This is a genomic window from Candidatus Erwinia haradaeae (assembly GCF_900698955.1).
GTDB lineage: Bacteria > Pseudomonadota > Gammaproteobacteria > Enterobacterales > Enterobacteriaceae > Erwinia_E > Erwinia_E haradaeae_G.
Genome location: NZ_LR217720.1, coordinates 57,672 through 173,014, shown reverse-complemented (window position 1 = coordinate 173,014; position 115,343 = coordinate 57,672). Strand labels below are relative to the sequence as shown.

The window sequence follows — 115,343 nt, the reverse complement described above, 5'->3', positions numbered from 1 at the left end:
TGTCGTCTATATAATACTAGTCTAGTATGACTACGTTTACATGGCATGCTACTTTTCCAGCATGCTTATTTTACCGATATTATTATAATAGATCATCTTCTCGCGCAAACAGTGCTTCTATAAAATTTTTAACCTGAAAAACACGTAAATCTTCTATAGCTTCACCACACGTAATATAGCGGATAGGAATGTCAAATTGATCTGCTAGAGAAAAAATCACACCACCCTTAGCTGTACTATCTAATTTTGTGACTGTAATACCACTGACACACACAGCCTCATGAAAAAGTTTAGTTTGGCTTATAGCATTTTGTCCGGTACTAGAATCAATAGTTAGCATCACCTCATGCGGTGCCGTAGCATCTTGTTTTTTTATAATACGGATAATTTTTTTTATCTCAGCCATCAAATGCGCTTTATTCTGCAGACGACCAGATGTATCTGCAATCAAAACATCTATCTTATTTTTTTTAGCAGCTTGCATCGCATCAAAAATGACGGCTGAAGCATCTGCGCCATTTTTATGTGAGATCACAGGAATATTATTACATGACCCCCATATTTGTAGTTGCTCAATAGCCCCGGCTCGAAATGTATCTCCTGCAGCCAGCATCACTGATTTACCTGCATTTTTAAATTGATACGCTAACTTTCCAATAGTAGTGGTTTTACCAGCGCCATTCACGCCTATCATTAACATGACAAATGGTAATTTTCCTGACACGTCCAGATTTTTCTCTACTTGAGAAAGAATTTGAGATAAATTAATTTTTAACTGATGATACAATAATTCCACATTATCCAGTTTTTTATCACTCACTTGAGTCTTTAAATTGCTTAAAATGTGATCAGTGGTCTTGACTCCAATATCAGCAAGCAAAAGCTGCTCCTCAAGTGCATTAAAAAGATTGCTATCAATTGTTCTGCCGCGGAGTAAATGACTTAATCCTAAACCAAAATAATGACGTGTCCGCTCTAAGCGAATCTTGAGATGATTTAAAAATCTATTTTTGATAGTAATACGCCCCTTTCTGCTCATATGATATAGATCTATCAAGAATATTATTCCAAACGAATACGAAAAGAATAATGTAATTTTTTCTAATACATAAAGATATATTCTTATCGTATATATACGTTACACTATTGATCTTTATCTATTTATATTATCTCTTAGGAAATAATCTGCGAAAATTATACTAATCATCTATCTCTCCTGTATGTATTGTAAAATAAATATATACATTTATCAACCCTTCACTAACGAAGCAGGATACTAGATCTAGTCAGATTTTCATCTTCTATACCCAGAATCAATGAACTAATAATACATCCATCAGTAGATCATACACTTCAAATGCATGATTATTTATCACAATAAAAGAAATGTTAAACTCAAAACCCTTAATATGTAATAGATTTGTGGATGCAGTCGGTAATACTCAGTTAGTATCCAATAACGTACCTGATATGATAAATCAAAGAAATTCTTTCACAACCTTTCTGCTATATATCTCAACAATAACATCTCTATAGAGACTATTACAAAACCTATCAAGATTACAATATAGATTTCTATCTATGTTATCCCTTTATAGATCCCCTCTACCTTCTTAATTGCAACAATAAAATATATATCTATGAACACAATCCATCATACAAGGATTACGACAATTTTAATTTAGCATAAGAAGCAAGTAGCCATTTAACACCATAATCATCAAAATTGACCTGTATACGTCTTTTTTTACCACATCCTATCGTATCCATTACAGTTCCTAGGCCAAATATTTCATGTTGAACACGTTGAATGATTCGCACATCATTATTACTTACCATACTTACAGTGTTTGTACCCTTATAATGATACGGTATATTTGTAGTAGCTCGTGCACTATAATGCACATTTTTTATATACTTAGACGGTATTTCACCGATAAAGCGAGATGGTTCATGAAGACATTCCTGACCATATAGTCGTCTATTAATAGCATAAGTTAACGTTAGCTTGACCATCGCGCGAGTGATTCCAACGTAGGCAAGACGACGCTCTTCCTCCAATCCACCTGCGTCATTTAAAGAAATTTGACCAGGAAAAATTCCCTCCTCCATTCCAATTATAAAAACCTGAGCAAACTCAAGACCTTTAGAAGAGTGCATAGTCATTAACCGCACAGAATCCTGAGATTTGTGCACTGATCCTCCACCTGCTTCAAGCATAGATTGCGCTAGAAATGCCCGTAAGGGCACCTCATGCTTATCATAAAGTGCATGATGACTATCATACTGTCTAGTAGTGTTAATGAGCTCCTTTAAATTTTCGATACGCCTTTGACCATTTTCACCGTTCTTATGTAAATACATCAGCCAAAGACCTGAATCCTTCAACATCCGTTCTATTTGTGCATATAACGGCATGGTGTGAGTAACTTCTTCCAGCGAGTCCACTAACTCCATAAAACTTTGCAAAGACGTCGAGGCTAATCGAGAGGCCAGCGCTTTATCTTTTAATAATTTTTTACTGGCTTCCCAAAAAGGGAGATCGTACTCGCGTGATAACTGTCGAATCACCTCTAATGTGCGGATGCCAATCCCTCTTGTGGGAGTATTTATAATGCGCTCAAAAGATAAATCATCATTACGATTCGCAATCAAACGCAAGTAAGCAATTGCGTCTTTAATTTCTTGTCGTTGAAAGAACCTCATGCCGCCATAAACTTGATATACAATCCCTCGCTGTGATAGTACCTTCTCTATTTCTAAAGACTGAGCATTATTACGGTATAATACAGCACATTCAGACAACAAACCACCATTCTGTACCCATACTTGAATGCCATCTGCTACAAAACAAGCTTCATCAAATGCATCACGAGCACAGTAAGTTGTAATTAATTCTCCACACGCAAGATTAGTCCATAATTTTTTTCCCAGCCGACCATTATTGTTAGAAATTAAAATATTAGCAGCTTCCAGAATGTTAGATGTGGATCGATAATTTCTCTCAAGACGTATAACAGTGGCCAATGGAAAATCTTTCAGAAAACTCTGCATATTGGAAATCTTGGCACCCCTCCATCCATAAATTGACTGATCATCATCCCCAACAATCATCACATGACTACTTTTACCAGAAATAGAACGCATCCAATCATACTGCATATTATTAGTATCTTGAAATTCATCTACTAAAATAGTATTAAATATTCTATGATAATAATCCAGGATTGCTGGATGACTCCTCCATAATTCATAGACCCGTAAAAGTAATTCAGAAAAATCTACTAATCCAAGACGATCACAGGTATCTTGATATGCCCGATAAATACGTAGCCATGTTTTTTCTATAGGGTAAGAAACTCTGTGAATATGGTTAGGACGCAAACCTTTCTCTTTATTTGTATTAATGTACCAAAGGCCCTGGCGAGGCGTCCACTGTTTGAGATCTAGATTCATGGATTGAATTAAGCGTCTTAGTAAACGCATTTGATCTTCAGTATCGATAATCTGAAAATCTTTTGGTAAATTAGCCATAATATGGTGGCTGCATAAAAAACGATGAGATAAGGAATGAAATGTCCCAATCCACATAGAATTTTGAAGCAATCCAATTAACTCTTCGAGACGCTCTCGAATTTCCTCAGCTGCTTTAGTAGTAAAAGTAACAGCTAAAATGGACTGAGGAGAACATTTTTCCACCTCGATTAACCAAGCAATACGGTGCACTAATACACGTGTTTTACCACTACCAGCTCCGGCTAAAACCAAAAAATTAGTACGCGGTGCAGATACAGCCGCACGTTGTTGGTTATTTAAAAACAAGCATAAGCGATGAATATTCATACCACATCACAAAATATGTGAGTACCATTTACCATTAGTAAGAATATAAGCAATTTGATATTATTTTTCATTAGAAATGCTATATTCGCTTCTCAAGTTTTAAAATAGTATTAGTACCTATATTGTACTGTATATACAACCGTATTTCGACTCTTACTCAGTTCTCACATATATTATTGGTGTAAAATTCCAAAAAGAGCAGATTGCGTTAACACAAGAATCAAAGATTCTATTTCTTTCTAGAACGAGAAATCACATACGTGCCGTATAAAAATAGAATACACTCAGATAACAATTATTATGTTTATTATTTTTCATAAAACAAAAATTGTAGATATCTCACATCATAATAATCCATAAAAAGAACCTTATCTGAAGTATACTTATCATCTACCTCTCAAACAGAACGATAACTTCTTGTCCAGCATGCGTAAAACGTGCTTGTTGCATTGAATGTCATCGTCACACTTACTAGTATCGTTACTATATGCGCATCACTCACTCCTAATGTCAGGAGTAATTTTTCTATAATACTGTACAATATCAGTTGTATTATATGCTTTAATGATATGTACTTACCATAACTCCCGCAGACGATCTTAGTGTACTTAGAATATTAATGATATTTTGATCACTATTATTATATATAATAGTGGATTAATAACACAACTCTGTTTCTTGAGGTGTATAATGTGATAATGATACTATTTTCTACTTCCTAGGATAATTCTATAACATCTACGGAAGCAATCTAATAAATTCTAGCTGTATATGTATACGTGCATACAAAGATACAAATTGTGATACATCCAGCTATATCAGTAATCCACAAAGCATCACATACATACCCGGAATAAAATATACTTACTACATATGTAAGAAAACTAATTAATAGTCATGGGGTCTATGATCTAATTCTAATATACTGAAAAATAACATCACCATTACACAGAGTACAATTTGAAAAAAATTGCTTTATTTCATACTTAATAAAAATAAGATAGTATGAATAAAAGAACAAGTGGTTTCAGGATAAAAACAAAGTGCGGTGATTTATAATATAAATCAAGCAGAAGTGATTAAAATATTTGTCATAGAATAGAATCTCATTCATACCGTTGTTAGGGTATGGTACATACTACTATGGGCTTAACACTCTACGCCGTTAAATGCATTAGCATTACAGTTTACGATTACACTATGAATTAGTAATATTAAAATAAACGTATGTCACATATAACATATATATACCATCTAATAATATTTTATATCACACATGGACATACCTGTTGTCAATCATACATCTCATACTTGTTCTAATAACAAACGCCAGTACATTCTGTGACTTATGTCTGATATAAATCGCTACTATAAAGAACGCATAATAATATACATAAACATTGATCATATCTACCTATGATTCACATAGAATTTGCATGCAACATACTGCTTTTTTAAGTCTCTTTTTAGATAAAATTACTATTTTCCATACACACCCTACTGCAAAAAAAATTAAACTCCTCAGCACATTTCGAGCACTGAATAAAAAGTTTATGACAGTAATCGTTACGACAATTGATATAATTGTCATTTTTCTCGCCACACTGATAACAATATCCAATCACATCCTGTGAAACACATTCAGCCATGCGTTTATCAAATACAAAATTCTTTCCTATAAAATATACTGGTAAGCCCTGAATACGAGCTTGACGCACATAGTTAATAATACCACCTTGAATTTGATATACATTCTTATGCCCATGATGGCGTATCCAGGCACTTGATTTTTCACAGCGAATCCCGCCAGTACAGTACAAAACTATAGGGTTACCCTTATATTCTTGTAGAATCGCAATCACTTTTAATAATTGTTGACGAAAAGTGTGTCCTGGAATTACTAAAGATTTACGAAAGCGTCCTATGGCATATTCATAATCATTTCTCATATCTACAAAAACTGCCCTTGCATCACGCTGCAATGTATTTACTGTGTGCGCGTCTATATAAACACCAACGTCACTTGTATTAACATTAACATCAGTAATACCATCTGCTACAATTTGTGTACGTATTTTTATACGTAGAACCCAAAAAGATTGCCTAGTATTATCGAGCGATATATTCATCTGTAGATTCGACAAACTAGGATGAAAAACATATAACATATCTTTCATTCTTGAATATAAGCTATGTGGTACACTTACCTGGGCATTAATTCCTTCTTGAGCTATATAGATACGCCCAAAAACCCTTAACCTAGAAAGTGACAAATACAGAGCATCTCGAAAAGCAATCGGGTCATGCAGAGTAAAATATTTATAAAAAGAAACAGTGATGCGTGCCTCCGATTCTACTAATAAGCGAGCCTGTAGCTCTTTATTTGAGATTATATTATGTAACACTGCCATAATTTTATTCATCTATCCTGCATGTTAATATTTTCAATATATTTATATTTTTATATAAAGTGAAATATATTTTATCCACTTAGTTTTAATGAAACTTATTAGATAATAATATGGAATCAAAGCACTAAAACTTCCATGCAATCTTTGATGAAATGAGTTACTACATTATACAAATTACGTGTTTAAAAATGTACACGTTACACTACACAGTAAACACTCCACCTATTTTTAATGTTTGCTAAGTTACTTAATACTCTGAATCCGTATTCTACTTATTATACATCCATTAAATGCAGTGATTGCATGTAATTTTTGTTCTATTGGATGCCAATTACATGTTTTTAATCACAGCTTCGCCGAACTCGGAACATTTAAGCAATGTTGCGCCTTTCATCATGCGTTCAAAATCGTAAGTCACAGATCGAGAAGCAATCGTCCTTTCCATACCTTGAATAATGAGATTTGCTGCCTCCACCCAATCCATATAACGTAACATCATCTCAGCTGAAAGGATTATTGATCCGGGGTTGACTTTATCTTGACCGGCATACTTTGGTGCTGTGCCATGAGTCGCTTCAAAAACTGCGCATTGTTCACCAATATTAGCACCTGGCGCAATACCTATTCCACCAACTTGTGCTGCGACAGCGTCTGAAATATAATCACCATTGAGATTCATGCACGCAATCACATCATATTCAGCTGGACGTAACAATATCTGTTGTAAAAACGCATCAGCAATCACGTCTTTAATCACAACTCTTTTTTTAGTAGTGTCTGGATGGTTAATCATTACCCATGCACCACTATCCATTCGTACACCACCAAATTCTTCTATCGCAACCTGATAACCCCACTCTTTAAATGCACCTTCAGTAAACTTCATAATATTACCTTTGTGCACTAATGTTACAGAATCACGATTATTATTAAGCGCATATCGAATGGCAGCACGTACTAAACGTTTAGTCCCAACCTCTGAGCAAGGTTTCACGCCAATGCCACACTTCTCTGGAAAACGAATATTCTGTACGTCCATTTTCTGACGTAAGAATGCAATAACTGTATCTGCTTCTTGCGTACCAGCTGCCCATTCAATTCCGGCATAAATATCTTCAGAATTCTCACGAAAAATAACTATATCAATATCTTCTGGATGCTTTACAGGACTAGGTGTACCCACATAATAACGTATAGGACGTAAACAAATATACAAATCTAACAACTGGCGTAAAGCAACATTTAAAGAACGAATCCCTCCCCCTACAGGAGTAGTCAATGGACCTTTAATAGCAATATGATATTCTTTAATAAAAGAAAGCGTTTCTTCTGGTAACCAAGAATCCTGACCATATAACTCCACTGCCTTGTTACCAACATACACTTCCATCCAGGCAATAGAACGCTGACCACCATACGCTTTCTTTACTGCAGCATTGACCACCTTTCTCATTACCGGAGAAATATCTATACCGATACCATCACCTTCAATAAAAGGGATAATGGGATGATCTGGTATATTCAAACTGCCCTGTATAAAGTTAATTTTCTTACCTTCTAAAGGAATACATACATGACTTTTCATACCTTTTCCTATGCATCAGCATACGTAATAAATTGTAAGTACTAAACCTTGCTTGACCGATAAATATAGCATGCTATATACCATAGCAATGAATAAGAGATATAGACTAAGTCATAGAGCTATTATCTATACAATACACCACGCTTTTTCACAAAAAAACTTGTTACATAATGATAACTGCTATATATATTATGCATAATATTTTTAGGGATCGTTGCTGCGTAAACTCTACCTACTTAGTTCTGAAACACTGACTTTTACAGCATAAATAATACATATATTGTTATAATAATCTACACACTATTTTTAAGATGATCTAAGATTATCATGCAATATACTGGGCATACTGGATGATTAATATCACAGATACACCTGTCACAGTATACTCATGGGCTGCCAATCCTATACACCTTACTTAAATGATTGTGATGTCTGTCTGTAACTATAAAACTAAACCTATGAGTTAGCTTAACAAAATTCAAAGAAATTATATCCAGAGGTATTTGTTATGCTAAAACGTGCTAAACACGACCGTGAGTATAATGATATGATTCCCACAGAATCAATTTATCCACTTACACACAGCATATCTCTAGCTCATATATGCTTATTAAAATGAATGAAAAGTCTAATATATACCGTTAGACTACATTTTAGATATAACTCTGAATAAAAAGGAAGTATGAACACTAAAAGTAATATACGAAACCAAACCATGATCTGTAGTAATGTCTCCTTTACTGCTCATACAATGCAGTAAAACTACTTACTTATCATACACAACGAGTAAAACCGGTTGCAGAAGCAAGCCTATATTAATTGCCGGATTATAATATATTCCTATCGTATTACACCACACAACAGTATTGTCATATAACCCGCGTACTGATTTACTACCTCCATTATTACCTCAGTATGATTAGAATAGAATATCTAGGTATAGATGTATCATAATATATTTTATAATCATAATATAGACATATACGGGTATTCTATATCACATGATAACCCTCATGATATATGATATACACGATACCCACACAAATAAGTTGTATTATGTCATGGTAGTAGTTTTGAATGTTTAAGAGAGAATCTAATCTCAAGATATCTCTTCTATATCTCCTTATGTAGTCGTACATACATGGAGCTAATAGCTAATCGCGTATACATCCATCGTAAATACAAACAGCATACCAAGGATATAACTTCCTAGTGCAGTGTATTAATTTAATTAATCAACATAACGTATTACTAGCAGAAACATCACTAATCATAACTTTTATATACTATGACCAGTGAATAAAAAACACCATTAAATTTCAGACCGCTCTTCGTTTCCCTTGCACACCATAGTCGAATACCATGCATAGTATTTCCAACTAATCTATCACTTTTGAGAGATCGGATCTGTATGGCCATTTAGGCAGTATTGAGTACACTAAAACTTCAATATTAGCGCGGTACAAATACTACGATAGCCAAGAGAATTCCTTAACGCTGCTGTGGTCTATCGATATCTTTCTAGTCAATGCATCGCGCTATACATACTATTTATTCATTAAAGTGACATAAAGGAAAATAAAGTCAAAATTATTTTATTCCTAGTGTTATTGCTCATGTATGTCGCTTAAAGTTCCCAGAATATACCCATACTTACTGGAATCTCACACTATTATTGTAATTAATCTGATAGTCTTCTTATTGTCTTATTTCCAGAGGAATTTATTACGGTATATCATTGCATTATAGACCATGATAAGATATCTTATCAAGATAATTAACGCATACAAATGAAGATACATACCATAAGCCACACTAAATTAATAATATGATGATTAAATGTCTAGATAACCCCTGATAGTTCTCATGCGTTCCTTCCATAGAAAAAATATCGCAAAAGCATACAATGTAACATTATATAAAGTTTTAGCATTGAACTGATACTAGAAATATCAAATTGCCACCGCAATACAGAATATAGTATACTAAAAAATCAGTCTTCAAACGCCACTGTTATTTATAAAAACTATATTAAATTGCACTTGAGTTTACTCAAAATCACACATCATGTTTGACCAAAACATTTTGATAATATTTTAAAATTTAAAAAAACATTCTAACTTTTATTACAAGAACCAATCTACATATAATATATGGTATAGACTAAATCAATAATCAGTTTTTAGATTGGTAGATATAACGTAACGATATATTTTAATGGATTGCACACGATGTTTGAACTCATCACTACGGCACCAAAGGATCCTATTTTAGACTTAAATGATGCATTCCACACCGATACATATCGTAATAAAATTAACTTAGGAATTGGGGTATATAAAGATCACAGCGGAAAGACGCCCGTTCTGTCGAGTGTAAAAAAAGCCGAAATATTTCTTCAAGAAAATGAAAAAACCAAAAATTATCTAAATATAGAAGGGCTGTCCAGTTTTGGGTTCTATATTCAAGAGCTTCTCTTTGGGGCGTCTAATCCACTAATAGCGCAAAAGCGCATACGCACTGCGCAAACCCCAGGCGGTACAGGAGCGCTCCGTATTGCAATAGACTTTCTTGCTAGTCAAATGCACGCAAAAAAAAAAATATGGATTAGTAATCCTAGCTGGCCTAATTATAGAAATATTTTTACTGCTGCTGGATTTCAAGTAGCTGAATATGATTATTGTAATCCTATTACTAATACTCTTAACTTCGAGGCTATGATAGACAGTCTGCATACTGCTCAGCCTGGTGATATCATACTTTTACAGGGTTGTTGCCACAATCCCACTGGCATCGACCCATCTACTGAACAGTGGAAATATTTAGCTCATTTATCCTTGCATAAAGGTTGGCTACCAATATTTGACTTTGCGTATCAAGGTTTTGCTCTAGGACTAGAAGAGGATGTGAAAAGTCTTCGTACTTTTTCCTCCATACACCCGGAACTAATAGTATGCAGCTCATATTCAAAAAACTTTAGTTTGTATAGTGAACGTGTAGGTGCATTAAGCATTATTGCCAGTCACAGCAAAGTAGCTGATGCTGCTTTTAGTCATATTCGATCAACCATTCGAGCTAATTATTCTAGCCCTCCATCTCATGGAGCAGCAGTTGTTGCTACTATTCTTCATAATAACGATCTACGTGCTGAATGGAAAAAAGAGCTTAATACTATGCGAGAGCGCATCCAAAACATGCGCGAACTATTGGCAAAGAATCTCCAAATGAAGACCAGAACGCTTAATTTTGACTTTCTTACCACGCAAACCGGTATGTTTTCTTTATTTCACCTGACACCTAATCAAGTACTTCGTCTGCGTAATGAATTTGGCGTTTATGTAGTACCAAAAGGGCGTATCAATATAGCAGGTATTACACACGATAATATATCACCTATATGCGAAGCACTCACCACTGTGCTATGATATAGTGATGATACATTAAAAGTCCATTCATGATACATTTTAGAACATGATCTATGATATCTCTTATACAATAATAGCGATTACTGTGAGAAAGGTAGACTTTTTAACACCACATCGGTTATTAGCGACAATTTATATAGTAAACATATAAAGTAGGTTGAAAGGATACGGTTAAGTAAAATTCTTGTATTTTCAAACTAATTCAAGATATAAAAGAAGAATTAATAATGATGATATTCTTTGAAGACATGGGTGACTTCGTAACATGAGTAAAAACGTGGTAGTACTCGGAACCCAGTGGGGTGATGAAGGAAAAGGTAAAATTGTTGACCTCTTAACTAAACGAGCTCAATATGTGGTACGTTACCAGGGTGGGCATAATGCAGGTCATACCCTCGTGATCAATGGAAAAAAAACTATCTTACATTTAATTCCATCTGGAATCTTACACAAAAATGTAATCAGCGTTATTGGAAATGGCGTGGTATTATCCCCCTCTGCACTCATGCAAGAAATACAGAATCTAGAAAAACAAGGACAAGTAGTTCGAGAATCTCTATTTATTTCTGAAGCATGTCCTCTATTACTAGACTCTCATATTGCTATAGATCTCGCACGAGAAAACAAAAGAGGCGCAAAGGCAATCGGCACTACAGGTCGTGGAATTGGTCCCGCTTATGAGGATAAAATAGCAAGACGAGGGCTAAGAGTAGGGGATTTATTTAACAAAGAGACATTTGCAGAAAAACTCAAGATAGCAATGGAATATCATAATTTTCAGCTAGTTCATTACTATCAAACGAAGGCCGTTGATTACCGCACAGCACTGAACAATATCATGACCACTTCTGACAGCCTGATAAAAATGGCCGTTGATGTCTCTGCGCTACTAGAAAATGCGCAGAGACGGGGCGACTGTATTATTTTTGAGGGCGCTCAGGGTGCGCTATTAGATATCGACCATGGTACTTATCCATATGTTACATCCTCCACAACCACGGCAGGGGGGGTAGCACCTGGTACTGGTATAGGCCCGCGCCATATAGATTATATTCTAGGGGTCATCAAAGCCTACTCTACCCGTGTGGGTGCAGGACCTTTCCCCACAGAATTATTTGATGATACTGGTGAATTTCTTTGCAAGAAAGGCAACGAGTTTGGCACAACTACCGGTCGTCGTCGACGTACCGGATGGCTAGATGCAGTAGCAGTACGTAGAGCAGTGCAAATTAACTCTCTTTCAGGGTTTTGTATCACAAAACTAGATGTATTAGATGGACTGAAAGAGGTTAAAATATGTGTAGCTTATCGAATGAAAGATGGAAGTCAAGTACAAGTAACACCTTTCACAGCTGAAAGTTGGGAGGGCATTGAACCAATCTATGAAACCCTACCAGGGTGGGATACCATTACATTTGGAATAAAAAGTTTAAATTTATTACCGCAGGAAGCCCTAAACTATATTCAACGCATTGAGGAGGTGACAGGAACTCTCATTGATATCATATCTACCGGACCAGATCGTAGTGAAACAATTATGCTCCGTAACCCATTTGATGCCTAAGCGATTCTAGACTAGCATGGTTCTCTCAGTTAAGCTCTCATTCATATCACAAAAATGCTATAATCTTCCTGTCTGTTATAAACGCTGATTATTCATATTCATATCTATAATACATAGACCTCCTAAAATATTAAGTTTATAATCTTGTATATTACTAAGGTTATTAGCAGGACTTTAAAGCAAAAGTACCATCATCTATATATTCTAATCACCATACCGCTCATCTTTTTATAATGGTACGGCTTACGGATGTTACACTGACCTCTTCATATAAACGCGCTTATAGAGTATATATATTGTACTATGCTGCCTTAAATTAGGAAAACATTTTTTTCGTAAACGTGAACCATACTCCTTGAATAATCTGTCTGAAGACCATCATGCCCTTTTACTGCACGATAATAAATAAATGATCTTTACTTAACAGATAAGAATGGAGAAACCTTGATGTTACACGACCTATTTCACGAACGCGAAGCTAAAAAATACGATAATCCAATTCCTAGCCGGGAATGCATACTTACTTTCATAGAAAAAAGAAAACAACCAATGCGTCGTGATGAGCTAGCACAAGCATTGGTGATTCATGGCAAAAAAAATCTAGAAGCATTCAAACGACGCTTAAGAGCTATGGAACGCGATGGACAGCTAATTTTTACTCGTCGCAAAGGTTATTTGATACCGGAACAATGTAATCTATTACAAGGAAAGGTGCTTGGGCATCGCGATGGTTTTGGCTTCTTGCGCGTAGAAGGTAAAAAAAACGACTTCTATCTTTCTGCAGCACAGATGCAACTATGCTTACATGGAGATATCGTACTTGCACAAGGCATGGATGCAGATCGTAAAGGGCGTCGAGAAGCATGTGTGATTCGTGTGATTCAACCACGGAATACACATATTGTAGGGCGATACTGTAACAATACTCAAGGCGATTATGTGATTCCAGATGACAATCGTTTGAGATTTGAGATTCTAATTCGTGATACCAACGTTCTCAGCAAATACCTAGGTTACATAGTGGTAGTAGAGCTCACACAACGTCCGACATATCGCAATCAAGCTCAAGGTAAAATCATTGAAGTGCTTGGCAACAGCGTGGACACTGCCATGGCAGTTAATATCGCATTGCGCACCCATGACATTCCTTATCTATGGTCACCAGAGATAGAAAAAACAAATGCATTATTACATTCAGAAGTTCCTGAACATGCTAAAAATGATCGCATTGATCTACGAAATTTGCCATTTGTCACTATTGACGGAGAGGATGCTTGTGACCTCGATGATGCAGTATTTTGCGCACACAGGAAAGGTGGAGGATGGCGTTTATGGGTTGCTATTGCTGACGTAAGTTATTACGTTCGACCCGGTACTATTATAGACGATGAAGCGCTTCATCGCGGAACTTCTGTATATTTTCCATCAAAAGTAGTGCCTATGCTTCCGGAGGTATTATCTACTACACTATGTTCACTAAACTCAAAAGTGGACCGTCTATGCGTAGCGTGTGAAATGAACATTTCTGCAGATGGAGAATTAGTGAGCTATAAGCATTACGAAGCTGTCATAAACTCTGCTGCACAACTGACTTATAATACAGCATGGAACATTATACATGGCAACAAAGAATCAAGAAAAAATCATGCGCCGTTAGTAAAACATTTAGATGAGCTGCACTGTATGTATTTAGCGTTAGAGAAATCTCGTGAAACACGCGGAGGCATTATGTTCGATACTGCAGAAGCAAAATTTATTTTTAATGCGCATCAGCGCATTGAGCGAGTTGAAAAAATGGTACGCAACGATGCACATAAGATTATAGAAGAATGCATGATCCTGGCTAATATTGCAGCAGCACGATATGTTGAAAAACATAGTGAACCAGTATTATTTCGTGATCACGACCAACCGATAGACGATAACGTTAAAAGTTTGCGCTCAGTTCTCCATGAATTAGGGTTAACACTACTAGGTGGAGATCAACCACGCCCCTTAGATTACTCAGAATTGCTCAAACAAATTAGTGGGCGCCCAGATCATGACATGATACAAACTATGCTATTACGTTCTATGAAACAAGCAGTCTATGATTCAGAAAATCGCGGACACTTTGGGTTAGCATTAGCATCGTATACACACTTCACCTCCCCTATCCGTCGCTATCCTGACCTTCTTTTACACCGTACCATTAAGTACCTATTGGCAAAAGAAAAAGACCCAAAAGACTTACAAAAGCATTCCATAACAACCGGAGGGTATCACTATACAATATCGCAAATGTTACAATTTGGTCAACATTGCTCTATGACAGAACGTCGTGCTGATGAAGCTACACGTGATGTCACTGATTGGTTAAAATGTGACTTTATGCAAGATCAGGTGGGCTCAATCTTTAGTGGTGTTATCTCGAGTGTCGCTAATTTTGGTTTCTTTGTACGGCTGAATGACCTTTTTATTGATGGACTAGTACATATATCTACACTTGATAATCGCCAGTACCGATTTGATTCCGTGGGACAACGTTTAATCGGAGAACCAGGAGGAAGCCCCATTTATCGTCTGGGAGATATAGTACAAGTACGTTTAGATAGCGTCCACATAGAGGAACGCAGGATCACTTTAACACTAAGTACAGATAAAATATTACCGGAGTATTTACCAAAAAGCTTAAAAAAACATCATAAAAAAACAATCATTAAAAATCGTAGATCCAAAAAACATTCTGTGAATCAATAGGAAATACAGAAAAAATAACTTCTGAATCAATCAAAACTGTAGAAAATACACTCAAATTCAAGAGAAATACAGAACAATATTCCGGCAAGGATGATAAACATAACATGACCACTATTCCCTTACCTTTTTACCAGAAAAGACAGAAATAATAGCATTGCATAGATCACATCTGAACATTATGCATGTATAGCAATAAAAAATCCAATCGCCTATCGCTAAAAGTTAGGTATTTACTAATACAAATTGCGTATATATGTGGTATAAGAATATTGGCAACACAATCTCTCTCTGCAAAGAGACACAAAGTATGCACGATACGCTATTTCTTATTATTGATCTTATAACTTAAAGATCGACACATTACCATCACTGTAAGCATTCAAAAATGAGTCAAATAGTTTTTGGAATTCACCCGATACAAAATATACTGGAAAACTCTCCACAACGGATTAAAACAGTCTTAGTTCTTAAAGGATATCACAACATCCGTTTACAGCATCTACTACAATTAATCAAAAAAAATAAAATAAGCATTAATCTCGCGCACAGAAAAACGCTAGATCATCAATCAGAAGGCGCTGTGCATCAGGGAATTATAGCCTATACAACACCGATACGACAATTCCAAGAAGATGACCTGCTTATACTATTATCTAAACTCCCAAATCCATTTTTATTAATCTTAGATGGAATCACTGATCCACATAATCTGGGTGCTTGTATACGTAGCGCATATGCTGCAGGAGCCGATGTTATTCTTTTACCCAAAAACCATTCCGCAAAATTAAATTCCACAGTAATAAAAGTTGCTAGTGGTTCAGCTGAACATATACCGCTGATTTATGTTACTAATTTAGCACGAACAATACGCATATTAAAAAAACACAATATCTGGATTATTGGAACCACCGAGAAAGCTAATCACACTCTTTATCAAAGCAATATGCAAGGACCTATCGCGTTAGTGATGGGTGCAGAAGATAAAGGCATAAGGCGTTTAACATATGAACACTGTAATGAAATCATCCGGATTCCCATGTATGGAAGTGTTTCTTCACTTAATGTCTCAGTGGCAACAGGTATCTGTCTCTATGAAGCCATGAGACAACGCATCTTAACACAAATAAAGTAAATAACTTGATATGATCATATATTAGAAGTATCGATCTATAGAGTAAGCATTCTAAGGAATATCAACCGGTTCATCATGTAAGCATCCCATACATTTTACTACGTCTACACAGATAACAAACTGGGACTAGTATTATTAATTACGCATCGCATCGCATCGATTCTAATATTAGAATAAAGATATACAATAAAATGGCAATGGATCTTGTGTGACTGCTTAGTCATCGGCAACAAGTAGTACAGATTTCATAATATTAAAAATGCGGAGTCCATATACGAATACTATAAATAAAATGCCATTTGAAATATATGAAAATACACGCTCTTAATCACATCTAATGCTTCCATAAATGATCTAATATAGTCACTTCAGTCTAAAATATGCAATATTAAGATGCTCAGTATCTTCTAGAATTGTCTTTATTATCCCTGATAGACGAAAATCCACATAATTGACACTATGTCTAACCATATTTGACCCAAGCCGAGTAATGTGACTATTTCAGATAACCTTATCGCGTCATCGTAGTCTCACTAGGTAATTGATATATAACATATATCAATGCTCTAATATCCGCAAATATATAGATATAGTACGACAACACATACTAAAAATTTTTATTTAAAATACACACAAATGCATTGCTATTATATATAGTGATAGACTTTCCGTGATGCTCTTATGCATCTTACAAGTATCCATGATCACATCACCTTTTGCATTAAATTACTATAGTATCTATGATAGCGCTATCTATGATGCCTCCACCTGATCCGTTTTCACATCTAATCATTAAGTAATACAGCGCGCTAACCAATAGTAAAATATTAGAGATGCAATAACACCGAATATTCTTACACATGCGACGCTTAATTCCAGGAGGATTGTATGACTTGTATTCCTATAACCGATATCCTACAAGGACGAGTGACTATAAACAACATAGTTACTATATGTGGCTGGGTTCGTACTCGTAGAGATTCGAAATCTGGTATTTCATTTGTAACTGTATATGATGGCTCTTGCTTTGACTCTATTCAAGTTATCGTAAAACATGAGCAATCTGATGTATTACGTCTCACAACAGGCTGCTCATTAGTCGTAACAGGAAAGGTGGTAAAATCACCAGGGACAGGGCAAGTCTTGGAGTTACAAGCAACTAATATTAAGGTAATCGGTTGGGTAGATGATCCAGATAGCTATCCCATAGCCGCTAAAAAGCATAGTCTTGAATATCTACGTGAAGTAGCTCATCTACGGCCACGCACTAATATAATTGGAGCAGTAGCGCGTGTACGTCATTGCTTAGCGCAAGCTCTACACCGTTTTTTTCATGAGCAAGGCTTTTTCTGGGTCGCCACACCACTAATTACCGCATCAAATACTGAAGGTGCGGGTGACATGTTCCGTATCTCTACTTTAGATATGGAAAACCTACCTCGTACAAACAAAGAAAACATCAATTACGACACAGACTTTTTTGGAACAGAAGCATTTTTAACTGTTTCTGGTCAGTTAAATGGCGAGGCTTACGCTAGTGCTATTTCAAAAATTTATACTTTTGGTCCCGCTTTCCGTGCCGAAAAATCATATACCAGTCGTCATCTAGCAGAGTTTTGGATGGTGGAACCAGAAGTAGCATTTTCTAACCTCGAAGATATTGCAAATCTTGCAGAAATCATGCTTAAATATGTATTTCAGGCAGTTCTTCGTGAACGCGCTGATGACATGGATTTCTTTGCAGAACGAATTAATAAAGATGCTATTATGCGTTTGCAGCATTGCCTCATCACTCCATTTACAATAATAAATTATGATGATGCAATTAATATCCTAATATCATCTAAACAAAATTTCACTCAAAAAGTGCAATGGGGATTAGATCTTTCATCAGAGCATGAACGCTATCTAACTGAGCAATATTTTCAAGCACCAGTGATCATAAAACACTACCCCAAAAAACTAAAAGCATTTTATATGCGTCTCAACGATGATGGTCAAACTGTTGCTGCTATGGATATTTTAGCACCTGGCATTGGGGAAATAATTGGTGGGTCCCAAAGAGAAGAACGCCTACATATATTAGATATGCGTTTAGTAGAAATGGGTATGTCTATAAACGATTATTGGTGGTATCGTGACCTACGTCGTTATGGTACAGTTCCGCATTCAGGATTTGGACTAGGTTTTGAACGATTAATCTCTTACGTAACAGGGGTAAAGAACATTAGAGATGTTATTGCCTTTCCACGAACAGCACGTAACGTCTCTTTCTAGTTTGCGTTTTCGCAACTACATACGATACATGTCGTAATATACTATAAAATTCGTCAATCATGCTTATTTATACCATTTTAAATAAGCTAATACATATAAAATATTATGATACATAATCAAAAATTATTATTTTTTATACCATTGCACATGACTATAATACTCAAGACAGGTTGACTGTCATCAAAAGATGAGTATTATTTTTCAGACTAGATTAATCACCTCAGAAGTGATAAAGTCTGTACAGAAAAGGAATCACACTCTCTAAAAATTTATGTAATATTTCGTGTCGCAATATTTAGGTGGCAGTTTTCCGGATAATCAATCCAATAAGGATCATACAATGATGCATCGCAAAATTATTGCACTAATGCTCCCAGCTCTACTGGGGACCAGTTCTGTGCATGCTGCAGAGATCTATAAAAAAGATGGTAATACATTAAATTTATATGGTAAAATGGATCTAAATCATCAGGTGGCTAACAATTTTCAGGATGAAGGTGAGAAATCACGCATCCGCGTTGGTTTTCGGGGTGAAACTCAGATCAGAGATCTTCTGACAGGTTATGGACAGTTAGAGTATAGCATTCAAAATAAGAAATCTGATGCAGAGAACGACTACACCGCTCAACCAAGTATTGGATTTGCTGGTTTAAAATTTAGTAATTATGGCACTTTTGACTATGGTAAAAATTATGGAGTGGGTTATGACCCATTAGCCTGGACAAATACTATACCAGCATCAGGAGGCAATTATACGCGCCCTGGCCATGGATTGATCGGTCGATCTAATGACCTAGTCACTTATCGTAATAGTAACTTATTTGGTTTAATTGATGGGCTTGATTTTGCACTACAATACCAAGGGAAAAATCACTCTCAAACAGAAAAAAAAGACATTAATGCAGAAAGTGGAAATGGATTAGGAGGGTCATTCAGTTACAAAACGCCAACTGGCGTAGCAGTATCTGCAGCGTATACAAGATCAGATCGCACTAACAATCAGAAAGATGCGTATTTCGGAAAAGGTAATACCACGGCTGAAACATGGTCGACCGCAATTAAATATAATGCTAACAATATTTATTTAGCCACCATGTACGGTGAAACACGAAATAATACTTATATTAAAAATAAAGTAGATGATAAAGCATATGACGGTATGGTTGATAGAGAAAAGAAATTTGAAGCAGTAGCACAATATCAATTTGACTTTGGACTTCGCCCTTCTCTAGCGTATATACAATCTATAGGTAAAAAAATTACTCACTTTAACAATCAAGACTTATATAAGTATATCGACTTAGCTACTTACTATAACTTCAACACCAATCTAGTAACTTATATTGATTACAAAATAAATCTAGTAAAAAAGAATAACTTCACTACTAACGCAGGATTTTCTACGAACAATACTGTAGGACTGGGTTTAATATATAAATTCTAATGATTTTCCTATCACAAAATGATTTGCATCAACTATATAAATGCACGGGGTTATAGCCCCGTGCCTATTAATCACGCGTAAAAATATTTTTCTAATGGATGTATATGTAGCAATCAGCACGCTTCTAGACTGTCAAAACTCAACAGGTTTTTAGAAAAAAATACGAATTCTAGGTATAACCATACAACATATAAGCATAATACATACTAAACATACAGTCTTGCTTTATACCAAAAAAATGCAATCTAATATAGGATGCGCGCTCTCTTGAAAGCGCCGTATGTACATACGATAAGCGCCCATCATCTGCTATGTATACACTACTGTTGATATTGGAGGAAACAATACGCTTTTATTCATAAGCGAGAGTTGATACAAAACATGTTTATGATATGTTAATCACATTTCATCATCTCTGATGAACTTATTTGATATATACATAAATAGTATCACTCATATATTTACATAATATGAACACACAAAAATGTAATCAAAAAATGAACATATACCGTATGTCATACCATACAAGGTGCAAAACAAGACTCTGCAATCATTATTATTCGATATCTTTATTAACGGCATCCTTAACTTAAATATCAAAACAGTAACCATATATCACACTACCTCATACATGCATCATAATATCGCCATGAGTAATATGATGTTAAGGTTTCTGTTAAATAATAGAATGTAAATGATGGAAGTAATCTGAAAATAATACAAAGATCCATTAAGATTATTATAAATCCAGAAGGATAAATCATCCATGAAAACTCATGTAATATAAAACGTTGATCACCATCATAGAGCTCCATATTCTTTTTATAAATGATTATTGTAAAAATCAATTACCATGGATGCATCAACCTCTCTCATTGTAATAATATAATTACTAAACTAGAACATACAGAAAATACCTTGCTCTTGAAAAATATTCATATAATCCCTACGTGTTTTTATAAAGATCATATTACAACAATATACTACTAACACCTCCGAGGAAATGAAATCTATATATCCTCTCTACGTAGATACATGCTACCAAGTAGTCTACTATAGATCACTATCACTATCTGTATACGATTTTTATGCACCTATCATTTTTATATATTCCATATAAAAATTCTCTTAACAAAAAATGGAGAATAAAAATGACATTAACCATCAATATAAATATCTTAAATCTAATAAAAACAATTTTGAGCCTAGATACATCTTATACTATATGGATTAAAGATTTAATACAAAAAGATCATTGTACATAACTATATGTACATACTGAACATTCTTTAGCATTATAAAATACATAGAATTCTATGATTGCCGCCGCACTCATGATAAGTTTCTATCATTCTTCTACCCCTTCCAACAGCTGAAATTATCTATATGTATAATGATATGAAAGAAAAAAAAGAAAATAGTTTAAAAAGAAATCTTAAAACTCGTTATTTAATGATGATCGCTATTAGTGGATCTATAGGAACAGGTCTTTTTGTCGCTTCTGGTGCCACTATTGCTCAAGCTGGACCAGGAGGTGCATTACTCTCATATATCTTAATTGGTCTAATGGTCTATTTTCTAATGACTAGTTTAGGTGAGCTAGCCGCTTTTATGCCCGTTTCCGGTTCGTTTGCTGTCTATGGCTCTAAGTATGTTGACGAAGGGTTTGGTTTTGCATTAGGATGGAATTATTGGTATAATTGGGCGGTAACTATAGCTGTCGATCTTGTTGCCGCTCAAATCATTATGGGTTGGTGGTTTCCAGATATTCCGGGATGGATATGGAGCGCTATATTTTTAGGGTTAATATTCCTTGTAAACAACATATCAGTTAGAGGTTTTAGTGAAGCTGAGTATTGGTTTTCATTAGTAAAAATATCAACCATCATTATTTTTATAATGATTGGTACACTTCTCATTCTGAATATGTTTTTTCATTCTGACCATTCAGTATGGTATAATTGGACGATTGGTGACGCTCCTTTTCCAGGAGGTCTTCCCGCCATCATTCGCGTTGCGATGATGGTTGGTTTTTCATTTCAAGGAACTGAGCTGATTGGTATTACTGCTGGTGAATCCATCGACCCACAAAAAAATATTCCACGCGCGATTCGTCAAATATTTTGGCGGATTTTATTATTTTATGTGCTTGCCATCATAGTCATTAGCATCCTAATTCCATACACTGATCCAGATCTTCTCAGAAACAACCTGCAAGATATTAGTGTTAGTCCATTTACGTTAGTCTTTCAACATGCAGGTCTCATATCAGCAGCAGCGATAATGAATATTGTGATATTAACAGCAGTGTTATCATCAGGGAACTCAGGTGTATACGCCGCCACGCGTATGCTTTATGCTCTAGCAAGCGATGGTAAGGCACCTCGTATTTTTAGAAAAGTATCGCCAAGAGGTGTTCCTTATTCTGCACTGTATGCAACAACTTTAGTCGCAGGACTATGTTTTTTGACTTTTATATTTAGTAAAAAAATTGTCTATATTTGGTTGTTAAACGCATCAGGAGTCACAGGTTTTATTGCTTGGCTCGGTATTGCCGTAAGCCATTACCGCTTTCGAAAAGGATATCTTGCACAGGGTTTTAATTTAACTCAGCTTCCATATCATTCTCCTTTTTTTCCCATCGGGCCCATTTTTGCGTTCATACTCTGCTTAATTATCACCCTGGGACAAAACTACCAGGCATTTTATCTTGAGCATCTTGATTGGTGTGAGGTCACTGCAACTTATATTGGTATTCCACTATTTCTATGTATTTGGTTTGGATTTAAAATCAAAACTAAAAGTCGCATTATCAAATATAGCGAAATGCATTTTCCCAATATAAAAAAATAAAGGATTGAACTCAATCATAAAAATAATGTACCGTATATTTTGCATCCTTGAAATAATGCCGCTATTTTTGTATTTACAAAAAGGCTCTATTAAAAAATTAATTAATTTTGCACTCAAGTTTGATAACTATTTCCTAACAATACTCGAGATTCTCTAAAGAGAATTTTATCTATTACGTTAAGAAATATATTTCTCATGTAACTTATTATAATAAAGAGCATCATTATCCTAAAAAGACTATATAAAAAACATGCAGCCAAAATATGCTATACACATGTGTTATGTCTCTTGCGGGCAAGAATGATGTAGTTGACGGCATTCATGCTACCACCTACAGTGCTTATACTACACTACATATATTTTCATCATAACTAGAGATATTACTCTGTGTAATATTGGGTCAGAAATAACGCACCGAGCCGTTTTGAGTGCTTATATTAATCATATTAGTAAAGACACTCTTCATAAGGTAGAAAAACTACGCATACAAAGATATAAAGGATCACTACATTTCATTCTGAATATCATAGGAATATATTAAGGTAAATAAAAAACATGTATAATATACGGAAATATTCACACTGCTGCTCTCCACCTCAAATATAGTTTTATAGTGAAGGTTAGCGCCACATAAAAATTATGATTTGATCCAACTTATATGTGTTTTACAACTGATGGATAGTCTATCAAAGACGAACCTAAAATAACACGACCCATGCAGTGGAATTCTCGTATTGTTATCATATACTCATATTACATCTATTATATAAGAAAACGGCCTGGCACAAATAATTTATAACGCGAATTCAAGAATTCCTGTGCTGTCATTGACTTTTTGCCAGGAGGCTGTAATGTCTCAAGATTTAAAATACCATCCGCAGTACTAACCTGAATACCATGACGTGTTATTCTAATAATCTCCCCGGGGGCCTTTGCAGTTACATTAGAAAACAGAACAGAAGATTTCCATACTTTGATAAATTGCGAATCAATAATAAAATAACTGACAGGCCAAGGATTAAAAGCACGAATACACCTCTCTAACTGCATAGCAGACAATGACCAATTAAGTCGCGCTTCTAATTTACTAAGTTTATCTGCATATGTCACTTCTCTTTCATCTTGCGTCCGTTGAGAGCTTTCATTTTTTACTAACCTGGTAAGAGTCGTCAATAAACCCACTGAGCCTAGATTAGATAATCTAGAATATAATGTAGAGCTAGTATCAGTAAGGGAAATGGGACATGTAAGTGTATGTAAAATACACCCTGTATCTAAACCTGTATCCATCTGTATAATAGTTACCCCAGTCTCTCTATCGCCCGATAATATAGCTCTCTGAATAGGTGCAGCCCCTCGCCAACGAGGTAAAAGCGAAGCGTGCACATTAATACAACCCATCGGGGGAATCTCTAAAAGCCCCTTAGGTAATATCAGGCCGTAAGATACAACTACGATAATATCAGCATTAAATGCAGCCACAGTATCCAAATGTTTTTGAACATCTAGTGATTCTGGTTGTAGTATCGGTATCTGATATGCTGCAGCTAGTTTTTTTACAGGACTTGGAGTGTGCTTCTGACCTCTCCCAGATGGCTTATCAGGTTTTGTCAAAACAGACACCACTTGATGGCTAGAACAAAGAAGGGTTTTAAGATGACAGCTTGCAAACTCAGAAGTACCAGCAAAAATAATTTTTAATACATTTGACAAATATTTACCTTTTATATAAATTCCGTTACTCTCGATTCTTCTTACGATACAGTTTTATCAATTTCTGACGAATACGTTGACGTTTCATAGACGAAAGGTAATCGATAAATAATTTACCAATAAGATGATCCATTTCATGCTGAATACAAATGGCTAACAGCCCGTATGCCTCTAATAGATAGCTACATCCAAATCTATCTAAAGCGCTAATTTTAACTGTATTAGCGCGATGAACAAAGGCTCGTTGCTGAGGTATGGATAAACACCCTTCTTCTGTTACTACTTCATCACTTTTGTGGAGAATTCGTGGGTTAATTAAAACTAAACTATTATTACGATGTTCAGAAATATCGATCACAATGATACATTGATGAATATTCACCTGTGTAGCCGCCAACCCAATACCGTCTTCAGCATACATAGTATCCAGCATATCATTAATGATACTGTGAATTTCGCCATCTATCTTTTGTACAGGTTTTGCGGTAATACGCAATCGCTCGTCTGGAAAATTCAAAACTTTTAAAACAGACATAAATTTCCGGATATAAAGTCAATAAAAATTATTACCAATTCAGTGTAATCGCGCTCCAAAAATATTTAACATATTAACTTTTTTAGCAAAATACTTACATAAAAAATTAATACCAGCAATCTGTTATCGTACAAAATAGTACACATTACGACTTATACAACATGCAAAATTCACAATATTGAGGCGCTTGCATAAAGCCCTACAACCCCTCTTGTTAGAGTCAACCTATTCTTTTCTAGATACACCTCTAAATACCGATAAAATATAATAAAAATACTTTCTACACTAGAAAAAGTAAAGATACCACTATGTACTATAATTTAAAACTATATTCTACCACTTATTCATAAATACTTAATGGCATACATAAAATAGAAAAAAAAATCCATCCAATTCCAATTGGATGCGTATCACAAGCAAGTATTTAATATACAGTTAAAAGTATTGAATATACAGTTAATATGCTATAATTGATACTAAGTGATGCACGGGTAATATAAATTAAATCGTATATATATCAATATATATTCACTAACATATTTTCACACCCTCATGTATAAATTTATATCCATCTATATTTTAGTATTATTCTAAATACACTACGTAAATAAAAAAACTGACACTAATATAAATATTAGCGCTCCAAAAAACATAAAACATTTTATGGGATTCTTCTTTGGCGGAGGAGCAGAGATTCGAACTCTGGAACAGTTTCCCGTCGCCGGTTTTCAAGACCGGTGCCTTCAGCCACTCGGCCACTCCTCCATACTTTTACTAACTATAAACATCTTTACTACTTTTGTAAAGTCATCTAATTTTCGCATCAAATATCATAAAACAAGTTGTTCTATACTATTTTCAAAGAAAAATCTTTGTATGTCATACATCGTCACGTCATTAGCGGATACAAAAATCACTCACACCACTACTCTACTAGTAACTCTTCCATAAAATGTGTAGTGGTGATTAATAAAGGGAATTCCACCCTCTTACCAATTATCTGGATAACTAAATATATATCCCTATATAGACACACAAAAAACCTATAAATACTTTAACGACTATTTGCTATGAGAAAGTTCGATATATAGAGAGCTATTATGCTTATTTTACAAAAGTATTACTTACACGGCTTCTTGTTTCAAGACAAATGATGTAAAATGATCACACCCATGACAGAATTTTTCTGTGGTACTTTGTGATAAGGTATATACATCAGATAGTTTACTTTCTATTCACAGATATGTCTAATGGAAAAAATACATATGATGCATAATTATCACACTATACTCAAAAAACATATATTTGACTCTTTTCGATATGTTATGCCACACTATTCATTCATGAGACTGATTGCTTTCTTCCTTCAATCTATTATGAAGTAGGGCCGCAGACGGAGATCACAAAATACAAAGATATTATAATACACGCTGTAATCACTACTATATCATAACAATAATATGTCTCACACCGAGCTATTAACTGATGATAGTAAACATGACTATTTAATACTAACTATTGTGAATGTTTATGTTACTTATTTAAAATCTATGATAAATAATCTGATTTTATGAAAATATAACCGCGCATAAAATCATGCATTATTATATTCCTATAGCCCGTAAGTACTTTTAAATTCGATTTATAGAATAGTAGATCCGGTATCATTGCAGGGCGAATAATAAAATATGTACATAGGAGACAATAAACGATTTTTGTGAAGAAATACAAAAACGATATTGCTTATTACCATATACTACTCTTACGCGCGCCCTGATTCCAGTAATCCAAATATTTATAAAGGTTTATCTACAATATGGATCAGTCGCTATTTTCTAAATTAGGCACCTCGGCACAACGTGTACTCCGAGCCATTGATGCCCTAAGTTCTGGGTGTGGGATCATGATATTAGATGATGAAAATCGTGAAAATGAAGGAGATATGGTTTTTGCTGCAGAAAATATGACTGTAGAACAAATGGCACTAAGCATTCGGTACGGCAGCGGTATTGTTTGTTTATGCCTGAATGAAAAACGCCTCAAACAACTAGAAATCCCTATGATGGTTCATAATAATACTAGCGCTTACGGTACAGGTTTTACTGTTACAATTGAAGCCGCGAAAGGGGTTACTACTGGTGTTTCTGCTGCTGATCGTCTCACGACTATTCGCGCTGCTATCTCTGATCATGCTAGACCAAGTGATTTAAATCGTCCTGGGCATATTTTTCCTCTGCGTGCTCAAGCAGGAGGAGTATTAACTCGCTTAGGACATACAGAAGCAACGATTGATTTAGTGACATTAGCTGGCTGCAAACCAGCAGGAGTATTATGTGAACTCACTAACGATGACGGCTCTATGGCAAGAGCTCCTGAGGTAATCTTCTTTGCCCGCCAACATCAAATGCCGGTGGTGACTATTCAAGATTTAGTTACATATCGAAGGCATCACACTATAGACTCAAAGAAGCATTCAATAACATGATATAACGATAGATAACTGATTGAAGAGGTATCTTGCACTAACAGTAAAATACTGGGCGGCTACAAGATTATTATAACAAAAGGTCAACATGAGACGTTTAATATACTCTCTTATAATGCTCAAAATAAAAAACATATACTCGCACGATTACTGCCTATTTTGCAATATGGTTACTAACCTCTGAAAACACTGAGAAACACAACGCATGCACAAAAATAAAGTCTTCTCTTTGCATAAAAGATATTTTTCACACAAAACTCCATAATATCTGATAGACCTATCGTGCATAACATACGCAATGCATCTCCTTGTGCTACTCAATAAATTTTCACAATATCATTAACTATTTTGTGTCACATGATAGCACTTACATCATCATAAAATATCTTATAGATCTCTATAAGAATAATTATTATGTATAATATATGTGCTTTATATCTACATATTTATATCCCCATAAAATATAGGTGCATCATATTTTGAATTTAGGCTTAACCTAAGATACGTTACTGTATCTAACTCGAGAAAGATCTGAGCATATCTCGTACGCAAATGGTTATTTTATATATGTAACCATCAGAGCTGCCTATATATTATTTCTAATAAAAAACAGAAAATGTCAGAATGCAATAAAACTGTATACAGTTTCCACTAAAGATTCTTTTCGGTACATAACATGCACCCCTGTAGACGTTATCGTGCAAATATTTGCGGTATACAAAGCCAATAGCCGTATGTATGCGCTACTAATAAGTAACAATCAGATAGCGATAATATCAACTAATATCATCACACACCTAAAATTATTTTCTTGCGTCTACTCTAGTCATTTTGTCTATACCTTAAGTAGCAATTACCATACCAAATAGTAGATTCCTGTAGATATATATGCACTATTCATTAAATAATCTTCTTTAGGTGGGGGTTAAAATCTTCTATAGACGAATGGCACGATTAATGTAATATCATATCGATATTTTCAACTACATAAATTAATAAAAATAAGAAGCATTTCTGTTTATGATCTATAGCACGCTACTATACATTATAAATTAAACCATTGTTATCGGATATATCCCGAATAGTATAATTTAATTCATATAGAATGCATGATTTTCTTAGTACAAAAGGTGAAAACACCAGAACAGTATCTAATTATAGTCAAGAAATATTTATAAACCATATGTACTAGCTCTATATATGATAACATGGTGTATGAATGAGTAGTGAATATTGATGTAAATAAGTACCATACACTCTGTACGTAAAATTTTGATTTTATCTACGACTGGCGGCCCTCAATACGCGGTAATTTAATATATTAGAAATAGTGTAATGATCGCAGAAAAATATCCACTTACCTAACAAAAATATATAGATAGATATATATGATCTATATTCTGTTACTAGCTAAAAGCCTCCACACTGGGAATAAACTACAGCACTAATGGCATCTACATCACGCATGCTCTTGTTTGCTCAAATGTATAGTTACCATAAAATATTAATGCATGATGAGAAAATATAGATATGCAATACATTTATATACTCGAAAAATTAAGTATAGTAATTATATTGTTCTATTAATGTGGAAGATATCTAATGTTTATTTGGCATTATCACTTAACGCGCTTTATCACTAGCGCGCCTAATATGCACTGCCTACCGGATGACACTGGCGTTGAAGTTGCTTTTATAGGGCGCTCGAATTCTGGAAAATCTAGCGCTCTTAATGCACTAACAAATCAAAAAAATCTTGCGCGTACCAGTAAAACTCCAGGAAGCACCAAGTTCATAAACCTCTTCCAAGTCTCTGAAGGTTATCGATTAACTGACCTCCCTGGTTATGGCTATTCAAAAACTTCACACAATACAAAAGTACAATGGAATAGTCTTTTTGTAAATTATCTCCAATCTCGCCAATCTTTAAGAGGATTATTGATTCTTATGGATATTCGTCATCCACTCAAAAAAATTGATCTGCACATGATCCTCTTAGCAATACAAAACAACATAGAAATATTAATTCTACTTACAAAATCAGATAAATTATCTTATAGTTCCAACTTAATACAGCTAAATAAAGTGCGTAAAGAAACCGCGGTCTTATCTGGAAAAATAAAAATTGAATTATTTTCTGCAACAAAAAAAATAGGCGTGGATAAACTTCAGCAACAATTAAATATTTGGTATCAGTCCCCTAACCTATAGCAAAAATTATGCCAGACTTTATCTCAGGATGAGATAAAATCTGCGATATGCATTGATATGAACTAAAATCTCTCCATTAAAAAAACAAAAACATTTAGCCGAAAAGACAATAAAAAAATTTTACATATATGCATAACTCTAACCAATCATCCACATATATTACTCTTAATATCTTCTTAATAAGATATTATATTTTTATTCTATGAAAAATGAAATTACTTACTTTTTATTTTTTCAGCAAAATACCGAATACATTTAAGCTATTTCTCCTATAAATATAAATATACCCCGATGCCGTTTATCGAGTGAAAGTGCCGTAATGCATCTTTACTTAGCATTATCCGTACAAAGATCATGTATAGATACACTATCATTTATATCTTTAATAGCGCTATCTCTCATAATATACATATCTTTTTATTGTCTTCTATGAAGAAACCTCTAGGTATGCGCAGAAAATAATCTATTTATATATACCCTATGTCTTATTCCAAGACCTCTATCCTGATTCTATCTGATGATCGTAAATATTTTTACGCAGTCATCATACCTATATAATCTATATGATGTAATCTGTTATGTTAATAATAAATCCACTTAAGCTCATGTTATCAGAACTTATATTAGTTATTGTACCTAGTAAAACCAGTAAACCTGCTAATCAATAATGCATACGCATAGTCAAACATGCTAATATTACCTGACATAATATTTCTGCATAATTCTTTTGAATCATACAAAGTTTTCTTTTGAACACCTACTAAAAATGGTTATGCTACATCTTATGCGCTTGTTATAAAACCTATGCATATTGATGCATAGATTCACGTATATATCAACATATATTCTAATCATCAATACACTTTTACACATATGCGTTATATACGTGTACTTGCATACTAAAAGATAGAGTGTAAATAATATCATATTATACATGAGTCATTAAAATCAGATTTTACTAGTATCTACTCACTCAATATCTTTTTACTAAAATCTTCTTTAAGCTATTATGCTCTAGCTCCATAGTATAGTGTTATTATTTCATATATGCTGATCTGCATTCAACAATCTGAGATAAAATCTTATATAGCTAATGCAATATATGTACTTTACCGATGGTAAACGTATATCCATAACACAAAAAACAACATTAAAAAATATAGTATACATTCGAAATGCTTAGTTAAAAACTACACATAAATATACAGTTATAAGTATCTATAGTGTCAAAATATGACACCATATAGCGCACAACGCACTCATATGCACGCTAAATAATTATATATTATTACAGAAATGGGCCTTAATGGATAATTATAATCCTCAATTAACATACAGAAAATATTATATACTCTCACCATGTCATCTTATAAATCTACTTACTTATAGTTATTTTTCTAAAAAGAATCCTATATTTAAAGAAGTATAAAATCATTAAACCAAGGACCTATATCGACAAAGTAATGTAAATATTAAATATACTATCACCCTCCCATCAGAGCTTCCTGTATACCCTAGTATCACATTTCTATTAGAAAATAGAAGATACTACTAATGGTGATAAATAATGATATTTTTCATTATAATATCTAAAATAGAGATAGAGTGCTGCTGTAGCCAACAACTTTTAATAACATGAGATACATATCGAATACAAATGTATACATAACAAAAGACATATAATAGCTGATAATCGCATCTACTCATTATCTCTATGAACATTTTAACCCCGTAGAACTATATTACTAGCATCACAGGAATACGATGTATACTCTCTGGACGCACAAATAAAAAATAAATGCTGTGCTTTATGCACCACTAATATTAATTATATTAACCGAATGTCTTATTCAAGAATATATTCATGTGTTTATGTAATAAATATGCTATCCTTTATTAATATGTGCAACTCTTTACATATATAAAATAAATGAATCCCTGCATACAAAAAGAAGGATCTATCTTCAATAAGAAGAAAATCTACACAACGTCTACCACCTTCTTAGATAAAAAAAATATGTTTCTCTTAACACTTTAATATTGTGAATGATAAAAAAATATGGTAAGATACTCTATCAAAATAGCCTCATTGGCATACAGATGACTGATAACTTCTGCTAATGGAACACAATAAAAGTAACTTTTTTTCTGATATACTACTAACTTTCCGGTATCATATGCAAATTTTTATAATGCGGCACGGTGAATCTGTCTCACAAGCAACCAATGATTTTGTTAGACCTTTAACCGATCGTGGATATTCCGAGTCTCGTCAGATGGCAAAATGGCTCAAGCAGCGCCAATCAATGAATATAGAAAAAGCATTAATTAGCCCTTATGTACGCACTAAACAGACATGAAATGCAATACGAGAAGAATTAACTTTACCTAATGAAGTGAATCTTATGTGGGACTTAACCCCTTCGGGAATATATAGCAAAGTTGTAACTTATCTTCAATTGCTAGAACAAGACTTGATTCAATCAGTAATAATTATTTCTCATCTTCCATTCATTAACAATATTCTTCATATGCTGTGTCCGCAAGAAAAAAGAAAAACATTTGCTACTTCAGAAATCGCTTGTATTAATTTCAATACTACATGGCTCTCTAGTACGCTACAATGGCAAGTATCACCTTACATTATTCATAAGCACCGCCTTAATGCTTATGATTCTTATTACTTACAAAAGAACAATTCTCCAGAAGACAAAAAGTGACATTCTTAAAAGAATCTATAAATATCTATTCATAAAATTCTTTGATAGCACTAATACGACCTCCTTATACATAACAATAAAATTAACAAAACCTTTATTAATGCATCATCCATCACGATTAGTATTCTGTAATAATATGCACTCTAACCGTATAAGAAATAATTTTTATTTATTGATCACGAAATATCATCAATGGTAACATACAGTAAATACTATCATCGCTGGTAATCAAATACATTGAATATCGTATAATATCAGAATGAGCAATCATATCATCATGCTAACTACCGTATTAATCATACCGACGACCTGCTACTTCTATTAGTACTAATAGCGCTGCATCACCGCCAAACTGCTTAGGTGCTTGATGAAAAGCCATCACTAATGGGTGCTGTGCTAACCATAAAGGCGTTTGATTTTTAAGAACATGTTTACCATAGCCATGCATAATACCGCTGCAATAAAGATGTTCTCTTCGACAAGTTGCAATTAATGCACCGAGTTCTCTTTTTGCTTCTATTTGAGTCAAACCATGCAGATCAAGAAAAATCTCTGGCGTATAATATCCACTATATAATTTTTTAAGCTCATAGCGATGAACATCACTACGTGCATAACATAATGCACCCTCGTTAGATAGAATTGGTTGAAACGTATCCGAAAAATAATGACTCTCATCACTTTGTTCCAAAATGAGGCGTTTTAACGTTTTTCGAGTGCAGTTTTTACGTAATGGTGTATGTGTAATAGTATCCTGTACTAATTGACGTGTATTACTCATTAAGCGACGAAATGATATTTTTTGGTCCTCTACGCTGCCGCTCTGTTGTTTTTTATTCATATCTATAATCACTCTTCTCAGAAATAACATTTTACGATGGCATATCAATTTATCTTATTTATCTTACTGTTATCCATTCTTTAAGGGATATTAAAAAACGAGTATGGTAGTGTGCTTATATACTTTTAAGAAATAAATACCAACTTTCTGTCTTTTTTTGTACTTTTAGAATAAAACAATCCCCGATACATGCAATTTTGTATTAAAAACACAATCTAATGACATGCTTCAGTACTATATTGATCGCTTTTAGTATGAGAAAAATCTATCATCCAACACTACTATGCAATATTACAAAGCTACAACATAATCACAAAATAAAGATACACACTGTAATAAGCCATCCATTAACCTATAAAGATAAGCCTCGACATATATTCTCAATATCACAGAAAATATGACATATTATAATGCATACTGCTTGATATAGTGACCCACTCAAATCCTTGAAAAAGATTCCTGAATACAATAGAAGAAAAATAGACTGATATAACTAGCCAAGACCCACGATTCTATATCGTAATCACTATTGTATGATTGAAGATAACAAGTAATTCGATGCTGTTCTTAACTATAGTCAAGTAATATAAGCACTACCTAAAATAAAGTTTACTTAAAAACTTATTTATAGAATAAAAGCGAAGGAGGGAAAATGCTTTTAATGATTATAAGCGGGCGTTCAGGCTCAGGAAAATCTGTCGCCTTACGCGCAGTAGAAGATATGGGTTTTTACTGCGTAGATAATCTCCCTATAGTATTACTACCTGATTTAGCTCGCTTGTTAGCCGAACGCTATATATCTGCTGCAGTTAGCATTGATATCCGAAATATGCCGGAACACCCTGGAATATTTGAAAAGGTATTAACTAACTTACCAGATCTCTTTATACCTCAGATCCTTTTTCTAGATGCAGACAGAAATACATTAATTCGAAGATATAGCGATACACGTCGTATCCATCCCTTATCTAGTCAACACTTATCATTAGAAAATGCAATTGAAGAAGAAAATATCCTGTTGTCTCCCTTACGCTCCAAAGCCGACCTTATGATTAATACTTCAGAGATGTCAGTACATCGACTGACGGAAGTACTTCGTGCACGCTTATTGGGAAAGCGTGCACGTGAATTAACAATTGTTTTCGAATCTTTTGGTTTTAAATATGGCATCCCAATTGACGCTGATTATGTATTGGATGTACGTTTTTTACCCAACCCACACTGGGATCCTAAGTTACGCTCTATGACAGGTTATGATAAACCTGTAACAGAATTTCTTCAACAAAAGATAGAGGTTTATGACTTTATTGTACACACGTGTAAATACTTAGAATTATGGTTGCCAATGTTAGAAAAAAGCAACCGCAGCTATCTAACTATAGCTATTGGCTGCACAGGGGGGCAGCATCGTTCGGTCTATGTAGTTAATCAACTAGCAAATCACTTTCTCTCATATGGTAAGATTGTACAATCCCGCCATCGTGCGCTAGAAAAATAAAAAGTTTTTATGAGTGATTGTATGCAAAAATAAAAAGAGAGACTATATCAGTCTATAAGAGAAACTATTGAAATACTATCCGTGTCATCATCTTACTCATATAAAATTTACTCGCTTCTCATTTGAGAACATTTACTATTCAGTAAATCATTATTTATCACAAGATAGAACAAAGGCATACATCTTGTTAGATAATGCAATACATAACACACTCTCTATTTTAAGATATAGATTTCTTTTTAAAAACATAAATTTGCACTAAATAGTGCTGAAAATGAAATTAGAAAAAATACACAAATATACACTTTCTTTACTAGCAAATAGTATTATTTAATCTTCTGCGATCAATATGCTATACCCTTATTTTATATGCCTTGCATATAAATCGAAAAAATGATTAATATCTATGAAAAAGACTGTCTATACATTTAGTGTGCATATTATTAATTGTAAACTGCATCAAACCATTCACATACATAACAGTATTTTGTTATCAACACGATCAAAAATAATATTCACCACACAAGAGCAGATATGCATATTTTATCTATGATAAAATACACTAGGATCGAGAGAAATACATTAAGTGCTATGTGGAACTATAAATGTTCACCTAACCACGTAGTGTTTTTAAGCATTGTTGTAATTGTTTGTCAAGTGGTGCTTCTATAGATATTTTTTCCCCATTACCTGGGTGCGTAAAAGATAATTGAGCTGCATGTAAAAACAAACGATTGAGACCAGTACAACTAAGCTTCTGACGAAACTCACTAGCAGCGCCATAACGATCATCTAAAGCAATGGGATGACCTACATGCGATGCATGTACACGAATTTGATGTGTACGCCCAGTCACAAGAGATGCTTTAACCAAGGTGGCAAATTGTGCGTAATTTTCCTCTATTTGAAATAATGTAATAGATGGTTTTCCCGCGCTGTTCACATACATCTTTTTATGATTTAGTCTTGTGCTCTTCAAAAGAGGTGCGTTAACCATTCTTATGTTATGAGGCCACCGCCCTTTCACTAAAGCTAAGTAGTCTTTTTTCATTCCTCGTTCGCGTAATTGTTTATGAAGAACGCGTAATGATGAACGTTTTTTGGCCAGTAATAAAACACCTGATGCATCACGATCTAAACGGTGAACTAATTCAAGAAATAATGTCTCTCGTCGTAGCGCACGTAAGGCTTCAATGATCCCAAATCTCACACCACTTCCACCATGAACAGCTATCCCAGAAGGTTTGTTCAGCCCTATTATGTACTCATCCTCATAGAGAATTGCACGCTCTAATTCTGAAAATATCGATACTTTTGAAGTATCTATCTTATTTCTTGAGGGGTCAATAGTCACACAAGGAAAACTTATGTTGTCTCCAACTTGTAGTTTATACTGTGGTTTCGTACGTTTGCGATTAACACGCGCGCCCCCTGTTCGTAGCAGACGATAAACCTTACTTCTTGGAACGCCCTTAAACATGGTATGTAAAAAATTATCTATGCGTTGTGTTGCCATGTCCGGCAACACAATTACAATGTTTTTTTTTGTAGTATCATTACTCATGGTAGATAATGCTAAAAGACTCTATTCATGTTATATGTGTATACCTTCATATAATTATAGAACAAAATAAATCCTTTCGTGCGATTCTCTTAATCGAAATGTTGAAATCAAATTTTTACCTATCGAGGTATATAATATTTATTATTACTGTATATAAAATATCACACGATCCATGCTGGTATGTGTTTAACGCATGGAGATGTTATATATATACATGAAAAATTACTAAGCATATCCTGATGAATAAACTGTTCTTAAGAAAAGAGCAATACTTATTCTGATCTTTGTGCGTCTTTTTGCCAATGTAGCAATAAAATATTCTGTATATATGACATCCATATGATGATATTCAGCACAAATATACTATCTTTTTTCTTTCTTCGTATCTATATTCCTATACTAACTGACTCTTGCTATGAAAAAAACCGTAGTCTTATATTAATACTCAACCCCCACAAAACCATCTAATAACTCTTCTTTGGCACCTCATTACACATAATATAAATATTCATTATTTATTTATTTTCCCTTATACTAAGTATTCGCAATAAAAAATAAATTTATGATTTTATACTATAGCACTCCTTACTATCTACTAATATAGTATATAATATAAGTCACGTTATTAGGATACATCTCTTATGCATCACAATACATTTTACCACATCTACTTTTACAAATCTTTATTTTGATAAAAATAATACATATGAGTATTTTGATACTACTATCTCTAGTATGAAGCAGAGGTTAATCTATGAAATTAATACATCTATCATTGCATGATAGATGATACAACAAAAACTACATACTGTATATTTTCGGTATGATGGTAATTAATCCCATAAATATATTAAAATAGATATTTTATACTTCAATAGCTCCACGTAGTTTTTTCATAGCATTTTTCTCAAGCTGTCGAATGCGTTCGGCGGACACATGGTAATACATAGCCAACTCTTGTAACGTGGTTTTATTACCTAGATCTAACCATCTCGCACGAATAATATGTTGGCTACGATCATCCAAATCCTTCAACGCAAGACTAAGCTTATCGGCAGCATAATCGCCCCAGTTATCTTCTTCAATACAGTGTGCAAAATTCGACGAGGAATCCTGTAAATAAAACGTTGGAGATAAAGGGCTGTTCTCAGAATCATTAGCTGGATGAGGATCGAAAGTGACATCTTGTGCGGACATACGTGACTCCATTTCTCGCACATCTTTACTACTTACCCCCAATACGCGTGCAACCATTTCTACCTCATCCTGATTAAACCAACCTAAACGTTTTTTAGTTTTTCTAAGATTAAAAAACAGTTTCCGTTGTGCTTTAGTAGTGGCAACCTTCACGATACGCCAATTTCGTAATACGTATTCATGAATTTCTGCTTTAATCCAGTGCACAGCAAACGATACTAAGCGCACACCAACTGCTGGATTAAATCGCCGCACCGCTTTCATTAAACCAATGTTACCTTCTTGAATCAAATCTGCCTTCAGTAAACCATAACCAGAATAATTGCAGGCAACATGCACTACGAACCGCAAATGAGATAATATTAATTTCTTAGCTGCTAACAAATCACCCTGATAGTATAATCTTTCAGCTAATGCCTGCTCCTCATCTGCCGTCAGCATAGGCCAAGAATTCACTGCTCGGATATAAGCATCTAAGTTACCTAAAGAGGAAACATTGACAATTTGTATTTCTTTCGTCATTTAAACCCTCTCCGTATAATAAGCTATCACAAGGGATTCTACATCCTATCTTTGTAATATTATGCTATCAATACAACAGTAAAACAATATCTCTTTTAAAATCTTTAATTTTTACAGTACAAAGAAAATTATACATCAAATACTCCTGTTTAATCGCTATTATACTGTAGTTAAATCGTCATCGTGACAAACATATTCCAGTATGGATCATACTACTTACAAAAATTACCTGTTGTGTTGAATGAATATCACACATTTTCTTTATCAAGAAAAAATACGGACAATTAATATGACAAGGCCATATTATATCTATTTTTATCTCAGCTACGATCTAAAAAATAAATCATGATGATATCTCTTTTGATTGTAGCACATTTATCATATGTGTTTTTAAGACTCCGTCAAATACATATGATTAACTTCAATTAATAAATATAGTGACCTACTTACTACTAAGTTCAGTGACTAACCTTTTACCAAATTAGAGTTTACGATTATCACGATAGTATAATCCACGTCTTTCTAGATCACGATAGATTATATGCTGTTGTAATAACGTGACTAAGTTACTAATAATATAGTATAAAACAAGACCAGAAGGAAAACATAAGAAAAATATAGTAAATATTATTGGCATAAAAGTAATAATTTTTTGCTGTACAGGATCCGTAACGGTAGTTGGCGACAGCTTTTGGATGCAAAACATTGTTCCTCCCATTAACAAGGGAAGAATATAATATGGATCTTGTGCGGATAAGTCCTGAATCCATAGCATAAATGAGGCATGTCGTAGTTCCACAGATCCAATTAGCATATAATATAATCCAAGAAAAATAGGCATCTGAATAATCAGCGGAAGACAACCTCCTAGTGGATTTACTTTTTCTATTTTATATAATTCCATCATTTCCTGACTCATACGCTGTTTGTCATTACCTAATCGTTCCCGCATCGCCTGAATCTTAGGCTGTAGTATACGCATGCGAGCCATTGATGTGTACTGCGCCTTACTAAGTGGATACATAATGCTTCGTACAATCAAGGTAATTAAAACAATGGAAAAACCCCAATTATTAATAAAACGGTTAAGAAATTGTAATAACTGGAATAAAGGTTGCGCAATAAACCACAACCAACCATAATCTACAGTAAGTTCTAGGTATGGTGCTACATGAGCCATACGATCTTGCATCTCTGGTCCAACCCATAATGTCGCTAATAATTGTTTTTGAGCACCAGATGCAATATTCACTGGTGCAGATCGATATCCAATAACAGCGGTACCGTCTCCTAGATTTCTAGTATATAGAGTATTAATACCGATTGTGTGTGGAATCCAAATGGTAGCAAAATACTGCTGTAACATTGCTATCCATCCATTTACAGTAAGAATAGAAAGATTCTTATTCTCCATAATGTTATCAAATGAATACTTCTCATATTTATTCTGACTACTGGAATAAGCTGCACCTCGGAAAGTATGCAAGGCAAAGTTTTTGCTATTAGTATTACGATCTTCTGGTAAATTGACAGTTTGTTGTATCTGACCGAACATTGACACCTCTATGGGTTTTCCGGTCATATTAAGAACTTTGTAATCAATAGTGATAGCATAATCACCACGTCGTAATATAAATGTTTTTATATAAGTCAGATGATTGCTAGCCATAAAGGTTAATGGTATTCGTAATTCACTCTGATTATCCAACAATTCGAAATGCTCTTGATTACTAGCGTATAACAGTGGTGCATCATGTAAGAGAACACCTGATTTATCAGTACTAGTTAAGCCACTTTGTACTTGATAGATAAAATTCGGTTTCGATTCTAATAGAACAAACGGACGTACAGATCCTAATTTATCTGAGTAAGTTAATAAGGCTGCCTGTTCAATATCACCCCCGTAAGTATTAATGCTTAAAGATAGGACATCAGTTTTCACTGTGATGACTTTATGGGAGCTGTCTTTAAGAACTTCTCCATTCAGGATATGATGATCTACAGTGGTAGTATCTTGTACACTATAAGTTGGTAATGATGGAGTAAAGTTATGTATTTGTAATGCTTGCCAAATAATTAAAGATAGAAGCACAAAAATGATGAGAAAAAAATTACGTTGCGAAGGCATTTGTAAGGTTCTCTGGAATCGATGTTTACATAGCGGCACTGAATTGTGGTCACTAAAGTGAAAAGGATGACATTGTAATATACGTTTTATAGTTAACCGAGTACCTTTTAGTACTCCGAAACTCTGTAATGCTTCAATGCTATATTGAGAACACGTTGGTTGAAAGCGGCAACAAGGCCCTATCATAGGACTAATAAAACGCCGGTAGATGCATATAAATATAATTAGACATCGCACGATAAACGACGATGACGATTCCATAATTTCTCCAATCCCCTCATTAGAGCATGGTTGTCAAGAGTTCCTATTCCACTTTTTGCAATAATTATAAAATCCATCTCTGGGAGTGTATGCTGATTATGCCGAAAACTTTCTCGAATTAATCGTTTAATTCTGTTTCGTTCATGAGAATATTTAAGATTTTTTTTAGAAAGGGTGCAACCTATTCTTGGATACCCTAATATATTAGCGCGTCCAAGAATAGTTATATGTGTTATACTTACTCGCTGTGGTTTAGCAAAAACAAAAGTAAAACTTTCAGAAGTCAACAGCCGTAACTTTTTTGAAAAAGAAAATGTCTTCATTCACTATGGATAACAATTAGTGTTTACAACTTGAGACAGTGAGACGTGTTCGACCTTTCGCTCTTCTATGGGACAAGATCTTACGACCATTTTTATCTGCCATTCGAGCACGAAAACCATGGGTACGGTTACGCTTCAGTATAGAAGGTTGAAAAGTGCGTTTCATTCTTTCGTTACCTATAATTTACCTACATTTATATCTAGTAAACATATTATAGCTAATTTGATATGTACACTAACCTGATCCATACCAAATTGAGATGTTTTTCTCGCCTAATATGTAATGAGCTATAATAAATCATCAATTTAATAAAATACCGCGTATACTACGATAGCATCTATGCCCGTAGTATCTCAAAGATATACACCATCATGGGTAAAATATTCTATAGTAAGTTACTAGCCAGATTTACCATGTTTACAACTAATAAAATGTCCTTTTCGCACATAAATTCATTTTGAGATAAATATATCTGCTAACCTCAAAATATATCATAATATAAATATATTATAAGTCAATACTGATTTATTTTTATAAATCCGTATTCCATATATAGAAACATATCTAATTTCGAAATAACCCCTTATAAATTACTATCTGTGTTTCTACACCCTTTCAGGGTTATAATATTTTGAGCCAAAATGTCACTGGTTTAGTATAGTACTAATACATGTCCAGAAATAAAACATCAATGTATTGCTATCGTATCGATGTAACAGTGATTCATATAAAACATACATCAAATCAATAACTGATTGTAATAGTTTTCATATTAACTCCGTAGCACGAAATTCTCAATCGCCAAAGCTACACCATCTTCTGCATTAGTATTAGTAATAAATTGTGCTATTTTTCTTACACTGGAAATACTGTTACCCATGGCTATACTTATACCGGCGTACTCTAACATAGCTAAATCATTTTCTTGGTCACCGATAGCCATAACTTCATGCCTTGTAAGACCTAACTGTTCTGCTATAAGCTTTATCCTAGTACCTTTATTAGCTCTTTTATCTAGTATTTCTAAGTAGTATGGCGAACTCTTCATAATACTATATTTTTGTAATACCGAATCCGGAATACGAGAAATCGCATAATCCAAAAGTTCTGGGGGATCCAACATCATGACTTTCGGAAAATATAAATTACAGTCCATATCACTCACACGACGATAACGTAACGGAATACCAGTCATCCAAGCTTCGTGCACAGTGTATTCGCTGATATCCTGATTAGAAGTAAACATTTCTGTTTTTGTTAAAGCTTGAAAATGAACCCCTAAAACACGTGATAATTTTTCAAAATAGAGATAGTCATTAAAATTAAGTAATAATTCAGACACACATTCACCATCCGTTGCCTTCTGAATTAATGCACCATTATGCGTAATACAGTATTGACTATCTTTCTGTAAACCTAATTCCTTTAGATAACGTTGTACACCAACAAACGGTCTTCCCGTAGCTAAAATTACTACTACACCTATATTAGATACCTTTTGAATAGCAGCTTGTACTCGTGGTGTGATCTCATTCTGTGGATTTAGTAATGTGCCGTCCATATCAATTGCAATAAGTTTAATCGCCATACCATCCTCAGAATCTTAATGTATCTCCATATCTTAACATAGTACATCTGTCTTTGACAAATTAGAAGATTTTGAGTATTAACCTACGATCTATAATGCACCCCTACTACTTTATAGTAAATATATAGTATTATTCCTTCTAATGACGAGATTGTCTAAAACACTAGGTGTATATAATCTATAATTATACCAATAATATCACTAGTAATCACGCTGCTTTCGAGTAATCGAAGTTGTATTAAATATCAATATTCGCTGCACGCAACGCATTATCTTCAATAAACACACGGCGAGGCTCCACTACATCCCCCATTAAAGTAGTAAAAAGCTGATCAGTGGCAACAGCATCTTCAATGGTTACCAGAAACATGCGACGACTGTCTGGATTCATTGTGCTTTCCCATAATTGTTCTGGATTCATCTCTCCTAAACCTTTATATCTCTGAATAGTTACACCGCGCCGCGACTCTGTAACTAACCAATTAATGGCTTGTTCAAAATTAGCAACTGACTGACGACGCCCACCACGTGCAATATAAGAATCTTTTGTAATCAGGCCGCGTAGATGGCCCCCAAGCATGCATATTTTATGATACTCGTCGCTCACTATAAAAGCATTATCTATGGAGTACTCTTTGTCCATACCATAGACACGTCTACATACTACGGGTTCAAATGAATGCAATAAAGAGTTTTCATGGATAAAACCATAGTAATGCTCGCCATTTTCATCATTATTATTTAATTTCTGCAATAAATTACTTAACCAATCTTCTACACTAGGTTTGCTTGTTAAGTCCTGTAAGGTATCGTGATAAACTAACACATTCAGTAGTTCGATGGGATAGCGAGATTCTAGTCGTTTAATCATGCGATGTGTACGATTAAATATACCTACTAGGTCTTCTAAATTCTTTCCGCTTATATCTGGCGTACTATCATTAATATGTAGCATCGCCTGATCAAGGGCTATAGACATTTGATAGACCTCCATCGCATCATTATCTTTAATATATTGCTCTGTCTTACCCCTTCGTACTTTATACAGAGGTGGTTGTGCAATATACAGGTGCCCTCTTTCAATAATTTCTGGCATCTGACGATAAAAAAATGTCAAAAGCAACGTTCGAATATGTGATCCATCAACGTCGGCGTCAGTCATAATAATAATATTATGATAACGTAATTTATCTGGATTATATTCATCACGGCCAATTCCACACCCTAAAGCAGTAATTAACGTCGCTATTTCCTGCGAAGCAAGCATTTTATCAAAGCGCGCTTTTTCTACATTCAGAATTTTTCCTTTTAACGGTAAAATAGCCTGATTTTTACGATTCCTTCCCTGCTTAGCAGAACCGCCGGCTGAATCACCTTCTACTAAATAAATTTCAGAGAGAGAAGGATTTCGCTCTTGGCAGTCAGCTAATTTCCCTGGTAGGATCGATAAATCTAAGGCATTCTTTCGTCGAGTGATTTCACGTATACGACGAGAAGCTTCACGCGCGCGAGCTGCGTCAATAATTTTTCCCACCACAGCTTTAGCATCACATGGATTTTCTAAGAGATAAGCAGATAATAATTCATTGACTTGTTGCTCCACTGCTATTTTAATTTCAGAAGAGACAAGTTTATCTTTAGTCTGTGAAGAAAATTTTGGATTAGGTGTTTTTACTGAAACGACAGCGATCAAACCTTCACGTGCATCCTCTCCAATAGCACTCACTTTAGCTTTCTTGCTATACCCCTCTTTATCCATATATATGTTAAGAGTACGCGTTAAAGCAGAACGAAAACCTGCTAAATGAGTACCTCCGTCACGCTGTGGAATATTATTTGTAAAACAATATATGCGTTCCTGAAAAGTATTATTCCACTGTAGTGCTACTTCAATGCTGATATTGTCCTTTTGGGACAAAAAATAAAATATATTAGGATGAATCGGCAGTGCATCTTGCGTGAGGTATTTAATAAACTCTTGTAAACCACCTTGATACTGATACACATTTTTTTTATCACAGCGTTGATCGTCTAGCTCAATAGAAACACCTGGATTAAGAAAAGATAATTCGCGTAACCGTTTCTCCAAAATGAAATAATCAACATCTATTATGTTTGTAAATATTTCATAACTTGGCCAAAAATGTATATATGTTCCAGTTAAGTTAGTATGACCCATAATTTGAATATTACGTTTTGGAATGCCGTGCATATAACACTGGAAATGTATTGCCCCGTCACGAAAGATAGTAAGCTCTAATTTTTCCGATAGAGCGTTGACAACAGATACACCTACGCCATGTAACCCGCCGGAAACCTTGTAGGAGTTATCGTCAAATTTACCTCCGGCATGTAGTACGGTCATAATTACTTCCGCAGCAGACACCCCTTCTTCATGCATCCCGGTGGGGATACCACGCCCATTATCCCGTACGGATATAGAGCGATCTGGATAAAGCGTGACACTAATATGCGAACAATAACCCGCAAGGGCCTCATCAATGGCATTATCTAAAATCTCAAAAACCATGTGATGGAGACCAGTGCCGTCATCTGTGTCCCCGATATACATACCGGGGCGTTTGCGTACCGCATCGAGTCCTTTAAGTACTGTAATACTCGATGAGTCATAAACACTGGACATTAGCTTTTCTCGTTCGTTGAATGATAAATCACAATATGGTCTTAAACTGTGACTATATTAAGACTCTTTTCCCTATGCGTTATGTCTAAACATAAACTACACACGCATTGGCATAATAATATATCTTGTAGATGGATTCACGGTGTCTTCAATTTGCACTCTAGACACAGAATCAATCAGTGATATACAGACAGTATCGCACTTTAATGCATTTAAAACGTCTATAATGTAACTTACATTTAAAGAAATTTCCACCTGAGTTCCACTATACATCACATCCAGAATCTCTTCTGCTTCTTCTTTATCTGAATTATTAGCTGTAATTTTTAAGGAATTATCATGTACACATAAACGCACACTTCGTAATTTACCATTAGAAAGAATAGCAACGCGAGCACAAGCCTGCTTGAGCAGATAACAATTCACTTTTAAAATTTTATCAGGTTTTGCGAGAAATATTCGACGATAATCTGGAAAAGAACCATCTATTAACTTTGAAGTAAAAATCATATCACCAAAAGAAAAACGGATATGATTTCTTCCAAACTGTATCTGTACAGGGATGCTACTATTATTTAATACACGCAGGAGTTCTATTACACCTTTACGGGGTATAATTACAGAATAGCGAGGCAACATCACCTGCTCGACTGGCATAGTGCACTGTGCCAGTCGATGTCCATCCGTAGCTACTGCACATAACTCGTTTCTTGTTGTCTCAAGGAGAATACCATTAAGGTAATGACGTACATCTTGATGTGCCATAGAAAAGTGAGTAGATTCAATAATCCGCTTAACAGTACTCTGCGCAATACTGAACCCCACTTCGCTCTTCCACCCATCTAGACTAGGAAAATTACTAGCTGGTAGTGTAGCTAGATAAAAACGGCTTCGATCGGAAACAATGAGTATTTTATCTCCTATTAATAACACTGATATTTCAGAACCTTCTGGTAACCCACGGCAAATATCAAAGAATTTTCGCGCAGGGGTGGTAATCGCTCCCACTTGATGTTTGTGCATTAAAGCAATACACGCTACCATTTCTATTTCTAAATCAGCACTGGTAAGCAATAGAATATCTTGCTTTACTTCCAATAATATATTACCAAGAATAGGAAATGCAGGACGATTTCCTAAGAGTGCGTTGACGTACTGTAATGGTTTGAGTAAAACTTCCCGTTTTAAATTAAATTGCATAATCTAAGGAAACCTTTGGCACGATTAAGAAGATAGGCTTCTAATAATCGCAGAGAACTCTTTGTGAATATCGTGACTTTCTCTATGTAACTTTTCAATTTTTCGACAAGCATATAAAACTGTAGTATGATCACGCCCCCCAAAAGCATCACCAATTTCTGGTAAACTACAATGAGTTAATTCTTTAGCTATAGCCATTGCTATTTGTCTCGGACGCGCAATTGAACGAGAGCGACGCTTAGAAAGAAGATCCGTCACTTTAAGATTATAATATTGAGCAACAGTTTTTTGAATAGTATCAATAGTAACTAACCTATCTTGTAATACGAGTATATCACGCAGTGCTTCACGTACAAAATCAATGGTAATAGTGCAACCTGTAAATTTTGCATGAGCAATAACACGATTTAATGCTCCTTCTAATTCACGTCCGTTAGAACGTAATCTTCTGGCAATAAAATTAGCTATCTCATTCGGTAAAAAAATATTATTTTCATCCGCTTTCTTTTTTAAAATAGCTACCCGTGTCTCTAGTTCCGGTGGATCAATAGCTACCGCCAATCCCCATCCAAAGCGTGATCTTAAACGATCTTCTACACCATGAATCTCTCGGGGATAACGATCAGCAGTTAAAATTATTTGTTGATTACCATCTAACAGTGCGTTAAAAGTATGAAAAAACTCTTCTTGTGAGCGTACTTTATTCGCAAAAAACTGAATGTCATCAATAAGAAGTGCTTTAACTGAACGGTAATAACATTTAAACTCTTCAATCGTATTATTCTGTAACGCGTTAACCATATCTTGTACAAAACGCTCAGAATGCATATATATAACAGTTGTATTAGATTTTTTTGCTAAAATACCATTCCCGACTGCATGTAGGAGATGAGTCTTACCAAGGCCTGTACCGCCATAAAGAAATAGAGGATTATACGTCTCGCCAGGATTATTTGCTACCTGTTGTGCAGCAATATGTGCTAATTGATTCGATTTGCCATTTACAAAGTTGTCAAAGTTATATCTAGTATTGACATTCGAGCGATAAGATAACTCTGTTAATTTCGTAACATCACTCCAATTTGTTCGGGTTTGGCTGCTCATAGATGGGTGACTGATATGACTTGAAGTTTCCTGTACACTGGTTACAGATGGCTCCCTGATAGTAACACTAGACTTTCTGCCTACCTCAAAAAGAAGAAAAGGCACATTGACGCCACCAAAATTTTTGAGAAGAGTATTAATATTGTGCAAGTATTTATCCCTGACCCAATCTAACACAAAACGATTTGGTGCATATAAGGCTAATGTATTATCAGTAATTTCAGCTTGTAATGGTCGTATCCACATACTGAATTCGGTAGGAGGTAGTTCATCTTTTAGGCAAACCAAACACTGTTGCCAAAGTGTAAGTGACACGGCAGACTCCACTTCGAAAATTCAACACAATATAGAAACTCGGTGAGATATGGCATGATTATTAGTGATTTGTGGAGATAAATTAACTCTCCTCTTATTTAACTCCCTTATCTCATAAAAAATTCAGCATCCTTGCCAATTAAAAAACAAATTATAATGTATAGTACACTAGAAACCTTTCAGTATTAACAAATTGAAACTGATATCTTAAAATGCAAACACTATACAGATATAGTGTATCACCACTACTATTAGACTATATGATCTCTCGTGATATGACTATCATTAAAAATGATACTTAATAATTAATAAAAAATATATGTTTAGATTTACGATGTTAGAAACCATAAAAATATAAGGTGTATCCGTTCTCATTGTACAATATACGTCCATTATCGACTAAAACAAAACATAAAAGAAATTCTCCATTCTCTAATCGTCAGGGCTACCAATTATATTCTACAATATATTAATATTTTTATCCTCAGTCTTAGCAAAAGGATAGTGCTTGGCGCCACAATATTCAGAAAGGATCGATCATGTCTCGTCCTATTATTGCTACAATTAATCAAAACGCATTACAAACAAATCTTTCTATAGTACGCAATATAGCTTCTGGATCACGCCTTTGGGCAGTGATTAAAGCTAATGCATATGGTCATGGTATTAAAAGGGTCTGGAAGAGTCTAAGTAGTACGGATGGTTTTGCCGTACTTAGCATCCATGAAGCTTTATTACTTCGCGAACAAGGTTTTCAAAAGCCTATTTTGCTGCTAGAAGGATTTTTTCATCCTCACGATCTGAGAATCCTTCATCGATATCACTTAACCACTATTATACATAGTCACTGGCAAATCCAAGCATTAAAAAAAGCGCATCTATCTTCTCCATTAGATGTATATCTAAAAATGAATTGTGGAATGAATCGTCTTGGTTTTCAACCAAAGGATGTCCGAAATGTTTGGCATCAATTAAAAGCACTAAAAAATGTTGGTACTCTTACCCTGATGGCGCACTTCGCTAAAGCACAGTGCATATATGATATTATGAAGTCTATGCAAAGAATTGCGCAATCCTCTAATGGATTCAATTGTACCATGTCACTGGCTAACTCTGCTGCCACATTGTGGCATCCACGTACACATTGTCAGTGGGTCCGTCCTGGCATTATATTATATGGTGCCTCTCCCAGTGGTGATTGGAAAGACATTGCTAGTAGTGGTTTAATGCCTGTTATGACACTTAATAGCAAAATTATTGCGATACAAAAACTTGTAGCAGGATCCAAAGTAGGATATGCCAATAACTATTGCGCTAGCCGCGCGCAGTATATTGGAATCGTAGCCTGTGGCTATGCTGATGGTTATCCACATCATGCTCCTACCGGCACGCCCGTAATGGTCGCGGGAAGCATGACACAGACTGTTGGAAGCATTTCTATGGACATGATGGCGGTAGATTTAACGAGATGCCCACAAGCTCGTATTGGTAGTCTAGTAGAACTATGGGGGAATAACGTCAAGATTAATGATGTAGCTTCTGTATCTGGAACTATAAGCTACGAACTAATGTGCGCTTTATCTTCACGTGTGCCTGTTAAAATAACATAACTTCACTTTTCCAAGAAAAGAGAAGAAAACATTGAAATCATACCGTTTCATCGCAGATTTCATGCCCTTGAATCAGCAGTTTGTTTTTACATAGAATGCCCATTCTATATCTATTTTACCATGTATGAATAACCATGATATATATACACATCTTTAATCTTACATTAAATTTATGGTCATGTAGCTACACTACAGACATATCTTTTAATAATAGCTAAGTATACATATACACTTGCGCTCGCATGACTATTATTGCAAAAATCTACATACCCATAACTAACTACGATCAATTAACTAATATCTGTATAGCTTATAGTAAGGTACCATATGAAAACTCTAACATATCATGCTCGTATATACGATTACATATACTACTAATGGAATGTATGAAAGTATTACACTATATATCATAACTATTAAGTATCAGTACTCAGTGTTAGAGATGTAACTCTAACACATACACAGATGGATCAGTGATATTATATTGTTCAACCTACAAAAAGTTAGCTCTGTAAGTAATCATCGCGTAATAAGCTCAGATTTTTTAAGTTCTATAGTCTTAAGTATTTTGTGTAAAAAGATTTATGTGTGATCCAAAATGATAGCACAAGCTATAAAAAGAGTAATGTGAAATCTGTGATTGTCAATATTTCAGTATAACCACTGAGGTCTTCAATAAGAATTCATATATTACAGTACATAATCGTCTTATCTTGGTGACGGAAGTAAGAAAAGAACCTACGATAGATTATGCGAAATGATCATATACAAACGATCAAGAAATCCACATCTATATTCTAACCCTTACAATAATCTTAACTGTATGTATTATTATACAAAAATCAATTAAATATCTCTATTGAGATGCAATTAACTTGCACTGATCATACCACATGGTTGTTTTTCGATCAAATGACATTAATATTTATTGCATGACTAAGGAAATGGTAGAAATAAGACAACTTTTATTACGGTAACCCTCATCAGCACGAATCATATTATAGAAAACATTCCTAAACAATGACATTACAAAATCAATGTCTCATAAATAATATACGGCTATGTTTTCCACACATTACAGTTTGGTATTCTGTGAATTAAATAAAAAACAATTTTTTCTATTGATTGTATTTATAACAAATCAATATTTTTATCATTCTGCTCGCAAACATATAAAGTATTTTGCATAAGCGTAGCAATGGTCATGGGTCCAACTCCGCCTGGTACCGGAGTAATCCATGCCGCCCGATGTGCAGCCTGCTCAAACTCAATATCACCAACTATTTTACCATTAAGTAAACGGTTAATACCTATATCAACTACTATGGCTCCTAATTTAATCCAGTGACCAGGGATAAATCTTGGTTTGCCGACGGCAACAACCAGTAGGTCAGCTTGTGACACAAAATATTGTAGATTTTGAGTAAAACGATGTGCAATAATGGTTGTGCACCCAGCCAGTAATAGCTCTAGACTCATAGGTCTACCAACTATATTAGAGGCTCCAACTACTACCGCGTTTAATCTACAAACATTGAGTTGATAATGCTCTAGCAAAGTCATAATACCACGAGGGGTACATGGCCGCAGCAAAGTTGGTGCACGATTACATAAACGACCTACATTATAAGGATGAAAACCATCTACATCTTTGCAAGGTGAAATGTGTTCCATGACCACACTTCTATCTATAGTAGTTGGTAAAGGGAGTTGTACTAAAATACCATCAATACTCTTATCGTTGTTTAATTGTGTAATTAAGTTCAACAATTGCACTTGCATAGTAGTTACAGGTAAATCATATAAACGGGTGGTGACACCAACTTTATGAGATGCACTACACTTCTTAGACACATAAATCTTTGAAGCAGGATCTGACCCTACTAATACAATAGCTAAACCTGGGATACGTTTACCCATGCCTAGACGTTCCTGTACGCGTTTAGAGATATCTTGCAAAATTTCCTGCGCAAGCTTTGTACCATTCATTATTTTTGCAGGCATGGAATCCTGTATCCTTCTACAATATACTCTCTATCATATATTATATATAAAATTGCAATGGTTTTATACTCTTCATTTCTATGACTTCGTGTTTTACACACTACAATGTATATTAATTAAACGATATAGCATAAGCGTTATATCTAGACCACACCTGGTACTATATAAAAAAATTATTTGCTAACATATTACGAAATGCGATCCTTTTGGACATGATCTATATTTCAGTACACCACGCCCACTATACTAGTAGTTATTATTCTATTTCCATATTAACATAATAGATAGTAGATGCTAATTTCTTGTACTAGCAAACATAAATACAGAAAACTGAAAAACTCGTGTCATACCGCATGTTATATCTAAACATGCATCAATATATTAGTGCATAAAGATACATATACAGCATGCTTGTATACTGCTAAAGATCATCGCTTCGAAATACACACATGCTATATGTTTACTAACACTCAATGATCTCTGATAAAAGACTAGATATTATGAATGTACATAGTAACAGAAGCATCTGAGTCATGGATATTATACACCTTACCACATATCAAAACATGATATATAAATTTCAAATCTCTCTCTTCTTCTAAAATAGCATGACATAAATATTTACGTGTCATGAAATCACTTTCATTTAACATCTTCATAAACTTCTTATGGTTAAATCTAGAAACATTATGACAATAAGAACGCAGAAAAAGATAAAAAATCGCTCATTATAGTATATATACTATAATATGCTTGATATACATCATTCTACTATGCGAAAAAAAAATACCTCTATTTTTTATAATAGATACAAATCTTATTTCAGATATGAGTTAAATTATGTATTTCTAACACAACAACTAAACTATTGATAGTATACCATGAGAACTTATATGATAAGACTGACGCACTGTAACGTATTTCAGCTCTGGAGAAGGGATTATTACTTATAAAGTACGTGTGTAGCGCAGATGTCACTATTAGTAAATATTTTATACCGTATACACACACTAATGATGTCTGATTTTAATTCTGACAATGACCAAATATCTTAACTTAAGATATAATATAATATGCCATGGTCTATACGCATAGACTAGATTGATATTACCCAATAGTACAAACTGATAAAATCCTACACTATATGTAGATGTGTATTTTGCAGCCTTAACACCCTACAAATACTGCTGAAACTGAAAATTTTAGTAATATATTGATACTTACTACATTAAATTATGTTAAAACAAATACCATATAACTATAAACATCATCGCATTGATACAATGTATATATAGCCTATTTCGACAGATATCTTTATAAATCCTATCAAGGCAAGAAAGCACTTATAGTTATAAGTCAATCAAAACTCTAGATATTTATGCACTTTAGAATGTTACAAACCCTCAATGGACTCTTTCTTCTGTGATCATGAAACTCATATTTTCCACTATATTATATATTTTATCATATACCGCACATGGTATACATGCGGATAATACATGAGTATGTAAGTGGTCTTTACTGACACAGTAACTCTTTGATTACAAAATAAAGTTGCTAAAAATGATAAAAATATAATGCAGGAACACGTTTTTATAACTTTATACTATGTTATATAAATATTGCAGCACATAGAATAATATATTCACTGATAACTCTGTAAGATCATCTAGTATTTTTCTTACACTATACGTTTTATACATCTTTATATAAATTTAAAAAGCATGCAATGGAAAATATGCATTTTATCAATCGTAATAGGAGTTATAATGAAAACTATGAATCTGATGCAGACTACATATTAACAATTATTGATACAAGTCAATATTGAAGAACAGAGCAATAAAGCATGAATAATAATACTAAATAGTTGACTGATGATTTATTAACCGTATAATGCATGGCATCAATATGCGCTCTTAGCTTAGCTGGATAGAGCACCGGCCTTCTAAGCCGTAGGTCACAGGTTCGAATCCTGTAGGGCGCACCACATACATAATCTTAACTTCTCTGTTAAATAGGTTCACTATACCATAACGCATGCGCAATATATCTATATATACCTGAATGACCTGGTTATCTCCTAGTGCTATCGCTTTATCAACTAGTAAATAATTTTATTACTCTCTTGCTAGCAGCATTAAAACATACCAACTACTGCAAGTATGATATCCAACCACTTTCATATAAAAACTTAAAACAAATGATAGATTTCTCTCAAACTTTATATATTTCGGAGTTACATCATCGTTTTTAAATCATTGTATCTATCTTAATAAACATGTATCATTTTCATTGATCTACAAAAAATATGTAATTTATGTTTCCTACTCAAAAGAAAATAAATGATTCTCAGGTTATGATAATGCTATATCAAATTATCTGTTTGCTAAAAAGCGAAGACCTATATACCATGGTCATCCATACTATCATATGGTCAATATATTGATATTAAAAATAAAAAATACCATAAAAATTACATAGCATATAACATTGTGGTACAACTCCACCATTACCCGAATAATCATAGCAAGGCATGTTTAGATATCTACGCATGTAGATTACTAAAAATACTATGCTATCGCAGATCACAGAATATAGAAGTATCACTATTTCTATATGCTTAGAAAGCACTATTCTTTTGCGAGGTTAGGAATACTGATTTTTTGGTATAAAAAGTAAAATATCATATAAGGCAGATGCCATTGTATCCTTACAGAATATTTATACCTTCGTGACTCTTTGTGCATCATGCTTGCTAGTAAGAATTACTTATACTGAATATGCTATATTAACATCTTGATTGCCTAAATGCACTCAACCTAAGTTCTAGCAATACGCAAGGATATCCTTGAATGTACACATGAATCAATATCAATCTGTATTTCATGTTGTAATCTATTCACTACATACTAATATTAAAATAACTATGACTGCTCACACATACCGGGGACACTACGCCAGAAAACGCTTTGGACAACATTTTTTACATGATCCATGTATTATAGAAAGTATTATTCATGCTATTCAACCAAAATATGGTGAAGTAATGATCGAAATTGGACCTGGTCTCGGTGCGCTAACAGAAAAGATAGGTAGAGTACTAGATAAGCTAACAGTGATTGAAATTGATCACGATCTCACTTTACGCCTCAAGTATCACTCTTTCCTACAAACAAAGCTTACCGTTTTCGAGCAAGATGCCCTAGAATTTGATTTTTCACAGTTTGCCAAACAACAAACTCAACTACTACGTGTTTTTGGTAATCTACCATATAATATTTCTACACCGTTAATATTCCATTTATTTAAACATATCAACATCATTCATGATATGCATTTTATGTTACAAGAAGAGGTGGTTAATCGTCTTGTCGCTAAGCCTGGTAACAAATCATACGGTCGTCTATCAGTTATGGCACAATACTACTGCAAAATATTCCCAATACTTACTGTTCCGTCTCAATCTTTCGTACCACCGCCTAATGTAATATCTAAAATAGTACGTTTAATTCCTATAACACATGTCCAAACATTACCTCACCATGTGTATTTTCTGTCTTTAGTTACTACCGCAGCCTTTAACAAACGTCGTAAAACACTGCGTAATAGTCTATCTCACTTAATCCCTACTCAAGCATTAGTAAACATGCATATTTGTCCGACATTACGCGCAGAAAACATAAGTGTTATGCAATATTGTCAACTAGCAGATTGGCTAGGAAACCACCTAAAAAATAAAAAAGCGAATGTGGTATCAATAAAATATAACTAGAATGTGTGTTAATGTTATGCATGATAAGAAAGATTTTTACCTTTAAATACATTTAAATTAACCATCACCTCGGGAAACACATCCATCTACTTTGACGAAAATAAAAACCATTCAAGCGGTAATTGCGCTATATAATAACTGATGATAGTCGGCAGGATCCATGATTATTTTAACCGTTACATATATACTAACATTCATACCTTAATCATAGTTTTATGGTTCTCCTACGGAGAAATCATGTCATACCTTTTTCAATTATCTTCTAATTATCGAAAGTCAGTAGACTTAAAAATGCACAAGAGTTCTATCTTTATTCAATATGTTTAATGATCTATACTATTCTAATATCATGCAATATCACTAGAATCTATAACCAACACCCCTATCATTAGTGGTATTGTAAATAATTAGTGTGTTCTAAATTATGTAATACCGAAGCATGATCAGCCCAACTATGCTGTACTTTTACCCAATTCTGAAGGTATACCTTTTGCCCGAACACCTTTTCCATATTCTGACGCGCAAGAACTCCGATAGTTTTAATTTTACCTCCTTGTGCACCAATCATGATCTTCTTCTGACCTTCACTCTGTACTACAATTAATGCATAGACCATGAGAACACCGCGTGTATTAGTGATAAATTTTTCAATCTGCACCACCACTGAATATGGCAATTCTGCTCCAAATCCACGCATAATCTTTTCACGTATAATCTCTGATGCCATAAATTTTTGAGAGCAATCAGTAATATATGCTTGTGGAAAACAATGTTTTGCTTTTGGCAAATATTGGCATATAATATTCTTAATAAGCCCAATGTTCTCTCCTCTTTGAGCAGAAATAGGTACTATACCTATAAAATTTCTCTGTTTATCTAGATGCTGTAAATGTGGTAATAAGATACTTTTATTGGAAATAACATCCATTTTATTAATCACTAATAGAACAGACTGTGTGTTCTGTAAATTTTTCAATATCATTTCATCGCTAGCAGTCCAACGAATTCCTTCTATCATAAATACGACAAGTGTAACATCATTAATTAAATTAATAGTATGACGTCGCATAACATCATATGTACGATTCTTTTCTGTCGCATGTAACCCAGGAGTATCAATATAAATAGTCTGGTACACCCCCTCAGTGTGGACTCCCATAATGCGATGGTGCGTAGTGTGTGGTTTATTTGAGGTAATAGAAATTTTTTTCCCAATCAGCCGATTTAATAATGTTGATTTTCCTACGTTCGGACGACCTACTATCGCGATAAAACCACAATAGGTAATTGTCTGTGTCATTTAATACCTAATTTAGTTAATGCTTGTTCGGCGGTTGCTTGTTCAGCTTGTCGACGACTAGAGCCAGTTCCTACGACAGGATCTTTCATACCACTTATTTTACAGTAAATAGTAAATGCCTGATTATGTTCTGCACCCTGTACCTGCGATAAAAAATAAGAGGGTAACGGTAAATGATTCCCTTGTAAAAATTCTTGTAAACGTGTTTTAGGATCTTTTTGTCTATCTCCTGGGCTGATGGTATTTAAACGACAAGAATACCAATTAAGAATGCATTTTTCTATCGTAGAGATGTTACTATCTAAAAATATACCACCAATTAACGCTTCCATCGTATTAGACAAAATTGACTGACGTAGATATCCACCACTTTTCCATTCACCTCGACCAAGATACAAATAGGACCCTAAATCAAATTCCTTTGCCATTGCAGCTAAGGTATTCCCGCGTACTAATGTAGAACGCATGCGACTCATATCACCTTCATCGACATATGGAAAACGTCTATAAAGAGCATGAGTAATTACATAACTTAAAATAGAATCTCCAAGAAATTCTAGTCTCTCGTTATTCTTATAGCTCGCACTACGATGCGTAAGCGCTTGCTGTAACAATTCAACATTCTTGAAATGATAACCTATTTTTCTTTGCAGCTGATGTATTATCAATAAATTCATATGAAACCACTAGCAATATATATAATCAATATCTATTTATCAAAAATAAATAGATATTGATTTGCAAAAAGTATCCCTTCTTAATATCACAACCATTGATATACATTAACAAATACACCTGATTTATCAGGTATATAGAACTATATTGTTAATGAATACTACCGATATGACTAAGACGCAAACCAGTTGGCCATTGCCCTTCCTTTTTATCCAAACTCATCCATACAGCTATTGCTTGACCAACAAGATTATGTTCAGGCACAAAACCCCAATAACGACTATCTGCACTATTATCACGATTATCACCCATCACGAAATACATCTTCTCTGGTACGAGCCAAGTCATTGTTTGTTGTGCGGTATTTTTTTTCTTACCATTCCCAATCACACAACCCTCTCCCGTTATTAACAAAATACGGTGCTTAGAATCTCCTAATGTTTCAGTGCGTATGACTGTATGTAGATCGTCTAAACTAGGTTCTCGAACATTCTGCACGACATTACTATTACTATTTTCATTATTAGTCGCATCAACCACACTTTTAGTGTTATTCTTACTAATTGCAGAATAAGTGACCTCTAAAAATCTCTTACAATTCTGCTTATCAAGACACTCTGTCTGTACAGATAAGACTTTACTACAAAAATTGTATGTCACCAAATCCCCTGGTAGACCAATCACGCGTTTAATATAATCTTTACTCTGATCTTGTGGGTATTTAAAGACTACAATATCACCACGACGGGGGTGCCCGGTATCCATCAAAGTATCCTGTGTAATAGGGTTTTTGATACCGTAAGCATACTTTTTTACTAAAATAAAATCACCGATTAATAAAGTAGGCATCATTGATCCAGAGGGAATCTGAAACGGCTCAAAAATAAATGAACGAACTACTAACACAACAAAGAGTACCGGAAATAAAGATGCTACACTAGCGACGAATCCAATAGGTACATGCTCGTTCACTTTCTCTATATTTTTATAGTAATTTCCTACATTTTTCACATTCTTAATACGTACACGTTGAAGAAAATTAATACACCAGAATGCACCGCTACTACATGTTGCAATAATTAAAAATAATGTGAATATATGCGCCATCTTGATGACCCCTAAACTTAACAAATATTATTTATTTTCTTTACCAATGTCCATCATTGCAAAAAATGCCTCTTGAGGTAGTTCAAGGCGCCCTATTTTTTTCATACGCTTCTTGCCCTCCTTCTGTTTTTGTAGTAGTTTTTTCTTGCGACTAATATCACCACCATAGCATTTAGAGAGAACATTTTTACGTAACGGCTTCACCGTAGCGCGAGCAATAACATTGTTTCCAATAGCCGCTTGAACAGCAATCTCAAATTGTTGGCGCGGAATTAAATCTGTAATCTTATTTACCAATTCACGCCCATAGAACTCTGCGTAGTTACGATGAGTGATTAAAGATAACGCGTCAATGCGTTCGCTATTTAGCATAATATCGACACGAACCATGCTAGCAGTAGTAAATTTTTTAAAATGATATTCCAGTGATGCATATCCACGTGTACTGGATTTTAAATTACTAAAAAAATCACGTATAACTTCAGACATAGGTATCTCGTAAGTTAAAGCGACTTGTTTTTCATGATAAACGATGCTCGTTTGTACACCACGCTTTTTGATGCACAACATCATTACATTACCCAAGTACTCTTGAGGCACTAAAATCTGACACTCAGCAATCGGCTCACGTAACTCTACGATATGATGATCGGAGGGTAGCTTAGCAGGATTATCGACATATATAGTATTTCCATCACTGGTATAGACTTCATACATAACAGTAGGCGCGGTGGTAATAAGTTCAAGATGATATTCACGCTCAAGACGCTCTTTAATTATCTCCATGTGGAGCAAACCAAGAAAACCACAACGAAAACCACACCCTAATGCAGTAGAGTTTTCTGATTCATAGAATAAAGAAGCATCATTTAAGCGTAGCTTCCCCAAAGCATCCCGAAATGCTTCATAAGTATTCGGTTCTAATGGAAATAGCCCGGCATAAACCTGTGGGGTAAATTTTTTAAATCCGGGTAATGCTTGACATGCTATATTTTTTACAGATGTTAACGTATCGCCAACTGGTGCCCCAAGAATATTTTTAATCCCGCACGCTAACCAACCAACTTCACCGCAATATAACACATCAGTCTCTTTACGTTTTGGGGTAAAAATACCTAAACGATCTATTGTATACACTTGACCGGTGCTCATTGCCGTTATTTTTTCTCCTTTATATATACTGCCATTTTTAATACATATCAAAGAAACAACGCCAAGATAATTATCAAACCAGGAATCAATAATTAGTGCTTGCAATGGACCCTGAGGTCGACCCGCAGGAGGAGGTATATCACGCACCAAACGTTCTAGTATCTCAGGAATGCCAAAACCAGTCTTTGCCGAGCAAAGTATAGCATCAGTAGTATCAATACCAATGATATCTTCAATTTCTTTTAATACTCTTTCTGGATCCGCTGAAGGAAGGTCTATTTTATTAAGCACCGGGACAACTATTAAATGCATTTCCGTGGCACTGTAACAATTTGCTACTGTTTGTGCTTCGACCCCCTGTACTGCGTCCACTACAAGAAGAGCGCCTTCACAAGCCCCCAGGGAGCGAGAAACCTCATAGGAAAAATCTACATGCCCCGGTGTATCAATAAAATTAAGTTGATAAGTCTTACCATTTTTAGCATGGTACGTAAGGGTCACACTTTGTGCTTTAATAGTAATACCGCGCTCACGCTCTAACTCCATGGAATCTAAGACTTGCTCTTCCATTTCACGTTCTGTTAAACCACCGCATATTTGAATTAAACGATCAGAAATTGTAGATTTTCCATGATCAACATGCGCAATGATAGAAAAATTTCGTATATGATTCATTGGTATATTGCTTATACTTTTGATAGTAATAGTCTCAGTTTTAACTATAAATAGACATACTGAAGTCTTAACTCCAGAAAATAAATACTGGCTTATATTATGATGAATTTATATATACAAGATAAAAAGTAACTAGTGTTTTAATAAAACTCAGAAAAAGATATGAGAGAGTATACATTCTAACGGTATTGATTAACCTTAAAATAGATAACAATCATGAGAGGTTCGTCAACCATTTTTCAAAATTTTAATATACTTTCAGTATGTATCTGGTAGTGGCTTATATAAGCTAAAATTTCACTTTAATTTATGCTCAGCGCACCCATATAATATTTGAACCATGATTCGAAATAATATACAATAGATGTATCGAGGATCAATACTTATCGACCACTAAGAATTCTGGTATGGATGTTGATAGAGTATGTATGCTTAGCGGCGTTGCATGCTAATATAGTAGATGGGATGATACGTGAGTCACAAGAGGTGAGCATGATCATTTTTACCTACATGATGTTAAAATCACTATGATAACCTCATACCCATCTACAATCTTTTATCCATCGTACCATTAAGTACAACCACTTGGAGATATGTTAGAGAACAAGCTCTATATAGAATCCTGAATATAGCGCTTCTGGCATACTTATTATTCGATATTATGGCACACTCCCTTACACATAAAATTAATTAACCTACAAAATGTATTAAATTTTATTCCAGTGTAGTTTAAAAATAATTAATATCATTCATGTGCATCATACCAACAATCTCGTCACGAAATCTACTGCCATGCGATTTACCATGAATGGCTCTGCATATGAATGCAGTAATCATATATTCTGAATGTTCATGGAAAATATACACAATATTGACATATAGTATCTAGTTTAATATAGCAGACTATCGTCATTCTAGATCTAGAAAAGATAAAGGAACTCACTAAACTGTAGAACGCGCTAAAGCAAGATAAAGTTTATGCAACATACCTGCCTGCTTCTTCAGTAGATCTAGGGATCCTCTATTATCTATAATATCATCTGCCATCTTAATACGTACTGAGAGTGTAGATTGACTCAGTAAAATGTTTTTAACTTCTCTATAGCTAACACGATCACGTTTAGATGTTCGAATAATTTGGTCTATATAACCTACATGAGTTACTAATACACGATTTGTGTAACACTTAAGGTTATTTTCTACTAATAACGGCACCACCCATAAACACCATGTAGAACGCGCACGTGCTAATTTCTCGTGAGAAATTTTACGAATGATAGGGTGTAATAAGTTATTGATCCATAATCTATCATCTATAGAACTAAAAATTTTTTTTCGTAAAGCAGCACGGTTTAATAGACCATTCTGCATAAAAATTTCATCTCCAAAATGTTCATATATTTTTCTTAAAACTGGCTTATGAAAAGTCATAATCTCACGAGCAATCACATCGGAATCAACGATATCTACACCCATTTTAGCGAATATATTTGCAACAGTGCTTTTTCCGCTACCAATGCCCCCTGTCAAGCCCACAATATAACACATAAATTATAGTGATCTCTAAAAATTCTCAAAGGATATGAAAATATATATATCATAACCAGATATTAACTGTTACCATATTATGGAAAAATATCATTAATTACTATGGTCATTTACAATCATACCAGTGTTAAAGGTAACTCATGATCAGTTTTCACTAATCCCTGAATGGCATAGGGAAAGCTAATTTATTCACTTTCCTTATTGCTCCATATAATAATTATCGTTTACATCAAACAATCACAAATACACTCCAAGATATTGTGATCTAACTTACGCTATAATACTACTAATATTTCTCAGTCAAATAGTTTATCTATTAGAGAGCTTACAGCCCCTGTATATACAATTATACCATAATTCATTATATTGAAAAAAACTATAAGTTCATTGTCCTATTTTTAACAATAAAACATATCATACTGTATAGATAATATACGTTAGTACATAAAGATAGATGATTACAGATGTATCTAATCGTAAGATTATATAATAATCATCACACAATCATCTGATTATCTATGATATAATTACTACCCTAAAATTCCACACTACATGTTTTGATACTACAATCCTTACGTGCTATGCTTAGTCTTTATATCTCTTTCTTATCTGATTAAAAAATATGCTAAAATATCATCATAAACTACCACGATTGATAAATGCATTTTGATTTCAATTAATGTATCAAGTACACAATGCGGATGCGCTAGTATCTGACCCGCTCACTAAATAATGCAAAATAACAAAATACTCATTATAAATCACACCGTAACATATAATTTATATACAGCCTTATTCACTCTTTTATCCATGATAAAAGAAATATCATTCAGAAAATCACGCATCATAAAAGTAGTATCGGATATGAAGCTTTTATAAAATAAAAAACACACATATCTGTAATGCATAAAAATAAAAAATGATACAATCATTAGTTTCAAAATATAAAAAATACCTATTATTATCTCTGTTACAAATATTATTATAAATTATTTTATAGAAGATTAGTATGCTATGTGGACCTATGGAACGATACTACCCTTGATCAGGAGCAACATCACACATTCAATAATAACATCTTTGCCTATGAGGAAGTATTGATATATACAGTCATCATTGAACCCTCCCTCTTGTCACTTAATGATACTTTTTATTTATACACCATGTACCATTTCAACAACATATCAGACAACATATATAAAATATATCCAATAGTTAACATTATCGATCACGAATACTTTAATCACATTTAGAGCGCACAGATACTTGATTATCTTATTCTGAAATAGAATAGTATAGTACTTTTTATATTGTCTATGTCTTTTTACATCCAAGTTCAATAATTATCAAGATTAGGTATGCTATGCAACTTACAGCCATCAATCCTTATTCTGTTAGCACTGTTTTTCATATGATGCTCATCTCTAATGTCGATATGAAGCGTCAAATGCCTACAAGAAGTATTTTTAAAAGACAAAGTATCGCTCTGTGTGATATCCAATATCTCACAAGTCTCTGTTGTGACGCTGATGTACAACGGATTTATTCACTAATGTGCGCGGCCCGCAAGGGTATTATTTTGGAGAAAATTAGTAAAATTATCACAATAAAGTCTGTGCTAACAGCCATAAATGAGTACGTCAATACTATTAAATATCAAACAAAACAGAACTCCCATACGAAAAATTATTGTTTACCTTATTTTGTATAATATTACAGGAGTATACGTATGAGTAACTTACTGAAATATAACACTAGAACAGCTCATTAAAAAATTAGAAATTATTACTTATTACAGGTAAACCAAACATGCTCCAATACAGGAGAAACATGGACGAGAGAAAAACAAAAATCAAGCTCTATCAAAAACCTCATAGTTACTATGAATGTCTACTGCTGTGATATACCACCTATCTAATACACTCACAATGTATCCAGATAACTTTATTAGGATCTTTATAAACAAATTGCTCTCTCATGGTGGAAAAAACATGAAATTACCAATTTATCTAGATTACGCAGCCACTACACCGACTGATTCACGTGTAGTAGCAAAAATGTTACAATATCTAACCATAGATGGCGATTTTGGTAATCCAGCTTCGCGTTCACATCGATTCGGTTGGCGAGCAGAAGAAGCAGTAGATGTTGCAAGAAACCAGATTTCAGAGCTTGTTGGGTCTGACTCACGAGAAATTATTTTCACTTCTGGAGCCACTGAATCTAATAATCTAGCGATTAAAGGTACCGCTATTTTTTATAAAAAAAAAGGTCGTCATCTGATTACAGTGACCACTGAGCATCTATCAGTACTAGATACTTGTATGCAATTAGCGAAAGACGGTTTTAGAATCACTTATCTTCAACCACAACGTGATGGTAGTATTTCTCTTCATCAACTAGAAAAAGAAATGCGTCATGATACTGTATTAGTATCTGTCATGCATGTCAATAATGAAACTGGTGTAATACAAGATATATCCTCCATAGGAGAGCTATGTCACAAACATGGTATACTCTTTCATGTTGATGCAACACAGAGCGTAGGAAAACTTCCTATTAATCTCAAACAACTAAAAATTGACCTGATGTCTTTTTCCACTCATAAAATTTACGGACCAAAAGGAATCGGCGCTCTTTTTGTACGCAGTGAACCACGTGTATATCTTTCCAAACAAATACATGGTGGCAATCATGAGCGTGAAATGCGTTCAGGTACACTTGCAGTACACCAAATTGTAGGTATGGGTACAGCGTGGTCCATTGCTAAAGATCAAATGACTCAAGATGTGATTCATTTGAACTCATTACGTAAAAAACTGTGGAACGGTATTAAAGACATTAAGACAGTGTCCGTCAATGGATCTTTTACTCACGGCATTAGTCATATTCTTAATATAAGCTTTCAAGGAATTAGTAGTGAAACGCTGGTTATGGCACTCAAAGACCTAGCCATTGCTACTGGATCTGCTTGTTGTTCTTCTAGAATAGAATCGTCTTATGTTTTACGAGCTTTGGGTGTTAACCCACAGCTCGCGTATAGTTCTGTTCGATTCTCGTTTGGACGATTTACGACTAATGAAGAGATAACTTATGTGATACAATTAATTCAGAAAATGATGGATAAGTGAAAATATCACATTAGCTGATATTCAAGATATACACCATAATACTTACTATATGTCATTAAGATGATCCATCGGATACATATTCAATAAATATGCTATTACTATGGATATCAATAGCAGATGCGATTTAAAAGAAAATACATTATGCGCAATCATTATATGATAAAATCTCATCAACTGAGATTTGGCTCTAATTCGTAATTTTGTCTGTGTAAACTTGTAATAGTTTCATCATTTTTCTCCAAGAGAAAGATCGATCTTTTATATCACAATACGATACATCCTGATTATTTTTATAATTATAGGGCTTCTGGAAATAGTATATCTATTAGAATATGTAGTGTGCACAAACATTACCACGATGTGATAAAAGAGTTTATTTCTCACACATATCTATAAACTCTCTCCTTTTCTACCGTTCTATGTATTTTATAATTATTCTAATTAATATATACTTTTTATATCAACATACCTCTCACAAATAACCACTATTGATTAATAATAACAAAGTAAATGATAGAGGTGTAATACTATAAAATATAGTGATCGAGTTGTACTAATTGAGCTAACTCAATCATTGGTTGTGGATAGAAACCTAAGACTACAGATAGTACAGCTAAAATAAGTACCACAAAACCACTGGGAGTTCTTATCCAGTAGCTCGCAGGTAAATGATATTCTACAAAATTAGAAGGTGGAAGATATAAGTTAATAATTATCCGCAGATAATAATATAATCCAATAGCGCTACCGATAATAAGTGAGCTAATTAACACCCATAGGTGAGAATGCATCCCTATAACAAGGAGATAGAACTTACTTATGAAACCAAATGTCATTGGCATGCCTGCAAGTGACAATATGATTACTGTCGTGGCTGCTGCTAACATAGGATACTGCCAAAATAAGCCACGATAAGAATGAATCAACTCAGAATCCTTATTGATAACGGCTGTACTCATTAAAGAAACAATACCAAAAGCCCCTAAACTGCTAAACACATAACTCACTAAACATACGGACACTGCTTCTATTAACTGTTTTGTATCCGATGTTGTTGAAGCAATACATAGAACTAAAATATACCCAAAATGTGCAATAGACGAATATCCTAAAATACGTTTTATATTATCTTGTCTAAGAGCCATTAAATTTCCACATAGCATAGAAGCCACCGCAATCACACTCAATATCATACTAATTCCTAGGCTGCTATTTATGGAAGTACACATCAATAAACGCATAAAAACACCCAAGACCGCTATTTTACTAGCGCTAGCTAAGAACATCCCAACTGGCGAAACAGAACCTTGGTAAACATCCGGTGTCCATAAATGAAAAGGTACTAACGACAGTTTAAAACAAAAACCAACAAGCATTAAACAAAAACCTACAATTAATAGCGGCTGAACAATTATACTACTATGTATAGCATCACCTAATTCTCTAAAACCTAGGACACCTGTATTAGCATATAATAACGCCATTCCAAAAAGAAAGAACGCAGATGCGGCTGCCGATAATATAGTGTATTTTAATACTGCTTCTAATGAACGAGAACGTTCGCAAACATACCCTACTAAACCACAAATCGGTAGCGACATTACTTCCATACCAATGAATAATGACGCCAAATGATTTGCGCTCGATAAAAAAACACCCCCTAATGTAGAGATGATTAAGAGTATATAAAATTCTTCTCTATTTTTTTGTATACTAGATAGCCACGGGTACGCAAACACACACGTACACAAACTTACTAAAATCACTAAACTAGCATAAAAAATGAAATACCCGTCTACTCGCAGTACAGGCGTAATATCTACCTCTCCAACCTGCGCGACAAAATACAAAGAAAATAATGCTACATTTAATCCCACAATAGCCATGGTAGCATTTATTCGGTGATCACGTTTCACCCCAATACTCAACATCATCATCACCACTATGAGTACAAGAATAAAAAAAGGTAGTAACGAAATGTATTGTGGATAATTAAACATCATAGATACTTAAAGCCCTTTAGTTAACATTGCAGTAGAAAATAACTGTTGAATATTGCTCATAGCACAATAAGAGGTGTCTAATATTGTCTGGGGATATAAACCTAAAAATAATAAAAGCATCAATAATACTAAGAGCGTGATAACCTCACGCACGGACATATCTCGTAATTTCTCTTCTAATTTCGCTTCCCCATAATACGTTTTTTGCAACATAACTAAGGAATATACTGCAGAAAACACTAGGCTACATGTCGCTATCACAGCAATTAAAGGAGCTGTCTGAAAGCTCCCTATTAAGATCATAAATTCACCAATAAAGTTCCCTGTTCCAGGAATTCCCAAATTTGCCAACGCAAAAAATACAGATAATCCTGGCAACCATTGGATCCGTGACCATAAACCACCCATCTTACGCATATCAAGAGTACTCAGACGCTCATACAGTTGACCACACATAATAAATAATGCTGCAGTCGATAAACCATGTGCAATCATCTGAATAACCGCTCCCTGATATGCTATTAAGCTACCTGTATAAATAGCAATTAGCAAAAAGCCCATATGAGAGATAGATGTATAAGCCACTAAACGTTTTATATCATATTGAGATATAGCCATCCAAGCGCCATAAAATATACTAATAATGCCTAACCACATAGCAATAGGGGCAAATTTCAGCGACGCATGAGGAAACAAAGGTAATGTAAAGCGTAGCAAACCATAAGCTGCTGTTTTTAATAAAATACCAGCTAAATCAACAGATCCTGCAGTAGGAGCTTGACTGTGCGCATCTGGCAACCATCCATGAAAAGGTACAACTGGCATTTTCACTGCGAAAGCAATAAAAAATCCCATCATTAATAATTGTTCCACATAGGGTAACATGGGAGTATGTAATAAATCTTCATAGTTAAAAGTTAAATTTCCTGTTTCAGAGTAATGCAAAAATACTAACCCTATAATAGAAATTAACATTAATAATCCACTTGCCTGCGTGTAGATACAAAACTTTGTAGCTGCAGTAATGCGTGTCTGCTCATCTGAAGACTTATGACCCCATAATGAAATTAACAAATACATCGGTATGAGCATCATTTCCCAAAATAAAAAAAACAGAAAAAGATCAATGGCCAAAAACACACCCATGACCCCTCCAAGAACCCAGAGTAAGTTGAGGTGAAAAAAACCATGCCATTTTTCAATTTCTCTCCATGAACACACGACCGCCATTATTCCTAGTAAGCTTGTCAGAACTACCATTGATAATGATAATCCATCAAGCGCCAAATGAAAATTAATGCCAAATCGTGGAATCCATGGTACTAAACACTCATCTATCCAGCGTAGATTTTCATCTCTTAGTAACCTGGTATCTCCCGAGTCTGCCCAAAGTAACAACGAAACGGTGAACGTTAAGCCCATTGCGATAAGAGCCACCCAACGCGGATAAGTAACACTAAAGTGTTCGGACTGCCAACAGAGTACGCCACCAATCAATGGTATCGCGATTAGCAAAAATAATAACATTACGGTATCTTCTATATGTATTATAAAAATATAGAGCTATGATTAGGTTGATATGTTTATATTATACGAATATCTCATGCGATGCATGCATGATGACTACCTATTATTACATAGTTTTTCAGTTGAAAATAAATCCATATATACACAGAGATATCACACATGGAAATCTTTTGGGCACCATGAACCTACATGTAATCTCCATATGTTAGATCACTATTGTCAGTGCTAAAATACATACCGCACCCAAAAGAATAGCGGCAAGATACCATCGTAAATAACCATTTTCACTAATAATTAACCCTCTATTCATCGCAAGTGCTAATACACCCACACCATTAATAACAATAGAACATGGGTCTGGCGATAGTATCTTAGCAATTCTTAAATAGCTCTGTACAAAAAGTTTCTCGTATAACCAATCAAAACCCCAACCACTCAAAAGCAAAAAGCTCAGCAAGCGCCCTATCTTACTACGTGAAAAAATATTACGCCACGCAGGCTTGCCTAACCATAACAGAGCAGACATCACTATACCCATGACAACTAATACACTTGAGATAATCTCTAGCGCGATTGTTGAACTATTCAGCAATGGTATATTGTCTGGCAACACACCTTGCAAAGGTGGTAAAATCCAAGACCCCATCACTGTTGAAAGAATCAATAAAACTATTAGCGGTACGCGATAAGCTGTAGTCTTTTGCAATGATGCGTAAATAATATTTTCTTTACCATGAAATACTAGAAAAATCATTCTACCTGTATACAGTGATGTAATAAATGTACCTACTAAACCTACTAAAACTAAATTGATATCTCCATGAGATACCACCCCTGATAATATTGCTTCCTTACTAAAAAAACCAGAGGTGATGAATGGAAAAGAAGCCAACGCTAAACCGCCGACTACAAAACAAAGGTAAACAAAAGGCATGCGATGACGTAATCCTCCCATTTTAAAAATATTTTGCTCATGGTTACACTCTAGAATAACTGACCCGGCAGAAAGAAAAAGCAATGCTTTAAAAAATGCATGAGTCATTAAATGATAGATCGCTGATTGCCAAGCTTGCACACCTAGCGCTAAAAACATATAACCTAATTGGCTCATGGTAGAGTAAGCTAATATACGCTTAATGTCAGTTTGAGTTAAAGCAGCAAATCCGGCTAAAAATAAAGTCATAGCCCCAATAATACCAACTAAATGCAGTACAAATGGTGTAAGTAAAAATAGGACGTACGTACGAGATATTAAATACACCCCGGCAGTAACCATAGTAGCAGCATGAATCAATGCAGAGACTGGGGTAGGGCCTACCATCGCATCTGTCAACCAAGTCTGTAATGGTAGTTGAGCGGACTTACCAATCGCCCCCCCTAAAAGCATAAGTGTGATCCATGGAAATATGTGCTCGGCATAAGAAAAAGAATACAGAGGGGCTAACGCCATAATATTAACAATATTAAATGTATTCATCTCATCATAGAGCATAAATAATGCAATAGCGAGGAAGACATCGCCAACACGAGTGATGATAAAGGCTTTCATTGCCGATCTAATATAAGATGGATTCGTATAATAAAAACCAATTAACAAGTAGGAACATAACCCTACCCCTTCCCAACCAAGATACATTAAGACTAAATTATCGGCTAATAATAAAACGACCATACTAGCAATAAAAAGATTCATATAAGCAAAAAATCTTGAATATCCCTCTTGGCCTCGCATGTACCAAGATGAAAAAAGATGAATCAGACATCCTACACCTGTAACAATAGTAAGTAATGTTAAAGAAAGTCCATCGAGCACCAAACTTACATCAACCTTGAACTGATCCACATGCATCCATGTCCATAGTACCTGGTGAAACACCTTTTGATCGCTTTGTAAAAAATCTAACCCGATATATCCCGTCAGCATTGCTGCTAACCCAACTGATGTCACACCTATAACAGCACTGGTAGTGTCTGATAAGCGACCTAAAGAAAAAGATAGGAATAAAAACCCGAGTAGTGGAAAAAGTATAGTTAAATAAAGAAGGTTCATCCACGCATCTCACTTAGTATATCAATATTAAGATTCTTTGTGCGGCGATAAAGATGCAATAATAAAACTAGACCAATACTAGTCTCAACTGCCGAAATACTCATCGCAAAGACAAACATGACTTGACCGTCTGCTTGGCCCCAATAACTCCCTGCCACTACCATGGCTAATGCTGCCGCGTTAAACATGATTTCGAGACTAATTAACATAAACAATAAGTTACGACGCATAATTAAACCAGTGAGACCGAGGCAAAATAGAGCTGTCGCTACAATTAATCCGTGCTTTAAAGGAATCACATCTACTGTTCCTTATGTGTTGTAGTCATGATTGAGGATTTATTCATCAATAATTTGTCTGGGAGTCGAGATTTAGATCCCATATGATATCCGACCACTAATCCTGATAAAAGCAACATGGAAGTTAACTCGACAACCAGCATATAAGATCCAAATAACTTTATACCTACCTTCTTACCATCAATCACTGCCAAAGGAATACCCGTATCATTATTTAAACAAAGAGCATATAACAAGATAAGGAAAAGCAAGAATGATAAAAATCCTGGACCAAGCCACATGTATGGTCTAAACCAAACTTGTTCCTGTTGCATTACAACACTACTAAGATTTAACATCATCACTACAAAAACAAAAAGTACTAAAATAGCACCAGCATATATAATAATTTCTACAGCACCAGCAAAATACGCACCAAGTGAAAAAAAAATCCCGGAAACCGCTAATAATGAAGTAATTAAATATAGTAGTGCATACATAGGTTCAATATGCGTAATAACACGTAATGTGGAGAGTATAGACACAAAACTACACATATAAAATATATATTCCATACCTAAACCCTTAATTAAGGTAATAAGCTCTTAACATCAACAGGAGCTACTTCTTTCTCAGCGCATCCTTTATCCTTACCTGCAATAGACATACCTGATATGCGATAAAAGTTATATTTCGGGTTCTTTCCCTGACCAGCAATCAATAAATTTTCTTTTTCATATACTAGATCTTGGCGTTTAAACTCTCCTAATTCACAATCTGGAATTAACTGAATAGCAGTAGTAGGACAGGCCTCTTCGCATAACCCACAAAAAATGCAGCGTGAAAAGTTAATGCGAAAAAATTCTGGATACCAACGTCCATCTTTCTTTTCAGCTTTCTGTAAAGAAATGCAACCTACTGGACACACCGCCGCGCAAAGATTACAAGCCACACAACGCTCTATGCCATCTGGATCGCGTGTTAAAATAATGCGCCCGCGATAACGCGGAGGTAGATACACAGGGTTTTCCGGATACAGTAACGTTTCGCGCTTGGCGAAAACATTGATTCCAATAACCCATAGACTACGTAAAATGGTACTGCATCCCAAAATAATATCTTTTAGCGTCATGATGATGTGTACCCTTTGTTGGCTATGCCATACATAAAATTACTGCGGCAGTGGCTAGAAGATTCAAAAGTGTTAAAGGTAGGCACACAGTCCAGCCGAACGACATTACCTGATCATAGCGTGGGCGTGGTAAAGCAGCGCGCAGTAAAATAAAAAACATTATAAAAAAAGATGTTTTTACGCCAAACCATATTGCTGGCGACAAATATGGACCATGCCAGCCACCAAAAAATAAAACGACAATTAATGCAGACACCACAAATATCCCGATATATTCACCCACAAAGAATAAACCAAACTTCATACCAGAATACTCTACATGATACCCATCAGCCAATTCTTGTTCGGCTTCCGGTTGGTCAAATGGATGACGATGACACACAGCTAAACCTGCAATTAAAAAAGTTAGAAAACCTAAAAACTGTGGAATAACATTCCACATATTCGTTTGGCTATTAATAATGGTTAGAATGTTGAACGATCCAGCCTGTGCTACTACACCCATTAAAGATAACCCCAGAAAAACCTCATAGCTTAGTGTTTGCGCAGAGGCGCGTATGGCCCCCAAAAGGGAATATTTATTATTACTAGACCAACCAGCAAACAAAATGGCATATACCGCTAAACCCGCCATCATAAGAAAAAACAATACACCAATATTAAAATCTGCTCCTATAAAAGTAGGTGTAAAGGGGATTATCACTACCACCATCAGTAGTGCAGTAAAGGCAATAACTGGGGATAAAGTAAAAATTATACGGTCCGCAAATGTAGGAATCCAATCATCTTTAAATAAAATTTTAATCATATCAGCTGCTATCTGTAAAATCCCTCCCCAACCTACGCGATTTGGCCCATAACGATTTTGAAATAAACCTAGCATGCGTCGTTCTAAAAAACTCATAAAAACGCCGCATCCAACCACCATGCATAACATGATTAATGGTTTAAGTATAGAAGCGATCATGGTACTGCTTTCGTCTGTGCAAAAAGTCATTTGTCCGCCTGTCGCAAATTATGTACATCTGCTCCATGCAGCAATAAAAAAAACCCTGGAAAACCGATAGGCATCCCTACTTGTCCTGATCTTAATTGAGGTGATAAAAAAACAGGAAGCAAAAATTCTTTGTATTGACATGTGCATACTATATAAGAACCTTCACGCACATCTAATTGCTCTGCATCTTGCATATTCATGATTAAATATGGTGCCAACATACGTTTTTTAATCACATCTGAACGCTGCGTCATTTCTTCGCTGCCAAAAAGGTGGAAATAAGGGACTATACGCCAATGATTATCTTGGGCCTTAAAAGCAGCAGGAACGCTTGTAAACCAATTGAGTTGTATTTTATTTGCTTCAATTAAACGCTCTCCAGAATCTCCACCACGCAACTCTGCACCTATAGCGTCTTGAAATTTATTCCACGCCTGTGGAGAATTCCACCCCGGAGCCCAGGCAAACGGAATCTGTGAATGCTTAGCACAAGGCTGTTGATAACCCTCCATTGAAAAACTAAACATACTATCTAAATCCTGTGGTTGTCGTGGCTCATGAACGCTAATATTCGAGCGCATAGCAGTACGTCCACTAGAGCGATGCGGGGAACGTGCTAATTTTTGACCACACACGCGAAAGGAGGCATCTGGTGCGGCTTTCTTAATACCGGCTAGCTTGGGCAAAGCCTCTACACAAGCGTTAATCACATGATCTAGTTGATGCCACTCTATAGCACGACTATTCATTGTTTGCTTAAGAGCATGAAGCCAGCGCCAACTTGCTTGCATCTGTACTTTTTTGTCATAATAAGCTGGGTCATACACTTGGAAAAAACGCTGGGCACGTCCTTCTTGATTTATCAGAGTGCCGTCACTTTCCGCAAAACTTGCGCTAGAAAAAATAAAATTAGCATGTTTACTAGTATCAGTATTTTGATGGTCTAGTAACATGACGCATTTCGTATTACTTAATGCATGATTAATGATGCTCTGTGGCATATGGCGATATAAATCGTTTTCTAAAATAATGATTGCATCTGCTGTACCATCTGATAATTCCTCTAAAGCTACCTCTAGTGAATACCCACCAATCAAAGCTAAACCTATACTATTCGCCTCCGGAGCAAGAAAGCTGATTCCCACTTCCTCTACACGCCCAATTAATGCCTTAGCTACATTCGCTGCTGCTTGCACAATAGCTTCACTGCCCGCATGAGTTCCTGTAATGATTAATGGTTTTTTCGCGTTACATAAAGCTTCTGCAATGATGTCAATCTGATCATATAATGAGGCATCTAAACAAGTTACTTCTGGGGCACTGTTATCTATCTGGTGCGCGATAGCAAAACCAAGACGAGCTTGATCTTCTACGGGAGCGTAATAACTCCAAGTTGCAATATCATCTAATTGAGTACAATCCACATTAGTTAAAAATAGTGGGTACCTAGCATTGGCGCTACTATTCATGATCGCTGCGCTATTCCAATCGTCTACTTTGTTTTCTTTTGCTAACTCACGCGCCTTACCCTTAATCGCCTGACGTACCGCTAATGCCATACGTGCAGCTACTTGAGTCAAATCTTCACCCAATATCAATATTGCATCATAACTTTCAATCTCACGAAGTGAGGGAGTACGTATACCACTATCGTGTAATATATGTAATATCAAATCAAGACACGCCTGCTCAGTAGATAACATACCAGTAGAAAAGTTCTGAGCTCCTACTAGTGATAATAAAGAAAAATTACTTTCTATACTGGCACGTGAGGAACCAATACCGATAATTTTTTTTGCTGCCCGCAATGTATCCGCCGCACTTTGTACAGCTTGATCCGCAGTCAGTGACACTACATTTGTTCCCTGACGCTGCAAAGGTTGTTTGGGGCGATTTTGAAGATTTATATATCCATACCCAAATCTACCCCGATCACAGAGAAAATAGTGATTTATCATGCCATGATAGCGGTTTTCAATACGACGTAGTTCACCGTAACGTTCACCAAGACTAATATTACATCCAAGGCTACACTGCTGACAAATTCCAGGTGCAAACTGCATGTCCCATTTACGATTATAATGTTCAGAATGAGTTTTATCTGTAAAAACTCCTGTAGGACAAATTTCTACTAAATTTCCTGAAAACTCACTATCTAAAACACCGTCTTCAATGCGCCCAAAGTAAATGTTATCACTGGCCCCATATACACCAAGGTCTTTTCCATCTGCATAGTCTTTATAGTATCGTATGCAACGGTAACAAGTGATACAACGATTCATTTCATGAGCAATGAAGGGACCTAGATCCTGATTACGGTGAGTGCGTTTAGTAAAACGATAACGACGTAAGACATGACCACTCATGACAGTCATGTCCTGTAGGTGACAATGACCACCCTCTTCGCATACCGGACAATCATGCGGATGGTTAATCATTAACAACTCTACTATGCTTTTGCGAAACTCCTGTGCTTCTTGGTCATTAATGGAAATAAAGGAACCGTTAATAACTGGAGTCATGCAAGACATGATCAAGCGTCCATGAACATCTGCAGCATCTTGATAGTGCTTGACTGCGCACTGACGACAAGCACCAATACTACCAAGAATAGGATGCCAGCAAAAATAAGGAATATTGAACCCTAGCGATAAACAAGCTTGCAGTAAATTATCTTTACAATCAGCATTGTATGCTATACCATCTATATAAATAATTGTAGGCATCATCATGCTTCCACCAAATGCTTCCACCAAACTTGTTCTCTTACAAGCATGACACGTGATCATAATTTTTAGATAGTGCAATTTGAAACAAGACATTCATAAGACTAAATGCTAAAAATTGCACACGCTTTATCATTCATGCTTTTTTTGAACTTTCTATACCGGCTTCAAACTCTGCATAAAAATATTTAATAGCACTTCGTAGTGGAGCTGCCGCACCGGGGGCATGAGCACAAAAAGTTTTACCTGGACCAAGTTGTCGACACAGATATAACAAAATATCAATATCTCCGGGTCGCCCTTTCTTGTGTTCTAGAGCACGTAATATTTTTACACTCCACGGTAACCCTTCTCGACAAGGGGTACACCAACCACAAGATTCACGAGAAAAGAATGTTTCTATATTACACACTAAAGCTACCATATTGATCTCATGATCAACAGCCATTGCCACCGCCGTACCCAGGCGACTACCGGCTTGATTAATACTCGAAAACTCCATAGGTAAATCCAGTGCCTTCTCAGTAAGAAAGTCAGTACTCGCACCACCTGGTTGCCACGCTTTCAGTTTTAATCCGTCACACAAACCTCCTGCATAATCTTCCAAAAGTTCTCGCGCAGTAATGCCAAATGGCAGCTCCCATACACCTGGGTGTTTTACGCGACCAGAAAAACCCATCATTTTGGTCCCTGTATCAGCGCTTTTTGATAGCCCTGTGTACCACTCTACACCATGCTCAAGAATCGCTGGAATATTAGAAAGCGTTTCGACATTATTAACACAGGTTGGTTTACCCCATACCCCTATGTAAGATGGAAACGGGGGTTTGGATCGTGGATTCGCCCGACGTCCTTCTAATGAATTCATCAAGGCTGTTTCTTCACCACAAATATAACGACCCGCTCCAGTATGGATGATAATATCTAAGTGAAAGTTAGTAAAAAAAATACACTTTCCCAGAAATCCTGCTATTTTTGCTTCTTTAATGGCACGACGTAAGTTTAGCTCCGCTTCAATGTATTCACCTCTAAGAAAAATATACCCTCTACACACTTGCAATGCGTAAGCACTAATTAACATTCCCTCTATTAATTGGTGTGGCATTTTCTCCATTAATAAACGATCTTTATACGTACCAGGTTCCATTTCATCTGCATTGCATAACAAATATCGGGTATTTTCTGATGTATCTTGTGGCATAAGGCTCCACTTCAATCCAGTCGGAAAGCCTGCGCCACCACGCCCTTTTAATCCAGACTGGCGCACTAAATCAACCACTTCACTGGCAGTCATACCGGTTAATGCTTTTTCTGCACCATGATACCCATTTTTCTTAAGGTATTCCTCTAGAAAAACTGGCTTGTTATCTTCTCGCATGCGCCAAGTTAAAGGATGTGTATAAGCCGTACGCTGAATCTGTCTCATGGATACTGTTCCAGCAGTTTTGCAATATCTATTGACGTAAGATTACCGTAAGTCATTGTATTAATCATCATAGTGGGCGCCTTGTCACAATTCCCCAAACAACAAGTGGGTAGCAATGTAAAACGTTTATCCTCTGTAGTCTGCCCAGGATGAATTTTTAAATATTCTTCTAATGTAGACTGAATCATCTCATATCCCATCAGATAACAAACCACACTGTCACAATACCTAATAATATGACGACCGACCGGTCTACGATAAATTTGACTATAAAAAGTTGCAACACCCTCTACATCACTCGGGGGAAGATCTAAAAGATTAGCAATATCCTTGATGAGACTATCTGATACCCATCCTCTATTTTTTTGTACAATCTTTAACGCCTCAATGACGATCGCACGATTATCTTCGTAGAAATCCTTCTCGTGTACTATAGCATCGCGCTCTATATCACTGAGTGTACTATTATGAGGGACGTACAGTGTATCAACTTTAATCCTCTTCTCATACATAATTAGCGATCCACATCTGACATCACAAAATCAATACTACCAAGATACACAATTAAGTCTGACACTAAACTCCCTTTTATCACCGATGGAATCTGTTGTAAATGTGGAAAACTAGGTGTACGAATACGCGTGCGATAACTTATCGTATTCCCATCACTAGTTAAATAGTAACTATTAATCCCTTTAGTCGCTTCTATCATCTGGAAAGATTCATTAGCTGGTATTACAGGACCCCATGAAAGCTGGAGAAAATGAGTGATTAAAGTTTCAATATGCTGTAACGTTTTCTCTTTAGGCGGCGGTGTAGTTAGTGGGTGATCAGCTTTTATGGGGCCCTCGGGCATATTTCGTAAACATTGTGCTAAAATTCGCATACTCTGGCGTATTTCTTCCATCTTAAGGAGGACTCGAGTATAAGAACAACTTACACCATGACCAGTAGGTACTTCAAACTCAAAGTTTTCATAACCGGAATAAGGGCGCCATTTACGTACATCAAAATCTAAACCAGTAGCACGTAACCCCGCGCCAGTAGTTCCCCATGCTAACGCTTCCTCCATATTATATGCGGCCACATTTTTAGCACGCGCAATTAAGATGGAGTTTTTTAAAGCTGCATTCTCATATATGCTTAAACGTTTTGGTAACCAGAGTAGCAGTTCACGAAGGAGTCTTTCCCATCCTCGAGGTAGATCATGTGCTACCCCACCAATCCGAAACCAGGCTGGGTGCATGCGCGCGCCAGTAATAGCTTCTATTATATCATAAATTTTTTGACGATCAGTAAAAGCTAAAAATACTGGCGACATAGAGCCAACATCCTGAATGAAAGTCGAAATATATAATAAATGACTATTAATGCGAAATAATTCAGATAACATCACACGGATCACTTCCACACGCTCTGATACGCTAATTCCAGCTAATTTCTCTATTGCTAAGACGTAGGGTAACTCATTAACACAACCACCAAGGTATTCAATACGATCGGTATATGGGATATAGCTATGCCAGGACTGACGCTCACCCATTTTTTCTGCGCCACGATGGTGGTAACCAATATCCGGTATACAGTTAACAATCTCTTCACCATCAAGTTGTAGAATAATACGAAATGCTCCATGTACCGAAGGATGATTTGGTCCGAGATTAAGAAACATAAAATCCTCGTGAGCATTTGAACGGTGTAATCCCCAATCTTCTGGACGGAAAAGTAGTGATTCCATTTCTGAATCTTCTTTCTTCTTTGTAAGCTCAAAGGGATCAAATTCAGTCGCGCGAGCTGGATAATCCTTACGCAGTGGATGCCCTTTCCAACTTTGTGGCATGATAATACGCCTTAAATGAGGGTGGCCAATAATATCAATACCAAACATTTCCCAAGTTTCGCACTCATACCAATTAGCATTAGGAAAAATATGACTGATTGTGGGTACATGTAGATCATGCTCAAATAACGCCAATTTAAGCATTAGATCACGATTCTCTTTTATGAAAATCAGATGATAAAAAACAGAGAACTCTGCTTCTGGTAAACCTAGACGATATATTCTTTGACGTTCATCCATGCCATGCAAGTCATACAACATTACATAAGGTTTGAATAATTCGTAAAGAAATGTAATAATTTTTAGTAATTGATCACGACGCACCCAGGCTACTTGCATACCGGTACGTGTAGCTTGTAAGATAAAAGAATCTGCTCCAAAACGTTGACTTAACTCTTTGAGCAAGGGGTCATCTTGATGATCTTGACGCTCCTGTTGTGATTGCGCCAAGTCTTTCTTGCTTAAATCTATCATACAATATTCACTATATCTGACCTGCTTGACTTATACCTCATGCTAGTTTCATAGTCAGCTGACCTACGTCATTGCACAATACCTTATACTTCAAAATTCAGTGTTGTAATACATATCTATCATTTTAATTTATATGCAGCATTAAGTTTTCTCTGATGTGCATACATCTGTCATAGCCATACGTTCTGCGTTTTTTCTATCTCGCTCCGCTGGCATCTTAGCACGATAAACACCTTGTTCATGCATTAAGGGTGACAAGGGTCGCCGCTCTTTACCAATTGATTCTTGTAGTAATAATAACGCTTGTATATAAGCCTCTGGACGCGGCGGGCAACCCGGGATATATACATCTACTGGCAGAAATTTATCGACACCCTGAACTACTGAATATATATCATACATACCACCAGAGTTTGCACATGCCCCCATTGAAATTACCCATTTTGGAGAAAGCATTTGATCATATAAACGTTGTATTACTGGAGCCATTTTAGTAAAACACGTCCCTGCTATCACCATCAAATCTGCTTGTCGTGGTGATATACGAATCACTTCCGAACCAAATCGAGCAATATCATGTACTGCAGTAAATGAAGTTGTCATTTCTACATAACAACAAGATAGACCAAAATTAAATGGCCACAGAGAATTTTTACGCCCCCAATTGACTACATCATGTAAAATATGCTCTAACTTTCCAAGAAATATATTTTTATGTACGTATTTCTCTAATGGATCAATCACGTCTACTTCTTTATGTAAAGGATAACGGTCATTCTCACCATCTTGGCTTGGACGCGTTAAAGTGTACTCCATAAGTTATACCTTTTTACATCATAATCGATTAATCGTTGTACATATTAAGTATGTATTATAATGCATCATGCATTATGTAAAATAGTATCGTTCTTAATATCAATCTTACGACTTATTGGGGACCAGTCAAGGGCGCCAATACGCACAAGATAAAATAGACCCACCAATAAGATCAAAATAAATGCGGTAGCTTCAGAAAACCCCATCCAACCATTTTCACGAATAGAAGTGGACCACGTATAAAGATACAGAGCCTCAACGTCAAAAATCACAAAAAATATAGCAATTAAATAGAACTTCACCGAGAAGCACAACCGAGCGCTACCTACAGAAATAATACCAGATTCAAATGGCGTGTGCGTGTATCGTCCATGCGTCTTCCCGCCTAACAGGCATGATATGGATAAGAGCGCTATGCCCAGGCATACTACGGTAATAAAAAAAATAAAAAATATCCATTCATGAAACATAATTTCTATCATTTTTGACATCTTGATACACTCAATCAAAGTGAAAATAACCAATACTGTTCTCGATTTTAGATAGCATCTAAGATTCTGTTAACATATAACATATATAGAATTTATAACTCTAATGATATCGATAAAAAATTAATACGTGTGTGTTCTCTTTAATGAAGTTATCTTAGATTAACCTTTGACTATCTTACCTATCATATAGTTGGTTACTAAAATATTTATTTCGTAATAAAATACGGAAACAACCTATATTTAAGATTACATACCACTTAAAATCATGGAAAATGGATTGTTATCCCTCTTATTGTAAGATCTCTATATAGTTTTTACCATGACATCCAAAAACATTTTAATGTCACATTAAAAACATTCAGATATCATATAAAGGTCTCAATAAGTACGATCATACTCATACCTATACAATAAAATTATTATAGTCTAATCAATGAGACGCACATGGAATCTTGTCCTATGCAGGACAAGATTCCTCTATATTCTCTTTGTAAACTGCAAGACTAAGTAATCATTTAACTATCTATATAAAAACCATTAATTAAAACTCCGCGATATCTACTGCACACGTGTCAACAACATTTTCTAATAACACAATACCCTTTTACGTTTACGTCATCACCTATGTTATATTATAATATATAATAAAATATTTTTCTATATTTTTCTAATAATAGAATAATTAGCAATAAATATTACCAAATGACAAAATCATCGTAATATATTCAAATATTATACATAATATCATTACTCAAGAACAAAAGATATATGTGCTTTGGTTACATATATTACTTACGCTTTAAGATAAAATCAGCATGCACTGTAAAATACAACATGCATATTCATGATATTCATTCTTAAGAATATGTATAATGCATATCTCTTTATCTATCATATTTATTTTGTAAGATCTAAAAATATAATGTTTAATTTATAAATTCCTTAAGAAGATCACTTTTAATACAATTACTTAACCGTTAAACCATGATAAAATAGATCGAAATTGCAATAGATCAATTTTCTTACGAAAAAATATATCATAAATAATACTATAAAAAACGATTTATTACTTTTTGTCAATTAATAAAAATATAATGAATGGTAGATTTATACCCACCATGGAATGATCATTCAAAGATCTTACGGTGTAAGATTGTTATTATTTTTTCAGCATGATGATCATGTACTAACAAACAAAAAATAAATTGATTCCCATAACAACATATACGTAAATTCACAAAACCTAATAGGCGTAATACCTCTTGACTCACACTATGAATCGGAAATACTGAGTTGCCAATAATTGCAACTAACGCTAAATTCTCTTCTACTTGCAATATACAAAAAGAGGAAAGCTCACTCAAAAGTGATGAAAGCAGAAGGTTAGTTATTGTTGTGGATGAGTGGGACACATCGATAATTAATGATACGCTTACCTTAGAAATCATAATTAGTTCTGTTGAAACATTATGATGCAGACAAGTTTTAAACACCCTGTCGAGAAAACTTCTTGAGAAGCTTGTAATGCTATGTAATGTAAGCAACATCTGCTTACGACGTAAAGTAAGAGCTCGAAATATAGGCAAGTTATTATTCTTACCAGATACTATTGTTCCACCAGCTGTCGGATTTTTACTAGAGCCAATAAATATCGATATATCACTACGTACTGCAGGTAATAAAGTTCCTGGATGTAATACTTTTGCACCAAAAACTGCCATTATAGCAGCTTCTGAAAACGTAATTTCATTAATACGTTTAGCAGAAGGAACTAAATGTGGATCAATCGTATAAATACCTGACACATCAGTCCAGATATCAATCCTTTTAACCTGCAGCGCCTCGCCTAATATTGCGGCAGTATAATCACTTCCTCCGCGCCCTAAGGTTGTTGTTCTACCTTGTTTGTCTTGACCAATAAATCCTTGTGTAACAATTATCGCTTCTGATAGATGAGGTTTTAATTTCTGATGTACCAAGTCTCCTAATATTCTAGTGTCTGGCTCAGCACAACCAAAGCATGCGTTGGTACGCATTACGTAGCGTACATCAAACCATTCAACTACCATTTTACGCTGACGGAGAACTTCAACAAAGAGCAAACTGGACATTAATTCACCACAGCTGATGAGATCGTCTGTCAATTCAGCAGAAGTAACAAACTCTGCAATACCAGATAAGATTTTAATTTTCCCAAGGATATCATTTATTTTACTCCAAATTGACTCCTGATAAGGCATCCACTCAAGAATAGCATGTTGAATACGAATAATATCGGCCCATACGTGCAAGCGCTGCTGCTTATTGGAACTGGTGGCTAATATTAATAACTGGTTCGTTACTCCCGCGGATGCAGATACTACCACTAAGCGTATCGCGGGATTAGACAACACTACATCAGCACTGTGATTCATAGCTATATAGTCAGCTACACTGCTACCGCCAAATTTCGCTATAATAAGATTGTGAGACATATAGGATAGCCAAAGTGGTATTAGGCTGTATGAGATCAGCGAAACACAGGAAAGAAAATAAATATAGAAGACGGAAGTCTTGTTATGATATATTACCTAAATCCACTAACTAATACATTGATGCCCTTTGTTACTTATTTACAGATATACAACTCTTAATTACTGAGGAAAATTTTTTTAAAACATTATCTCATCATACTAAATTTTAACTCTATTAAATATACATAAACGGCAAGTTGATGATAAAAAACATATAAATTCTCTTCACATGGTTCAAAAATATTTACCCTCCCCTGGAATGACTTCCATAAGAAGCGTAGCAGTTTTTAAAAAACTATCATTATATTATAATCCACTCTTATATTTTACTTGTTATACATTTTTCTGCACTCTCTCAGAAGATTTAGCAAATATATTACGTTTTCAAACGATAAATTCCTAACAAATATATGATATAAAGAACGCAATCAATATAGCTATAATAAACCTCATGACATTAATAGAGACCCATTACATATTAATATTCTCAATAATATATTTTTTGTAACAATCATAACAGATGGAACAATAATCATTATGTGACTGGAAACTATTACATTTAATACATATACTAATGTATCATTATACATATCTTATTTTAATGTTGATGCCATACATTAAAAAATTTAGTGATATGACACACGACACTATATATGCCATGCTTCCATAACATGGCTATCATTATATTATAATCATCGCAATTATCATCAGATATCAATAATTATACTCTAATAAAAATCTATAAATATATATTTTAATAAAAAATACAGAAAGAGTCAATGTTGTATTGGATTATCTCTGTCATATGGAGCGATATATCCAACAATATGCACCTCTCATGTGTGCATCAATCAAAATTGATGCTGTATTTGAGGCGATAAAAGTATCTGAACTATATAACAAACTAAAAAATACATATAAATGTACACATATGTAAATCATAAATATTATACAGAATAAAATTCTGTAGAACAAATCATAAAAGCGCGAAAGAACAAAAAGTACATATTACAGTGCTTATTCTATAGTTTATCTTATATATTGCTTCCTAATAGTCTCGTTGTTATCGTGCATATGCCCCTGAACTACAATCGCAATATCTCAATATACTTCTTATCTTTGAATCTCTTTCTTTCTCTTATATGATAATTTTTAATTCTTGACGCTTAACGCCAAAAACTGCATAAAAATATTATAAAGATTGCATCTGTAATCATGGTATAAAGTCATACTTTATTCTATTTATTTGGTTAAGCGAGATTTCTATATATAGTCACCATATACCACCTAAATTTCAATGTTTTTAAGGGTTATATACATTTGCGCGAATGATTTTAGTATATGTGAAGATTTCCTAGGGGAGAGAGACCCCATAAATATAATATTAATTAATATATGCATATACATCAAATCATAATGATCAACATTACTTTTTATTACGAATTGTATCTTAAATACAACTAAATTAGTCTAATCTTACACCTAAACGACTTGCCACATTCTCATAAGCTTCGATTAAACCTAGTTGATTTTGACGGTAAATATCTTTATCCATTTTTCTAAAAGTTACTCTGTCCCATAAACGCGTGCTATCTGGCGAAAGCTCATCACCTAAAACTACTTTATTTTGAAATAAACCAAACTCTAACTTAAAATCTACTAATATTAAATCTTTTTCAAAAAATAGGTGACTTAAACATTGATTGATCTGATGCGTTAACCTGCGTATTTGTGATAAAGAATCAGTGTCTATTATTTTCAATGCTTTACAATAGGATGTATTCACCATCGGATCATGCTGTAGATCATCTTTTAAAAATAATTCAAAAATTGGAGGATTTAGAGGTAAACCTTCATCGAGCCCCAAGCGTTTTACTAAAGATCCTGCAGCACGATTTCTCACTACACATTCCAATGGAAACATCTTTAACTTTTTTACCACTGTTGCATTTGGAGATATTAGTTCTTCTATCTGAGTGGGTATACCAAATTTTTGCAGTATGGACATGATAAAATAATTTAATTTATTATTAATCATTCCTTTACGATTAAACTGTTCAACACGTTTACCGTCTAACGCTGAAATATCATCACGAAATTCTAAAACTAATAACTGTGGATTATCCGTTCTATACAGTGTTTTTGTTTTTCCTCGATATAACTCATCTTTCTTTTTCATTATTTACACTCACTCAGTTTAAATAACAAACAAGTAATTCTTTAATTGGCTGTATATATTCCATACTGATGAGTGAGAATTTACAATATGTACCTTATTCATCATAATTTTCATCCCTTAGTGAAAAAATATTATCGTACCACTGAAACACTATAATACTGAGTCAGATTTGAAGTCATGAATATTTTTTCTAAAAAGCCTGTAATGCTACTACATATCATAAAATAACTATTACATTGTATTCTTTTCATATATCAAGAACAATCACTGCATGATCCTATGGTATAAAACTTTATTATAATAACACTATTACATATCATAAAATAACTATTACATTGCATTCTTTTCATATATCAAGGGCAATCACTACATAATTCTCTAGTATAAAAATTTATTTTAATATAGCAAAAAAACGAAATTTTTATACATCTGAATTGATCCACTATTGACTATTTTCCGATTTACTAAAATCTATTGTGTATCAACATAGATAATATGATATATCTAAACCATTCTAATATTCTAATATAAAGAAAACAGTGATAATTAAATTTATAAAATACATAAAAATATGAAATGTAATGTTAGACTAAATAATATCAACACACACATATAATATCGTATTAAACACCCCTTTTACAAAATAGGATGAATTCAAAAATATTCTTTAACCTGTATCCATGAAGATGCCGGTTAATTTATATTATGTATGATCCATACTCTATACACAAACTACATAGAAACCACACTCTAGTGTTAAATATTCTTACGCTAATCATAATATCAAATACATGCGGTATGTTCATGGAAAACAACATAAGCAACATCATTTAATAATGAATACAACACACAAGCACGCTTCAATTGTTTTATTAATGGATATTCACCATTAATAAAAGACTGCATGTAAACTGCCATAGCAAACACATATCAGCATATAGAAATTATATTTATATTCTTTCTTTTATTGTCAACAGTATCAAGCATGTACTATCTCAAACATATCTGTTAAAAAGACTTACCAATGCTTCATTTTGACATCTAGATAATGGATATCCCTCTACATTAAAAAACTGTAAACTACTATGAGTACCTAAATCACCGACCTGAATTTTATAATTACCATTTTTCAAATAAAGATCTTTATTGCCCGCTTTATGCACACCTCTCTGGTTACGAGAATTATATTTTACCATCAGGCGACCTTGCGTATAATTACACTCTTTGATTTCCATACCAAGGCCTGTTAAGGTTTGTGGTAACCATTTCCACGCATAATTAAACGGAGCATGTAGGATAAGATTAGGGAATCCTGCATAATCAGTACTATTTGTAACATAAATGAGGTCTTTATAACTACTTCTCGAGATACGGCTTGATGTAGGCTGATGTGCCGAATACGATGCTAATTTCGATGAGAGGTACTGTAGCATTTTTGCAGTATATTGTTGCACCGTTGACGAATCATACACTAAATTTTCTTTTTTTCGCAAAAGAACAAGAGTCACTGTTAAAATATCTTGATAATCATGTCGATGTACACTAATTTTATAACGTCCAAGATACGGTGTGTCTTCTTTGCGACTCCAGTATATCCAATCAGTATATAAAGTTTGTCGATTATCTTGACGATATACGATAGCAAAGTGTGATTTTTTTATGATATCTACTATGTTTAACCAACTAGAGGAGCCTAAGAAATCATTAATAACCCATGTACCGATATTACCGAATAAATGCATGTTGGTATTATGTGTTGACGTAAACATCTGCCGAGGCGGTTGAAGATCAATCTGAGCATCTTTCTGCCTGATATTGTGTACAAAAGGGGGGATGTACCAAAAATCATTTGTTATCGGCAATACCATACCACGTGGGCATTTCAACTCTTCGAAGTGATTAGACGATAACTCGTCTTTAGAAAAGACTTCCGTATTTATCATATGAGGATTACTCGAGCACGAAGAAACACATATCACTAAAACCAGCATCCAAATAGTTATGATGTTATACTTGTATCTTGAGTTAGCCATGAGATTACACTCCTTCCTGAACTGGTATCAGCTGAGCACGCTGAAGTGCCTTTTCCATAACAGCGCAGCTAGAGTTAGTTAATGGCGTCATAGGTAAGCGTAGTATATTAGTTGCTATCAAGCCTAATCTTTCTGCAGCCCATTTGACTGGAATGGGATTAGACTCAATAAATAGTGCATGATGGATATGCATAAGCTGCTGATTTAATAAATACGCTTGAGAAAAGTTACCACTCTTTGCCAAAGTATATATCGCTGCCATCTTGCATGCAGCAATATTAGCTGTCACAGAAATCACTCCATGCCCCCCTAACTTTATAAAGTCTAATGCAGTAGCATCATCACCGCTCAATAGCATAAAGTCCTCTTTAACTAATTGTTGAATCTGAGTAACACGCGATAAATCCCCGGTAGCTTCTTTAATGCCAATAATATTTTTAAGATGCCCCAAACGCTGAATAGTCGATGGTAAAAGGTCTACGCCGGTACGTGATGGGATATTATATAATATCTGCGGTAGATCGGTATTTTCAGAAATTATTTTAAAATGCTGATATAGGCCTTCCTGTGTTGGACGATTATAATAAGGTGTTACAGTTAAGCAAGCGGCTACACCTAGATTTTCTAAACGTTGAGTATAAGCAAGTGCCTCTGCAGTAGACGTTGCCCCAGTACCTACAATTATAGGAATACGACCATCCGCAATATCTAGTATTAATAAAACTAAATCATGACGCTCTCTGTTAGTCAGAGTAACTGATTCCCCCGTCGTTCCTAAAGACACTATTGCGGTAGTTCCGTGCATCACATGATAATCAATTAATGTTTTTACACTTCTGTGACATATCTTACCTTGCTTATCCATTGGCGTCAAAAGCGCTACAATACTTCCTTTGAACATCACTTGCCCTCTACACATACAATTTCATTTTTGCAAATAACAGATATGTTATTGAATTAATGTATCATTCATGACACACGATGAATGCTCGTGCAATCAATATATATACTCTTCATTTTTATAAACTGATGTGTAAACTTAGCACCCGTGTTTCAATTGTTGTCAATTCGTGCAAAAATATAAAAATGTATGTTATGATAGTAAAATAAAAAAGAAGCATCCTTACAATAGTTCACATTTTCCAATAGGTATATGAATCTTTATTAATCTTTATTAAAAATCTAAATTTCGCGCATCTCGCAAACAAAAAACACAATCATCATTTTTATAGCATTAATCTTTATACATTTTTTTCATCAGAGCACGATAATCATACCTAGGTTTTAATCTACACAGATTCATAACAGATGTAAAAACAAAAAACATTCATACATTGCGACCACTCTACTAATGAGTATATTTTATATAATGTGTTAACTATTTTTCATTGCACTCATATATCGGTATCATAAAAATAATAGAACAATATCTATAATATCAATTTATATAATCCAAAACCATCTATCAAGACTCCTCATGGTGGTACTCGTGGTACTGATGATCCACACATATATTATCTATATGAATTAATATTCCATAATGATTAAAAGTTAAAGTCAATGTTTGTTCATGAGCAGGATGATGTCTCAGTGGTATGTGACAAATATAATACCAAATATTTTTACCAAATATGTCTTTGATCCTTGGTGTTCCGAGGATATCGACCACTTGCTTTTGGTTCATACCGATATGAATTTTTTTGATATCCTTAGCCACTAAATAATTACCCTGGATGATATCCGGATGATAAACTACTTTTCCTAAGGTAGAGCAACCAGCAGAAATGATCAGGTACATTCCCATGAATATCCGAATCGTATAACGTATCATACATATTATTCCTTTGTGGTTATGATAATGATTCCACAAACTATCAATGCAAAGAGCGCCGCTGCAAAATAAAATAGCAATTACGCTGAATGAATTCCTTTCTGGCGTATGTTATTAAAATAACAGTCAAAAGTATCATTAATGATTACGTAACAATTTCTCTATTACTATCTTAAATAATGGAGAACGTGATGACTCAAACAGAGGATAAAATGAAAAATCCATTACTGACCCCTCACCCTCAACGCACCCTAAATACTCAGGGTCTTCGATGTCCAGAACCACTCATGATGGTACGAAAGGCTGTACGTGATATAAAAAATGGAGACACCCTTCTAATTATTTCAGATGATCCCGCCACTATACATGATATCCCTAATTTTTGTCGTTTTATGGAACACTCTCTTATTGCTCAATCTGCAGAGACACTTCCGTATAAATTTCTTATCAAAAAAGGTATAGAGTAAATAGTAATGCACAGAGTGCATATCATGCTACTATAACATAATGCACCTACTATATGTTGATACCTATATCTATATATTGCTTTAAGTTTTCTTCTTTAAAAAAGAAGAACATAACCTGTCAACATAACTATTATCAATATTAGTACCTACCTTATCTCAAAATCCATAGTTGTTTTATTTCAAATCACAGCATAAGATGTAATAAAAAACTTATACTTATATATTTTGTCTATATTTTATTGTTACATTTGGAGGACACATTAATCGCACGACTGAATACGTATATATGAAATTGAGGAATAGAATCTATAGATCAAAAATAGAATTTTTACTATATCTAGATCATCATATATAAATTAAAAATTATAGATATTATGTTTGTTTAAGACATTTTGGTTAGTCATAAAAACACACACCACTACCTTTCATTACATTGCTACAAAGTCTATATCCTCATATTATACTCTTTAATATTTTTAATCTTGTTCATAACACCATCCATCTATTATCCATCATTATGTGTAATATCTTTCACTCAGCGCCTCTCTTAAACACTACTATAAAATTTAATCACCTTCTCTTATATGTTTATACATCATCACAGAGATGAGCTACAAGTTTTAAAATTAGTATAAATATATTGCGCGTATTAGTATCGATAGAGCATCTGCTATTCAAGAAAAACAATGAAGACAGGATAATCATACAAAACCATTTATGGTACAACATGTAATTACTACTCGCTAACCCAAGATACCTCTCATATTATATCTAATAAAAACTCTCTGATCATCATATTATCTGATACTAGCATCTCCGCTTACTTCCTATATATACAATGATGGTTTGATCTTTCTCCTCATTAACCTCATATACTACATATAGAATATGCATTTTCTGAAAAACATAACCAACCTTCTGTAAAAATGTTTACAATCACAGCTGCTACATTACGTAACTATCTTAACGTATGTAAAGATGTAACACAGAAATAAAAAACTTGAGTGAAAAATATAAAGAGACCCTGATCTATCCCTGCCGCTCTCCTGACTGCATTAGCGCCTCGAATCCTCACCATACAAAAACGCTCGATGCCCTACCTAATATCAATTTCCACCCTCAGTGGACCTACCTAACGCATCATATATCACGCACTATATATTGACCCTATATTCATAGTAAATTAAAATTTATCTGAATGCTACCACTATAGCTTATACTAATATTAATTATCTCATGATACTGACCTTAATGAGTTACATGTCTGTTAAGATCATCTGTCATCCTGTTCATACATCATTATATATTTCTATATGCTATATGGAAGCATATTAAAAATGCTACCAAGCACTACAGTGTATTTTGTTAGTAAACCAAAATAATAAAACTTGATCATTTTCCGCCCTCTCTAAAAACTAACCTATCTTCTTGTTCTCAATACTAGGATATGAAGATAATAGGTAAAATTGTTCCATATTGCATGCAGTCTCTAACTATAAATATGCAACATACAAACTTTTAGAACTACTAAGAAAAATTAAAAGCAACATCCTACAAAACTACAGAACTAAAAATACAGCTCACTGTATATATCGTAAAATGTGCTAAGCAAGAAGTACAGAGAGCCGTCATATGGATGCATGCCATATCTAGTATATGAAAATGTCCGTTAAGACACATTTATGTTTTCTTCACACAAGATACTAGAAATATTATCAGTAGATAAATGGCATCTGTAATACTATATATATTTAATCACGATATCTTAATGCTTGCATTAAAAAATGAAACATATACAAGATATGCATTGCTATGTGTATAAAAAAGAAATGGTCAGAGAATTCTATGCTCAAATTCTAAAACCTCCTAATAATCTACTCAATATACTAGGGTTATACAGTGCTATGTTAGAACAAAATGATCACAATGAGAGATCTGTACGGATCCATCGTATTTATACTAAAGATATCTCTTTTGAAGCACCGAACGCACCCCAGATATTTCAGGGTTATTGGGATCCTGAAATTAAACTAAATGTTCATACTACTTCTGTTCAGTTAATGGATGATATGTATGAAGTCATACTGCGTATTACTGTTATCGCTAATATTGCTGAAAATACAGCGTTTCTATGTGAAGTACAACAGGGTGGAATTTTCTCTATTAACAACATGACAAAACAACAAATAGCACACAGCTTAGGTGCATACTGTCCAAACCTCCTCTTCCCTTATGCTCGCGAATGTGTCGCTAACTTAATAGGACGTGGTACCTTTCCATCTCTACACCTAGAACCAATTAATTTTGAGGCACTTTTTATTAAAAACATGCACGAAACAGGACATAAAACACCACCTGAGGATAAATAATTGAATGATTCTCAGGCTATAATAAGCATTATTGGGGCAGGTTCATACGGTAGTGCACTAGCTATTGCACTAGCCCGTAATGGCCATAAGGTAATGTTATGGGGGCATAATCCATATCATCAAAAACAATTACAAATACGTCGATCTCATCGCGATATTACTCCGAGTGTACCTTTCCCAGATACATTACTTATTGAAACTAGCCTAATGAAAGCAGTAGCGTCTAGTCGAAATTTACTATTAGTCGTACCTAGTTATACGTTTGGCGATATGCTAAAGAACATTAAACCTTACCTACGTACTGATTCGCGTTTAATTTGGGCGACAAAGGGATTAGAAAATAATACAGGGCGATTATTACAAAATGTAGCATCAGAAATACTCGGAAACACCATTCCATTAGCTGTACTATCAGGACCAACCTTTGCTAAAGAAGTTGCAGAGGGTTTACCAACTGCCATTACTTTAGCGGCAACTGATAAAATGTTTGCCTTAGAAATACAACAACTATTGCATAGTAATACAAACTTTCGTGTATATAGTAACCCAGATTTAATCGGTGTCCAGCTAGGTGGAGCGGTGAAGAATGTAATTGCTATTGGCGCTGGTATGTCTGATGGTCTTGGATTTGGTGCAAATAGCCGTGCAGCATTAATCACAAGAGGTCTAGCGGAAATGCGTCGATTAGGTTTAGCTTTACATGCTAACCCCTCTACTTTTGTAGGTATGGCAGGATTGGGAGACTTAGTATTAACGTGCACAGACAACCAATCTCGCAATAGGCGATTTGGAATTCTTTTAGGCCAGGGCAGCACTATTCATCACGCTAAAAAATCTATCGGACAAATCATTGAAGGTTGGCATAGCACAAAAGAAATTCATGAACTTGCTATACGCAATAACGTTGAAATGCCTATTACCGAGCAAATTTACAAAGTATTATATTGTGGAAAAAAGACAAGGGATGCTGCATACAGCTTGCTGAAGCGTAAAAGTAAAAATGAGAGTGATGGCAGCTAAATAAAGCTACTGAGTCAACATCAATAGCGGAGGGTGCCAAAGTTTTATTGGGAGAAAGTAGTGATGCTATATATAGAACCTAAACAGATCTGGGATCACATTAGAACAGAAACGCATAAGCTATCCGAAGCCGAACCAATGCTCAGCAGCTTTTATCGTACCACACTATTACAACATAATGATCTTGGTCCTGCCTTAAGTTATATGTTATCTAATAAACTAGCTAACGCCATTATACCAGCGACTACTTTACGTGAAATAATACAAGATGCATATTATCACGATCCATCTATGATTGTATCCGCTGCCTATGATATTTATGCCACACGTCACCGTGATCCCACAGTTGATAAGTATTCTACACCAATACTATACTTAAAGGGATTCCACGCCTTACAGGCTTATCGTATTACCAACTGGCTGTGGAATACCGGTCGTCGTGACCTTGCTATCTACCTTCAAAATCAAACTTCCACCTCGTTTGCTGTTGACATTCACCCCGCAGCACAACTTGGCCGCGGCATAATGTTGGATCATGCTACTGGTATTGTTATTGGCGAGACTGCAATTGTTGCAGATAATGTTTCAATTCTGCAATCAGTTACGCTTGGAGGTACTGGTAAAGACAGCGGAGATCGTCATCCCAAAATCCATGAGTGGGTGATGATTGGCGCAGGTGCTAAGATCCTTGGTAATATTGAAATAGGACATCGAGCTAAGATAGGGGCAGGCGCAGTAGTGCTACAACCAGTGCCTCCTCATACAACTGTCGCCGGTGTCCCAGCGAGTATTATAAGCAAAAAAAACAATAATAACATACACAAAATTACAATCGATAAACATTTTAACCAAGGATTTCCAGGATTTGAATTTGGTGACGGAATATAAACAGAAATCCAAAACTAGACACACGATCGTTGCGTATAGAACATTGTAATACATCTTAATCTTATGAACCTTGTCTCTTCTCGATGAAATGTCACAAGAAAGATACATGGATTTTTTGATCTAATAATATTATACAATATATATATAATATTTTAGTGACATTACGATGTTTATATGTTCTAGCGTTCGGATTCCTCTGTCTAGTAAAATAACCTTATTAATACCGCCAATGTATTAAAATAGTCTATAATAGCCCTAGAGAACTTTACTCTATTACAAATATAATATCTATAGAAATAGAGAAGCATTCTCCTAACACTCTTATAATTTTTAATCTATTAACGTAAATCTCTTATAGGTGCTTTACGTCACACTGTAAAAAACAGCCGATCATTATCAATACTAGTCAGATACGCATACCAGTTATCACTTATACTCATTAATTATACTATAACTAACCTGAAAATATACACGCATATTAAACAGAATATCACTAAATCCTCTACGAATTGTTTTCTACTAATATCCTTTATTTATGGGTTATAATGTGCATCACACATCAGAGGGAATACTTTTATTCCACGTTTTTCTATATATACATACATTAGTTTTTCATATACACCATCTCCTAATATAAAAAACTCCAGTAAGTGTCTATCACATAAACTCTTTATTGGATATGATAAAAAATTTGTATAACAATTATAACCTCTAAAAAATTCAATTTTATTCAATACACATATAATATATGTCAATACTATATATCCACTTGATATATATACGATCATGTATCTTCATTTAAATGAAGATCATTTCATACATTGCACTTATGATAAAATAGTATATTATCATGCGTGAGTAAAATAACCACATTCTATCATTTAGATGATATCACTACGTCTATACAGCCACTTATTTTAGTCGTCTTTTATACAAAGTAGTTGCATGTAAGTCTTTCTGCTTATGCAAACATTTACAAAGACAGTAAAGCTCCATTATCTTACAAAATCTTAATATGCCAGTGATAAAACGCGTAAATATTGTAATGAAAATTTTTAGTATAACAAGAGTAGAATGTGTCAACGGACAAGATCACAAAATAGCTAAAATTGAGTCTTTCTTAATGAGAAAATTCCCCTTACAAAAATGGTATGATAATTAATCAATATAACTTTTTAGCAATATCTAACCAATCACGTTTAAATGGACGCCTGATGCGTTCACAAGTGTCCACAAGATTATGATGTACCATTTTGTCATTTTGAATCCCAATACAACACCCGAAACAACCCTTTAAGAGTAATTCAGTTGCATAAGCGCCCATTCTTGATGCTAAAATACGATCGTAAGCCACTGGCACGCCGCCTCTTTGAATATGTCCCAACACAGTAACACGTGTTTCTCTTTGAGTTTCTTGTGCAATATACCTAGCTAACTGATTAATATCACAAATATGTTCTGTAATAGCTACAATTGCATGTTTTTTTCCTTTAGCCAGTCCATCTTGAATCTCACGAACCAATCCTTCACGTGTCTCAGGGATTTCCGGCAAGACAATTAATTCACAACCACCCGCAATTGCAGCCGCTAAAGTTAGATCGCCACAGTATCGCCCCATTACTTCTACAATAGAAATACGTTGGTGAGAGGATGAGGTATCACGTAATCTGTCCATAGCTTCAACTATAGTTTCTAATGCGGTAAAATACCCAATCGTATAATCAGTACCGGGAACATCATTATCAATGGTACCTGGCAACGTTATGCACGGAAAACCTATTTCCGCTAAAGATTTAGCCCCCATATACGAACCATCACCACCAATTACGACTAGAGCGTCTATACCGCGTTTTTTCATATTGCTGACTGAAACATTACGTACATCTTTAAATCGGAAGCTTGGAAACCGCGCAGATCCTAAAAATGTTCCACCACGATTAATAATATCTGATACACTATAGCGATCAAGCTTGATCATCCTGTTTTCATAAAGTCCTAGATAACCATCATAAATACCAAAAATCTCTAGACCTTCACTAACACTAGTACGGACAACACCACGAATAGCCGCATTCATACCCGGAGCATCGCCGCCGCTAGTTAGTATACCAATTTTATTGATCATCCAAACCTCTCCACTCATTGATACAAAAATACGCATATTTCAAAAACTTAATACACAATAATGCTTTATCAACGTAAGAAAAATCACAATAGCAAAAATGCTAAAACTTCCATAAATTAAACTTTAATAAATTTAACTTTCCACTACATAGCACTCATTACACCAAAGTATCATATGGTCAATATTATTGTTCAGCATGAGGTCACAATATAATTGATATTATATTTTATGTTTCTCATATCGCTTCATAATATATTTTTCTACCTGCATTCAGTAACTGCTGACTTACCACTTGTTACTTCCAACTCCACTGATAAAGCTCTACAACATATAAGATACATATTACTTATAGAATACTTCTATTTTTTAACGTGTACCTTTGTGCTCTTGAGCTACGACAGAACAAGGGTCCTGATGGATAAGGACATCAGAACCAGGAAACTTATCTAATAAAGCTTGTTCAATTTGATCAGATAGCGTATGTGCTGCTAATAATGGTAATTCATCGTCCATTTCTAAATGAAACTGAATAAAACGCGTGGGACCAGATTGACGAGTACGAATATCGTGCGCGCCACGTATACCAGGCCACGCGGATACAATATTCACAATAGCCTGATGTTCTGCAATAGGTAAAGCACGATCTAGTAAGATCTGAATAGCCTCATGGGCCATACGCCATGCAGAGTATAAAATCCATAAACCAATATTCAACGCACAAAATGCATCAGCCCAATAAAAACCATACCAACTTAAAGCTATTGCTAATAAAATAGCGCTATTCATAACCACATCTGATTGGTAATGTAACATATCTGCGCGTATAGATTGACTCTGAGTCTGATGCACGATCCAACGCTGAAAGGTTACTAGAACTAATGTAGACAATAGAGAGATTACAGTGACTACAATTAATACTAAAGGCGCCTTAAGTTCTTGAGGAGAAACAATATTCTGCAAACCTGTTAAAAATAGAAAAATAGCCGAGCCACAGATAAACATGCTTTGAGCCAGCACCGCGAGAGACTCCGCTTTACCGTGACCAAATGTATGCTCAGCATCAGCTGGCTGCATGGCATAGCGTACTACTAACAGATTGGTTAACGAAGCTGCGATATCAACTAATGAATCAACTAAAGCAGCTAATACACTCACCGATCCAGTGTACCACCACGCACAAATTTTCATTATCAGCAAAAAAAAAGCAAGCATTGTAGCCGCTATGGCCGCCGTAAAAACCTTTCTTGTGTATTTTATATGCATAGCGGCTACCCACCAATTTCATAAAAACTATTTATATATATAACTAGTTATTCTTATCCAAAAGGAAGATACAACACACTTTGAATATTTAATAATCTTATAATGACTAAAAACATCTACTGAAAGCACTCCATCTTAACTACGAATAAACTTAAAAATCCCTAAAATAAGATCATCATACCTCCATATACACATGGAGGTATATAGTAATCATGTCTTTAAAACCATATCGAATGTCTACTTGAGATGGTTGTCAGTGTGTCAAACATAAAGGAATAAAAAACATGACATCATATTTCGTATATTTCTCTTTGCTAAATCCAGCGCCTCAAGGTAAGTACCAGTATATTACTTCTAATATACAGATTATGGTCATAACTAGTCTATTTTCTACTCTCAGGCATTTAATGCTATAGAATAACATACTGAACATTAGAAAATTATTTTTAAATAACACGACAATATCATTTATACTCTCATGATCGATCCTGTGCCATATACTATATGTTAGTAATTTTATGTAACATTACTAAGTAATATTGCAGTAAACATAGAATGACGATATTGCAACAAAAATACAAAATACATCGGTTTATCCCTATTAATTTTAAAATAGTCTCGCAAAGAGATAGAGATAGAGATAGAGATAGAGATAGAGATAGAGATAGAGATAGAGATAGAGATAACTTATAAGAATCAATATAATGATATATCTGCATTAGTATCAGGAATGATTGTGATCATGTTACAAAGCCATCACTAATATCAAGCGCTTATCTGAATAAAAGCAAAAAAATACATGAAATATGCATCATAAGCCTGTAAAGGTTTGTTTACAATAAAATAACCATGGTCTACCAACATGCATTTTTTAAATTTCATCTAACATCTATTTATAAATCTAATATCTATTTATAAAAAATACCATTATTGTTACCAACACTCACAAGGACATAAGTTGAGGATAGCAATAACGAGAAAAACGCATAAAAAGTATAAGAGAAGTAGGTTATGAGATCACCATGTGCTCTAAATATTGGATGCACAACGTCTGTGCAAGCTTGGTGAAAAATGAATGCTCTTATAGGTGCGCTATCTCATCGATTATCAGTCAATAGCTCTTCTGTACAAATAGAGCATTGTCATTCTAAGGTCTGCTATACACACATCTACTCCATCCTATTGCATCTGATAAATAGAGGTAATCTCATTAAAAAAAACACAAAACATTTTTACCGATAGCAGTCTCTTCTCCAATCTTTATGAACCTCTTTACATCCTAAATAACAATGATTCTCAGAAAGAACGCATTCAATATAATTTTATTATGTGACTATACACTAGATTTTTATAATACAGATTACTGAATAATTACGCACCCTGATGCTTATCTATGAAAAAAACATGCACGCTCTGATTGCTCGATAATATTTAGCATAAAATCACCCGTCATCCTACTAACTGAATTCTTCATGCTGCATTTGTCACACAAATACTCGAAAAATTATTCATGTGTTTCGATAGCTACCACCTAATGAGCTCACTGTCACTTCTATCAATCGGTTACATACAAACAATATGATAGTTTTCTGTACATCGATATCACTCATGATTACATACACCTTAACATCCAATAATTGAGTATGGCACTTTCATGAAAACTTCTTTCAACCTAATTGATAGTAAAAACGACCATCTCATATCCCACTCTTACATAAACCTCGTCTTGATGATGGTTAAAATTAATAGAGAGGCCTATAGTTAGAACCGGACCTTAAACTTATCCATCAGAGTCGCTCTTAAACATTCTTAATAATCTTTTACATCTTGCAAGTACAGATATTATTCATTCATAATCAGCAGAAAGAGTGTCAAATTCAGTTGCAGCAAGAAGAAAAAAATAATACGATATAAAAGTACTCAATGTATCTATGCCCTCTAAATAGCCGAAGTGGCGAAACTGGTAGACGCAGTTGATTCAAAATCAACCACCGCAAGGTATGCCGGTTCGATTCCGGCCTTCGGCACCATCAAACAATAATCTCATTATATGATGAGGGAGCTCTGCATCACACGCACCCATCAATTATTCACTATAGATATGTATCTAAGTAGAATTACTAAAGCAGAATGCATGTTGATGATGATCGCATTGAATAAAACATAGCCACACCTATCACTTCCTAAGATACAAACACCATGGAAAAGACATACAATCCAAAAAATATCGAACAAGAAATTTATAAGATTTGGGAAAAAAACGGGTACTTTAAATCCCGTAATCACCCACATCAAGAAAACTTTTGCATTATGATACCACCGCCAAATGTAACTGGCAGCTTACATATGGGTCACGCTTTCCAGCAAACACTCATGGATGCTATGATTCGATATCATCGAATGCAGGGAAAAAACACCCTATGGCAAACAGGTACTGATCATGCAGGGATTGCTACACAAATGCTAGTGACACGCAAACTTGAGCATGAAAAAAAGACACCGTTACCAAATTACGATCGTAATGCCTTAGTTGAAAAAATATGGCAATGGAAAGAAGAATCTGGAAATACAATTGCCAATCAAATGCGACGCTTGGGTAGCTCTGTTGATTGGGAGCGTGAACGATTCACTATGGACAAAGGATTCGCTGATGCAGTAAAAAAAGTCTTTATCCATCTGTATAAAGAAAAACTTATCTACCGTGGTAAGCGTTTAGTAAACTGGGACCCAAAACTATGCACTGCTATTTCCGACCTAGAAGTAGAACATATTGAAAAAAAAGGCTCTATGTGGTATATTCGATATCCGCTTGCTAACGGTTTAAAAACCTCTATCAATCAAGAGTATGTAGTTGTAGCTACTACAAGACCGGAAACAATACTAGGCGATACTGCAGTAGCTGTTCATCCCTCAGATATACGCTATAAAAATCTTATTGGGAAATCCTTAATTACACCGATACTGAATCGTCGTATTCCAATCATTGGTGACAAACATGTCAATATCGAAACAGGAACGGGGTGTGTAAAAATCACGCCAGGTCATGATTTCAATGATTATGATGTGGGCCAGCGTCACCATTTGCCAATGATTAACATCCTCACAAAAAATGGTAAAATTCGTAACCATGCCCAAGTTTACGATGCCACCGGTGAAAGCTCAGATATCTACCACTCTTACATTCCACAAGATTTCCATGATATAGATTGCCATGAGGCTCGAATTCGAATAGTCAATACTCTGCATAGGATAGGGTTACTAGAAGATATTCAGCCCCATAATCTCATGATACCATATGGCGAACGCAGTGGTGTTGTAATAGAAGCGATGTTAACAACGCAGTGGTACGTGCGTATGCGACCTTTAGCAAAGGTAGCTATAGAAGCAGTGGAAAGAGGTGATATTCAATTTGTACCACAAAAATATGCTAATATGTATTTCTCATGGATGCGAAACATCCAGGATTGGTGTATCTCGCGGCAACTGTGGTGGGGGCATCGTATCCCAGCCTGGTACGATACCTTTGGAAATGTTTATGTTGCTAACGACGAAGAAGAGGCGCGAAAAGAGTATAACCTCAACAAAAGTGTAACCCTAACCCAAGACATGGATGTATTAGATACTTGGTTCTCTTCTAGTCTCTGGACCTTTACAACTCTTGGGTGGCCGAAAAATACTACAGAGTTAAAAAATTTTCACCCTACCAATGTGCTCGTAAGCGGTTTTGATATTATCTTTTTCTGGATCGCCCGCATGATTATGCTCACTATGCATTTTGTAAAAGATACCAATGGAAAGCCTCAGATACCATTTAAAATAGTTTATATCACTGGCTTGGTCCGAGACGATGAAGGACAGAAAATGTCAAAATCCAAGGGAAATATCATTGATCCTCTAGATATGATTGATGGTATCTCACTCACAGAATTAATCCAAAAACGTACTAATAATATGATGCAATCCAAATTCACAGATATAATTCGTAAGCGTACCACTAAACAGTTCCCACACGGGATAGCGGCACACGGAACCGATGCACTGCGCTTTACCTTAGCATCGCTAGCATCTACTGGACGCGATATTAACTGGGATATGAAACGCCTAAAAGGTTACCGTCACTTTTGCAATAAACTGTGGAATGGTAGTCGATTTGTGCTTATGCATACCGAAAATTATGACTGTGGTTTTTATGGCGGTAAGATAGAATTATCTTTACCTGATCGCTGGATCCTGGCAAAATTTAATTACACAGTACAAGATTGGCATGACGCGTTAGGAAAGTATCGTTTTGATCTTGCTGCTAATATTCTGTATGAATTTACATGGAATCAATTCTGTGATTGGTATCTAGAGTTAACCAAAACAGTACTACAAAATGGTAGTAAATCTCAGCTACGAGGCACGCGTAACACCCTCGTGAATATCTTAACAGCCTTATTGTGCTTGGCACATCCACTTATTCCATTTATTACTGAAACTATTTGGCAGCGGATAAAGATTATCCAAAACATCAAAGATGAAACCATTATGCTACAACCAGTACCGCAATTCTCTATTAACCAAGTCAATGATACAGTTTTAGAGGATATGGAGTGGATAAAACGAGTAGTTATTGCAATACGTAATATACGTAATATAAATCATATCTCTTCAGCTCATCCGTTAGAATTACTGATTCGCACTAATAATGCCCGCATAATAAATCGCATACATGATAATAGTGACTTAATTAAAACAATATCCCATGTACAAACAATCAAAATCCTATCTACAAATGCCGAGTGCCCTCTTTCCTTTAATCAATTAATAGATGATACAGAAATAATAATTCCCATAGTTGATTTAGTGGATAAAAGTATGGAACTAGATCGTGTAACACAAGCCATTATAAAGTTAGAGCTAACAATAGATAAAATCCATATAAAACTAGATAACAAAGAATTTATAAAAATGGCGCCAGAAGCAATCATAATTAAAGAAAAAAAACACCTAAGAGACTGCAAATTAAAACTAGATAAATTCATAGAAACACGCCAAAAAATACTGTCTGTATAAATAATATATTTACGTCCATGAATTGATACGCCCAAATTTACCAATGCAATTAACGCTAGAATAATATTTTTTAAATTACCTTGTATGATATACTACCACTGTATTTTAGATACGCATGAGTATCATGATAGATATGTTATCTCCAACACAAGAGTTTGTTTTGGACCAATACACCAATCACTATTCTTCCTTTTAACGGTTCAAAAAAAACATGATACACAAAATTAATATTAAAGTGATAGATTGTAGGATTGGGAAAGATTTTCCTTTACCCACCTACTCCACTGCCGGTTCTGCTGGCTTAGACCTACGAGCATGTATAAATACTAAAGTACTTGTAAATCCTGGAGACACTCACTTAATCCCGACAGGCATAGCTCTATATATCTCTGATCCAGGAATAGCAGCTTTCATACTACCACGCTCAGGACTTGGACATATACATGGGATTGTGCTAGGCAATCTAGTAGGATTAATTGACTCTGATTACCATGGGCAAATTATGGTGTCAATATGGAATCGTGGAAAAATACCTTTTCTTATTACGCCTGGTGAACGTATTGCTCAAATCGTCTTTCTTCCGATCATCAAAGTGGAATTGAATATAGTTGATGACTTTCATACTAGTAGTATAAGAGGCTTAGGTGGTTTTGGACACACCGGACACCATTAAACATGTTTCACTCTGCAATGATTCAGAGCCTCGTTGTATTGATGGATATTAGAGCGTCATTGGTATATATATTAAGTTTAATGCCATGAAGTACACATAACATACCCATCACTCAACAAATGTCTTTTTGTTAAAATTATCTCACATCATGTTAACAAATATGCCAAATAACTTTCTAACTAACAATCTTCTGGTAAAAAATCATACATTACATACTCAGAACCTCATGTTTGCATGAGGTGTCTACTCTTAACAACAAGGGTTGCAAGATATCGCAAGATATCAATGTTGTGGTACATGCAATTATGCAAAAATATTTATCATATTAAATCTATATTACCTATACAAGGAACTTGTAAACAAGAACATAAAGTAAAATGTATAAGAACCATACCGCAGATTTCATGTGGAACTAAAAAGATCATCACAAACAATACTATTAATAAATATTATCTATCGTGTTCTAACCAAAATATTACGAGATTTATATTTTTTCTATAAAAAAACACAGATATAAACAAGAGGATCTTATCCTCTCACTATTTAAAATGTTAAAAAATAAAAATTTTTGATGCGATAAGATGAAAAACTTCGATTTCATACACAGAATCAGTTTATATGGGCAAAACTAACAAACTATGCCTCTTGTACTCTGACGCCAACCTTAATAATACCGTGCTCGGCTTTTTCAGCAACCGTCCAGAGGATGTTCTTCCACTCAATTTGATCACCTACTACAGGTGTTGCCCCGATAATACCTGCAACCATTTTACCAAGTGTTTGCTGAGTATCTGTTTCTGCGTCTAATTCAATCCCATAAATTTGTGCCACATCTTGTAAGAGGGCATCTGCCTCTAAAATAAAGTCACCAAAAAATCTCTGATCCGATACAGGTGGAGATTGACTAAACAATTTACCAAGCGCGGAAAGGTCACGTTCGCGACCAATAACACATAATACATCATTTTCCTTTAAACGTGTACTTCCAGATGGGTGTACTAATCTATTCTCACGGAATAGAGCAGCAATACGCGTTTCATAAGGCATACGCAAATCACGAAGTGCTGCTCCGATACACCATTTATCTGCACTAAGTTGATAAATAAACTGCTCCCATGGGTTTTGAGGATGAATATCCAGACCAATACGAGCAATTGGTGATGCCAGAGGGGGTACAACTACCCGTGCTTTACGCGCAGCCCAAGTTAGCGAGGTACCTTGCACCGTTAGTGACACTAAAACCACAAAAAAAGCAATATTGAAAAATAGAGAAGCTTGTGGTAAACCCGCCATCATTGGAAAAACTGCAAGTATAATAGGTAAGGCACCGCGTAATCCAACCCAACTTATAAATATACGTTCCCGAATATGAAAGCCACGAAAAGGTAATAACCCGATCATGATAGAGAGCGGACGAGCTATTAATATCAAACATAAAGATAATAAAGTCGCTGGTAGCGAAATTGACAAAAGATCACCAGGATTTACTAGTAATCCTAACACTAAAAACATACCAATTTGACTCAACCAAGCCATTCCATCAAAAATTTGTAAGATCCCATGACGATTTCGAATAGGACGGTTACCTAAAATAAAACCACATAAATACACCGCAAGAATACCACTCCCATCTAATATAGTCGTTAAAGAAAAAACTAGAATCCCTCCGCTTACCGCTAATAATGGGTATAAACCACTAGCTAACGATACACGATTAATCATCTGTAATAACGCCCAACCCCCACCCAAACCCAGAAGAACACCCAATCCAAATTGCTGAATAATATGCACCGCTAACATCCAATGCACTCCAGTGTTCTGACTTTGAATCATTTTAATGAGAGTTACGGTAAGAAACACAGCCATTGGATCATTACTACCTGATTCAATTTCCAGCGTAGCACTAACACGCTCATTAAGACCCTTTCCGCCTAAAAGAGAAAAAACTGCTGCAGCATCTGTAGAACCAATAATAGATCCAATCAAGAAACCATTAGATAAATTAAGACTAAATAACCATGAAGCAGCTAGACCAGTGACACCAGCAGTAATGAGTACCCCTACTGTCGCTAATGATAGAGCTGGACCTAACGCCACTCGAAAAGAACTCATTTGAGTGCGCATGCCTCCATCAAGAAGAATTATCGCTAAGGCAAGATTACTAATTAAGTAAGCAGCTGGATAATTATCAAAAGCAATTCTACCAATACCATCGACGCCAGCTAACATACCAATAACAAGAAAAATAACCAGTATAGGGATACCTAATTTTGATGAAAAAGAACTCAGCAAGATACTTGTAGCCACCAGCACTGAACCCACTATAAAAAGACTATGCATGACACTAGATTCCAATAGATATTTCTCCTATAAACATTAAAGATTACATGATGATCTAAAATTCTTCACTTTTAATAATTCTAAGAACCCTATGAATCATTCTACATAAAATTATACACATAGGATAACGCACAACACAAAACAACATAGACATGAATAATCCATTATGCTCACCTTCATAGTATGCATATAATTATTATACTAGATGATTTGAAATGTGATCTAACTAAGCCACTAGGGGTAATCGTACCTTTTCCATACTATGGACAAAATATTTCTTGAAATAATGAATATTTATACTAAAATGAAGCTGAGACAGCACAATGCTATAATTTCAAAGAAGAACGTAGTACCTCTACATCATGTAATATCACATCACATACAATAGACTAGGGAGTCATTAATTTTTTTCAGAATAGCGGAAGATCTATAAAAAGAAAATCCCAGTAATATTGTACAAAAACATTACTTGAGATACACACCATAGGCAGTATAAGTTCTAAGAAAACAAAATATAGTGATAGAAAAAATATCAAAAATATCATTTCTCTTCGAGCAGGTATACAAGATTCCTTATCTTTAACACATCATACTAAAACTTCTTTTATTTATACACTGAGGATTAGGATTAACATCATGCTCAAAAACATACAGCTCATTTTCAAGCGAATGTTATTTTTGATTATTAGTGTACTAAAAAATCACATGCCTTGATAGCACATAAAACTACCGCAATCCTTCCACAAAACTGAACATTTCACCATCCATATTAGTGGTTAAAATATTTTATATCTCAAAATCTATCGACATTCATACTACATTTTCAGTCATCATAGACCACTGAAAAGATAAAAAATTGCGAATGTACAACATTCTATGTTTCTCTTTCATTTATCTAGATAATATGAATACTTCGAGTCAATGTCTATATTAAGGGTTGCACTAATTGCAAATATAAGTAAACATACTTTACAAAAAAAAGAATACTTGGAAATATCTTAGTCGCACATACTGCGATAACACATACTCAATATTAGAGCTAACTATATATCTATTAACACAGCAGATCTGTTAACTGTTACTAGCTTACTATATACATAATTATGGAACATTCACTGAAGAAAAATGAATAATTAGCTATCATCCCACTTATACTTATAATCGTATTGCTACAATTAAGTATTGTACCGCCAAATTGATAAGAGCTATATCTAGTATATAGGATAAATCATGGAAAAACGGCATATAAATTTCTTGATGCTTTGTAAAACACTCAGTTTAATAATGGTTATTACTGCATTATTTGCTATCTTTCCACTTCATTTACTGCCTTGTTTTTTAACTGGGTTTCTAGTCTATGAGATTCTTCTAGGATTAACTCTTCTTGTAGAACGCTTTATCACAGGACAAGTGGCGCGATGGATTAGTATTACACTATTGATCATTCTGTTAGTTTTTATGCTATCCTTAGGGATACAAAAACTAATTCAATTTCTGATACATGACTTTCACAATCTTGCGGATTGTTATACTGCCGTAAGTCAACTACTACAAGATGCGCAGCGCACACTATCCCCCTTAATAACAAACTATTTACCATTGGATATGAAGGAGTTACAACAGACACTTCTAATCTGGTTAAATTCTAATCTAACGATGAAAACGTTTGGGCATAGCACAGCACATACTGCTGCAACCATGCTCATTGGTATGGTATTAGGTGCAATGATTTCACTACGTAAAGAAAGCACAGATCGCCTAAAAACACCACTCAAATATGCCATTCTAGATCGACTGCATATCCTTTCAGAAGCTTTTCACAATGTGATTTTTGCACAAATTAATGTATCCATAGTTAATACATTATTAACTGGATGTTTCTTATTTGGAATTCTGCCTCTTTTTGTACCACCTTTTCCATTTTCTAAAACAATTATAGTGCTAACTTTTTTTACTGGATTACTGCCAATCATTGGGAATTTAATTTCCAATACAGTGATTGTACTTATTGGGCTCTCTATATCCCTTCAAGCAGCGCTAATATCCTTAATATATCTTATATTCATTCACAAATTAGAATACTTTATGAATGCGCGTATTTTTAGTAGTTGTATTAACGCCAAAACCTGGGAAATTCTACTAGCAATGCTAGTCTTTCAATGTGCGTTTGGCCTATCAGGAGTTATTGCGGCTCCGATCTACTATGCATATATAAAAGCTGAACTGCGGGGAGCTGGTTTAGTGTAAAACTAAAACACCAATTTTAAATGAAACATCTACATCACTAAATAATCGTGATAAATCTCAATTTATCTGAAATAGCTTTTCTGTAATAATGATCCATCTATACAAAGATAATCTTACACTGATAATCCTATAATCTCATTGAGAAAGCGAACATACTTCATACCATGACCCCTGATAACTGATGCATCATTTGACAGGATGCCTTCTTAAGATATAAATTAAGTGCGATCTTTTTTTATAAAAATACAAAAGAAGCAAATTTTACTAGTATCATGGTGTATCATTAGATATTTATAATTCTTACTTTCTTTTTCTATGCCAACTATATGACATACAAAGCCATTGCTCTTAATCCAGAAAATCCATTGCAATTTATTGTGCTGCACAAACCTATTCCATACCCTCGTGGGTATGATCTTCTTGTTGAAGTTAAAGCTGTTTCCGTTAATCCAATTGATACAAAAATAAGGCAAAATGCAAAAAAAAATGGTTTGCATAAACCACGCGTACTAGGTTGGGATGCTAGCGGCATTGTATTATCCATAGGCAGCCTGGTACGCAATTTTAAACCAGGAGATACAGTTTTTTATGCTGGTGATATTACTCGCCCTGGCAGCAATGCTACACATCAACTAGTTGATTCACGAATTACCGGATATAAACCAAAAAAATTAAACTGGGCTCAGGCAGCTGCACTACCTTTGACAGCACTAACTGCATGGGAAGGGTTATTTGATCGCCTGCACCTTAATAATAATGATGTAAATAAAAAACTGCTTATCATTGGTGGAGCGGGTGGTGTAGGATCACTCGCTATCCCCTTCGCTAAATTATGTAGTACGGTAGAAGTAATAGCTACTGCCTCACGTGAAAAATCCATCCAATGGTGTATCAATCGCGGGGCAAATATAGTGATTAATCACACAAAAATGCCAGAGTCACTAACGCGATATCATATAGACCAAATAGATTATATTTTTTGTCTAAATAACATCGACGAACATTGGCCAGATATGTGTAAACTTATTTCCCCGCAGGGGAAAATTTGCACTATAGTAGAAAATGATGCCCCTTTAAGTTTTGAAGAAATAAAACGCAAAAGCGTATCTTTACACTTTGAATTCATGTATACACGTAGTTTATTTCATACTCCAGATCTCAGTCGTCAAGGAAAAATTCTTAACCACATATCACAAATGATAGATCAAGGAAAAATTACCACCTCTTTGAAAAAGGAACTGTATGGTTTAAATATAGATACTCTTTCTAAAGCACATGAGTTAGTTTTAGAAGGTCATATGTGTGGAAAGGCGGTAATAGTATACTAGTCAAGATATATTGTGCATGTTAATTTTTAAAAATAATATAAAAATGATATTATAAGTCTTATTGCTAATATAACTAACAATACAAGTGCGCATCTACAACCCTACCTCAATTAGTATTGATGCCAGAGATAGATCAAACGTGCTCATCGGTATTGAAAATAAAACCATAACTCTAAACAAAATAATCTTATCAGATGTATTTATACACTATAAAATAAATCACTATATGATAACACATATACACACTAAAATTGTATATCAATCCGAATTATCCAATACCACACATCACATTCCTCTATTACCACTGACTAAAATATGATATTTAGCATCGGCAGGCCACTTACTATCATTCGTTATCGTATAACATTATGATGCATGAATAGTACAAAAATGAGGCGCATCTAATATCTGTACGCTCTATATAAAATTTTTTCTTTCAAGTGATGCGCCTTTATTAGTAATAACTCCATATACTGCAAATGAGATCTAGTCACATTAGACTGTTAAGTTCTTTCTTGCTTCTAACAAACAAATAGTAACTCTCGATAGACCTAATAACTATTACGGTATATGATATATAGTATTAAGATAGCAATCATAACAACAAAAATAACACTGCATAGGTATTAAGTAAAACCACATTACACTCTGGTTATACAAGTTGTGCATATATCTCCTAAGGTTACCAAGATTCTTGTCTACATTCTGCAGTAATTAATGTATAATATTGATTATATGCCTAACCTTTGAATATATTGATGCGTAATGATTATTCAGATGTGTTGATACATCTCATATATAACCAATAGTTTATGACGCTATCATCTTTTAAAAACGCACTCTTAAAAATTATTCTGTACATCTTATTACTGCTATCATCATTTTGATGGACCAATCAGATGTGAATGATCTTTCATAGCATAATACATAAAGGACAGCCATCGTCTATGTGTCCACTCGAGTATTGAAAAACAGACTATAATAATATTATATTGATGACATGTGTTATAAATATGAATCAGTCACTCGTTTTATCTTTGCGCTATATCAGAAAAACTATCCTATTTCTTAGTACTAAATACAAAAACAAGATAATTAGTGTAATATAATCACAATATTTAAGATCTCAATAAGCATTTAAAGCTCAGAAAATCAGAACATTACGTGCTCCAAACTATGCAAGATTACTATCTGAAGGTAAGACACACCAAGAAACTATCACCATGAAACCTACTTTTCTGTTTTATGATTATGAGACTTTTGGAACAAATCCATCATTGGATCGTCCAGCGCAATTTGCTGCAATACGGACTGACATGGATTTGAACCCTCTGGGAGAACCAGAGGTTATTTACTGTTATCCAGCTAATGACTATCTACCGCAGCCAGAAGCGGTTTTAATCACGGGCATCACACCACAAATAACCTATTCACATGGTGTAAACGAAGCAGAATTCGCTCAACGTATTCATCGGATGTTCTGTGTACCTAATACATGCGTTGTAGGATACAATAACATCCGTTTTGACGATGAAATCAGTCGTTATCTGTTTTATCGAAATTTTTATGACCCTTATGCTTGGAGTTGGGAAAATCAGAATAGTCGGTGGGATTTACTAGATGTAACGCGAGCATGCTATGCCTTACGTCCTAATGGTATCAAATGGCCTAAAAATGATGATGGTTTCCCTATTTTTCGATTAGAGCGTATCACGGAAGAGAATCGTATCTCTCATCAGCGTGCACATGATGCCCTCGCTGATGTATATGCCACTATTGACTTAGCTCGGATCATTAAAGCCACACAACCTAAACTATACAATTTCTGCTATACTCACCGCCAAAAACATAAACTGAGAAATCTCATTGAAACAAATACAAAGAAAATACTAGTATATATATCAAGTGTCTTTGGTGCACAAAGAGGAAATGCTACGTGGGTCACTCCACTAGCATGGCATCCATATAATCGAAATGCGCTAATCACTTGTGATCTCGGTAAAGATATTACATCACTGATAAACCTGAATAACAAAGATGCAGTGAATATGCACTTACAGACTTACGATGACGTTTTTGATAAAAATACTCCATTCCTACCCTTGCAACTCATTCATACAAATAAATGCCCTGTTATAGCCCCCGCCAATACGCTGTGCAAAAAAAATGCACAGCGTATTGGCGCAGATATTCCATTTTATCTTGATAATTTTGTACGATTAAAAAAATACCCAAAAATATCAGAAAATGTCGTTCTATTATATCAAAAAAAAGAAAAAAGTTGCCTATCAGAAGATGTAGACACAAAGATGTATGACGGTTTTTTTAACGATGCTGACCGTCATATCATGCATACTATACACCACACTCCTATAGAAAATCTCATTAACCTTAATCTAATATCTTACGATAAACGCATTAAAAAACTATTATTTCGCTTTCGTGCACGAAATTTTCCAAATTCTCTCAGCGCTTCAGAAAAAAAAGACTGGCTAGAGCATAGACGTCATACTTTACATCCCGTACGCATTCAAGAATACATAAAAAAAATTCATATACTATATGATATACATCGGAATCACGACGAAAAGAAGAACTTACTGCAATCTTTATTGGATTACACAAAAAAAATCACATCTTCATTGTAAATGCTACTATACATATCACAGCATTCCTCATAAAGCTTAGTATGTGATACTAATTTTCAGTAACTGTATATGTATCATGGCCACATACTTATTATTAAGGTCCGCTTGCAGAGAGAAGATACGCTAATTTTAGTGATCAGAAAATTTTAACTCGCCACAAGCAACAAATGCAAAAGAGAAAAGAGAATTTTAACCACTCTTTTACAACTCATAGACGGATTTTAGTCTGTATGTATTATTCATATAATGTCATATAAAACACCATGCATCTCGCTCACTACATAGTCTGTATGTAAACATTGTATGATCTCACTACACCTTCTAATGGTAGATATTAATACCCATATACATCGTATCTAAATACTAACTACCGACATCTGCGGTTCTAAATATCTTTTCCCTAGTCTCTATGTCTACAGAGGAATAGAAAACTAGCCATACTAGATGATTTATGCACGATACAAATCTAGTATAGAGTTGTGGTCATTAAAAAAATATCGTAATATTAACACTAAAACAAAACCATAAGATATAATATAAACAAGTCCATCTCTCTAAAAATTCAAAAAAACTAATGGCAACAATCTCTATTACCTAAAAAATAGGTGGTATATGTAAAATGTTCATAGAATGTGTATTGATGCAAATCATGTAATCGATAGTATTGACATGCTATATATAAAAGAGAAATATGTGTCTGTCTGATTGAGGGTTCTCTGAGTGACTAAATAATATTGATAAGAGCACCGCACATCGCTTAACTAGGGTATTTTTGTGATCATATACATCAATGTATACATATATAAAGAGAAAAATCATTGATTATGCTATCGATCAGCTCGTCAAACTACAATATTACTTTGATAATAAAGATTCTTATAAAACACTATGACACAAAGCATACTAAATAGACACTTAATATTACTTACTATACTTTCTGAAAGTCGCAACATACTGCGCTTATAAATATAGACTTCACACCCGTACAAGCCATACAAGCTATACACATAACAAATATTATCAATCATTTTAGATGCTAAAACTATCATGCTCTCTCCTAAAGACACATACAGTGATAACTACGCAATGTAATTTAATAATTAGGCGACACGCTCACTACTTTACAATCATTCACAAGATATACAAATTCAGACAATATATGATAGATATTACGCTAAGCAAATACGTATTAGAAGTTGATCGTCATCTGACGCTGCTCTATTTACACCCATGCGCATACAAAATGCGCCATCATTTGGATCACTCAAAAAAATAATCACTATACGTCTTATGCATTTTTCATATTTGGGGTATATTTTTGGACAAAAAGCTCGATATCAGCGCTCTCACCGCCCTAGTGCTTAGTTCAATGCTAGGTGCAGGTATTTTTAATTTACCGCAAAACATGGCTGAAGTAGCCAGCCCTGCAGCATTATTGATAGGTTGGAGCATTACTGGATGCGGCGTTATATTATTAGCCTTAGTATTTCTTTTATTAAGCAGACTAAAACCTAATCTCGAAGGAGGTATTTTTATTTATGCGCAAGAAGGTTTTGGTAAATTTATTGGCTTTTGTTCTGCTTGGGGATATTGGTTATGCACAGTGATTGCAAATGCTTCTTATTTGGTCATTGTGTGTTCTGCCATAGGGTTTTTTATTGATTCTCCAAAGCATATTATTTTTGGTGATGGTAACACATGGCAGGCTATGCTATCTGCTTCACTTTTATTATGGCTGATTCATGCACTAGTTTTACAAGGTATTCGGACTGCAGCTAGTATTAATTTCATAGCAACATTAGGTAAGTTAATTCCTTTAGGATTATTTATTCTGTTAGCAGCCTACGCCTTTCAGTATCCTTGTTTCTGTTTGGATTTTACTGGTCTATCTCTAGGTAAATCAGTATGGCAACAGGTTAAGGATAGTATGTTAGTTACTCTCTGGGTGTTTATTGGCATTGAAGGTGCAGTAGTTATGTCATCACGCGCGCGTCATACGCAAGATATTGGTCGCGCCACCATAGTTGCAGTGCTCATAACCTTAGCAATCTACTTACTGATTAGCCTGCTATCATTAGGAGTGATACCACGAGCTGAATTAGCTACAATGCATAATCCATCCATGGCTGGGATAATGAATTATTTAATTGGCCCTTGGGGTAGTATCATTATTATCGCTTGTCTCATTGTTTCAGTATGCGGGGCATATCTAAGTTGGACAATTATGGCTGCAGAAATCCCATTGATGGCTGTAAAAAATAGCGCGTGTCAAATTCACCGCCTACAACTGGAGCATAACAATAACGCCCAAAAATTTTCTCTGTATCTAACTGATCTCTCCGTTCAACTTTGTCTAATTGTCATTTGGATCACTAATTGCAATTATAACACCTTATTAACTATCGCCTCAGAAATGATACTCATACCATATTTGTTAGTCGGAGCTTATCTCTTTCAAGTAACACGAGAATTAAATAAACCTATTATAAGTTTTGTATCCATTGGTGCTAGCGCCTATGGGATATGGCTCCTATATGCATCAGGGCCTTTCAATGTACTACTATCACTATTATTCTATGTACCTGGTATGATTATATTTTTAGTAACTCATCAAAAACAGAATAAAAAATGGATCAATATTTAAAGAGTCTTATTGATATAAGACCACATTATTAAAGTAACTTAACTATACCACGTGATCTAAATCTTTGATTATTATAATGATGATCAACGTAATCTTATTTCATGCTCTTATTGATCCCAAGCGATAGTAGTTCACATTCCCACTGTAATCTATTATATGTAAATTATTTGCAGTATGATGTATCATAAAAATAGCATCTTAATGCACTATATTTATGATGCATGTTTGTGATAAGTAATTAAGCGTTCTTGAGTACAGTGTATGTTATAATAATCATTATGCATATTTAGAATGGAATCTATATATAGTATAAATCAGAACCGCTACATTACATACTTTTGTATATCAATGCGTAAAAAGATAATAAGAAAAGATTAACAACATCATAAAAATATGTCTAATACACCACCTAGTAATATATTGCAATATGAACGCTCCGCTTATACTAGATCAATCATCTTGAATACTTACTAGACAACCGGTTTTTCATCCCTATTGTATTTATTGCATATCTAGCATGGATCTAGGCATGCGACTCACTGGATCTCTATAGCTCCATAGCCAGGTTTAAACAGTCCATGGATCGACACATCCTTCTGTGTATTTTTTCTCTTCTGTATTTCATGATACATGTTTACTGATACAAAATATGCTTCTAACCATCATAAGCACCAAGAAATATCACTTCTCACACATTACTAAAATATCAATAGACCGAAACTGAAATAACTTCCAAATATATAATGTAATGGGATATACAATATTAATTTTTCAATTTATAGTTAGTCTATGATGCGAATCGTTCAAAAAACATTCGATAGCCATTGAGCGAAAATAAATTTCGGCTTTTGTATAAACCG

At 34.7% G+C, this 115,343-nt stretch carries 67 protein-coding genes, 3 tRNA genes and 2 pseudogenes; 28 read left to right on the top strand and 44 right to left on the bottom strand.

The window, feature by feature from the left end:
- Positions 1-82: 82 nt before the first annotated feature.
- The 4 genes and pseudogenes from ftsY to icd all read right to left on the bottom strand — a co-directional run.
- Positions 83-1,012: pseudogene (ftsY, locus tag ERCILAFE3058_RS00560) on the bottom strand (signal recognition particle-docking protein FtsY); the annotation flags it as partial.
- Between the two features lie 653 nt (positions 1,013-1,665).
- Positions 1,666-3,843: a DNA helicase II gene (gene uvrD, locus ERCILAFE3058_RS00555; protein WP_157989554.1), complete on the bottom strand. Its 2,178-nt coding sequence runs from the start codon at positions 3,841-3,843 to the stop codon at positions 1,666-1,668.
- Between the two features lie 1,466 nt (positions 3,844-5,309).
- Complete coding sequence (gene trhO / locus ERCILAFE3058_RS00550) at positions 5,310-6,254, bottom strand: oxygen-dependent tRNA uridine(34) hydroxylase TrhO (RefSeq protein ID WP_157990040.1); 945 nt, start codon at positions 6,252-6,254, stop codon at positions 5,310-5,312.
- Positions 6,255-6,585: 331 nt separating this feature from the next.
- Complete coding sequence (icd, locus tag ERCILAFE3058_RS00545; protein WP_157989553.1) at positions 6,586-7,839, bottom strand: NADP-dependent isocitrate dehydrogenase; 1,254 nt, start codon at positions 7,837-7,839, stop codon at positions 6,586-6,588.
- A 2,231-nt stretch (positions 7,840-10,070) separates the two neighbouring features.
- Between icd and ERCILAFE3058_RS00540 the strand changes: the two genes are divergently transcribed.
- From ERCILAFE3058_RS00540 to ERCILAFE3058_RS00510, 7 genes are all read left to right on the top strand, one after another.
- Positions 10,071-11,264, top strand: coding sequence for an amino acid aminotransferase (locus ERCILAFE3058_RS00540; RefSeq protein WP_157989552.1), 1,194 nt, complete (start codon positions 10,071-10,073; stop codon positions 11,262-11,264).
- Positions 11,265-11,529: 265 nt separating this feature from the next.
- Positions 11,530-12,828, top strand: a complete 1,299-nt coding sequence (locus tag ERCILAFE3058_RS00535) for an adenylosuccinate synthase (protein WP_157989551.1) — start codon at positions 11,530-11,532, stop codon at positions 12,826-12,828.
- Positions 12,829-13,275: 447 nt separating this feature from the next.
- Entirely contained in the window at positions 13,276-15,567 is a 2,292-nt protein-coding gene (gene rnr, locus ERCILAFE3058_RS00530) for a ribonuclease R (protein ID WP_157989550.1), read from the top strand.
- Positions 15,568-15,952: 385 nt separating this feature from the next.
- Positions 15,953-16,699, top strand: coding sequence for a 23S rRNA (guanosine(2251)-2'-O)-methyltransferase RlmB (gene rlmB / locus ERCILAFE3058_RS00525; protein WP_157989549.1), 747 nt, complete (start codon positions 15,953-15,955; stop codon positions 16,697-16,699).
- A gap of 888 nt (positions 16,700-17,587) precedes the next feature.
- A complete protein-coding gene (asnS, locus tag ERCILAFE3058_RS00520; RefSeq protein ID WP_157989548.1) occupies positions 17,588-18,976 on the top strand; it encodes an asparagine--tRNA ligase in 1,389 nt (462 codons plus the stop codon).
- 340 nt (positions 18,977-19,316) lie between these two features.
- On the top strand, positions 19,317-20,420 hold the full coding sequence (locus tag ERCILAFE3058_RS00515) for a porin (RefSeq protein ID WP_157990039.1): 1,104 nt from the start codon (positions 19,317-19,319) through the stop codon (positions 20,418-20,420).
- A 1,398-nt stretch (positions 20,421-21,818) separates the two neighbouring features.
- Positions 21,819-23,273: an amino acid permease gene (locus ERCILAFE3058_RS00510; protein WP_414973849.1), complete on the top strand. Its 1,455-nt coding sequence runs from the start codon at positions 21,819-21,821 to the stop codon at positions 23,271-23,273.
- A gap of 762 nt (positions 23,274-24,035) precedes the next feature.
- Here the strand turns inward: ERCILAFE3058_RS00510 and fmt are convergent.
- From fmt to ERCILAFE3058_RS00495, 3 genes are all read right to left on the bottom strand, one after another.
- Complete coding sequence (gene fmt, locus ERCILAFE3058_RS00505) at positions 24,036-24,986, bottom strand: methionyl-tRNA formyltransferase (RefSeq protein ID WP_157989546.1); 951 nt, start codon at positions 24,984-24,986, stop codon at positions 24,036-24,038.
- A 25-nt stretch (positions 24,987-25,011) separates the two neighbouring features.
- Positions 25,012-25,521 (bottom strand): peptide deformylase, encoded by a 510-nt coding sequence (gene def, locus ERCILAFE3058_RS00500; RefSeq protein WP_157989545.1) that lies wholly within the window; start codon positions 25,519-25,521, stop codon positions 25,012-25,014.
- Positions 25,522-26,198: 677 nt separating this feature from the next.
- Positions 26,199-26,286, bottom strand: a tRNA-Ser gene (locus ERCILAFE3058_RS00495).
- Positions 26,287-27,337: 1,051 nt separating this feature from the next.
- Here ERCILAFE3058_RS00495 and ribB point away from each other — a divergent pair.
- The 4 genes from ribB to ERCILAFE3058_RS03530 all read left to right on the top strand — a co-directional run bounded on the left by ribB (position 27,338) and on the right by ERCILAFE3058_RS03530 (position 32,937).
- Complete coding sequence (ribB, locus tag ERCILAFE3058_RS00490) at positions 27,338-28,006, top strand: 3,4-dihydroxy-2-butanone-4-phosphate synthase (protein ID WP_157989544.1); 669 nt, start codon at positions 27,338-27,340, stop codon at positions 28,004-28,006.
- 1,602 nt (positions 28,007-29,608) lie between these two features.
- The gene (gene yihA / locus ERCILAFE3058_RS00485) at positions 29,609-30,217 is read left to right on the top strand and encodes a ribosome biogenesis GTP-binding protein YihA/YsxC (protein ID WP_157989543.1); all 609 of its coding nucleotides are present in this window, start codon (positions 29,609-29,611) and stop codon (positions 30,215-30,217) included.
- 2,177 nt (positions 30,218-32,394) lie between these two features.
- Positions 32,395-32,577: a SixA phosphatase family protein gene (locus tag ERCILAFE3058_RS03535; RefSeq protein WP_232037569.1), complete on the top strand. Its 183-nt coding sequence runs from the start codon at positions 32,395-32,397 to the stop codon at positions 32,575-32,577.
- A gap of 45 nt (positions 32,578-32,622) precedes the next feature.
- Positions 32,623-32,937, top strand: coding sequence for a histidine phosphatase family protein (locus ERCILAFE3058_RS03530; RefSeq protein ID WP_232037568.1), 315 nt, complete (start codon positions 32,623-32,625; stop codon positions 32,935-32,937).
- Between the two features lie 292 nt (positions 32,938-33,229).
- On the opposite strand, the gene smrB is transcribed toward ERCILAFE3058_RS03530, so the two are convergent.
- The gene (gene smrB / locus ERCILAFE3058_RS00475; protein WP_157989542.1) at positions 33,230-33,778 is read right to left on the bottom strand and encodes an endonuclease SmrB; all 549 of its coding nucleotides are present in this window, start codon (positions 33,776-33,778) and stop codon (positions 33,230-33,232) included.
- Positions 33,779-34,430: 652 nt separating this feature from the next.
- On the opposite strand from smrB, the gene rapZ reads away from it, so the two are divergent.
- Complete coding sequence (gene rapZ, locus ERCILAFE3058_RS00470) at positions 34,431-35,276, top strand: RNase adapter RapZ (RefSeq protein WP_157989541.1); 846 nt, start codon at positions 34,431-34,433, stop codon at positions 35,274-35,276.
- A gap of 613 nt (positions 35,277-35,889) precedes the next feature.
- Here rapZ and rluC read toward each other — a convergent pair.
- From rluC to dnaA, 9 genes are all read right to left on the bottom strand, one after another.
- Positions 35,890-36,840 carry a 23S rRNA pseudouridine(955/2504/2580) synthase RluC gene (gene rluC, locus ERCILAFE3058_RS00465; RefSeq protein ID WP_157989540.1) on the bottom strand — a complete coding sequence of 317 codons (951 nt, stop codon included), beginning with the start codon at positions 36,838-36,840 and terminating at the stop codon, positions 35,890-35,892.
- An 864-nt stretch (positions 36,841-37,704) separates the two neighbouring features.
- Positions 37,705-38,559: an RNA polymerase sigma factor RpoH gene (gene rpoH / locus ERCILAFE3058_RS00460; RefSeq protein ID WP_157989539.1), complete on the bottom strand. Its 855-nt coding sequence runs from the start codon at positions 38,557-38,559 to the stop codon at positions 37,705-37,707.
- Positions 38,560-39,040: 481 nt separating this feature from the next.
- Positions 39,041-40,948 (bottom strand): membrane protein insertase YidC, encoded by a 1,908-nt coding sequence (yidC, locus tag ERCILAFE3058_RS00455; protein WP_157989538.1) that lies wholly within the window; start codon positions 40,946-40,948, stop codon positions 39,041-39,043.
- Positions 40,912-41,271 (bottom strand): ribonuclease P protein component, encoded by a 360-nt coding sequence (gene rnpA, locus ERCILAFE3058_RS00450; RefSeq protein WP_157989537.1) that lies wholly within the window; start codon positions 41,269-41,271, stop codon positions 40,912-40,914. The genes yidC and rnpA overlap by 37 nt, the downstream gene beginning before the upstream one ends.
- Before the next feature lie 16 nt (positions 41,272-41,287).
- The gene (gene rpmH, locus ERCILAFE3058_RS00445) at positions 41,288-41,437 is read right to left on the bottom strand and encodes a 50S ribosomal protein L34 (protein ID WP_157989536.1); all 150 of its coding nucleotides are present in this window, start codon (positions 41,435-41,437) and stop codon (positions 41,288-41,290) included.
- A 607-nt stretch (positions 41,438-42,044) separates the two neighbouring features.
- Entirely contained in the window at positions 42,045-42,860 is an 816-nt protein-coding gene (yidA, locus tag ERCILAFE3058_RS00440) for a sugar-phosphatase (protein ID WP_157989535.1), read from the bottom strand.
- 238 nt (positions 42,861-43,098) lie between these two features.
- Positions 43,099-45,504, bottom strand: coding sequence for a DNA topoisomerase (ATP-hydrolyzing) subunit B (gyrB, locus tag ERCILAFE3058_RS00435; RefSeq protein WP_157989534.1), 2,406 nt, complete (start codon positions 45,502-45,504; stop codon positions 43,099-43,101).
- A gap of 96 nt (positions 45,505-45,600) precedes the next feature.
- Complete coding sequence (gene dnaN, locus ERCILAFE3058_RS00430; protein WP_157989533.1) at positions 45,601-46,704, bottom strand: DNA polymerase III subunit beta; 1,104 nt, start codon at positions 46,702-46,704, stop codon at positions 45,601-45,603.
- A 24-nt stretch (positions 46,705-46,728) separates the two neighbouring features.
- On the bottom strand, positions 46,729-48,123 hold the full coding sequence (gene dnaA / locus ERCILAFE3058_RS00425) for a chromosomal replication initiator protein DnaA (RefSeq protein ID WP_157989532.1): 1,395 nt from the start codon (positions 48,121-48,123) through the stop codon (positions 46,729-46,731).
- A gap of 539 nt (positions 48,124-48,662) precedes the next feature.
- Here dnaA and dadX point away from each other — a divergent pair.
- Complete coding sequence (dadX, locus tag ERCILAFE3058_RS00420) at positions 48,663-49,733, top strand: catabolic alanine racemase DadX (RefSeq protein WP_157989531.1); 1,071 nt, start codon at positions 48,663-48,665, stop codon at positions 49,731-49,733.
- 1,131 nt (positions 49,734-50,864) lie between these two features.
- Here the strand turns inward: dadX and folD are convergent.
- Positions 50,865-51,737: a bifunctional methylenetetrahydrofolate dehydrogenase/methenyltetrahydrofolate cyclohydrolase FolD gene (folD, locus tag ERCILAFE3058_RS00415; protein ID WP_157989530.1), complete on the bottom strand. Its 873-nt coding sequence runs from the start codon at positions 51,735-51,737 to the stop codon at positions 50,865-50,867.
- Between the two features lie 1,913 nt (positions 51,738-53,650).
- Here folD and ERCILAFE3058_RS00410 point away from each other — a divergent pair.
- Together ERCILAFE3058_RS00410 and rsmA are read left to right on the top strand one after the other, a co-directional pair.
- Positions 53,651-53,727: transfer RNA gene (locus tag ERCILAFE3058_RS00410), tRNA-Arg, on the top strand.
- A 939-nt stretch (positions 53,728-54,666) separates the two neighbouring features.
- A complete protein-coding gene (gene rsmA, locus ERCILAFE3058_RS00405; protein ID WP_157990038.1) occupies positions 54,667-55,512 on the top strand; it encodes a 16S rRNA (adenine(1518)-N(6)/adenine(1519)-N(6))-dimethyltransferase RsmA in 846 nt (281 codons plus the stop codon).
- A gap of 388 nt (positions 55,513-55,900) precedes the next feature.
- On the opposite strand, the gene era is transcribed toward rsmA, so the two are convergent.
- From era to coaE, 5 genes are all read right to left on the bottom strand, one after another.
- Positions 55,901-56,812: a GTPase Era gene (gene era, locus ERCILAFE3058_RS00400; RefSeq protein ID WP_157989529.1), complete on the bottom strand. Its 912-nt coding sequence runs from the start codon at positions 56,810-56,812 to the stop codon at positions 55,901-55,903.
- Positions 56,809-57,489 carry a ribonuclease III gene (rnc, locus tag ERCILAFE3058_RS00395; protein ID WP_157989528.1) on the bottom strand — a complete coding sequence of 227 codons (681 nt, stop codon included), beginning with the start codon at positions 57,487-57,489 and terminating at the stop codon, positions 56,809-56,811. Before rnc ends, era begins: the two co-directional genes overlap by 4 nt.
- 148 nt (positions 57,490-57,637) lie before the next feature.
- On the bottom strand, positions 57,638-58,594 hold the full coding sequence (gene lepB / locus ERCILAFE3058_RS00390) for a signal peptidase I (protein ID WP_157989527.1): 957 nt from the start codon (positions 58,592-58,594) through the stop codon (positions 57,638-57,640).
- Between the two features lie 27 nt (positions 58,595-58,621).
- Positions 58,622-60,421, bottom strand: coding sequence for a translation elongation factor 4 (gene lepA / locus ERCILAFE3058_RS00385; RefSeq protein ID WP_157989526.1), 1,800 nt, complete (start codon positions 60,419-60,421; stop codon positions 58,622-58,624).
- 942 nt (positions 60,422-61,363) lie between these two features.
- Positions 61,364-61,969, bottom strand: coding sequence for a dephospho-CoA kinase (gene coaE, locus ERCILAFE3058_RS00380; protein ID WP_157989525.1), 606 nt, complete (start codon positions 61,967-61,969; stop codon positions 61,364-61,366).
- A 1,363-nt stretch (positions 61,970-63,332) separates the two neighbouring features.
- Here coaE and ERCILAFE3058_RS00375 point away from each other — a divergent pair.
- Both ERCILAFE3058_RS00375 and ERCILAFE3058_RS00370 read left to right on the top strand, forming a co-directional pair.
- Positions 63,333-63,680, top strand: a complete 348-nt coding sequence (locus tag ERCILAFE3058_RS00375) for a hypothetical protein (RefSeq protein WP_162297980.1) — start codon at positions 63,333-63,335, stop codon at positions 63,678-63,680.
- A 280-nt stretch (positions 63,681-63,960) separates the two neighbouring features.
- Complete coding sequence (locus ERCILAFE3058_RS00370) at positions 63,961-65,100, top strand: IscS subfamily cysteine desulfurase (protein ID WP_157989524.1); 1,140 nt, start codon at positions 63,961-63,963, stop codon at positions 65,098-65,100.
- A gap of 527 nt (positions 65,101-65,627) precedes the next feature.
- On the opposite strand, the gene nuoN is transcribed toward ERCILAFE3058_RS00370, so the two are convergent.
- The 18 genes and pseudogenes from nuoN to bamE all read right to left on the bottom strand — a co-directional run bounded on the left by nuoN (position 65,628) and on the right by bamE (position 89,416).
- Positions 65,628-67,103 (bottom strand): NADH-quinone oxidoreductase subunit NuoN, encoded by a 1,476-nt coding sequence (nuoN, locus tag ERCILAFE3058_RS00365; RefSeq protein WP_414973848.1) that lies wholly within the window; start codon positions 67,101-67,103, stop codon positions 65,628-65,630.
- A gap of 6 nt (positions 67,104-67,109) precedes the next feature.
- A complete protein-coding gene (gene nuoM / locus ERCILAFE3058_RS00360) occupies positions 67,110-68,630 on the bottom strand; it encodes an NADH-quinone oxidoreductase subunit M (protein ID WP_157989523.1) in 1,521 nt (506 codons plus the stop codon).
- Between the two features lie 205 nt (positions 68,631-68,835).
- Positions 68,836-70,680, bottom strand: a complete 1,845-nt coding sequence (gene nuoL / locus ERCILAFE3058_RS00355; protein ID WP_157989522.1) for an NADH-quinone oxidoreductase subunit L — start codon at positions 70,678-70,680, stop codon at positions 68,836-68,838.
- Positions 70,677-70,979, bottom strand: a complete 303-nt coding sequence (gene nuoK / locus ERCILAFE3058_RS00350) for an NADH-quinone oxidoreductase subunit NuoK (protein WP_157989521.1) — start codon at positions 70,977-70,979, stop codon at positions 70,677-70,679. Before nuoK ends, nuoL begins: the two co-directional genes overlap by 4 nt.
- Before the next feature lie 2 nt (positions 70,980-70,981).
- Positions 70,982-71,533: an NADH-quinone oxidoreductase subunit J gene (gene nuoJ, locus ERCILAFE3058_RS00345; RefSeq protein WP_157989520.1), complete on the bottom strand. Its 552-nt coding sequence runs from the start codon at positions 71,531-71,533 to the stop codon at positions 70,982-70,984.
- A gap of 14 nt (positions 71,534-71,547) precedes the next feature.
- Positions 71,548-72,090 carry an NADH-quinone oxidoreductase subunit NuoI gene (gene nuoI, locus ERCILAFE3058_RS00340; RefSeq protein ID WP_157989519.1) on the bottom strand — a complete coding sequence of 181 codons (543 nt, stop codon included), beginning with the start codon at positions 72,088-72,090 and terminating at the stop codon, positions 71,548-71,550.
- 22 nt (positions 72,091-72,112) lie between these two features.
- Complete coding sequence (gene nuoH / locus ERCILAFE3058_RS00335) at positions 72,113-73,087, bottom strand: NADH-quinone oxidoreductase subunit NuoH (protein WP_157989518.1); 975 nt, start codon at positions 73,085-73,087, stop codon at positions 72,113-72,115.
- Entirely contained in the window at positions 73,084-75,819 is a 2,736-nt protein-coding gene (gene nuoG, locus ERCILAFE3058_RS00330) for an NADH-quinone oxidoreductase subunit NuoG (protein ID WP_414973853.1), read from the bottom strand. The genes nuoH and nuoG overlap by 4 nt, the downstream gene beginning before the upstream one ends.
- A gap of 148 nt (positions 75,820-75,967) precedes the next feature.
- Positions 75,968-77,239, bottom strand: a pseudogene (nuoF, locus tag ERCILAFE3058_RS00325) (NADH-quinone oxidoreductase subunit NuoF); the annotation flags it as partial.
- Entirely contained in the window at positions 77,236-77,751 is a 516-nt protein-coding gene (gene nuoE, locus ERCILAFE3058_RS00320; RefSeq protein ID WP_157989516.1) for an NADH-quinone oxidoreductase subunit NuoE, read from the bottom strand. The pseudogene nuoF and the gene nuoE, both read right to left, overlap by 4 nt.
- 2 nt (positions 77,752-77,753) lie before the next feature.
- Positions 77,754-79,553, bottom strand: coding sequence for an NADH-quinone oxidoreductase subunit C/D (gene nuoC, locus ERCILAFE3058_RS00315; RefSeq protein ID WP_157989515.1), 1,800 nt, complete (start codon positions 79,551-79,553; stop codon positions 77,754-77,756).
- Between the two features lie 141 nt (positions 79,554-79,694).
- Positions 79,695-80,369, bottom strand: coding sequence for a NuoB/complex I 20 kDa subunit family protein (locus tag ERCILAFE3058_RS00310; RefSeq protein WP_157989514.1), 675 nt, complete (start codon positions 80,367-80,369; stop codon positions 79,695-79,697).
- A gap of 65 nt (positions 80,370-80,434) precedes the next feature.
- Positions 80,435-80,860, bottom strand: a complete 426-nt coding sequence (gene ndhC / locus ERCILAFE3058_RS00305) for an NADH-quinone oxidoreductase subunit A (protein ID WP_157989513.1) — start codon at positions 80,858-80,860, stop codon at positions 80,435-80,437.
- Positions 80,861-81,987: 1,127 nt separating this feature from the next.
- The gene (gene lysC / locus ERCILAFE3058_RS00300; protein ID WP_157989512.1) at positions 81,988-83,334 is read right to left on the bottom strand and encodes a lysine-sensitive aspartokinase 3; all 1,347 of its coding nucleotides are present in this window, start codon (positions 83,332-83,334) and stop codon (positions 81,988-81,990) included.
- A gap of 1,504 nt (positions 83,335-84,838) precedes the next feature.
- Positions 84,839-85,552, bottom strand: a complete 714-nt coding sequence (purC, locus tag ERCILAFE3058_RS00295) for a phosphoribosylaminoimidazolesuccinocarboxamide synthase (protein WP_157989511.1) — start codon at positions 85,550-85,552, stop codon at positions 84,839-84,841.
- 995 nt (positions 85,553-86,547) lie between these two features.
- Positions 86,548-87,585, bottom strand: a complete 1,038-nt coding sequence (gene bamC, locus ERCILAFE3058_RS00290) for an outer membrane protein assembly factor BamC (RefSeq protein WP_157989510.1) — start codon at positions 87,583-87,585, stop codon at positions 86,548-86,550.
- 4 nt (positions 87,586-87,589) lie between these two features.
- On the bottom strand, positions 87,590-88,486 hold the full coding sequence (dapA, locus tag ERCILAFE3058_RS00285; protein ID WP_157990035.1) for a 4-hydroxy-tetrahydrodipicolinate synthase: 897 nt from the start codon (positions 88,484-88,486) through the stop codon (positions 87,590-87,592).
- Between the two features lie 564 nt (positions 88,487-89,050).
- A complete protein-coding gene (gene bamE / locus ERCILAFE3058_RS00280; protein WP_157989509.1) occupies positions 89,051-89,416 on the bottom strand; it encodes an outer membrane protein assembly factor BamE in 366 nt (121 codons plus the stop codon).
- 191 nt (positions 89,417-89,607) lie between these two features.
- Here bamE and tusA point away from each other — a divergent pair, with 191 nt between their 5' ends.
- From tusA to cysE, 4 genes are all read left to right on the top strand, one after another.
- Positions 89,608-89,883 carry a sulfurtransferase TusA gene (gene tusA, locus ERCILAFE3058_RS00275; protein ID WP_414973847.1) on the top strand — a complete coding sequence of 92 codons (276 nt, stop codon included), beginning with the start codon at positions 89,608-89,610 and terminating at the stop codon, positions 89,881-89,883.
- Positions 89,884-91,787: 1,904 nt separating this feature from the next.
- Positions 91,788-92,252, top strand: a complete 465-nt coding sequence (secB, locus tag ERCILAFE3058_RS00270) for a protein-export chaperone SecB (protein ID WP_157990033.1) — start codon at positions 91,788-91,790, stop codon at positions 92,250-92,252.
- Complete coding sequence (gene gpsA, locus ERCILAFE3058_RS00265) at positions 92,253-93,272, top strand: NAD(P)H-dependent glycerol-3-phosphate dehydrogenase (protein WP_157989508.1); 1,020 nt, start codon at positions 92,253-92,255, stop codon at positions 93,270-93,272.
- A 63-nt stretch (positions 93,273-93,335) separates the two neighbouring features.
- A complete protein-coding gene (gene cysE, locus ERCILAFE3058_RS00260; protein ID WP_157990032.1) occupies positions 93,336-94,160 on the top strand; it encodes a serine O-acetyltransferase in 825 nt (274 codons plus the stop codon).
- Positions 94,161-95,322: 1,162 nt separating this feature from the next.
- Here cysE and pfkA read toward each other — a convergent pair.
- Together pfkA and fieF are read right to left on the bottom strand one after the other, a co-directional pair.
- The gene (pfkA, locus tag ERCILAFE3058_RS00255; RefSeq protein ID WP_157989507.1) at positions 95,323-96,285 is read right to left on the bottom strand and encodes a 6-phosphofructokinase; all 963 of its coding nucleotides are present in this window, start codon (positions 96,283-96,285) and stop codon (positions 95,323-95,325) included.
- Between the two features lie 366 nt (positions 96,286-96,651).
- Positions 96,652-97,548: a CDF family cation-efflux transporter FieF gene (fieF, locus tag ERCILAFE3058_RS00250; RefSeq protein WP_157989506.1), complete on the bottom strand. Its 897-nt coding sequence runs from the start codon at positions 97,546-97,548 to the stop codon at positions 96,652-96,654.
- A 1,945-nt stretch (positions 97,549-99,493) separates the two neighbouring features.
- Here fieF and ERCILAFE3058_RS00245 point away from each other — a divergent pair.
- From ERCILAFE3058_RS00245 to dut, 3 genes are all read left to right on the top strand, one after another.
- Positions 99,494-99,578, top strand: a tRNA-Leu gene (locus ERCILAFE3058_RS00245).
- 169 nt (positions 99,579-99,747) lie between these two features.
- A complete protein-coding gene (locus ERCILAFE3058_RS00240) occupies positions 99,748-102,603 on the top strand; it encodes a valine--tRNA ligase (protein WP_157989505.1) in 2,856 nt (951 codons plus the stop codon).
- 211 nt (positions 102,604-102,814) lie between these two features.
- Positions 102,815-103,276, top strand: a complete 462-nt coding sequence (gene dut / locus ERCILAFE3058_RS00235) for a dUTP diphosphatase (protein WP_157989504.1) — start codon at positions 102,815-102,817, stop codon at positions 103,274-103,276.
- Positions 103,277-103,912: 636 nt separating this feature from the next.
- Here the strand turns inward: dut and ERCILAFE3058_RS00230 are convergent.
- On the bottom strand, positions 103,913-105,616 hold the full coding sequence (locus ERCILAFE3058_RS00230) for a potassium/proton antiporter (protein WP_414973846.1): 1,704 nt from the start codon (positions 105,614-105,616) through the stop codon (positions 103,913-103,915).
- Positions 105,617-106,846: 1,230 nt separating this feature from the next.
- Here ERCILAFE3058_RS00230 and ERCILAFE3058_RS00225 point away from each other — a divergent pair.
- The 4 genes from ERCILAFE3058_RS00225 to ERCILAFE3058_RS00210 all read left to right on the top strand — a co-directional run bounded on the left by ERCILAFE3058_RS00225 (position 106,847) and on the right by ERCILAFE3058_RS00210 (position 114,483).
- Positions 106,847-107,863, top strand: coding sequence for an AI-2E family transporter (locus ERCILAFE3058_RS00225; RefSeq protein ID WP_157989502.1), 1,017 nt, complete (start codon positions 106,847-106,849; stop codon positions 107,861-107,863).
- Between the two features lie 326 nt (positions 107,864-108,189).
- The gene (locus ERCILAFE3058_RS00220; protein WP_157989501.1) at positions 108,190-109,191 is read left to right on the top strand and encodes a zinc-binding alcohol dehydrogenase family protein; all 1,002 of its coding nucleotides are present in this window, start codon (positions 108,190-108,192) and stop codon (positions 109,189-109,191) included.
- Between the two features lie 1,223 nt (positions 109,192-110,414).
- On the top strand, positions 110,415-111,839 hold the full coding sequence (gene sbcB / locus ERCILAFE3058_RS00215) for an exodeoxyribonuclease I (protein WP_157989500.1): 1,425 nt from the start codon (positions 110,415-110,417) through the stop codon (positions 111,837-111,839).
- Positions 111,840-113,157: 1,318 nt separating this feature from the next.
- Positions 113,158-114,483, top strand: a complete 1,326-nt coding sequence (locus ERCILAFE3058_RS00210; protein ID WP_157989499.1) for a basic amino acid/polyamine antiporter — start codon at positions 113,158-113,160, stop codon at positions 114,481-114,483.
- The last annotated feature ends 860 nt before the right edge of the window (positions 114,484-115,343 follow it).

Bases quoted from the DNA above. Each gene is read 5' to 3' on its own strand.
- nuoI (WP_157989519.1), bottom strand. From the start codon at position 72,090: ATGACGCTAAAAGATATTATTTTGGGATGCAGTACCATTTTACGTAGT.
- dapA (WP_157990035.1), bottom strand. From the start codon at position 88,486: ATGTTCAAAGGAAGTATTGTAGCGCTTTTGACGCCAATGGATAAGCAA.
- ERCILAFE3058_RS00230 (WP_414973846.1), bottom strand. From the start codon at position 105,616: ATGCATAGTCTTTTTATAGTGGGTTCAGTGCTGGTGGCTACAAGTATC.
- nuoJ (WP_157989520.1), bottom strand. From the start codon at position 71,533: ATGGAATATATATTTTATATGTGTAGTTTTGTGTCTATACTCTCCACA.
- ERCILAFE3058_RS00225 (WP_157989502.1), top strand. From the start codon at position 106,847: ATGGAAAAACGGCATATAAATTTCTTGATGCTTTGTAAAACACTCAGT.
- nuoC (WP_157989515.1), bottom strand. From the start codon at position 79,553: ATGATAGATTTAAGCAAGAAAGACTTGGCGCAATCACAACAGGAGCGT.
- cysE (WP_157990032.1), top strand. From the start codon at position 93,336: ATGCTATATATAGAACCTAAACAGATCTGGGATCACATTAGAACAGAA.
- nuoM (WP_157989523.1), bottom strand. From the start codon at position 68,630: ATGTTATTATTTTTGCTAATCGCGATACCATTGATTGGTGGCGTACTC.
- rnpA (WP_157989537.1), bottom strand. From the start codon at position 41,271: ATGAAGACATTTTCTTTTTCAAAAAAGTTACGGCTGTTGACTTCTGAA.
- rpmH (WP_157989536.1), bottom strand. From the start codon at position 41,437: ATGAAACGCACTTTTCAACCTTCTATACTGAAGCGTAACCGTACCCAT.
- ERCILAFE3058_RS00375 (WP_162297980.1), top strand. From the start codon at position 63,333: ATGCAACTTACAGCCATCAATCCTTATTCTGTTAGCACTGTTTTTCAT.
- secB (WP_157990033.1), top strand. From the start codon at position 91,788: ATGTTAGAACAAAATGATCACAATGAGAGATCTGTACGGATCCATCGT.
- rlmB (WP_157989549.1), top strand. From the start codon at position 15,953: ATGAGTCAAATAGTTTTTGGAATTCACCCGATACAAAATATACTGGAA.
- tusA (WP_414973847.1), top strand. From the start codon at position 89,608: ATGACTCAAACAGAGGATAAAATGAAAAATCCATTACTGACCCCTCAC.
- uvrD (WP_157989554.1), bottom strand. From the start codon at position 3,843: ATGAATATTCATCGCTTATGCTTGTTTTTAAATAACCAACAACGTGCG.
- bamC (WP_157989510.1), bottom strand. From the start codon at position 87,585: ATGGCTAACTCAAGATACAAGTATAACATCATAACTATTTGGATGCTG.
- ribB (WP_157989544.1), top strand. From the start codon at position 27,338: ATGGATCAGTCGCTATTTTCTAAATTAGGCACCTCGGCACAACGTGTA.
- dnaN (WP_157989533.1), bottom strand. From the start codon at position 46,704: ATGCAATTTAATTTAAAACGGGAAGTTTTACTCAAACCATTACAGTAC.
- ERCILAFE3058_RS00220 (WP_157989501.1), top strand. From the start codon at position 108,190: ATGACATACAAAGCCATTGCTCTTAATCCAGAAAATCCATTGCAATTT.
- yihA (WP_157989543.1), top strand. From the start codon at position 29,609: ATGTTTATTTGGCATTATCACTTAACGCGCTTTATCACTAGCGCGCCT.
- ERCILAFE3058_RS00540 (WP_157989552.1), top strand. From the start codon at position 10,071: ATGTTTGAACTCATCACTACGGCACCAAAGGATCCTATTTTAGACTTA.
- lepA (WP_157989526.1), bottom strand. From the start codon at position 60,421: ATGAATCATATACGAAATTTTTCTATCATTGCGCATGTTGATCATGGA.
- rluC (WP_157989540.1), bottom strand. From the start codon at position 36,840: ATGAGTAATGATACTACAAAAAAAAACATTGTAATTGTGTTGCCGGAC.
- trhO (WP_157990040.1), bottom strand. From the start codon at position 6,254: ATGGCAGTGTTACATAATATAATCTCAAATAAAGAGCTACAGGCTCGC.
- def (WP_157989545.1), bottom strand. From the start codon at position 25,521: ATGTCTGTTTTAAAAGTTTTGAATTTTCCAGACGAGCGATTGCGTATT.
- lepB (WP_157989527.1), bottom strand. From the start codon at position 58,594: ATGGCGCATATATTCACATTATTTTTAATTATTGCAACATGTAGTAGC.
- coaE (WP_157989525.1), bottom strand. From the start codon at position 61,969: ATGTGTTATATTGTGGGCTTGACAGGGGGCATTGGTAGCGGAAAAAGC.
- ERCILAFE3058_RS00310 (WP_157989514.1), bottom strand. From the start codon at position 80,369: ATGGAGTACACTTTAACGCGTCCAAGCCAAGATGGTGAGAATGACCGT.
- ERCILAFE3058_RS00510 (WP_414973849.1), top strand. From the start codon at position 21,819: ATGAAAGAAAAAAAAGAAAATAGTTTAAAAAGAAATCTTAAAACTCGT.
- dadX (WP_157989531.1), top strand. From the start codon at position 48,663: ATGTCTCGTCCTATTATTGCTACAATTAATCAAAACGCATTACAAACA.
- ERCILAFE3058_RS03535 (WP_232037569.1), top strand. From the start codon at position 32,395: ATGCAAATTTTTATAATGCGGCACGGTGAATCTGTCTCACAAGCAACC.
- folD (WP_157989530.1), bottom strand. From the start codon at position 51,737: ATGCCTGCAAAAATAATGAATGGTACAAAGCTTGCGCAGGAAATTTTG.
- gyrB (WP_157989534.1), bottom strand. From the start codon at position 45,504: ATGTCCAGTGTTTATGACTCATCGAGTATTACAGTACTTAAAGGACTC.
- rpoH (WP_157989539.1), bottom strand. From the start codon at position 38,559: ATGACGAAAGAAATACAAATTGTCAATGTTTCCTCTTTAGGTAACTTA.
- sbcB (WP_157989500.1), top strand. From the start codon at position 110,415: ATGAAACCTACTTTTCTGTTTTATGATTATGAGACTTTTGGAACAAAT.
- rsmA (WP_157990038.1), top strand. From the start codon at position 54,667: ATGACTGCTCACACATACCGGGGACACTACGCCAGAAAACGCTTTGGA.
- dut (WP_157989504.1), top strand. From the start codon at position 102,815: ATGATACACAAAATTAATATTAAAGTGATAGATTGTAGGATTGGGAAA.
- ndhC (WP_157989513.1), bottom strand. From the start codon at position 80,860: ATGTCAAAAATGATAGAAATTATGTTTCATGAATGGATATTTTTTATT.
- bamE (WP_157989509.1), bottom strand. From the start codon at position 89,416: ATGATACGTTATACGATTCGGATATTCATGGGAATGTACCTGATCATT.
- yidC (WP_157989538.1), bottom strand. From the start codon at position 40,948: ATGGAATCGTCATCGTCGTTTATCGTGCGATGTCTAATTATATTTATA.
- ERCILAFE3058_RS00515 (WP_157990039.1), top strand. From the start codon at position 19,317: ATGATGCATCGCAAAATTATTGCACTAATGCTCCCAGCTCTACTGGGG.
- fieF (WP_157989506.1), bottom strand. From the start codon at position 97,548: ATGCATATAAAATACACAAGAAAGGTTTTTACGGCGGCCATAGCGGCT.
- yidA (WP_157989535.1), bottom strand. From the start codon at position 42,860: ATGGCGATTAAACTTATTGCAATTGATATGGACGGCACATTACTAAAT.
- ERCILAFE3058_RS00370 (WP_157989524.1), top strand. From the start codon at position 63,961: ATGAAATTACCAATTTATCTAGATTACGCAGCCACTACACCGACTGAT.
- rnc (WP_157989528.1), bottom strand. From the start codon at position 57,489: ATGAATTTATTGATAATACATCAGCTGCAAAGAAAAATAGGTTATCAT.
- nuoG (WP_414973853.1), bottom strand. From the start codon at position 75,819: ATGATGATGCCTACAATTATTTATATAGATGGTATAGCATACAATGCT.
- ERCILAFE3058_RS03530 (WP_232037568.1), top strand. From the start codon at position 32,623: ATGTGGGACTTAACCCCTTCGGGAATATATAGCAAAGTTGTAACTTAT.
- nuoL (WP_157989522.1), bottom strand. From the start codon at position 70,680: ATGAACCTTCTTTATTTAACTATACTTTTTCCACTACTCGGGTTTTTA.
- ERCILAFE3058_RS00535 (WP_157989551.1), top strand. From the start codon at position 11,530: ATGAGTAAAAACGTGGTAGTACTCGGAACCCAGTGGGGTGATGAAGGA.
- icd (WP_157989553.1), bottom strand. From the start codon at position 7,839: ATGAAAAGTCATGTATGTATTCCTTTAGAAGGTAAGAAAATTAACTTT.
- nuoN (WP_414973848.1), bottom strand. From the start codon at position 67,103: ATGATGTTTAATTATCCACAATACATTTCGTTACTACCTTTTTTTATT.
- nuoE (WP_157989516.1), bottom strand. From the start codon at position 77,751: ATGTATGAGAAGAGGATTAAAGTTGATACACTGTACGTCCCTCATAAT.
- pfkA (WP_157989507.1), bottom strand. From the start codon at position 96,285: ATGATCAATAAAATTGGTATACTAACTAGCGGCGGCGATGCTCCGGGT.
- smrB (WP_157989542.1), bottom strand. From the start codon at position 33,778: ATGAATAAAAAACAACAGAGCGGCAGCGTAGAGGACCAAAAAATATCA.
- nuoH (WP_157989518.1), bottom strand. From the start codon at position 73,087: ATGACTTTTTGCACAGACGAAAGCAGTACCATGATCGCTTCTATACTT.
- era (WP_157989529.1), bottom strand. From the start codon at position 56,812: ATGACACAGACAATTACCTATTGTGGTTTTATCGCGATAGTAGGTCGT.
- purC (WP_157989511.1), bottom strand. From the start codon at position 85,552: ATGAAAAAGAAAGATGAGTTATATCGAGGAAAAACAAAAACACTGTAT.
- rnr (WP_157989550.1), top strand. From the start codon at position 13,276: ATGTTACACGACCTATTTCACGAACGCGAAGCTAAAAAATACGATAAT.
- lysC (WP_157989512.1), bottom strand. From the start codon at position 83,334: ATGTCTCACAATCTTATTATAGCGAAATTTGGCGGTAGCAGTGTAGCT.
- rapZ (WP_157989541.1), top strand. From the start codon at position 34,431: ATGCTTTTAATGATTATAAGCGGGCGTTCAGGCTCAGGAAAATCTGTC.
- ERCILAFE3058_RS00240 (WP_157989505.1), top strand. From the start codon at position 99,748: ATGGAAAAGACATACAATCCAAAAAATATCGAACAAGAAATTTATAAG.
- asnS (WP_157989548.1), top strand. From the start codon at position 17,588: ATGACTTGTATTCCTATAACCGATATCCTACAAGGACGAGTGACTATA.